General features: G+C 60.5%; 106 protein-coding genes and 1 tRNA gene (2 of these 107 only partly in view). 43 read left to right on the plus strand and 64 right to left on the minus strand.

Features of this window, described 5'->3' with window-relative positions; genetic code table 11:
• Both AC13RM_RS19430 and AC13RM_RS19435 read right to left on the minus strand, forming a co-directional pair.
• Positions 1–549, minus strand: the 5' portion of a protein-coding gene (locus tag AC13RM_RS19430) for a bifunctional riboflavin kinase/FAD synthetase (RefSeq protein WP_374820162.1). It extends 435 nt beyond the left edge of the window; 549 of the gene's 984 nt are visible here — the first part of the coding sequence; the start codon lies at positions 547–549; its stop codon lies off the left edge, out of view.
• Between the two features lie 15 nt (positions 550–564).
• Entirely contained in the window at positions 565–1,413 is an 849-nt protein-coding gene (locus AC13RM_RS19435; RefSeq protein ID WP_374820160.1) for a TIGR01459 family HAD-type hydrolase, read from the minus strand.
• Positions 1,414–1,838: 425 nt separating this feature from the next.
• Between AC13RM_RS19435 and groES the strand changes: the two genes are divergently transcribed.
• The 3 genes from groES to AC13RM_RS19450 all read left to right on the plus strand — a co-directional run bounded on the left by groES (position 1,839) and on the right by AC13RM_RS19450 (position 4,772).
• Positions 1,839–2,135 (plus strand): co-chaperone GroES, encoded by a 297-nt coding sequence (gene groES, locus AC13RM_RS19440; protein WP_113233149.1) that lies wholly within the window; start codon positions 1,839–1,841, stop codon positions 2,133–2,135.
• 74 nt (positions 2,136–2,209) lie between these two features.
• A complete protein-coding gene (groL, locus tag AC13RM_RS19445) occupies positions 2,210–3,841 on the plus strand; it encodes a chaperonin GroEL (RefSeq protein ID WP_488555432.1) in 1,632 nt (543 codons plus the stop codon).
• A gap of 472 nt (positions 3,842–4,313) precedes the next feature.
• Complete coding sequence (locus AC13RM_RS19450; RefSeq protein ID WP_285174426.1) at positions 4,314–4,772, plus strand: hypothetical protein; 459 nt, start codon at positions 4,314–4,316, stop codon at positions 4,770–4,772.
• A gap of 57 nt (positions 4,773–4,829) precedes the next feature.
• On the opposite strand, the gene AC13RM_RS19455 is transcribed toward AC13RM_RS19450, so the two are convergent.
• On the minus strand, positions 4,830–5,537 hold the full coding sequence (locus AC13RM_RS19455) for a glutathione binding-like protein (protein WP_285174427.1): 708 nt from the start codon (positions 5,535–5,537) through the stop codon (positions 4,830–4,832).
• A gap of 213 nt (positions 5,538–5,750) precedes the next feature.
• Between AC13RM_RS19455 and AC13RM_RS19460 the strand changes: the two genes are divergently transcribed.
• Complete coding sequence (locus AC13RM_RS19460) at positions 5,751–6,194, plus strand: DoxX family protein (protein ID WP_374820157.1); 444 nt, start codon at positions 5,751–5,753, stop codon at positions 6,192–6,194.
• 73 nt (positions 6,195–6,267) lie between these two features.
• Here the strand turns inward: AC13RM_RS19460 and hisG are convergent, their stop codons facing one another.
• From hisG to hisS, 3 genes are all read right to left on the minus strand, one after another.
• Positions 6,268–6,963 carry an ATP phosphoribosyltransferase gene (gene hisG, locus AC13RM_RS19465; protein WP_113232103.1) on the minus strand — a complete coding sequence of 232 codons (696 nt, stop codon included), beginning with the start codon at positions 6,961–6,963 and terminating at the stop codon, positions 6,268–6,270.
• A complete protein-coding gene (locus AC13RM_RS19470) occupies positions 6,963–8,081 on the minus strand; it encodes an ATP phosphoribosyltransferase regulatory subunit (RefSeq protein ID WP_374820155.1) in 1,119 nt (372 codons plus the stop codon). Before AC13RM_RS19470 ends, hisG begins: the two co-directional genes overlap by 1 nt.
• A gap of 195 nt (positions 8,082–8,276) precedes the next feature.
• Positions 8,277–9,893 (minus strand): histidine--tRNA ligase, encoded by a 1,617-nt coding sequence (hisS, locus tag AC13RM_RS19475; RefSeq protein WP_374820153.1) that lies wholly within the window; start codon positions 9,891–9,893, stop codon positions 8,277–8,279.
• A gap of 173 nt (positions 9,894–10,066) precedes the next feature.
• On the opposite strand from hisS, the gene relB reads away from it, so the two are divergent.
• The 4 genes from relB to copM all read left to right on the plus strand — a co-directional run bounded on the left by relB (position 10,067) and on the right by copM (position 11,434).
• Positions 10,067–10,294, plus strand: coding sequence for a type II toxin-antitoxin system RelB family antitoxin (gene relB, locus AC13RM_RS19480; RefSeq protein ID WP_069612387.1), 228 nt, complete (start codon positions 10,067–10,069; stop codon positions 10,292–10,294).
• Complete coding sequence (locus AC13RM_RS19485) at positions 10,278–10,547, plus strand: type II toxin-antitoxin system RelE family toxin (protein WP_083258161.1); 270 nt, start codon at positions 10,278–10,280, stop codon at positions 10,545–10,547. Before relB ends, AC13RM_RS19485 begins: the two co-directional genes overlap by 17 nt.
• 75 nt (positions 10,548–10,622) lie before the next feature.
• Positions 10,623–10,994, plus strand: coding sequence for a hypothetical protein (locus AC13RM_RS19490; RefSeq protein ID WP_488555433.1), 372 nt, complete (start codon positions 10,623–10,625; stop codon positions 10,992–10,994).
• 71 nt (positions 10,995–11,065) lie between these two features.
• The gene (gene copM / locus AC13RM_RS19495) at positions 11,066–11,434 is read left to right on the plus strand and encodes a CopM family metallochaperone (RefSeq protein WP_285174432.1); all 369 of its coding nucleotides are present in this window, start codon (positions 11,066–11,068) and stop codon (positions 11,432–11,434) included.
• A 39-nt stretch (positions 11,435–11,473) separates the two neighbouring features.
• Here the strand turns inward: copM and AC13RM_RS19500 are convergent, their stop codons facing one another.
• Positions 11,474–12,358: a LysR family transcriptional regulator gene (locus AC13RM_RS19500; RefSeq protein WP_374820149.1), complete on the minus strand. Its 885-nt coding sequence runs from the start codon at positions 12,356–12,358 to the stop codon at positions 11,474–11,476.
• Positions 12,359–12,442: 84 nt separating this feature from the next.
• On the opposite strand from AC13RM_RS19500, the gene AC13RM_RS19505 reads away from it, so the two are divergent.
• On the plus strand, positions 12,443–12,739 hold the full coding sequence (locus AC13RM_RS19505; protein WP_374820148.1) for a YciI family protein: 297 nt from the start codon (positions 12,443–12,445) through the stop codon (positions 12,737–12,739).
• Between the two features lie 20 nt (positions 12,740–12,759).
• Here AC13RM_RS19505 and AC13RM_RS19510 read toward each other — a convergent pair whose 3' ends face one another.
• Positions 12,760–13,659, minus strand: a complete 900-nt coding sequence (locus AC13RM_RS19510) for a LysR family transcriptional regulator (protein ID WP_285174435.1) — start codon at positions 13,657–13,659, stop codon at positions 12,760–12,762.
• 110 nt (positions 13,660–13,769) lie between these two features.
• On the opposite strand from AC13RM_RS19510, the gene AC13RM_RS19515 reads away from it, so the two are divergent.
• Positions 13,770–14,795 carry a zinc-dependent alcohol dehydrogenase family protein gene (locus AC13RM_RS19515; protein ID WP_374820147.1) on the plus strand — a complete coding sequence of 342 codons (1,026 nt, stop codon included), beginning with the start codon at positions 13,770–13,772 and terminating at the stop codon, positions 14,793–14,795.
• A 48-nt stretch (positions 14,796–14,843) separates the two neighbouring features.
• Here the strand turns inward: AC13RM_RS19515 and AC13RM_RS19520 are convergent, their stop codons facing one another.
• Positions 14,844–15,893: an aldo/keto reductase gene (locus AC13RM_RS19520; protein ID WP_374820146.1), complete on the minus strand. Its 1,050-nt coding sequence runs from the start codon at positions 15,891–15,893 to the stop codon at positions 14,844–14,846.
• A gap of 318 nt (positions 15,894–16,211) precedes the next feature.
• Here AC13RM_RS19520 and AC13RM_RS19525 point away from each other — a divergent pair, with 318 nt between their 5' ends.
• Positions 16,212–16,916, plus strand: a complete 705-nt coding sequence (locus tag AC13RM_RS19525) for an HAD family hydrolase (protein ID WP_113232114.1) — start codon at positions 16,212–16,214, stop codon at positions 16,914–16,916.
• A 3-nt stretch (positions 16,917–16,919) separates the two neighbouring features.
• Here the strand turns inward: AC13RM_RS19525 and AC13RM_RS19530 are convergent, their stop codons facing one another.
• Positions 16,920–17,465: a hypothetical protein gene (locus AC13RM_RS19530; protein WP_374820144.1), complete on the minus strand. Its 546-nt coding sequence runs from the start codon at positions 17,463–17,465 to the stop codon at positions 16,920–16,922.
• Positions 17,444–18,073, minus strand: a complete 630-nt coding sequence (locus AC13RM_RS19535) for a DNA-3-methyladenine glycosylase I (RefSeq protein ID WP_113232116.1) — start codon at positions 18,071–18,073, stop codon at positions 17,444–17,446. Before AC13RM_RS19535 ends, AC13RM_RS19530 begins: the two co-directional genes overlap by 22 nt.
• Before the next feature lie 302 nt (positions 18,074–18,375).
• Between AC13RM_RS19535 and AC13RM_RS19540 the strand changes: the two genes are divergently transcribed.
• The 4 genes from AC13RM_RS19540 (at position 18,376) to AC13RM_RS19555 (ending at position 21,485) form a co-directional block, all read left to right on the plus strand.
• A complete protein-coding gene (locus AC13RM_RS19540; RefSeq protein WP_374820142.1) occupies positions 18,376–19,158 on the plus strand; it encodes a L,D-transpeptidase in 783 nt (260 codons plus the stop codon).
• A gap of 219 nt (positions 19,159–19,377) precedes the next feature.
• Positions 19,378–20,076 (plus strand): L,D-transpeptidase, encoded by a 699-nt coding sequence (locus AC13RM_RS19545; RefSeq protein ID WP_374820140.1) that lies wholly within the window; start codon positions 19,378–19,380, stop codon positions 20,074–20,076.
• A 314-nt stretch (positions 20,077–20,390) separates the two neighbouring features.
• Positions 20,391–21,062, plus strand: a complete 672-nt coding sequence (locus AC13RM_RS19550; protein ID WP_113232119.1) for an outer membrane protein — start codon at positions 20,391–20,393, stop codon at positions 21,060–21,062.
• 75 nt (positions 21,063–21,137) lie between these two features.
• Positions 21,138–21,485, plus strand: a complete 348-nt coding sequence (locus AC13RM_RS19555) for a DUF6881 domain-containing protein (protein ID WP_374820138.1) — start codon at positions 21,138–21,140, stop codon at positions 21,483–21,485.
• A 26-nt stretch (positions 21,486–21,511) separates the two neighbouring features.
• On the opposite strand, the gene glcF is transcribed toward AC13RM_RS19555, so the two are convergent.
• The 3 genes from glcF to AC13RM_RS19570 all read right to left on the minus strand — a co-directional run bounded on the left by glcF (position 21,512) and on the right by AC13RM_RS19570 (position 25,692).
• Entirely contained in the window at positions 21,512–22,831 is a 1,320-nt protein-coding gene (glcF, locus tag AC13RM_RS19560) for a glycolate oxidase subunit GlcF (protein WP_374820136.1), read from the minus strand.
• Between the two features lie 225 nt (positions 22,832–23,056).
• Positions 23,057–24,256, minus strand: coding sequence for an FAD-binding protein (locus AC13RM_RS19565; RefSeq protein WP_440479001.1), 1,200 nt, complete (start codon positions 24,254–24,256; stop codon positions 23,057–23,059).
• A complete protein-coding gene (locus tag AC13RM_RS19570; RefSeq protein WP_374820132.1) occupies positions 24,253–25,692 on the minus strand; it encodes an FAD-binding oxidoreductase in 1,440 nt (479 codons plus the stop codon). The genes AC13RM_RS19565 and AC13RM_RS19570 overlap by 4 nt, the downstream gene beginning before the upstream one ends.
• A gap of 118 nt (positions 25,693–25,810) precedes the next feature.
• Between AC13RM_RS19570 and AC13RM_RS19575 the strand changes: the two genes are divergently transcribed.
• Both AC13RM_RS19575 and AC13RM_RS19580 read left to right on the plus strand, forming a co-directional pair.
• Entirely contained in the window at positions 25,811–26,707 is an 897-nt protein-coding gene (locus AC13RM_RS19575; protein WP_374820130.1) for a LysR family transcriptional regulator, read from the plus strand.
• Positions 26,708–26,738: 31 nt separating this feature from the next.
• A complete protein-coding gene (locus AC13RM_RS19580) occupies positions 26,739–27,302 on the plus strand; it encodes an O-acetyl-ADP-ribose deacetylase (RefSeq protein WP_374820128.1) in 564 nt (187 codons plus the stop codon).
• Between the two features lie 3 nt (positions 27,303–27,305).
• On the opposite strand, the gene AC13RM_RS19585 is transcribed toward AC13RM_RS19580, so the two are convergent.
• Entirely contained in the window at positions 27,306–28,469 is a 1,164-nt protein-coding gene (locus tag AC13RM_RS19585; RefSeq protein ID WP_488555434.1) for an adenosylhomocysteinase, read from the minus strand.
• Positions 28,470–28,596: 127 nt separating this feature from the next.
• A complete protein-coding gene (locus tag AC13RM_RS19590; protein WP_113232125.1) occupies positions 28,597–29,505 on the minus strand; it encodes a LysR substrate-binding domain-containing protein in 909 nt (302 codons plus the stop codon).
• Between the two features lie 302 nt (positions 29,506–29,807).
• Between AC13RM_RS19590 and AC13RM_RS19595 the strand changes: the two genes are divergently transcribed.
• The 3 genes from AC13RM_RS19595 to AC13RM_RS19605 all read left to right on the plus strand — a co-directional run bounded on the left by AC13RM_RS19595 (position 29,808) and on the right by AC13RM_RS19605 (position 32,706).
• Entirely contained in the window at positions 29,808–30,266 is a 459-nt protein-coding gene (locus tag AC13RM_RS19595) for an NUDIX hydrolase (protein ID WP_374820124.1), read from the plus strand.
• 96 nt (positions 30,267–30,362) lie between these two features.
• Complete coding sequence (locus AC13RM_RS19600) at positions 30,363–31,898, plus strand: inorganic phosphate transporter (RefSeq protein ID WP_113232127.1); 1,536 nt, start codon at positions 30,363–30,365, stop codon at positions 31,896–31,898.
• 70 nt (positions 31,899–31,968) lie between these two features.
• Positions 31,969–32,706, plus strand: a complete 738-nt coding sequence (locus tag AC13RM_RS19605) for a 16S rRNA (uracil(1498)-N(3))-methyltransferase (protein WP_113232128.1) — start codon at positions 31,969–31,971, stop codon at positions 32,704–32,706.
• Between the two features lie 4 nt (positions 32,707–32,710).
• Here AC13RM_RS19605 and AC13RM_RS19610 read toward each other — a convergent pair whose 3' ends face one another.
• Complete coding sequence (locus AC13RM_RS19610; RefSeq protein WP_113232129.1) at positions 32,711–33,325, minus strand: LysE family translocator; 615 nt, start codon at positions 33,323–33,325, stop codon at positions 32,711–32,713.
• 243 nt (positions 33,326–33,568) lie between these two features.
• Here AC13RM_RS19610 and AC13RM_RS19615 point away from each other — a divergent pair, with 243 nt between their 5' ends.
• The 3 genes from AC13RM_RS19615 to AC13RM_RS19625 all read left to right on the plus strand — a co-directional run bounded on the left by AC13RM_RS19615 (position 33,569) and on the right by AC13RM_RS19625 (position 36,952).
• The gene (locus AC13RM_RS19615; protein WP_113232130.1) at positions 33,569–34,942 is read left to right on the plus strand and encodes a glutamate--cysteine ligase; all 1,374 of its coding nucleotides are present in this window, start codon (positions 33,569–33,571) and stop codon (positions 34,940–34,942) included.
• Between the two features lie 135 nt (positions 34,943–35,077).
• A complete protein-coding gene (locus tag AC13RM_RS19620) occupies positions 35,078–35,947 on the plus strand; it encodes a DUF937 domain-containing protein (RefSeq protein ID WP_113232131.1) in 870 nt (289 codons plus the stop codon).
• Between the two features lie 126 nt (positions 35,948–36,073).
• Complete coding sequence (locus AC13RM_RS19625) at positions 36,074–36,952, plus strand: aldo/keto reductase family oxidoreductase (protein WP_113232132.1); 879 nt, start codon at positions 36,074–36,076, stop codon at positions 36,950–36,952.
• Between the two features lie 9 nt (positions 36,953–36,961).
• Here the strand turns inward: AC13RM_RS19625 and AC13RM_RS19630 are convergent, their stop codons facing one another.
• The 3 genes from AC13RM_RS19630 to AC13RM_RS19640 all read right to left on the minus strand — a co-directional run bounded on the left by AC13RM_RS19630 (position 36,962) and on the right by AC13RM_RS19640 (position 39,782).
• Positions 36,962–38,560: an ABC-F family ATP-binding cassette domain-containing protein gene (locus tag AC13RM_RS19630; RefSeq protein ID WP_488555435.1), complete on the minus strand. Its 1,599-nt coding sequence runs from the start codon at positions 38,558–38,560 to the stop codon at positions 36,962–36,964.
• Between the two features lie 149 nt (positions 38,561–38,709).
• Complete coding sequence (locus AC13RM_RS19635) at positions 38,710–39,291, minus strand: dienelactone hydrolase family protein (protein WP_488555436.1); 582 nt, start codon at positions 39,289–39,291, stop codon at positions 38,710–38,712.
• A 191-nt stretch (positions 39,292–39,482) separates the two neighbouring features.
• Positions 39,483–39,782 (minus strand): DUF1127 domain-containing protein, encoded by a 300-nt coding sequence (locus tag AC13RM_RS19640; RefSeq protein ID WP_374820106.1) that lies wholly within the window; start codon positions 39,780–39,782, stop codon positions 39,483–39,485.
• Between the two features lie 201 nt (positions 39,783–39,983).
• Between AC13RM_RS19640 and AC13RM_RS19645 the strand changes: the two genes are divergently transcribed.
• Positions 39,984–40,937 carry a LysR substrate-binding domain-containing protein gene (locus AC13RM_RS19645; protein WP_069612360.1) on the plus strand — a complete coding sequence of 318 codons (954 nt, stop codon included), beginning with the start codon at positions 39,984–39,986 and terminating at the stop codon, positions 40,935–40,937.
• A 36-nt stretch (positions 40,938–40,973) separates the two neighbouring features.
• Here the strand turns inward: AC13RM_RS19645 and AC13RM_RS19650 are convergent, their stop codons facing one another.
• The 5 genes from AC13RM_RS19650 to guaB all read right to left on the minus strand — a co-directional run bounded on the left by AC13RM_RS19650 (position 40,974) and on the right by guaB (position 45,482).
• Positions 40,974–41,606: a TetR/AcrR family transcriptional regulator gene (locus tag AC13RM_RS19650; protein ID WP_285174458.1), complete on the minus strand. Its 633-nt coding sequence runs from the start codon at positions 41,604–41,606 to the stop codon at positions 40,974–40,976.
• 197 nt (positions 41,607–41,803) lie between these two features.
• On the minus strand, positions 41,804–42,685 hold the full coding sequence (locus AC13RM_RS19655) for a dienelactone hydrolase family protein (RefSeq protein ID WP_374820104.1): 882 nt from the start codon (positions 42,683–42,685) through the stop codon (positions 41,804–41,806).
• Between the two features lie 145 nt (positions 42,686–42,830).
• Positions 42,831–43,253, minus strand: a complete 423-nt coding sequence (locus AC13RM_RS19660; RefSeq protein ID WP_374820102.1) for an MAPEG family protein — start codon at positions 43,251–43,253, stop codon at positions 42,831–42,833.
• Positions 43,254–43,403: 150 nt separating this feature from the next.
• The gene (locus AC13RM_RS19665; protein WP_374820100.1) at positions 43,404–43,994 is read right to left on the minus strand and encodes a hypothetical protein; all 591 of its coding nucleotides are present in this window, start codon (positions 43,992–43,994) and stop codon (positions 43,404–43,406) included.
• A 3-nt stretch (positions 43,995–43,997) separates the two neighbouring features.
• Positions 43,998–45,482 carry an IMP dehydrogenase gene (gene guaB, locus AC13RM_RS19670; RefSeq protein ID WP_374820098.1) on the minus strand — a complete coding sequence of 495 codons (1,485 nt, stop codon included), beginning with the start codon at positions 45,480–45,482 and terminating at the stop codon, positions 43,998–44,000.
• A 234-nt stretch (positions 45,483–45,716) separates the two neighbouring features.
• Here guaB and plsY point away from each other — a divergent pair, with 234 nt between their 5' ends.
• The gene (gene plsY / locus AC13RM_RS19675) at positions 45,717–46,397 is read left to right on the plus strand and encodes a glycerol-3-phosphate 1-O-acyltransferase PlsY (RefSeq protein WP_374820276.1); all 681 of its coding nucleotides are present in this window, start codon (positions 45,717–45,719) and stop codon (positions 46,395–46,397) included.
• Positions 46,398–46,446: 49 nt separating this feature from the next.
• Here plsY and AC13RM_RS19680 read toward each other — a convergent pair whose 3' ends face one another.
• Positions 46,447–47,319 carry an MBL fold metallo-hydrolase gene (locus tag AC13RM_RS19680; protein WP_374820096.1) on the minus strand — a complete coding sequence of 291 codons (873 nt, stop codon included), beginning with the start codon at positions 47,317–47,319 and terminating at the stop codon, positions 46,447–46,449.
• Positions 47,320–47,665: 346 nt separating this feature from the next.
• On the opposite strand from AC13RM_RS19680, the gene AC13RM_RS19685 reads away from it, so the two are divergent.
• Positions 47,666–49,096 (plus strand): MFS transporter, encoded by a 1,431-nt coding sequence (locus tag AC13RM_RS19685; RefSeq protein ID WP_374820094.1) that lies wholly within the window; start codon positions 47,666–47,668, stop codon positions 49,094–49,096.
• Positions 49,097–49,176: 80 nt separating this feature from the next.
• On the opposite strand, the gene AC13RM_RS19690 is transcribed toward AC13RM_RS19685, so the two are convergent.
• The 5 genes from AC13RM_RS19690 to AC13RM_RS19710 form a co-directional block, all read right to left on the minus strand.
• The gene (locus AC13RM_RS19690; protein WP_374820092.1) at positions 49,177–49,914 is read right to left on the minus strand and encodes an RlmE family RNA methyltransferase; all 738 of its coding nucleotides are present in this window, start codon (positions 49,912–49,914) and stop codon (positions 49,177–49,179) included.
• Entirely contained in the window at positions 49,911–51,491 is a 1,581-nt protein-coding gene (locus AC13RM_RS19695) for a Ppx/GppA phosphatase family protein (protein WP_374820090.1), read from the minus strand. Before AC13RM_RS19695 ends, AC13RM_RS19690 begins: the two co-directional genes overlap by 4 nt.
• 146 nt (positions 51,492–51,637) lie before the next feature.
• Complete coding sequence (locus tag AC13RM_RS19700) at positions 51,638–52,441, minus strand: anti-sigma factor family protein (RefSeq protein WP_488555437.1); 804 nt, start codon at positions 52,439–52,441, stop codon at positions 51,638–51,640.
• Positions 52,434–53,078 carry an RNA polymerase sigma factor gene (locus tag AC13RM_RS19705; protein ID WP_285174578.1) on the minus strand — a complete coding sequence of 215 codons (645 nt, stop codon included), beginning with the start codon at positions 53,076–53,078 and terminating at the stop codon, positions 52,434–52,436. Before AC13RM_RS19705 ends, AC13RM_RS19700 begins: the two co-directional genes overlap by 8 nt.
• Before the next feature lie 62 nt (positions 53,079–53,140).
• Positions 53,141–53,683, minus strand: coding sequence for a tetratricopeptide repeat protein (locus AC13RM_RS19710; protein WP_113232145.1), 543 nt, complete (start codon positions 53,681–53,683; stop codon positions 53,141–53,143).
• 197 nt (positions 53,684–53,880) lie between these two features.
• Between AC13RM_RS19710 and AC13RM_RS19715 the strand changes: the two genes are divergently transcribed.
• The 3 genes from AC13RM_RS19715 to AC13RM_RS19725 all read left to right on the plus strand — a co-directional run bounded on the left by AC13RM_RS19715 (position 53,881) and on the right by AC13RM_RS19725 (position 56,796).
• On the plus strand, positions 53,881–54,933 hold the full coding sequence (locus AC13RM_RS19715) for a type III polyketide synthase (RefSeq protein ID WP_113232146.1): 1,053 nt from the start codon (positions 53,881–53,883) through the stop codon (positions 54,931–54,933).
• On the plus strand, positions 54,933–55,430 hold the full coding sequence (locus AC13RM_RS19720) for an isoprenylcysteine carboxylmethyltransferase family protein (RefSeq protein WP_113232147.1): 498 nt from the start codon (positions 54,933–54,935) through the stop codon (positions 55,428–55,430). Before AC13RM_RS19715 ends, AC13RM_RS19720 begins: the two co-directional genes overlap by 1 nt.
• Before the next feature lie 118 nt (positions 55,431–55,548).
• A complete protein-coding gene (locus tag AC13RM_RS19725; RefSeq protein WP_488555438.1) occupies positions 55,549–56,796 on the plus strand; it encodes an NAD(P)/FAD-dependent oxidoreductase in 1,248 nt (415 codons plus the stop codon).
• Between the two features lie 9 nt (positions 56,797–56,805).
• On the opposite strand, the gene AC13RM_RS19730 is transcribed toward AC13RM_RS19725, so the two are convergent.
• The 9 genes from AC13RM_RS19730 to AC13RM_RS19770 form a co-directional block, all read right to left on the minus strand.
• A complete protein-coding gene (locus AC13RM_RS19730) occupies positions 56,806–57,333 on the minus strand; it encodes a gluconokinase (RefSeq protein WP_113232149.1) in 528 nt (175 codons plus the stop codon).
• A 261-nt stretch (positions 57,334–57,594) separates the two neighbouring features.
• Positions 57,595–58,548, minus strand: a complete 954-nt coding sequence (locus tag AC13RM_RS19735) for a peptide ABC transporter ATP-binding protein (RefSeq protein ID WP_113232150.1) — start codon at positions 58,546–58,548, stop codon at positions 57,595–57,597.
• A complete protein-coding gene (locus AC13RM_RS19740; RefSeq protein WP_113232151.1) occupies positions 58,545–59,561 on the minus strand; it encodes an ABC transporter ATP-binding protein in 1,017 nt (338 codons plus the stop codon). The genes AC13RM_RS19735 and AC13RM_RS19740 overlap by 4 nt, the downstream gene beginning before the upstream one ends.
• Positions 59,561–60,469: an ABC transporter permease subunit gene (locus AC13RM_RS19745; protein ID WP_113232152.1), complete on the minus strand. Its 909-nt coding sequence runs from the start codon at positions 60,467–60,469 to the stop codon at positions 59,561–59,563. The genes AC13RM_RS19740 and AC13RM_RS19745 overlap by 1 nt, the downstream gene beginning before the upstream one ends.
• A gap of 9 nt (positions 60,470–60,478) precedes the next feature.
• A complete protein-coding gene (locus tag AC13RM_RS19750; protein WP_113232153.1) occupies positions 60,479–61,483 on the minus strand; it encodes an ABC transporter permease subunit in 1,005 nt (334 codons plus the stop codon).
• Between the two features lie 89 nt (positions 61,484–61,572).
• Positions 61,573–63,168, minus strand: coding sequence for an ABC transporter substrate-binding protein (locus tag AC13RM_RS19755; protein WP_113232154.1), 1,596 nt, complete (start codon positions 63,166–63,168; stop codon positions 61,573–61,575).
• Between the two features lie 341 nt (positions 63,169–63,509).
• A complete protein-coding gene (gene rirA, locus AC13RM_RS19760; RefSeq protein ID WP_113232155.1) occupies positions 63,510–63,998 on the minus strand; it encodes an iron-responsive transcriptional regulator RirA in 489 nt (162 codons plus the stop codon).
• Between the two features lie 154 nt (positions 63,999–64,152).
• Positions 64,153–64,500, minus strand: a complete 348-nt coding sequence (locus tag AC13RM_RS19765) for a VOC family protein (RefSeq protein ID WP_106996675.1) — start codon at positions 64,498–64,500, stop codon at positions 64,153–64,155.
• 145 nt (positions 64,501–64,645) lie between these two features.
• Positions 64,646–66,142 (minus strand): CoA-acylating methylmalonate-semialdehyde dehydrogenase, encoded by a 1,497-nt coding sequence (locus tag AC13RM_RS19770; protein ID WP_488555439.1) that lies wholly within the window; start codon positions 66,140–66,142, stop codon positions 64,646–64,648.
• Positions 66,143–66,333: 191 nt separating this feature from the next.
• On the opposite strand from AC13RM_RS19770, the gene AC13RM_RS19775 reads away from it, so the two are divergent.
• Positions 66,334–67,215, plus strand: coding sequence for a LysR family transcriptional regulator (locus tag AC13RM_RS19775; protein ID WP_113232158.1), 882 nt, complete (start codon positions 66,334–66,336; stop codon positions 67,213–67,215).
• A 40-nt stretch (positions 67,216–67,255) separates the two neighbouring features.
• On the opposite strand, the gene AC13RM_RS19780 is transcribed toward AC13RM_RS19775, so the two are convergent.
• The gene (locus AC13RM_RS19780) at positions 67,256–67,462 is read right to left on the minus strand and encodes a hypothetical protein (RefSeq protein WP_113232191.1); all 207 of its coding nucleotides are present in this window, start codon (positions 67,460–67,462) and stop codon (positions 67,256–67,258) included.
• Positions 67,463–67,625: 163 nt separating this feature from the next.
• Between AC13RM_RS19780 and AC13RM_RS19785 the strand changes: the two genes are divergently transcribed.
• Entirely contained in the window at positions 67,626–67,772 is a 147-nt protein-coding gene (locus AC13RM_RS19785; RefSeq protein WP_167078186.1) for a hypothetical protein, read from the plus strand.
• A gap of 51 nt (positions 67,773–67,823) precedes the next feature.
• Here AC13RM_RS19785 and AC13RM_RS19790 read toward each other — a convergent pair.
• Both AC13RM_RS19790 and AC13RM_RS19795 read right to left on the minus strand, forming a co-directional pair.
• A tRNA-His gene (locus tag AC13RM_RS19790) sits at positions 67,824–67,900 on the minus strand.
• Positions 67,901–68,105: 205 nt separating this feature from the next.
• Positions 68,106–68,552, minus strand: a complete 447-nt coding sequence (locus AC13RM_RS19795) for a phasin (RefSeq protein ID WP_047627987.1) — start codon at positions 68,550–68,552, stop codon at positions 68,106–68,108.
• 222 nt (positions 68,553–68,774) lie between these two features.
• On the opposite strand from AC13RM_RS19795, the gene AC13RM_RS19800 reads away from it, so the two are divergent.
• A complete protein-coding gene (locus AC13RM_RS19800; RefSeq protein ID WP_440478990.1) occupies positions 68,775–72,455 on the plus strand; it encodes an ATP-binding protein in 3,681 nt (1,226 codons plus the stop codon).
• Positions 72,456–72,472: 17 nt separating this feature from the next.
• Here the strand turns inward: AC13RM_RS19800 and AC13RM_RS19805 are convergent, their stop codons facing one another.
• Together AC13RM_RS19805 and AC13RM_RS19810 are read right to left on the minus strand one after the other, a co-directional pair.
• The gene (locus AC13RM_RS19805; protein WP_440478989.1) at positions 72,473–72,874 is read right to left on the minus strand and encodes a GFA family protein; all 402 of its coding nucleotides are present in this window, start codon (positions 72,872–72,874) and stop codon (positions 72,473–72,475) included.
• 167 nt (positions 72,875–73,041) lie between these two features.
• Positions 73,042–73,932 carry a LysR family transcriptional regulator gene (locus tag AC13RM_RS19810; protein WP_440478988.1) on the minus strand — a complete coding sequence of 297 codons (891 nt, stop codon included), beginning with the start codon at positions 73,930–73,932 and terminating at the stop codon, positions 73,042–73,044.
• 175 nt (positions 73,933–74,107) lie between these two features.
• Here AC13RM_RS19810 and AC13RM_RS19815 point away from each other — a divergent pair, with 175 nt between their 5' ends.
• Positions 74,108–75,004 carry a DMT family transporter gene (locus tag AC13RM_RS19815; RefSeq protein WP_285174478.1) on the plus strand — a complete coding sequence of 299 codons (897 nt, stop codon included), beginning with the start codon at positions 74,108–74,110 and terminating at the stop codon, positions 75,002–75,004.
• 20 nt (positions 75,005–75,024) lie between these two features.
• On the opposite strand, the gene chrA is transcribed toward AC13RM_RS19815, so the two are convergent.
• The 4 genes from chrA to AC13RM_RS19835 form a co-directional block, all read right to left on the minus strand.
• Positions 75,025–76,428 carry a chromate efflux transporter gene (gene chrA, locus AC13RM_RS19820; protein ID WP_285174480.1) on the minus strand — a complete coding sequence of 468 codons (1,404 nt, stop codon included), beginning with the start codon at positions 76,426–76,428 and terminating at the stop codon, positions 75,025–75,027.
• Positions 76,429–76,434: 6 nt separating this feature from the next.
• Positions 76,435–77,247, minus strand: a complete 813-nt coding sequence (locus AC13RM_RS19825) for a chromate resistance protein ChrB domain-containing protein (protein WP_285174482.1) — start codon at positions 77,245–77,247, stop codon at positions 76,435–76,437.
• 251 nt (positions 77,248–77,498) lie between these two features.
• Complete coding sequence (locus AC13RM_RS19830) at positions 77,499–79,418, minus strand: DEAD/DEAH box helicase (protein ID WP_285174581.1); 1,920 nt, start codon at positions 79,416–79,418, stop codon at positions 77,499–77,501.
• 356 nt (positions 79,419–79,774) lie between these two features.
• Positions 79,775–81,727 carry an acetoacetate--CoA ligase gene (locus AC13RM_RS19835; RefSeq protein ID WP_285174484.1) on the minus strand — a complete coding sequence of 651 codons (1,953 nt, stop codon included), beginning with the start codon at positions 81,725–81,727 and terminating at the stop codon, positions 79,775–79,777.
• Positions 81,728–81,893: 166 nt separating this feature from the next.
• On the opposite strand from AC13RM_RS19835, the gene AC13RM_RS19840 reads away from it, so the two are divergent.
• Positions 81,894–83,789 carry an AsmA family protein gene (locus tag AC13RM_RS19840; protein WP_285174487.1) on the plus strand — a complete coding sequence of 632 codons (1,896 nt, stop codon included), beginning with the start codon at positions 81,894–81,896 and terminating at the stop codon, positions 83,787–83,789.
• Between the two features lie 33 nt (positions 83,790–83,822).
• On the opposite strand, the gene AC13RM_RS19845 is transcribed toward AC13RM_RS19840, so the two are convergent.
• From AC13RM_RS19845 to AC13RM_RS19860, 4 genes are all read right to left on the minus strand, one after another.
• Positions 83,823–84,638 carry an ABC transporter permease subunit gene (locus tag AC13RM_RS19845; protein ID WP_113232166.1) on the minus strand — a complete coding sequence of 272 codons (816 nt, stop codon included), beginning with the start codon at positions 84,636–84,638 and terminating at the stop codon, positions 83,823–83,825.
• 3 nt (positions 84,639–84,641) lie between these two features.
• Entirely contained in the window at positions 84,642–85,553 is a 912-nt protein-coding gene (locus tag AC13RM_RS19850) for an ABC transporter permease subunit (RefSeq protein WP_285174493.1), read from the minus strand.
• A gap of 2 nt (positions 85,554–85,555) precedes the next feature.
• Positions 85,556–86,698, minus strand: coding sequence for an ABC transporter ATP-binding protein (locus tag AC13RM_RS19855; RefSeq protein WP_113232168.1), 1,143 nt, complete (start codon positions 86,696–86,698; stop codon positions 85,556–85,558).
• A 129-nt stretch (positions 86,699–86,827) separates the two neighbouring features.
• On the minus strand, positions 86,828–87,925 hold the full coding sequence (locus tag AC13RM_RS19860) for a polyamine ABC transporter substrate-binding protein (RefSeq protein ID WP_113232169.1): 1,098 nt from the start codon (positions 87,923–87,925) through the stop codon (positions 86,828–86,830).
• A gap of 330 nt (positions 87,926–88,255) precedes the next feature.
• On the opposite strand from AC13RM_RS19860, the gene AC13RM_RS19865 reads away from it, so the two are divergent.
• Positions 88,256–89,254: an aldo/keto reductase gene (locus tag AC13RM_RS19865; protein WP_374820049.1), complete on the plus strand. Its 999-nt coding sequence runs from the start codon at positions 88,256–88,258 to the stop codon at positions 89,252–89,254.
• Between the two features lie 37 nt (positions 89,255–89,291).
• Here the strand turns inward: AC13RM_RS19865 and AC13RM_RS19870 are convergent, their stop codons facing one another.
• Positions 89,292–90,164 carry a LysR family transcriptional regulator gene (locus AC13RM_RS19870; RefSeq protein ID WP_488555440.1) on the minus strand — a complete coding sequence of 291 codons (873 nt, stop codon included), beginning with the start codon at positions 90,162–90,164 and terminating at the stop codon, positions 89,292–89,294.
• An 88-nt stretch (positions 90,165–90,252) separates the two neighbouring features.
• On the opposite strand from AC13RM_RS19870, the gene AC13RM_RS19875 reads away from it, so the two are divergent.
• Entirely contained in the window at positions 90,253–90,516 is a 264-nt protein-coding gene (locus AC13RM_RS19875) for a hypothetical protein (RefSeq protein ID WP_488555441.1), read from the plus strand.
• Here the strand turns inward: AC13RM_RS19875 and AC13RM_RS19880 are convergent.
• The 3 genes from AC13RM_RS19880 to AC13RM_RS19890 form a co-directional block, all read right to left on the minus strand.
• A complete protein-coding gene (locus AC13RM_RS19880) occupies positions 90,492–93,029 on the minus strand; it encodes a methyl-accepting chemotaxis protein (RefSeq protein WP_440478978.1) in 2,538 nt (845 codons plus the stop codon). The genes AC13RM_RS19875 and AC13RM_RS19880 overlap by 25 nt on opposite strands.
• Before the next feature lie 323 nt (positions 93,030–93,352).
• Entirely contained in the window at positions 93,353–93,496 is a 144-nt protein-coding gene (locus AC13RM_RS19885; RefSeq protein ID WP_167078180.1) for a hypothetical protein, read from the minus strand.
• Between the two features lie 155 nt (positions 93,497–93,651).
• On the minus strand, positions 93,652–94,833 hold the full coding sequence (locus AC13RM_RS19890) for a BaiN/RdsA family NAD(P)/FAD-dependent oxidoreductase (protein ID WP_488555442.1): 1,182 nt from the start codon (positions 94,831–94,833) through the stop codon (positions 93,652–93,654).
• 136 nt (positions 94,834–94,969) lie between these two features.
• Between AC13RM_RS19890 and AC13RM_RS19895 the strand changes: the two genes are divergently transcribed.
• The 5 genes from AC13RM_RS19895 to edd all read left to right on the plus strand — a co-directional run bounded on the left by AC13RM_RS19895 (position 94,970) and on the right by edd (position 102,029).
• A complete protein-coding gene (locus AC13RM_RS19895; protein ID WP_285174505.1) occupies positions 94,970–96,406 on the plus strand; it encodes a glutamine synthetase family protein in 1,437 nt (478 codons plus the stop codon).
• 11 nt (positions 96,407–96,417) lie between these two features.
• Positions 96,418–97,716 carry an NAD(P)/FAD-dependent oxidoreductase gene (locus tag AC13RM_RS19900; protein WP_488555443.1) on the plus strand — a complete coding sequence of 433 codons (1,299 nt, stop codon included), beginning with the start codon at positions 96,418–96,420 and terminating at the stop codon, positions 97,714–97,716.
• A gap of 132 nt (positions 97,717–97,848) precedes the next feature.
• The gene (gene zwf / locus AC13RM_RS19905; protein WP_015338847.1) at positions 97,849–99,324 is read left to right on the plus strand and encodes a glucose-6-phosphate dehydrogenase; all 1,476 of its coding nucleotides are present in this window, start codon (positions 97,849–97,851) and stop codon (positions 99,322–99,324) included.
• A gap of 15 nt (positions 99,325–99,339) precedes the next feature.
• On the plus strand, positions 99,340–100,038 hold the full coding sequence (pgl, locus tag AC13RM_RS19910) for a 6-phosphogluconolactonase (protein WP_285174511.1): 699 nt from the start codon (positions 99,340–99,342) through the stop codon (positions 100,036–100,038).
• 167 nt (positions 100,039–100,205) lie between these two features.
• The gene (gene edd, locus AC13RM_RS19915) at positions 100,206–102,029 is read left to right on the plus strand and encodes a phosphogluconate dehydratase (protein WP_440478973.1); all 1,824 of its coding nucleotides are present in this window, start codon (positions 100,206–100,208) and stop codon (positions 102,027–102,029) included.
• A 41-nt stretch (positions 102,030–102,070) separates the two neighbouring features.
• On the opposite strand, the gene AC13RM_RS19920 is transcribed toward edd, so the two are convergent.
• Entirely contained in the window at positions 102,071–102,991 is a 921-nt protein-coding gene (locus AC13RM_RS19920; RefSeq protein WP_488555444.1) for a DUF3313 domain-containing protein, read from the minus strand.
• Positions 102,992–103,197: 206 nt separating this feature from the next.
• On the opposite strand from AC13RM_RS19920, the gene AC13RM_RS19925 reads away from it, so the two are divergent.
• Positions 103,198–103,794 carry a TetR/AcrR family transcriptional regulator gene (locus AC13RM_RS19925; protein ID WP_440478972.1) on the plus strand — a complete coding sequence of 199 codons (597 nt, stop codon included), beginning with the start codon at positions 103,198–103,200 and terminating at the stop codon, positions 103,792–103,794.
• A 48-nt stretch (positions 103,795–103,842) separates the two neighbouring features.
• Here AC13RM_RS19925 and AC13RM_RS19930 read toward each other — a convergent pair whose 3' ends face one another.
• The 6 genes from AC13RM_RS19930 to AC13RM_RS19955 all read right to left on the minus strand — a co-directional run bounded on the left by AC13RM_RS19930 (position 103,843) and on the right by AC13RM_RS19955 (position 110,844).
• Positions 103,843–104,196, minus strand: coding sequence for a hypothetical protein (locus tag AC13RM_RS19930; RefSeq protein ID WP_112335318.1), 354 nt, complete (start codon positions 104,194–104,196; stop codon positions 103,843–103,845).
• A 190-nt stretch (positions 104,197–104,386) separates the two neighbouring features.
• The gene (locus AC13RM_RS19935; RefSeq protein WP_113232180.1) at positions 104,387–105,475 is read right to left on the minus strand and encodes an ABC transporter ATP-binding protein; all 1,089 of its coding nucleotides are present in this window, start codon (positions 105,473–105,475) and stop codon (positions 104,387–104,389) included.
• Between the two features lie 21 nt (positions 105,476–105,496).
• The gene (gene bglA / locus AC13RM_RS19940) at positions 105,497–107,149 is read right to left on the minus strand and encodes a beta-galactosidase BglA (protein ID WP_488555445.1); all 1,653 of its coding nucleotides are present in this window, start codon (positions 107,147–107,149) and stop codon (positions 105,497–105,499) included.
• Positions 107,150–107,185: 36 nt separating this feature from the next.
• Positions 107,186–108,340 carry a carbohydrate ABC transporter permease gene (locus tag AC13RM_RS19945; protein WP_374820024.1) on the minus strand — a complete coding sequence of 385 codons (1,155 nt, stop codon included), beginning with the start codon at positions 108,338–108,340 and terminating at the stop codon, positions 107,186–107,188.
• Between the two features lies 1 nt (position 108,341).
• Positions 108,342–109,358, minus strand: a complete 1,017-nt coding sequence (locus AC13RM_RS19950) for a carbohydrate ABC transporter permease (RefSeq protein ID WP_285174522.1) — start codon at positions 109,356–109,358, stop codon at positions 108,342–108,344.
• Between the two features lie 124 nt (positions 109,359–109,482).
• Positions 109,483–110,844 (minus strand): ABC transporter substrate-binding protein, encoded by a 1,362-nt coding sequence (locus AC13RM_RS19955; RefSeq protein ID WP_285174524.1) that lies wholly within the window; start codon positions 110,842–110,844, stop codon positions 109,483–109,485.
• 312 nt (positions 110,845–111,156) lie between these two features.
• On the opposite strand from AC13RM_RS19955, the gene AC13RM_RS19960 reads away from it, so the two are divergent.
• Positions 111,157–111,639, plus strand: the beginning of a protein-coding gene (locus AC13RM_RS19960) for a substrate-binding domain-containing protein (protein WP_374820021.1). The gene runs 549 nt beyond the window's last position; the window shows 483 of its 1,032 coding nt (coding positions 1–483); the start codon lies at positions 111,157–111,159; the stop codon falls past the right edge of the window.

Genomic DNA, 111,639 nt, shown 5'->3' on the forward strand with positions numbered 1-111,639 from the left:
TTGAGCGACGTCGCCTTCCGCGAGCAGTGCACGAATGCGGCTCGACGAGATGACCTCCGTGTTTTCGTCGCGGAAGGCATCGATCAGGGTCACGCCGAAGCCGTTATGGCTGCCGGCATTCATGAGAAAGGCGGGGCCTCCCTGGCGATCATGGCCGAAATGAAAATCGAAGCCAGTGACGACTTCCGATGCGTGCAGCCAGTCGATCAGGATCGAATGCACGAATTCATCCGCAGAACGCTGCGAGAAAGTACGATCGAAAGGATATTCGATGACGGCGTTGAAGCCGAGCGCCTCCAGCAACCGCGCTCGCAAAGGCGCAGGCGTCAGGCGGAAGACGGGATGATCCGGCCTGAAGACGGTGCGCGGATGCGGCTCGAAAGTCAGCACCAATGCGGGAATGCCGCGCTCCCTGGCGATCTCCAGCGCACGCGTCAGCACCGATTGATGGCCGCGATGCACGCCGTCGAAATTGCCGATGGCGACCACACCGCCCTTCAAGGCATCGGGAAGCGGCTCGCGGGTTTCGTTGCGATGGAAAACGGTCATCGACTGCCACTCTCCTCAGATAAGGCGCGGCATCCACCACTTCGGCGAGGCCTGCTCACGCGCTAAGAAGGCGCCGAGAGCGGCCTCATCCGTATGCCCCTCGACGACATATTCGCGGGCGTGGATGCCATGGCTGATATAAAGAAGATCGAGGCCGTAATCGAGTGCGCCGCGTACGTCGGTCGGCATGCCGTCGCCGATCGCCACCACGCGTGACAGCGGAAACTCGCTTTTCACCTCGCGGGCCGCCGCGATCGCGGCATCGTAGATCGGCTGATGCGGCTTGCCGGCGATGCGCGTCTGGCCGCCGAGCCGCTCATAATAGGCGGCCATGGCGCCGGCGCAGGGGATCATGCGATGGCCGCGCTCGACGACGAGATCCGGATTGGCGCAGATCAGCGGCACGTTGCGGGCCGACCAGGCCGTCAGCATCTCGGTGTAATCGTCAGGCGTTTCAGTCTCGTCATCGAAGAAGCCGGTGCAGACGATGCTTTCCGCCTCGCTAGCCTCGACGCGCTGCACGTCCAGACCTTCCAGAATGCCGATATCGCGCTCGGGGCCGAGCAGGAACACCTTCTTCGGCCCCTCGGCAATCAGCTTGCGCGTCACGTCGCCCGACGTGATGATGCGATCATAGACGCTGTCAGGAACACCGATCGCACGCAGCTGCTCGACGACCTTCGGAGCGACGCGCGGAGAATTCGTGATGAGGACGACCGCAAGGCCTTCGCTGCGGGCAGCTTCGAGCGCGATGGAGGCCTCCTTGTAGGCCGTGACGCCGTTATGGAGCACGCCCCAGACATCGCAGAGCGCAACATCATAAAGTCCGCCGATGTCGCGAAAGCTCTCGATCCGTTTGCCCATGCCGTCCTCGCATCAAATAAATCACGGGCTGACATCGCAAACCGGCTGGCAAATTACAAGAGCGGCATGCAAGGTTTTTGCGTCGCACAAGGCCTGAGCAGCGAGCGTGGGCAAGGTCGGCGAGCGGCAAGATTGCGCAGCGGAAGCAACGGGATGACGGTCTGGAAAAGGCGTGATCCAACCCTGTCTTCACGAGGGCAAAATGAGAGCACCTTTGCAACCACATGCTACGCGGCGCCGCCATGGGCGTTAATCATCCTCAAAACAAGCCGAGGCGCGCCGCAAAAAATTCACAGGGCTGTCCTTGACTCGTCCGGAAGCCACCCCTAAATCACCGTCGCTAGCACTCTCAGAGGATGAGTGCTAACAAAATCCATACGGATCCCCGGTGATCCGTGAATGTCATTTGATCGAGGGATTAGACAATGGCAAGCACCAATTTCCGCCCCCTTCATGACCGCGTCGTCGTTCGTCGCGTCGAGTCGGAAGAAAAGACCAAGGGTGGCATCATCATTCCCGATACCGCCAAGGAAAAGCCGCAGGAAGGCGAAATCGTCGCCGTCGGTTCCGGCGCTCGCGATGAATCCGGCAAGGTCGTAGCACTCGACGTCAAGGTTGGCGATCGCGTTCTGTTCGGCAAGTGGTCGGGCACCGAAGTCAAGCTCAACGGCGAAGACCTTCTGATCATGAAGGAAGCCGACGTCATGGGCATCATCGGCTAATTCAGCCGGTTCCCTTTTCCGATACAGCTGACGGGCCTTAAAGCCCCGAAAACGCGAATTCAGGAGTTTCAAACATGGCAGCTAAAGAAGTAAAATTCGGCCGCGGCGCCCGCGAAAAGATGCTTCGTGGCGTCGACATCCTCGCTGACGCAGTGAAAGTCACGCTCGGCCCGAAGGGTCGTAACGTCGTTATCGACAAGTCCTTCGGCGCTCCGCGCATCACCAAGGACGGTGTTTCGGTCGCCAAGGAAATCGAACTCGAAGACAAGTTCGAAAACATGGGCGCCCAGATGGTCCGCGAAGTCGCTTCGAAGACCAACGACGTCGCCGGTGACGGCACCACCACTGCAACCGTTCTCGCCCAGGCGATCGTTCGCGAAGGCGCCAAGGCTGTTGCGGCCGGCATGAACCCGATGGACCTGAAGCGCGGTATCGACCTCGCCGTTGCAGAAGTCGTCAAGGATCTCCAGGCCAAGGCCAAGAAGATCAACACCTCGGAAGAAGTTGCCCAGGTCGGCACGATCTCCGCAAACGGCGAAAAGCAGATCGGTCTCGATATTGCTGAAGCCATGCAGAAGGTCGGCAACGAAGGCGTCATCACGGTTGAAGAAGCCAAGACCGCCGAAACCGAACTCGAAGTCGTCGAAGGCATGCAGTTCGACCGCGGCTACCTCAGCCCCTACTTCGTAACCAACCCGGAAAAGATGATCGCCGACCTCGAAGACGCGTTCATCCTGCTCCACGAGAAGAAGCTCTCGAACCTGCAGGCCATGCTTCCGGTTCTCGAAGCCGTCGTTCAGACCGGCAAGCCGCTCCTCATCATCGCTGAAGACGTCGAAGGCGAAGCTCTCGCGACCCTCGTCGTCAACAAGCTGCGCGGTGGCCTCAAGATCGCTGCCGTCAAGGCTCCGGGCTTCGGTGACCGCCGCAAGGCCATGCTGGAAGACATCGCCATCCTGACGGGCGGCACTGTCATCTCCGAAGACCTCGGCATCAAGCTCGAGTCCGTCACCCTCGACATGCTCGGCCGTTCCAAGAAGGTTTCGATCTCCAAGGAAAACACCACGATCGTCGACGGCGCTGGCGCCAAGTCCGACATCGAAGGCCGTGTTGCCCAGATCAAGGCTCAGATCGAAGAAACCACCTCCGACTACGACCGCGAGAAGCTGCAGGAACGTCTTGCCAAGCTCGCTGGCGGCGTTGCCGTGATCCGCGTTGGCGGCTCGACGGAAGTCGAAGTGAAGGAAAAGAAGGACCGCATCGACGACGCTCTCAACGCGACGCGCGCTGCCGTTCAGGAAGGTATCGTACCGGGCGGCGGTATCGCTCTCCTGCGCTCCTCCACGAAGATCACTGCCAAGGGTGAAAATCAGGATCAGGAAGCCGGCGTCAACATCGTTCGCCGCGCCCTGCAGTCGCTGGTTCGCCAGATCGCTGAAAACGCTGGTGATGAAGCTTCGATCGTTGTCGGCAAGGTTCTCGACAAGAACGAAGACAACTATGGCTACAACGCCCAGACGTCTGAATATGGCGACATGATCGCCATGGGCATCGTCGACCCGGTCAAGGTTGTCCGCACGGCTCTGCAGAACGCAGCTTCGGTTGCTTCGCTGCTGATCACCACCGAAGCCATGATCGCCGAACTGCCGAAGAAGGATGCCCCTGCTGGCATGCCGGGCGGTATGGGTGGAATGGACATGATGTGATAAGGCCTCAGCCTTAGTACATTTGTTCAATCCGACATTCGGAATTGACGAAGGGCGGCCCTCGGGTCGCCCTTTTCGTTTTTAGCCCTTATGACTTCGGTCCCAAGCCGCCAAGTCTTGCGGTAGCGCAAATTTACGCAAATTGCCCCATTGCCGTTTTCAAAAAAGCTCTTATAAATCGCAGCGCAGCGATTTTAGAGGGTTAGCTGCAATGAACGCAAATTTTACTTACATTCGGCACGATTAATCGGCACCCACGCATGTTTATGATCTTAAGGATCGAGAGGCGTCTGGATTTTTTACTTGAAATGACTTCATAGCTTGGATCACCAAGCCGGAACAAGCATGACAGAAAATGGAAGCAGCAGAACCGAATGCCCTGCCTTTCATCGGATGCGGCATACGGGAAGACATTCCATCCGGAAGACGCCTGGGAATTTGGATACAGCGCGAGGGGGGACCTGGCGCTCAAATGGGGATCATCTTGTTCAAGATTGCCAAGGCCAATTTTTCCGCACCGTTTGCGCCGGGCTCGCTGGAGTTCGAGGGCCATGACCCCGATCTTTTGGCTCAGTTCTGTATTTCCGAGGGATGGACGGGCGATCTTTCAAGCGGCATCATCAAACTTGGGCAGTGGGGCACAATGCTGCATGGGCTGAGTTCCTCGGAATGCGGCCTGCTGAGCCTCATGTATTGTTATGACCTGCAGGATCGGGCCCGTATCCTCGATCTTTTCGAGCAGGCGGCTACGGCCAATTCGTGCTTCTGCTATTCGACGACGATGCTCGGCGCAGGCGGTCATCGTCAGCCGGTCTTTTGCGTTGGCGAATCCGTTGCTGCCGACAAGCAGCATGCCGGCAGCATGGTCGGCGTTTTCCTGTTTCCACGCTTCAAGCTGGAACCGGGCAGCCAGCTCGCCACCCGGCAGTAAACAGCTGTCGATGCTGGTCGGGTGAGTTCACCCAACCAGCTATCGGGCCTAACGTGATCAATCCCGCTTCGGAATGCTGAGACCGCGCTGGCTTGCCGGACGCGCAAGCGCGCGGTCCAGCCAGGCCATGACCGAGGGGAAACTTTCGAACTCCAGAACCTCGCGGCCACCATAGAAGACGTCGACGCCGCGAACCCAGGGGAACGTGGTGATGTCGGCGATGGTGTATTCATCGCCCATGATCCATTCGCGCCCCTGCAGGCGGTTCTCCAGAACGCTGAGCAGGCGCTTGGCCTCATCGCGATAACGCTCGACCGGATAGGGGTTATTGGCGACCTTTTCGGCCGCAAATTTGAAAAAATGGCCAAACTGGCCGAACATGGGACCGACACCTGCCATCTGGAAGAAGACCCATTCAAGGGTCTCGTAGCGCCCGGCTGCGTCGCTCGGAATGAGTTTTCCAGTCTTTTCCGCCAGATAGACCAGGATCGCACCGGATTCGAAAAGACCGATCGGCTTGCCGTCGGGGCCATTGGGATCGATGATTGCAGGAATGCGGCCGTTCGGGTTCAGCGAAACGAATTCCGGGGATTTCTGATCGTTGGTGCCGAAGGAGATCAGATGCGGCTCATAGGCCAGACCGAGTTCCTCCAGAGCGATCGAGACTTTGACACCGTTCGGCGTCGGCAGCGAATAGAGCTGGATAATATCCGGATTGCTGGCAGGCCAGCGCTTCGTGATCGGAAAGGACGACAAATCGGCCATGGGCTGCTCCTGAAAACCATGATTTGACAACTGATTTGGCGCCACAATAGCCGATACGGCTCGTATGGGAAGAGCGATCTAAGCGGATCATTGTTCAATGATTGTGAACTAATTGTACGCAGTTGTTTATCTTTTCAACTCCTCGAAAATCACGAATATCTGTCTTCAGAAATTGTCGCCACCCGATCCCAAGTGAATTTACCGGAGACTGTCATGTCCAACACCAACAACATCATCATTCTTGTGGCGCGCATCCTGCTCGCCTTCATGTTCATCTTCGCCGGTTTCGGCAAGCTGACGGATCCGGCCGGCACCGCGGGCATGATTGCCGGCGCTGGTATGCCAGCCGCAACGCTGCTCACCTATCTTGCCGGCGCCTTCGAATTCGTCACCGGCGTCTGCGTCCTCATCGGCTTCCAGATCCGCATCGTCGGCTGGCTGCTCGCCGCCTTCTGCGTCTTCACCGGCGTCGTCTTCCACCTGCCGACCGTCAATGTTCCGGACTTCCCGGCAGCCGCCAATGGTTGGATCAACGGCCTGAACTTCGTGAACTTCCTAAAGAACATCACGCTGGCCGGCGCCTACATCATGCTCGCCACCAACGGCGCAGGCGTCTACTCGGTCGACGCTCGCCGCGGTGCCTACGCAGCCGCCTAAGCGCTGCCTATCTCCCAAGACAAAAGGCCCGCCGGAATTCCGGCGGGCCTTTTTACGTCAAATGTTTGAGAAATCAGAGTGCACTGCGCACGGCTGATATGATGCGCTCAACCATCGGATCGCCTTCATGACTCGGCTTGCGCGCGCGCACCAGACAAGCCTCCGAGCGCAGGATGATGCCATCAGACAGGATCTTCAGATGGTTCGCTCTCAGAGTCGAGCCGGTGGAGGTGATGTCGACGATGATATCGGCCGAGCCGGCAGCAGGTGCCCCCTCCGTCGCACCCAGGCTCTCGACGATGCGATAGAGCTGTATGCCGTGCTGGCTGGAGAAGAACTGCTGCGTCAGCCGCCAATATTTCGTCGCGACCGTCAGCCTGTGACCATGACGGGCACGAAAATCGGCTGCGACATCACCGAGATCGGCCATGCTATCGACGTCGAGCCAGATTTCCGGCACAGCGACGACGACATCGGCATGACCGAAACCGAGCCTAGCGCAGAATTCGACCCGGCGATCGGCCTCCGCCATGCCCTCACGTACGAGGTCTTCACCGGTAATGCCGAAATCGACGCTGCCATTGCCGATCTCTCGCGAGATTTCCGAGGCTGACAGGAAGGCGATCTCGACTCCGTCCCAACCTTCGACACGGCCGCGATAGGAACGATCGTTACCGACGGCGACGATCGGCATTCCGGCACGCTCGAAGATCGCGGCGCAATCGTCCTTCATCCGGCCCTTGGAAGGAAGCGCTATCGTGATGGTCATCAGGCTGCCCTCGCGGTTTCGATACGGTCGAGCCAAAGCGCGAAGCCGACAGCCGGGATATGGTTCTTGGCACCGAGCAGGGTCATCAGCCGGTCGAAGCGGCCGCCGCCGGCGAGCACCGCGCTCGACCCTTCCGCCGTCACCTCGAAGACGAGGCCGGTATAGTAATCGAGCGGGCGACCAAAGGCAGCACGATAGTCGATCTTAGAGGCGTCGACACCGGCGTAGGCCAATGCCGCGACGCGGGCATCGAAGCTTTCCAAGGCCCTGCCCAGCTTCAGACCTGCCGCGTCGGCGAAGCCCGCCAGTGCGGCGGAGGCATCCGAAAGCGGCACGCTCAGGGACAAAAACTCCTCCAGCACGCGGAAGGCCGCATCGTCGAGCCGCGTTTCCGATAAGACCAGCTTCTCGCGAAGGCGGCGGGCGATCTCCTGCGGCGAGCGGCTGGCGTTGGTCGAATAGCCGGTCGCGTGCATGGTGGCGTCGATATGCCTGACCAGCCCCTGCTCGTCGCCACGGCTCAGGAAATCGAGCACATGGGCATCGAGCCCTGTGACCGGCTGCGGGCTTGCAAGATGCGCCAGCAAGGTTTCGAGCTGCATCATGTTGCCGAAAGCGTGGATCAGCCGCTTCTGCCAACCGGATGGCAAGCCGAGCGCCTGTACGACAGCCTCGAACACGGCCTGATCGCCAAGTGTCACGGAGAACGGCTTGCCGGGCACCACGCGATCCAGGATACCGATGGCATCGCTGATGGCGCGGGCATCGGCGTTCGCCGTATTGCCATCACCCAAATCCTCGATGCCGGCCTGGTAAAATTCATGGCCGCCTTCGCGGCGCTGGCGGAAGATCTCGCCGAGATAGGAATAGCGCTTCGGCGTGCCGGTGGCGGTCTCGATATGGCGCAGGCAGACGGGAATGGTGAATTCCGGGCGCAGGCAAAGGCTGGCGCCGGTTTCGCTTTCAGTCATGAAGATGCGCCGGCGAAGATCCTCGCCGGCCATGTCGAGAAAGGGTTCGGCCGGCTGGATGATGGGCGTATCCACCCTATCCGTTCCGCGAACGGAGAATTCGTCCAGCAGATCGCTGGCAAAATTCGGGAGGTTAATCAGGGGCATGGGGCTATTCTCCCCTTCTCCCCGACGGGGAGAAGGTGCCCGACAGGGCGGATGAGGGGGCCGAGGAACGAAGGGACGAGGATTCTGAGCGCCAACGTACGAATAGCTCGCGTGAGCCCAGAGCCCCCCTCATCCGGCCCTTCGGGCCACCTTCTCCCCGAGGGGAGAAGGAGAAAACGAGACTGCTCGACACACTCAGACATTGCCGAGCGCCCTCTTCCGGTCTTCCGCCTGTGCCGCCAAGATAGTTTTGACCTTCTCGATCAACTCCGCTTCCGACACAGTTTCCTGCGCAACACGAGCTTCGCGCCAGCTGGCATTGTCCTCGATCTCGCCGGAAAGGCGCTTGCCCTCGATCAGATCCTTGATCTGCACGACGCCCTGGGCACGCTCGTCGCCGCCCTGGATGATGGCGATCGGGCAGCCGCGGCGGTCGGCGTATTTCAGCTGGTTGCCGAACTTCTTCCAATTGCCCTGGAACATTTCGGCGCGGATGCCGGCGGCACGCAGTTGCTGCGTGAAGCGCTGGTAGCGTCCCATGGCATCGACATCCCCATCCATGACGGTGACGAGTACGGGCTCGATCACTTCTTCCGTACCGAGCTTGCCGAGGTTCTTCAGCGCGGTCATCAGACGCGAGACTCCGATGGAAAAGCCGGTAGCAGGCACCGGCTGGCCCATGAAGCGCGAGACGAGCCCGTCATAACGGCCGCCGCCGCCGACCGAACCGAAGACGACCTTCTCGCCCTTCTCGTTGGTGACGTCGAACAGCAGCTCGGCTTCGTAGACCGGGCCGGTATAATATTCGAGGCCGCGCACGACGGACGGATCGATAATAATACGGCCGTCATCATAACCAGCGGCCTTGAATATCCCCGCCATCATCTGAAATTCGGATACGCCCTCAGCAAACTTTACATTTTGCCCGTAAGTGCTTTCAGCCATCGCCGTAAGCATGTCTTTGCTAATTGGCGCAGATGTCGCTGGAGCGTCCTCCGCTACATATGAGAAAACGGGGTTCAGTACGTCCAGCTGAGGATTTTCATCATAAGGCCGATATCGAAGCGTAATGAAATAACGCAATAGTCCGATTTGCTGGAGGGTTAGATCAACGCCTTTTGTGAAGTCGCCACTTTCATCTTTTCTACCTGCACCCAAGAGTTGCTCAACGCCATCCAGGCCGAATTTGTCGAGCTTATCCAAAGCACGCAAAACGTTGAGGCGCCGGTTTACATTGGCATCGCCATCCAGTCCGATGTGATCCAGGACGCCGTCGAGAACCTTGCGATTGTTGACGCGGATCACATAGTCGCCGCGCTTGATGCCCAAGGCCTCCAGCGTGTCGGCCATCATCATGCACATCTCGGCATCCGCCTGCACGCCCGGCGCACCGACGGTATCGGCATCGAACTGCATGAACTGCCGGAAGCGGCCCGGACCCGGCTTCTCGTTGCGGAAGACGTAGCCGGCGCGATAGGTGCGGTAGGGAAGCTGGATCTCGTTGAAATTCTCAGCGACATGACGGGCGAGCGGCGCCGTCAGATCGTAGCGCAGCGACATCCACTGCTCGTCGTCATCCTGAAGCGAGAACACGCCCTCATTCGGCCGGTCGCTATCGGGCAGGAACTTGCCGAGCGCATCGGTATATTCGAACAGCGGCGTTTCGACAGGATCGAAACCATAATGCTCATATACCCTACGGATCTTGGAGGTCATCTCGTTGACGGCGCGAATGTCGCTGGCCGAACGATCGACAAAGCCGCGCGGCAGGCGGGCCTTGAGCTTCTGCGGTTTCTTTTGTTTGTCGCTCATCTCTAGGGTAATCCGGTATGGGAACAGTCGCGGTTAACTAGCGGATTGGGCCGAATGCGGCAAGGATTGTTATATGTTGGCGGCCGACAAAACCGAGAAAAGCCGGATGACAGACGGACAAGAAAGATGTATGTTTGGAATACACGCATCCCAATTCCTATCAAGGCATCTTGATGAGCAAACAAACCGCCATCCGTCTGCCAGATGAAACCTATGAGCGCCTGCAGGCTCTGGCCACGCGAACGGGCCGGACCGCAACCTTCTACATTCGTCAAGCCGTTGAGGCGCACTTGGACGAAATGGAAGACGTATACTTAGCAGAACGCGCCATGGAGCGGATTAAGAACGGTGAAGACGAGGTCGTAAGCTCCGAGGAATTCTGGCGTGGCATGGACGATTGAGTATGCGCGATCTGCTCGCAAATTTGTCGAAAAACTCAATCCAGAGACACGCAAGAGAATAAGGAGCTTTCTCGAGGAACGTCTCGCCACTTTGCATGATCCCCGTCAGGTTGGCGATGCTCTGCAGGGTGCGCGGTTGGGGAATTACTGGCGTTATCGAGTCGGCGATTACCGAATTATCTGCGACCTGCAGGATAGCCGCTTGGTTGTGCTTGTTATCGAAATCGGAAACCGTCGCGACGTCTATCGTTAGGCGTAATTTTGGATTTGGAACAATACCGGAAAATGGCGGGTTGGCGCCGGACTCGCTTCATCCTATGTTGATTGCATGCGTTTCTTTGCGATCCTGACAATGCTGATTGCCTGGTTGCTCTATGGTGCCATGCCGGCGCTGGCGAATTGTCCTGTCTGCGATTCCGCCATGTCCATGCCAGCGACGATGAGCATACATGATGGCGTAACCGATATGCCTGACATGGCCGGTCATGCCAACATGGCCGAGCGCCAGCAAAAGAAGCCGCAAAACCCTTGCGCCGGTGGCATGGCGCATGTGGCGTCCTGTGCCGCCTGCATTGCCTTGATGCCGACCCTTGCGGTCGAAGGTGGCAAACACGCCTTCTCCTATCCGGCGCCGGAGCCCGGACAGCGTCTTGCTGGTTCCCTGCCGCAGCCGACAGCACCTCCTCCCCGTTTCATCTGACGATCTCCTGCATTCAATCGACGAGCGTTGCCGCTCAAATCTGATACCGTCCTGAAACGGAGAGAATACCTATGACTACTTCAAGATCGCTGATCCTCGCCAGCGTATTTGCTTTTGCCCTCACCCTTCCCACCTTTGCCGACGACATGAAGGGCATGGACATGAGCAAGCCGATGGGCGACCAGAGCGCCTCCAGCAAGGCGTTCAACGATGCCATGGGCAAGATGCACAAGGACATGATGATCCACTACAGCGGCGACGCCGATGCGGATTTCGTCCGCGGCATGATCCCGCATCATCAGGGCGCGATCGACATGGCGAAGATCGAGCTGAAATACGGAAAAGATCCCGAGCTGCGCAAACTGGCGGAGGCCGTTGTTACCGCGCAGGAAGCCGAGATCAAGGAAATGAAAGCCTGGCTGCAGAAGCACGGCAAGTAATTCACCCCATAATGAGGGGCGGTATCCATGCCGCCTCTCTCACCGTTCCGGATGCGGACGGCGGAAGATCCCATCCAACCAACTGGAAACGGCGCGTATGCGCACGAGCGGACGAAGCTCGGCATGCTTCAGCAGCCACATCTCTCGCACCGGCAGATTGCTGTCACCGCTATCGATGCGGCAAAGACCTCCCACATTCTCGGCCAGGATTTTCGGCAGCAGCGCGCGACCTAATCCTGCAGCCGCGGCCTGCAGCAGAGCCTCGGCATCGTTGACTACAAGCTGGCTGGAACGACCTGACTTTTCCGCCTGTACGGCAATCCAGCGGGCATGCGGCAGATGCGCCATTGCCTCTTCATAGATGATCCATGGCAAATCTTCCGCGTGCCTCTCCTGCCCGGCAGCGACATAGACGGCATAGTCCAGCGTCGCGATCCGCCTGGCGACGACTTTGCCGTTTGTCATATCGGCAGGTCTTGCGAGGCGCAGTGCCATGTCCGCCTCGCGTCGGGTCAGATTGAGATTTCTGGAATCGCCGATGAGTTCCAATTGCAGGCCGGAATGTTGCGCCAGCAGACTGGGCAGCGAGGGGATCAGCAGCCGGTTGATGAAGGATGGCGCCGCCGTGAGGCGTACCTTGCCGAGTGTCATGGGATCGGCCGCATCCAACGCGCTCGACAGCGCCATGACTTCGGCCTCGATCGTCTCGGCCTTCGCCACCGCGATCTCGCCCGCTGGCGTCGGCAATAGGGCACCACCTCCATCGCGCGTAAACAGCGTCGTGCCGAGGCGTTTCTCCAAAATGCGCAGGCGGCGACCGACCGTCGTCGCATCCGTCCGGAGCACCCTGCCGGCAGCGGCAAGGGATCCACCCCGCGCGAGCGCCAGAACATGGCGCAAATCGTTCCAATCGACATCGTGCAATTTTGCAGCTCCTGACGGCAAACTTACCGCGTGTGTCGGCATTATTGCAGTCATAGACTGGAAATATCCAGCAAGGAGATGACGATGACCCTGTTCGCAGTTCTGTTCGAGGACGATCAACAAAACGCCGCCGCGATCCGCAAGGAATATCTGCCGCGCCACTTCGCCTTCCTGGAGGCGAATGCCGCTTCCATCAGGACGGCTGGACCACTCAGCCGGGAGGGCGACGCTTTTGCCGGCGGCCTCTGGCTTGTCGAAGCGGAGACCGCCGATACCGTCGATCGTCTGGTGAAGGACGATCCATTCTGGGCGGCAGGCCTGCGCAAATCCGTGCAGGTCTTCAGATGGAACCAGGTATTTGCGGAGGGCGCGCTCCTTTAACCGGAGGCATCATCACATGCTCAGTCCATGACGTCAGGCAGGCGCGCGGCGAGCAGGTCGATGACCATGCGCATCTTCAGCGAAAGCTGCGGCACCTGCGGCCAGACGGCATAGATGTTGACGGGCCGGCTGGAGACATTGAGCACCGGCATGAGCTTGCCCGCGTGCACATAGCCCCGCACCAGCCAGCAGGGCAGCCACGCAATGCCCATTCCGGCGGCGGCCGCATCCGCGATGACCTCCAGGTCATCAAGACGCAACCGCGTCTGCGGAAAATAGTCGACGGCTGCACCGTCGCCCTGCAGGAAGGTCCACCTTTTGGCTTCCCCCGATCTCGCATAGATCACGAGATCGTGGCTATCGAGATCGGCAATGGTCTGGGGCGTACCTCTGGCAGCGAGATAATCCGGCGAGGCGCATAGCGTCATGCGATGAAGGGCGATCTTGCGGGCGGCAAGGCCGGCTTCGTCCCGCAACACGCCGTTGCGAATGGCGAGATCGAAGCCCTCGTCGAAGAGATCGACCACGCGATCGCTGAAGGAAAGGTCGAGTTCAAGCTTGGGGTGGATACGCGCCAATTCCAGCAGCAGCGGAGCAGCGCAGCGGCGGCCGAAAAGGACAGGCATCGAGATGCGCAGACGTCCGGTAACCTCGCGCTTACCCGATTCCAGCATGGCTTCGCCGGACTGTATCTCGTCCAGCGCCCGGCGGCAGCGCTCGTAAAAAGCTTGCCCCTCGTCGGTGAGGCTCTGCATGCGGGTGGTGCGGTGAAACAGGCGCACATTCAGGCGCCGCTCCAATTTGGCGATGGTCTTGCCGATCGCCGAGCGGGAGAGATTCATGCGCGTCGCCGCGGCCGAAAAGCCGCCGGCTTCGACCGCCTGCACGAATTCGGGAATGCCGTTGAGCATGTCATTCATGACGATTGCTTCCTTTGGGGAACCAGTTAGCGGAAATAATATCGCCACTGGCGACCAGAAAGCAACGATATGCTCTATCCATTGCTTTCAATTCCTCTCAGGAGATCATGATGACGAAGACCATAAAGCGTTGGACTCTCGATAAGATTGCCGTCGGCGCGCCTTTGAATCTGACGGAAACCGCAATTCCCTCGCCCGCGCGCGGCGAGGTTCTTGTGCGGGTCAAGGCCGTTTCTCTGAATTATCGCGACAAGCTCGTGCGCGAGACCGGCATGGGGCTGCCGATCCAATTTCCCTTCGTGCCGGCCTCAGATATGGCAGGTGTGATCGAAGCGGTCGGAGACGATGTGACCAGATTTGCCCCCGGTGATCGGGTGATTTCGACCTTTCATCCCGGTTGGATCGACGGCAAGCCGCTCGGCGATGCCCGCACACCTCCTTACAAGACGCTTGGCGGGTTCTATCCCGGCGTGCTCTCGGAATATATCGCTATGTCGGAGGACTGGTTCGTATCGGCACCGAAGAGCCTCGATTATGCCGAGGCGAGCACCTTGCCTTGTGCCGGTCTCACGGCATGGTTTGCGCTGGTGGAACGCGGCAAGGTCAAACCGGGTGACAGCGTGCTGGTGCAGGGAACGGGCGGCGTGGCACTGTTCGGGCTGCAGATCGCCGCGGCCCAGGGCGCCGAGGTCTTCGTGACCTCATCGGGACGGGAAAAGCTCGAGCGGGCCAAGGCTTTGGGCGCTCATCACGGCATCGACCGCAGCAAAAGCGATTGGGTGGAGGAAGTCTATCGTCTCACCAACGATCGGGGCATCGACCATATCATCGAAATTGCCGGCGGACCGAACTTCGGCCAGTCCCTGAAGGCGGTGGCGCCTCATGGCCGGATTTCCATTATCGGTGTCCTCGAAGGCTTCGACATCTCCGGTCCGGTGGCACCGCTGCTGCTAAAGTCCCCCACCGTGCAGGGCATCGGCGTCGGCCACCGCCGCTCGCTCGAAGATTTCGTGCACGCGGTCGACAGCATTGGCCTGAAGCCCGTCATCGATCATCGCTATGCACTCGGCGAGGCAACTGCCGCCTTCGATCATCTCGATCGCGGCCCCTTCGGCAAGATCGTCATCGAGCTCTGACGTAAAGCCGGGCCGCCGCGAAAGGCTGCGGCCCGGCTTTGCATGATATCAAACCTTCGGCTCGAAGGGCTGCGGTACGCGCTGGGCGCCCTGGCGGGTCAGCATCCAGCCGGGATATTCGGGCGCTAGCGCGCTGACTTCATCGAGCTTGGCCATATCCTCGGTATCGAGCTTCAGCTTGACGGCGGCCAAATTCTGATCGAGCTGGTCGAGACGCTTGGCGCCGATGATGATGCTGGTGACGAAGGGCTTCGCAAGGATCCAGGCGAGCGCCACAGTAGCCACACTGGAGCCGTGCTTCTCCGCCACTTCGCGCATGGCGGCGACGCAGGCCCAGGCGCGGTCCTTGTCGACGGGCGGGAAATCGAAGCTCGCACGCCGTCCCTCGCCATTGCCGGGAGCGCCCGGACCATACTTGCCCGAGAGCAGGCCGCCGGCCAGCGGCGACCAGACCATCAAACCAAGTTTCTCTTCCGACATTAGCGGCACGATCTCCCGCTCGAGATCCCGGCCGGCGATGGAATAATAGGCCTGCACCGTCTCGAAGCGAGCAAAGCCGCGGCGTTCCGAAATGCCGAGCGCCTTGGCGATACGCCAAGCCTGCCAGTTGGAGACGCCGACATAGCGGACCAGGCCGCGCGAAACGAGATCGTCCAGCGCCCGCAGCGTCTCGTCGATCGGGGTTACCGTATCCGTGGCGTGGATCTGATAGAGGTCGATGTGATCGGTCTGCAGGCGATCAAGGCTCGCCTGCACGGAGTCCATGATATGGCCGCGCGAGGCGCCGCGATCGTTCGGCTTGTCGCCCATGACGCCATAGACCTTGGTGGCGATGACAACATCCTTGCGGGGAACGCCGAGATTCTTCAGGGCCTGACCGAGCAGCTTTTCGGAATTGCCGAAGGAATAGACGTCGGCGGTGTCGATGAAATTGACGCCGGCCGCGAGCGAGCCTTCGACGATCTTATCCGCCAACGCCTGGTCGACATCGGCGATCGAGCCCCAGGGAGTGTTGGGGTTGGATTCGCCGAAGGTCATCGTGCCCAGGCAAAGTTCGGAGACGAACAGGCCGGTATTGCCGAGTTGGTTGTAACGCATAGGAGAAATTCCCTTGTGGTCAGCCGGAAGACTCTTCCCGCCGGTGAACGCTATCTTTTCGCTGAATTGGCCTCGGCACGACAGCCGCAGTCGGGGCTGCCCTGGGGAGATCATAAGACGGTCGTCGAGGCCGGGCTCTGGCTCCGCGGCAATCGAGACAACAAGCACATAATGCACCGGAAATCGATTTCAACACGAGACCTCGGACCGATCACGATGCGGTGACCGACGCATGCTCTTGCGTCCGACTGGCTCTTGCGTCCGGCTGGGCGCGGATTAGACTCCAGCCTTCATATCATGCGCAGAACGGACATACCGATGACGCAACGCCCTTTGACCACGATCGGCTTCGACGCCGACGACACGCTCTGGCAGAACGAGCAGTTCTACCGGCTGACGGAGCTGCAATTTACCGAACTTCTCGCCGATCACGCCGCAAGCGATGTCATTGCCGCGCGGCTACTGGAGGCTGAAAAGCGCAACCTCCGCCATTACGGTTTCGGCATCAAAGGTTTCACCCTCTCGATGATCGAAACGGCTATAGAGATCACGGAGGGCGAAGTGCCAGCGACCGTCATCGCGCAGATCCTCGATATTGGCCGCGATCTTCTCGCCCATCCCGTCGAAACGCTGCCGCACGTGCGCGAGACGTTGGAAGCGCTGTCGGGAAAGTATCTGCTGGTGCTGATCACCAAGGGCGATCTTTTCGATCAGGAGCGCAAGCTCGCCCAATCCGGGCTCGGCGACCTTTTCGATGCGGTCGAGATCGTCTCGGACAAGAACGCGTCGACCTATCGCCGCATCTTCTCCAAGGTGGGCGACGGGCCGGAACGGGCGATGATGATCGGCAATTCGCTAAAATCGGACATCGTGCCGGCACTTGCCGCCGGCAGCTACGGCGTCTTCGTGCCACACGAGCTTACATGGTCGTTCGAGCATGTCGAGGAGCCGACCGAAGCGCCGCGTTTTCGCAAGATCGGTCATCTCGGCGAGCTGCATGGCGTAATCGAAACGTTGCAGTAACCCTTACTGTCCCTGCTTCGAACGCGGCGGAAACAGCATCGGTCCCTGATCCTTCTGCTGATCAGCCGGCGCCTGCTGCGCGGCCGGCGGATTGGGATCGATGAGGATCTCGTATGGCGCACCGAGACCGCGCCGGCGCGTGACGCGCGAATAATAGGGCTTGATCAGCCAGGTCGTATCCTCATTGACGGTGACGTCGGCGGTGTTGCCGTCTTCATCCGTGCCGAAGAAGGATTCATCCTCGCTCGACGAGAGATCGAAGATCGCCATATAGGCATATTTGCTCTTCGAGCTAAAGGTGATCCGTACATGCTGGCCCTTCTTCAGCGGCAGTGTGTAGACCTTACCCTTGCCGAACTTCGTCCAGCCCGTCAGCCTCTCGAGAACGGCCGGCAGAGCGATCTTCTCAAGCTTTTCCCCACGGTCGAGCTGCGGCAACTGTTGTTGCTGGGTATCACTTTGCGCATGGGCGGCTGCGGCGCTGAACAGCGCAAAGATCGTCAGCGAAAGACCGAGAAGCGCAGCTCTCATGGCCGCACCAATGCGCATCGCATCGCCTCCACCTCTTTCCGGCAATAGCAGCCCTCGATGTGATCGTTGACGAGGCCCATGGCCTGCATGAATGCATAAACTGTGGTCGGGCCGACAAAGGTCCAGCCGCGCTTCTTCAGATCCTTCGAAATCCGCACCGAAGCCGCCGTCGTCGGATTGGCGCGAAGATGGGCAAGATCGAAGATCTCCGGGCGCTCGGCAACGCTCGGCTCATGGCTCCAGAAATAGCGGGCGAGCGAACCGAATTCGTCGCGCAGCTCGATGGCGCGATTGGCATTGTTGATAGTGGAGACGATTTTGCCGCGATGGCGGATGATGCCGGCATCGGCGAGGCAGCGCTCGATATCGGCTTCGCCAAACTTGGCGACTTTCTCGAAATCGAAGCCCGCAAAAGCGGCACGGAAATTCTCGCGCTTGCGCAGGATCGTCAGCCAGGACAGGCCCGACTGGAAGCCTTCGAGGCAGATCTTCTCGAACAGCCTGATGTCATTGACAACAGGCCGACCCCATTCCTCGTCGTGATAGCGCTGATATTCCGGCAGATTGCCGTGCCAGAAGCAGCGGTCCTTGCCATCTTCGCCGGTGATGATGCCCGTTTCGGCCATTTTCGCGATTCGTCCCCTATTTCAGCACGCGCTACCGGGAGCCGGTATGCCACTATCGGATAAATTGAGATCAATCAAATGCTTAAATTCATAGGCTGACTTCGACGACCGCGCATTCCGATTCATGATTTACCACTTGCAAACCATCTTTCCAAACCAAGCGGTAACCCTGACAAAGCTTTATCGGCTTCGCGGCATTTTGATGAATAGATGTTTACCATTCGCTCGCGTGCAAGTGGCACCATTGTTTCGACCGGGCGCTTTCGCGCCCATCCTCGGCCCATGTGTAGAGAGTTTGTCCGATGATGAAACATGCCGTCCTGTTTGCCGCGGGCGCTCTGAGCCTCCTTGCTTCCAACGCCTTTGCCGACGATCGTTATCAGTCGCGCCCGCCCGTCATCGTCAGTCCCGATCTGACGGCCCCCTGGGTGATGCAGCTTGGCGGCGGCAACGTGCAGCCGGTCGTCTATCCCCGCCCGATGGCGCGCCGCGCCGCCGATCCCAGAATGGAGCAGCAGGCCAATCCGCAGGTGCGCCAAGTCGTGCAGCCGCGCGGGCTGTTTGCGCGCCCGGCCGTGCAGCAGGTCGCCATGGCCCACCCTCAATATCCGGCAGTCCGAGGCCAGATCGATCCGCAGTTCCTGCCGCAGATCGTCGACTACCAGACCAAGGAAAAGCCCGGCAGCATCATCATCGACACCAATAACCGCTTTCTCTATCTGGTGATGGATGGCGGCAAGGCACGGCGCTATGGCGTCGGCGTCGGCAAGCCCGGCTTCGAATGGGCGGGCGCCCATACCGTGACCCGCAAGCAGGAATGGCCGGACTGGACGCCGCCCGCCGAGATGATCTCGCGCGAAGCCGCCAAGGGCCACTATCTGCCGGCGCACATGGAAGGCGGCGAAGGCAATCCGCTCGGCGCCCGCGCCATGTATCTGGGCTCCACCCTCTATCGCATCCATGGCACCAACGCCCCCTGGACGATCGGCAGTGCCGTCTCGTCCGGCTGCATCCGCCTTCGCAACGAAGATGTCATCGACCTCTACAACCGCGTGAAGGTCGGCACCCGCGTCACCGTCATGTAATTTCTAATGACCGCTGGACCTGTGCGGCGATACTATCCCATCGAGGGAGCAGTATTCGGCGCACCGGACGGCCCGCTACTATAGTTCAGACTATAGTCTGATCCGCGATAGAAGAGAGGCTGGTTCTTCCAAACCATTCTCCTTATCGGGTATTTTGATCTTGATCCCTTCGTTGGTTCCGGTAATTTCCTACCGGATTCAACGAGGGGAATGCCAATTATGAAAGCAGCATTGTCGATCGTGACGGCAGGTGTCGTCGCGGCGTGTCTTCTTACAGCATCGAACGCAGCGGCCTTTACCGCCTCAGCACCCTATGCGACGCCAGCCACGCGCGGCGATGTGATCCGCGTCGCGATGGAGCCGCAGGGCCAGGTGAAGCCGCAGTTCCAGCGGCGCATGGTGCGGCTGGCGACGAACGAGGAGCCGGGCACCGTTATCGTCGACACCAACAACAAGTATCTCTACCTCGTCGAAGGCAATAACCGCGCAAGACGCTATGGCATCGGCGTCGGTCGCGATGGTTTCGGCTGGTCCGGCGTCGTCAAGGTCGGCCGCAAGGCGGAATGGCCCGGCTGGACGCCGCCGCCGGAAATGATCGTGCGCGAAGGCAAGAAGGGCCACAAGCTGCCGGCCTATCAGGAAGGCGGCGAGGACAATCCGCTCGGCGCGCGCGCCATGTATCTCTATCGCAACGGCAACGACACCGCCTTCCGCATCCACGGCACCAACCAGCCATGGAGCATCGGCCTCAACATGTCCTCCGGCTGCATCCGCATGATGAACAAGGACGTGATCGATCTCTACGACCGCGTTCCTGTGGGCACCAAGGTCATCGTCGTTGGCCCCGGCAATAAGCAGGGCGAGGTCAGCTATCAAGATCGCGGCGTCGATGTGCTGAGGACCCTGTTCGGCGGCTGAAAAAGCCGCCTCTCTGTCTTACCCGAATCAGGCAGCGGTATAACGGGCGCTCCGAACGATGGCATGACCATTTATGCGAGATCGGAGCGCTCGCATCACTTGCAACAGCTTATTGCCTGCAGGCTGGAGTAAGGACGCTGTTGCGCCAGTGTTACAACTCGGCACTTATCGTGCCGCATCGCCGAAAAGCGGCCCACTGCCTTCAGTTTGCCGTCAGTTTTCCCGCCTAAGCCGTGCTTGCCTATCCATGACTGCAATAGAAGTGTCATGGAAGCGCGTTTAGATAGCGGCACTTTGGCATCCGGGGATTTCATATGCATCGTGCATTTCGCATCAAGCAGCCGGCATTCGCCGCGCTTGCGACTTCCGCATTCATATTTGCCGCAAGCTCTGCCTCGGCAGAGATGCAATTTTCAGCTTACGGCGGCATACAGGGCGCGACAGGCAGCAATGTGACCACGTCGGACGGCGCTGATTTCGACCCTAACTGGTCCGGCAAATCCTTCAAGATGCCGCCCTATTTCGGCTTCCGCGGCATCTGGTGGCTTGACGAGTTCGACAAGCCGAACTGGGGCGTGTCGCTCGATTATACCCATGCGAAGGTCTATGGCGATCTCGGCAATACGCCCGGCTGGTCGCATTTCGAGTTCACAGACGGCCTGAACATGCTGACGCTGAACGCGCTCTACCGCTTCCAGGACCCTAGCCGCAACTGGACGCCCTATGTCGGCCTCGGCGCCGGTATCAACGTGCCGCACGTCGAAGTCACCCGCGCTTCCGGTACGACCTTCGACTACCAGTTCGGCGGTGCTTCGCTGCAGGCGCAGGCGGGCGTCAGCTATCAATTCGCCAAGCACTGGTCGACCTTTGTCGAATACAAGGGCAACTACAACTTCGTGAACAACGTCTCGATCGATAGCGGCGACACGCTGAAGACCAGGGTTTTCACCCACGCTCTCGACTTCGGCGTCTCGTTCAACTTCTGACGTCATTCACGCTGAAGTCGCAATCGACCCCTCAAACCGGTTCAGACTTGGGGGATCTTGTGCTATGTTTCAGCCATGAGCTTTTTCTACTACCGATGTGACTGGATCCATCCGGAAAGCGAGGAGCCAGTCATGGTTTATTACGAGGTCGATATTGCCGGCGATGTTCCGCGGCTCATCGATGTGTTTGCCGATGGCCGCCGACATTGCATGTCTGTTGCCGATATCTCCCTGCGCGGCCGCGATATCCAGCACCTGACCAGCCTGGTGGAAGGCTCTTTTTACGACGGTATCGCAGGACTGGTCGACGGGATCTTCTTCGAAGAGGGCCAGGAGCGCATCAGCATGACGCGCATTGCGGCCGACAAATTCGAGGTTGAATGGCAGGCACACCGCCTGCCCGCGCCGGACAGGCTGCATTAGGACTGCCGAGCCTTTTTCAGATCGCTCTAGGCCGCCGCCGGCTGCAGGCCCTTCAGTTTCTCCGGCATATCACCGCCGTAGGCCCAGTCCAGCAGCTCTACCGTATGCAGGATGGGAATGCCCGTTCCCGTCGCGATATGCGTGATGCAGCCGATATTGCCCGTGGCGATGATATCTGCCCTCGTTGCCTCGATATTCCGGACCTTGCGTGCCTTCAGCTCGGCCGAAATCTCCGGCTGCATGATGTTGTAGGTGCCGGCCGAGCCGCAACAGAGATGTCCCTCCGCCGGATCGCGCACCGTGAAACCGGCCGCCTTCAAAAGCAGCTTCGGCGCCATGGTGATCTTCTGCCCATGCTGCATGGAACAGGCGGAATGATAGGCGACGGTGATGCCGCGCGGCATATGCGAGGGAAGATCGAGACTTGCGAGATATTCGGTGACGTCCTTGGCAAGCGCTGACACCATTGCCGCCTTGTCGGCATAGGCCGGATCGAGGCGCAGCATATGGCCGTAATCCTTGATCGTCGTGCCGCAGCCCGACGCCGTGATGATGATGGCGTCCAGCCCTCCGGCCTCGATCTCGCGCATCCAGACATCGACATTGGCACGGGCCGCGGCAAGAGCCTGCTCCTCCCGGCCCATGTGATGAACCAGCGAGCCGCAGCAGACCTCCCCTTCCGGCACCACGACCTCGACGCCGAGGCGGGTCAAAAGGCGGATGGCGGCTGCGTTGATTTCGGGATCGAGCACCGGCTGGGCGCAGCCCGTCAGGATCGCCACCCGGCCGCGTCGCTCGACCTGCGCTACATGCAGCCCCGGCTTTGCAAGGGGCGACGGCGCGGGAATGCTGCGGGGCGCGAGATCGAGCATGGCGGCGAAAGCCTTCAATGCCGGATTACGCTTCAACAGCCCCTTGAACGGCCGCCCAAAGTTCGCAAGCCGCAGGGCCAGCCGGAAACGGCCAGGATAGGGCAACACGGCGGCGAGCATATTGCGGGTCAGCCGATCCATCAGCGGGCGTTTGTATGTGTTTTCGACATGGACACGCGCATGGTCGATCAGGTGCATATAATCGACGCCGGAGGGACAGGTCGTCGTGCAGGCAAGGCAGGAGAGACAACGATCGATATGCGTCACCACTTCTGCATCGGCGGGGCGGCCGTTTTCCAGCATATCCTTGATGAGATAAATGCGGCCGCGCGGGCTGTCGAGCTCATTGCCGAGCGTCACATAGGTCGGGCAGGTGGCGGTGCAGAAACCGCAATGCACGCATTTGCGCAGGATTGCCTCGGATTCGGCCACATGCGGATCGGCGAGCTGTTCGGGCGTGAAATTGGTTTGCATCAGGCTTTCCCTACTTTCTTACCGGTCGCAAGACGGTTGTTCCCATCCTCGAACAGTGCCCCCTCATCCGCCCTATCGGGCACCTTCTCCCCACGGGGAGAAGGGGAAACCAGCGCCACGACCCTCTACTTGCCACGAAGAAACGATTCAGGATTGAAGCTTCCCCTCTCCCCCACGGGGAGAGGGCTAGGGTGAGGGGGTGGCGCACCAAAGAATCGATCTCCATCACCCCATCTTCCCCGGATTGAAAATCCCCGCCGGATCGAATTTTTCCTTCACGCGCGCCGAAAGCAGCGCCACTGCTTCAGGTTGCGGCTGGAAGGCCGATGTCATTGCGCGGTGAGCCGGGGTGGCTCGCATCAAGGTCGCATGCCCGCCGCCGAGCGCATGAATATAGCGCCTCAGCATGTTGCCTTCGGGTTCTGCTTCCATGCGCATCCAGACAAGACCACCCTGCCAATCGTAATAGGCATCTACGCCTTCTTCCAGGCGAAGAGCCGCAACGAGCTGATGGCCCATGCTGGGGGCGACGGACACCCGCCAGATCGGGCGCATCGTCCCATCCGCATAGGGCTTTACATTGCGGATTTCGCGCCAGAGCCTGCGGCTGTCCTCCTCCTCGAGACGCTTCACCGATCCGAGCCGGCCCATGGCAGCCCCGAGCTTTTCACCCCGGACTGCGACGGAGCGGGGAAGACCTTCGATGCGCAACACCGTCGCCTCGCCTTGCGGCAGCTTGCCGTTGAGAAAGGACCAGGCGACCGTTAGCGGTAGATGGGCGGCGCCCGATACTTCGAGCGGCAGGGCCATGGCGGCGGCCATCGCATTGGCAGCTTCGGCATCGTTGAGACCGGAGAGGACAATCGTCTCCTCGGTCTTCGGCTTCGGCGGCACACGGAACGTTACTTCGGTCAGAAGGCCGAGCGTACCGTGTGAGCCGGCCATCAGCTTGACCAGATCGAGACCGGTGACATTCTTCATCACCCTCCCCCCGGCCTTGACGATCTCGCCCTTGCCATTGACGAAACGGACGCCGAGCAGGCTATCGCGCGCCGCACCACTGACGAAACGGCGCGGGCCGGAGACATTGGCTGCGAAAATGCCGCCGATCGTCGGCTCACCTTCGGTTGCCATCAGCGGCCTATGATCCATCGGCTCGAAGGCCATCATCTGACCAGCCTCGGCAAGAGCCGCCTCGATCTCCGCAGCCGGCGTGCCGGTGCGGGCCGTCATCACCATCTCACCCGGATTGTAGGCGACGATGCCGGTCAGGCCACGTGACGAGAGCACCGCTTCCGACGCGACCGCATTGCCGAAGCCGGATCGCGTGTTGCCGCCGACGATCGCCAGAGCTGCGCCGCGTGCCGTATGATCGCCAATGATGGAGGCGGCTTCCTCCTCGGTTCTCGGATGAAACTCGGTCATGCGGCGTTGCGTCCGTCGAGCGGGAAGACTTTGGAAGGATTGAGGATCCAGCCGGGATCGAAGGCCGCGCGCACCGACATCATCTGGGCGAGATCGACATCGGCATATTGGTGGCGCATCAGGTCGCGTTTTTCGATGCCGACGCCATGCTCGCCGGTGAGACAACCGCCGGCATCGACGCAGAGGCGCAGGATATCGTTGCCGGCTGCTTCCGCCTTGGCTGCCTCGTCAGGGTCATTGGCATTGAAGAGGATCAGTGGATGCATGTTGCCATCGCCGGCATGGAAGACATTGGCGACACGCAGACCGTAACCGTCGACGATCTCGCCTGTCTTCTTCAGCACATAAGAGAGCTGACTAAGCGGCACAGTGCCGTCCATGCAGATGTAATCGGCAATGCGGCCCGTCGCGCCGAAGGCCGACTTCCGGCCTTTCCAGATCAAGGCCGCTTCCGTCGCCGACTGGCATTCGCGCACCGTCTTGACCTTGTGAGTGCGGGCGATGGCAACGATGCTAGCGAGCATATCGTCCATTTCCGCCTCGGAGCCTTCGACTTCGATGATCAGCAGAGCCTCGACATCAAGGGGGTAACCGGCCTTGGCGAAGGCTTCGCAGATCTCGATTGCCGGCTTGTCCATGAATTCGATCGCGACAGGCACGATGCCGGCAGCGATGACATCGGCGACGCAGGCGCCCGCCTCCTCGGAACTGTCGAAACCGAAGAGCACCGGCCGGGCGCCTTCCGGCTTGGCGATGAGCCGCACCGTTGCCTCGGTGACGATGCCGAGCTGGCCTTCCGAGCCGCAGACGAGGCCAAGCAGATCGTAGCCCGCCGCATCGAGTGGCTTGCCGCCAAGATCGATGACGGTGCCGTCGGTCAGCACCAGCTTGACGCCGAGGAGATTGTTGGTCGTGACGCCGTATTTCAGACAATGGGCGCCGCCGGAATTCATGCCGATATTGCCGCCGATGGTGCAGGCAAGCTGCGAACTCGGGTCGGGCGCATAGAAGAAGCCATCGGCCGAGACGCTTTCCGAAACATGGAGGTTCGTCACCCCCGCCTGCACGGTCGCGGTGCGATTGGCATAATCGATATCGAGGATGCGGTTCATCTTGGAGAGGCCGAGAACGACGGCATCCTCCTGCGGTATCGCGCCGCCGGAAAGCGACGTGCCGGCGCCGCGCGGCACGACGGGAATGCCGTAGCGATGGCAATATTTCATGACGGCCGCGACTTCCGCCGTCGAGCGCGGCAGGGCGACGGCAAGCGGCAGACGGCGATAGGACACGAAGGCGTCGGTTTCGAAGGGCACGAGCTCACGCGCCTCGTGGATCAAACATTCGGGAGCCAGGAGATCGGCGAGATCGGCAACGATCGCGCTGCGGCGCGCCAGAACATCCGCACGCGGCTCCAGAAATGAAATGGCCTCGGCCATGCCGTCCTCCTCCTGCATCCCGTCGGATACAGCCCCTTTTAGCGCATTACAGGCTTAGCGCTTTCCCAAGTTTGGAGCAAATGATAAGCACTTATTCCAAAACAGGAAATAATTCTGCATGACCAATTTAGGGGATCTCGAAATCTTCGCCAGCGTCGTTGCGACCGGCAGCATGTCGCTGACGGGCCGTGCTCTCGGTTTTTCGCCGGCCGTCATTTCCAAGCGCATCAAACGCCTGGAAGACAGGCTCGGCACACGGCTCCTGCAGCGCACGACGCGGCAGATTTCGCTGACGGAAGCGGGCCAGGGCTTCTACGACCGCGTGCTCGCCATTCTCGCCAGGCTGGAAGAGGCGGAAGCCTATATTGCCGGACGCTCCTCGCAGATGCACGGCACGCTGAAAATCTCGGCCCCGACATCCTTCGGCCGGCTGCATATCGCGCCGCATCTGAAATCCTTCATGCAGGCCCATCCCGAACTGGCACTCAACCTCGTGCTCAGCGACGAATTCGTGGATATCGTCGGCGGCGGCTTCGATCTTGCCATCCGCATTGCCGAACTGACGGATTCCAGTCTCGTCGCGCGCAGGCTGGCCCCCGTACGCCGCGTGCTCTGTGCCTCCCCTGCCTATATCGATGCTCATGGCATGCCCGAGGATATCGACGATCTGCGCCGGCATATCTGCCTGCCCGCGCACAATCTCGATCCGTGGCGGTTGGAGGGGCCGAAAGGCAGCCTGATCTTTCGGCCGGAAGGCAGGCTCATTACCAATTCCAGCGAAGTCGTGCGCGAAGCCGTCATTGCCGGCCTCGGCATTGCGCTGCGCTCGACCTGGGATATCGGGGGGGAATTGCGGGACGGCCGCCTCGTTCAGGTGCTGCCGGCCTATGAAGGATCGCACAATGTGACACTGTCGGCCGTTTACCCCAGCCGGCAGTTCCTGCCGGCGAAAGTGCGCGTCTTCATCGATTTTCTCGCGGAACTTTACGGCCCTGTTCCCTATTGGGAGCGATAGAGCCACCTGGAGGCTTGAGGAGACCGTCATCATGTCCGCACTTGAGACCATCCGTTCCGATCTCGCTCCGAATTCGAAGACCCGCTTCACCGTGACGCTTGGCGATATCACGACGCTCAAGGTCGATGCGATCGTCAATGCGGCCAATAGCAGCCTGCTCGGCGGCGGTGGCGTGGACGGGGCAATCCATCGCGCCGCCGGGCCGGATCTCCTGGCGGAATGCCGGACGCTGAATGGTTGCAAGACCGGGCAGGCAAAGATAACGGGCGGATATCGCCTGCCGGCAAAACATGTAATCCATACGGTTGGCCCCGTCTGGAATGGCGGAAACCATGGCGAAGAAGAGCTGCTTGCCGACTGCTATCGCAACAGCCTCAACCTTGCCCGGCAACACGATCTGAAGACCATCGCCTTTCCTGCCATTTCCACCGGCGTCTATCGCTTTCCCGCCGAGCAGGCGGCGAGGATCGCGATCCGCACTACCCTTGCCGAAAGCAAGGATGGCGCCTTCGATGAAATCATCTTCTGCTGCTTCGGCGACGAGATGGCCGCACTCTACGTCCGATTGCTGCCGCAGGCGCTGTCCGGAGCCTGATGCCTATCGCGCCAGATCGAGATAGGCGGAGGCGACCAGCGCATCGATGTCCGTGGGAACGGGGATGACGCAGGCCTCCTTGCCGAGGCTGCCCTTGGCGACCCTCTCCAGGCATCGCGCCTGCAGGGCAAAGCCGAGATCCATGGATTCGACAGTATTCCCCAGCGGGCGCGGACCGGCCAGATTAGCCATGTGACCGCCGCCGAGAATGTGGAAGGCACGGCCATCTCGAATGCGGACGGTCTCGATCTGCTCAGCTTCGTAGCGATCGACGCCGACGACATCGGGACTGTCGCGGAAGCCTTCGACATCGATCTCATGCGGAAAGTGGCCGCCATTCATCAGGATCGCGCCATCCTTGATCGAGGGCAGATCGGCAACCGTGATGATGTTCGGATAGCCCGTCACAGTGATCAACACATCGGCAGAGCGGATCGCTAATTCACGCAGCGGCGTTGTGAAGCCATCGAGATGAGCTTCGAGTGTGATCACCGGATCGATATCGACGACGCTAACGGCGGCGAATGCGTTGCGGAAGCACGCCGCCGTGCCCTTGCCACAAGCGCCGTAGCCGAAGACGGTCACATGTTTGCCATTGGTGGAACGGTTGGTGAAGCGCAGATAGCTCTCGAACAGACTTTGCCCGACGGCATGCCGGTTTTCGGCGAACTGCTTGATCGGGCTGTCGTTGATGACGAGGATCGGCATGTTGAGCTTGTCGCGCATCGGCATCAGCCGAGTGCGGCCGGATGTGGTTTCCTCCGTGCCGCCGAGCAGGTTGGCATAGGGCCTGTCGGCCGCGCGAGCGAAGAGATCGCCGCCATTGTCGAGCAGCAGGTCCGGCTTTTCCGCCAGGATCGCATCGAGGCTTGCACCATGCTCCTCTGCGTCGCGGGTCTGCGTCGCAAAGACCTTGATGCCCTGAGCGCGCAGATAGTCCACCGTTTCCGGCTGGGTGCTGTTGAGATTGCCGGTGCAGACGAGATCGGCGCCGCCAGCACGCAGCGTCATCAGCAGCGCAACCGTCTTCGGCTCGAGGTGAATGCCGGTGCCGATGGTGAGGCCGGCAAAGGGTTTTGTGTTACGAAATTCCGCTGCCGTAGCGGCCAGCAGACGGCAACTGCGCGCCACCCAGTCGACACGCGAAAGAGAAGAAGACTGATCCATGACACGCTCCTGCCGGCTGGTTCGATGCCGCGATCTGGCATGATCGCAAAGGAGGTGTCGATGGACATTGCAATGCGCTGCATGGCAGAGAATCTGCCATGTCGATGCGCTTCGTTTTGATGTTTTGCTAAGCCGGTTCGGCCCCTGCCTCGCTTAGCCAATCCGCCATTCGTACCAACGCCGGGTCCTTCACATCGCTGCTGCGAATGCTGAGGCTGTAGCCTGCCGGCCTACGGATGAAGCCGAAGGGAGCAACCAGAGTACCACGATCGATATCCTCACCGACGGCGGCGCGTGGCGCGATGGCAACCCCGAGGCCCGAGCGGGCGGCGCCGATCGCGAGCAGCAGGTCTTCGAATTCGCGATTGCCGGCAAAACGGATGGGGGCGCGACCGCTTTCGGCAAACCAATCCTCCCACAGGCTCGGGGCGGAACGGCTGGCAAGGCCGATGGCTCCGGCAAGTGCCGAAACCCTATTGGCAAGCCCGAGACGATCGGCGATATCTGGCGTTGTGACGGGACCGAACTCATCCTCCATGAAACGAATGGCCGTGATATCGCGCATCGGCCGGTATTCGCCCCCCATGATGACCGCTTCCAGGTCGGGGCGCTTGGCAAGCGGCTCAACGATTGCCATCGGCACGATATCGATATCGATATCCTGAAGGACCGTCTGAAGCGCGGCGAGGCGCGGCATCAGCCACCAGACGGCAAAGGCCGAGGGAACGCCGAGCCGGATCGACCGCCGTTCGCCGCCGGAAAGTTCGGCGGAGGCCCGCGTCAGGATGCCAAAGGCGACGCCAACGGAATCGGCGAATGCCCGGCCCTTCGCTGTCAGCACCAGCCGGCCATTCTCCCGGTCGAACAGGGGTACGCCAAAATGTGCCTCCAGCAGGTTCAGCTGCTGCCTGATAGCCCCGCGCACGACGCCAAGCTCATCAGCCGCCTTCAAAATGCTACCGCAGCGCGCCACCGCATCGAAGGCACGCAGCGCGTTCAAAGGCGGCAGGCGTCGAGGCGGGGTGCGTCCGGACATAATAAATTTTTTCTCTCTTTCCAAAACGATAGCAGCCACATCCAAGCAATTGCGCCATCTGCGGCACGAAAATGCTGTTGAATGTCGCTTTCAGCACAATCGCCGGCGAATATCAGAAGACAAATCCTCGCATTTTTATCTATGCAGCACTCAATAATTTTGTGGGGAAATACCATATAGCCTTATATGGCGCGCAAATTTTTTCCACACCATGATAATATAGATTCCAGCCTTCACTCCAACTCTCAAAGGTGAACCGACAATTGGCCTTTCTCAGCCGCATAGCAAATGATGTGCAACTCATGTTTCGGCGTCCGCCGCGACAGCAATATGCTGCGCTTTGTTATCGGGTGAAAAAGAAAACCGGTCATTTTGAGATGTTGTTGCTGACCAGCCGCGACACCGGTCGCTGGGTCATCCCCAAGGGATGGCCGATGCCGGGCAAGCTCTCCCACGAGGTCGCTGCCCGCGAAGCCTATGAAGAGGCAGGCGTGCGTGGCGTGGTGGAAACCGAGCCGCTCGGCTCGTTCGGCTACGACAAGGTGTTGAAGGACGGCATTCAGGTGCCATGCAGGGTGCAGGTCTACGCCCTCGAGGTCAGTGAACTTGTCAAGAACTTCAAGGAAAAGGGTGAGCGCTCCATGGAGTGGGTCTCCTTCGAGGAAGCCGCCGAACGTGTTCGCGAACCGGAGCTGCACGACCTCATTCTTGCCTTCGCGCAGCGGATGACGGCAGCTCCCCCTGCAATCCAGGCGAAATAAGCCACATTCGTCACAAAAAACTGTGCCAGTGTGCATGGCGGATATTGCGCGCCTCATCGGTCAGCGCAATACGAGAGTTTTGACCCAGAGAATTGCATGCCCGACCGACCGGCCACACCTGTAAAAAGGACGCTCGACAAGGACCTCGACAAATTCACCTATGTCGAGGACGCGACCCATCACGTCACGAGGCGTCTGGTGGCGCCGGGCATCGGCCTGATCTTTCTCGGCCTCGCCATGGTCTTTGCCGGTATCTACGTGCTCGACCAGCCGGGGGCGACCCTTATCTTTGCTGCGGTGGCGCTTGCAGGCTACATGGCCATGAATATCGGCGCCAAGGACGTTGCGAACAATGTCGGCGCCGCCGTCGGTGCGCGTGCGATCACCATGACGCAAGCCCTCGTCATGGCGGCTATTTTCGAGATTCTCGGGGCGACGATCGCCGGTGGCCCGGTCATCAACACGATCTCGACCCATATCGTCGATACCAACCGCATCATCAGTGTCGGCAAGCTTGCCTGGCTGATGATGGCAGCCCTTCTCGCAGCAGCGCTCTGGATCAATTTCGCCACCTGGCGGAAGGCGCCCGTTTCGACCACGCATACGATCGTCGGCGCCGTTGTCGGCGCAGGTGCAGCCGCAGTCGGCCCGGAACTGGTGAACTGGAACACGCTGGCAGCCATTTCCGCAGGCTGGGTTGTAACACCCTTTCTCGGCGGCACCATCGCCGCCGGCATCCTCTACTTCATTGAGACCTGCATCATCTATCGCGATGACAAGATTGCCGCCGCCAGATACTGGATTCCCATCCTGATCGGACTGATGGCCGGTGCCTTTTCGGGCTATCTCGTGGTCCAGCTCGAACCTAAAGGCACGATACCCAATATCGTCAATCTGGCGATCGGCCTCGGGGTCGGCATCATCGCCTGGTTAGGCGCGCGGCCGCTGGTCAAGGCGCAGTCGGTCGGGCTTGAAAACAAGAACAGCTCGCTGCGCAAGCTTTTCCGCCTGCCGCTGATCTGTTCGGCAGCCCTGATGTCCTTCGCGCATGGCGCCAACGACGTTGCCAACGCCATCGGGCCGCTGGCCGCGATCGTCCGCGATATCGGACTTGGCGGTTCGCTGAACGTCCTCGCTGAAACGACGACCCAAAAGGCTCCCTTCTGGGTGGTCATGATCGGCGGCTGCGGCATTTCCGTCGGCGTTCTGCTCTACGGGCCACGGCTCATTCGTCTTCTCGGCGAGCAGATCACCAAACTCAATCCGATGCGGGCCTATTGCGTCGCCGTGTCCGCGGCCCTCACCGTCATCGTGGCCGCCTGGTTCGGTTTCCCGGTGAGTTCGACCCACATTACCGTTGGCGCAGTCTTCGGCGTCGGCTTCTTTCGCGAGTGGTCAACCGTCCGTTCCAGGCGGCGATTTGACTATATGCGCAAGAAGGCCGAGGCGGCGGGCATACCCTGGAGCGAGCCGGAAGCCACCGATGAGCGCAATCCCGATGAGGTTCATCGCCGCCGGCTCGTGCGCCGCTCGCATTTCATGACCATCATCGCCGCATGGGCGATCACCGTGCCGGTCGCAGCCCTGCTTGCCGCCATCGTTTATTGGGTTATGGTCGCGCTCTTCATTTAGAGCGGTTCGGTTCCCACCGGGTCATCGAACCGCTCTATCTCATTATTCTAAGCAATTCCGGGGATCATCCATGCGCGCCAATTTCCGCATGCAGCGGCTGTTTGTGACATCAAACATCAAGGCAGGTGCACCCATCGAGGCGGACCATGACCAGTTCAACTATCTCGCCAACGTGCTGCGCATGGAGGATGGCGCCGAACTCCTGATCTTCAACGGCCGCGACGGCGAGTGGAAAGCCGGCGTTTCCTTCCCGACACGTAAGCGCATTCTGCTGACGCCGCTGGAGGAAACGCGGCCGCAGCCTGCCCCGTCCGATTTGCATTATCTCTTCGCGCCGCTGAAGGTTGGGCGCCTCGACTACCTCGTTCAAAAGGCGGTGGAGATGGGTGCCGGCCTGCTGCAGCCGGTCATGACACAGCATGTGCAAGGGAAGATCACCAATCTCGACAAGGTCAGGGCCAACGTCATCGAGGCTGCCGAGCAATGCGGCATTCTCGGCATTCCCGACGTCGCCGAGCCGGTGAAGCTTACCGATCTGCTGGCAAGCTGGCCGCGAGAGCGCCGCATCATCTACTGCGACGAGGGCGATGCCGGCCAGAATCCGCTGCCGTTGCTGACCAAAGTGAAGGAGAAACATCTGGCGCTGCTGGTCGGCCCCGAAGGCGGCTTTTCGGAAGAGGAGCGTGCCCTCCTGCGCAGCCTCGATTTCGTCACCGCCATTCCGCTCGGGCCGCGCATCCTGCGCGCCGATACGGCCGCCGTTGCCGCCATGGCGGTAATCCAAGCCGCAATCGGCGACTGGAACTGACCCTTTACTCCAAGACGGCGACGACGGTCGCAACGACCAGCAGGATTGCGAGCGAGATGTTGACGATCCGCGAGATATTCGGATCTTGAAGAAAACGGGACAGCGAAGCGCCGACGAGAAGCCACACCATATGGATGGCGACGATCATGACCGTCAGCAGCGCAATCTTGGCGGTAGCGTCGAGCAGCCTCTGATCCTGAAACAGGCTGACGCCGGCAAAGACGGCGGCGATCGCCAGGTAGGCCTTGGGATTGGCGACGGCAAGCAGGAACCCGCCGGAAAAGGCAGGCGCCACGACCTGATCGTCGCGGCGGGACAGCGGCGGCGCCGTGGCGATCTTGAAGGCGAGATAGAGGATATAGACGGCGGAAACCACCGTCAGCAGCAATGCGCCGTGCGGCACGGACAGCAGGATCGCAACGACGCCGGCGGCGACGGCTAGCAAAACCGACACGGTGCCTGCGATGAGACCGGAGACGTAAGCGAGCGACCGCCTGAAACCATAAGCGGCGCCCATTGCTGTCGCGCTGATCGTGGACGGGCCTGGGCTGCCCATGATGACCACCGAAGCAAGCAGCAGTGTCAGTATGGAATAGTAAAGGGCATTGGGACCGTTCATCGATATGCTCCGCTTGATGTCAATGGAAGCAAAACTAGCGGCGTGAATAGAGAGGCGTCTTGAACGCTTGTGCAAATATGCTTGTGCCTGCCACTGGCGTGATGCACTTGCGAGACATAAAATCCTATTTTTTTGAACGACCCTTGAAAGAAATTCACTTGCGCCGTACGTCAATCCGCGTCAATCACCCTCCTATTGACCTGCGGCTGGCGCGGGTTCTTCTCCGAGATCTAAGGTAATACCATGGCGCGCGACACCACCGACCAGACCCCGCTCTCCTCGGTCTCGGAAATGACAGCCTATCTGGCTGCCGGCAACAAGCCGAAGGAGAAATTCCGCATCGGCACCGAGCACGAGAAATTCGTGTTCTTCCGCGCCGACAACAGCCCAGTCCCCTATTTTGGTGAGGCCAGCATTTCCGCGCTCTTGAAGGGGCTGCAGGCAAAGTGCGGCTGGGATCCGATCATGGACGGCGACAACATCATCGGGCTAGGCGAACCCACAGGCATGGGCGCGATCTCGATCGAGCCGGGCGGTCAGTTCGAGCTTTCCGGCGCGCCGCTCGAAACTATCCACCAGACCTGCAAGGAATCCAACAATCATCTGGCGGCGGTGCGCGAGATCGCCGAACCGATGGGCATCCGTTTCCTCGGTGTCGGCGGCAGCCCGAAGTGGACCCTTGCCGAAACGCCGCGCATGCCGAAATCGCGCTACGATATCATGACCCGCTACATGCCGAAGGTCGGCACCATGGGTCTCGACATGATGTACCGCACGTGCACGATCCAGGTGAACCTCGACTTCTCGTCGGAAGCCGACATGCGCCGCAAGATGCGCGTTTCGATGAAGCTGCAGTCGCTGGCAACGGCGCTTTTCGCCTCCTCTCCCTTCACCGAGGGCAAGCCGAACGGGCTTTCCTCCTGGCGTGGCGAAATCTGGAAAGATACCGACAACCGCCGCGGGGGCCTGCTCGACTTCACCTTCCGCGACGATTTCGGCTTCGAAGACTATGTGAAGTGGGCGCTCGACGTTCCCATGTATTTCGTCGTTCGCGACGGCCGTTATCACGACTGTACCCATGTCACTTTCCGTCAGTTCATGGATGGAGCGCTGAAGGGCGAAATCACCGATTGGCAACCGACGATGGGCGATTGGACGAACCATCTCTCCACCCTCTTCCCGGATGTTCGCCTCAAGCGCTTCCTCGAAATGCGCGGCGCAGATGGTGGCCCGTGGCGCCGCATCTGTGCGTTGCCGGCCTTCTGGGTTGGCCTGCTCTATGACGATGAGGCGCTGACGGCCGCCGACGAGCTGACCAAGGACTGGAACTTCCAGGAGGTCAACGCACTGCGCGATGTCGTTCCGGCACAGGGCCTGAAGGCTTCCATCAAGGGCCACGGTCTGCTTGATATTGCACGCGAAGTGATCGGCATTTCCCGCCTTGGCCTGAAGAACCGCAATCGCTTGAATGGCGACGGCCAGGACGAAACCGTCTTCCTTTCGCCGCTCGACGAGGTGCTTGCCAAGAAGGGCACGCTCGCTGACGATCTGCTGATGCTCTACAATGGCCGCTGGAACCAGTCGGTCGAGCCGATCTTCGAGGAATATCAGTACTGATAGGCGATTGGCTGCTGTCATTAGCCGGTCAAGCCGGAACAGAAACCGGTAGGCGCACCCTTTTTTCCCGCTATACTGCTGCAAGCAAGCGCCGCGTGATTCCGAAGCGGCCTCATAGCGGGGAAAGGGACTTCGATGCTGCCACTCTTCGACATGATGATGCAGGCACAGAATGGCGCCGCCACGGAGGCCATGGCCAAGCAGTTCAATCTGGCGCAGGAGCAGGCGACGAAAGCGATGGCCGCGCTGATGCCGGCCTTTTCCTCCGGCTTTAAGCGCAGCGCCACCGATCCCTATAATTTCATGGGCGTGATGCAGGACATCAGCTCCGGCAACTACGCCAAATATTTCGAAGACATGACCAGGGCCTTTACGCCCGAGGGCGTTGCCGACGGCAATGCGGTGCTCGGACGACTGTTCGGTTCGAAGGACGTGTCGCGTGCGATTGCCGCACAGGCCGCGCAGATGACCGGCATCGGTCAGGAAATCTACAAGCGCATGTTGCCCGCCATGGCCGATACGCTGATGGGCGGCCTGTTCAAGGAAACCAGCGGCCAGATCCCACAAATGGCCAATCCCTTCCTCAACACCGATATGGGCGAGATGATGCAGGGCTGGCTGCAGAGCATCGGCTTTGCGCCCAAACAACAGCCCACGCCGCAGGCAAGCATCTTCGACAATCCCTTCACCCAGGCGATGGAGCTGATGTTCGGTGCCGATGCGGTCAAGCGCGAGAAGCCGGCGCCGACCAATCCTTTCCTCGACAATCCCTTTGCCAAAGCGTTCCAGGACATGATGAAGAACTTCCCGATGCCGGCAGAGCCGCCGAAGGAAGAGCCGAAGACCAAGCCTGCCGCCGGCATCGACATGGCGGCCTATACCGAGATGTTCAACGCCATGTTCGACAGCGGCCTCGAAGTGCAGAAGAATTACCAAAAGAACATGGAAGCGATCTTCGACAGCTACATGCAGAGTGGGGACAAGCCGGCGCCGAAACAGAAGTGACGCTCGAGTAGTCTTATTCCGTTCCATCCACTGTTCGTAATTCCGTACAGGCCGTGCGGATTGCGCCCGATTATCACACACTGCGACTGCGCCTATTTCTTCTTTCATTGTGAAAAGGAGATAGCCATGTCCAGCATCGATCAATCCGGAAGCTTCGCCCTCGGGGACCACAAGGTCAAACGGCTCGGCTACGGCGCCATGCAGCTTGCAGGCCCCGGCGTGTTCGGCCCGCCGAAGGACCATGACACCGCGCTTGCAGTCCTGCGCGAAGCCATCGCCTCCGGCGTCGACCACATCGACACCAGCGACTTCTACGGTCCGCATGTAACCAACCAGCTGATCCGGGAAGCACTCCATCCCTATCGCGACGATCTTGTCATCGTAACCAAAATCGGCGCGCGGCGCGGCGCGGATGCTTCCTGGCTGCCGGCCTTTTCGCGCGAGGAGCTGACGCAGGCGGTTCATGACAATCTGCGCAACCTGGGACTCGACGTGCTCGATGTCGTCAACCTCCGTATCATGATCAATCCGCATCACCCGACCGAGGGTTCGATCGAGGCGCCACTGACCGCCCTTGCGGAGCTCAAGCGGCTGGGTCTGGTACGTCATATCGGGCTTAGCAACGTCACGCGAAACCAGATCGCCGAAGGGCGCGGGATTACCGAGATCGTCTGCGTGCAGAACCTCTACAATCTGGCGCAGCGCGCGGATGACGCACTAATCGACGATCTTAATAGCGACGGCATCGCCTATGTGCCTTTTTTTCCGCTCGGCGGCTTCACGCCGCTGCAATCCTCGGCGCTTTCCGATGTCGCTGCCCGGCTGAATGCGACGCCCATGCAGGTGGCGCTTGCCTGGCTGCTGCAGCGCGCGCCAAATATCCTGCTCATCCCGGGCACGTCGTCGCTTGCGCATCTCAAGCAGAATATTGCGGCCGCTGAACTCAAGCTGCCGGAGGATGCGATCGCCGAACTCGATCGCATCGCCAGCGCCAGCCGCACCTGACGCTACCCGTCACCGATCCGAGGCGGCTCGGGCAGGCAATTCGAGCCGTCTGTCTATGCCGATATTGTCGAGAAACACCTCGTCGTGGCTGACGACCAGAAGCGCGCCGTCATAGGCGCGAAGGCCCGCTTCGACCGCGGCAATGGAATCGATATCCAGATGGTTAGTGGGCTCGTCGAGGATCAGCAGCGATGGCGGCACCGTGCCGCCGAGCACGCAGGCAAGCCCGGCGCGCAGAAGCTGTCCGCCGCTCAGACTGGAGACGATCTGCAGCGCGGCATCAGCCCGGAACATGAAGCGCGCCAGGGCAGCTCGGCAGGCATTTTCGTCCGCATCCGGGTTGATCCTGCGGAAATTGTCGCGGATCGACAGCGATGGATCGAGAAGGCTGACCCTTTGGTCCAACAGGGCGGAATGGACGACCCGCACCGTGCCGCTCCAGGGTTTTAGCGCGCCGGAGACCAGCGCCAGCAGTGTCGTTTTGCCCGAGCCGTTCGGCCCGGTGACGGCAACACGCTCCGGCCCCGTCATGATGAAATTGAAGTCGCGCAGGATTGGCCGTTCTGGCTCATAGCCGGCGGTGACGCCTTCCATCTTGAGGACGATCCTGTTTGCCGGCAGCCCCGATGTCGGCAGCTTAACGGTCAGGGGCTGCAGGATCTCGATCTTTTCGCGGGCGGCGGCGGCATCCTGTAAAGCTTGGGCGTGGCGGCGTTCGGCAAGCCGCGTATTCTCCGCGCTTGTCATCTCGGCCCGCTCCTTCAAGCCGCCGAGCATGATGCGCGGAATACCGCCCTTGGCCGCCATCTTACGGCCTGCCTTGTCTCGCCTCGCCTGCCGTTCGACGGCTGCCTGGGCGCTTCTCTCCACTTCGGCGACACGCTTCTCCGCCTCGGCGAAATCACGCTCAGCTGCGGAAAGCTCCAGCGCCTTGCGTTCGCGATATTGGCTCCAGTTGCCGCCATAGCGCGAGGCGCCGAGCGATGTCAGTTCGACGATCGCATCCATGGTATCGAGCAGTTCACGGTCATGGCTGATGACGATGGCGCCTGCCCTCCAGCCCGCAAGCAGATCGATGACAGCAGCGCGGCCGTCGCGATCCAGATTGTTTGTGGGTTCGTCGAGGATCAAGAAATCAGGATCGTCGACGATAAGGGCCGCAAGCCCGCAACGGGTGCGCTGTCCTCCCGACAGGGTCACGAGAGGCGTTTCCGGCGTGACGTCGAGCCCGACACGATCAAGGGCTGCGGCGATGCGCGACTCGAGCGTCCAGTCGGCCAGGGCGAGTTCATCGTTGGTCGCCTCGCCGGCTTCCGCCCGCTTCAGGACGGCAAGGGCTTCGCTTGCGCCAAAAAGATCGGCAACGGTCTCGTCCGCTTCCACCTGCACGCTCTGGCGCAGGATCCCCAATCGGCCGTTGAACGAGATGCTGCCGGATTGCGGCTGCAGTTCGCCGGAGATGAGCTTGATCAGCGTCGTCTTGCCGACGCCGTTGCGTCCGACAAGGCCGGTGCGTTCTGCACCGAAGCTCAGATCGAGATTTGAAAGAAGCGGCCGGCCGTCAGGCGTGGACCACGAAAGATTGGATAGAACGATGGATATGGGCATGAGCAAGAATGTCCTCGATGGCAAGGCTGAACGGCATTGCGGTCGAGGTGGAATCCATTGCTGCACACATCCTGTTGGTATCAACGATGCTCATAAACTAGGCGAGCGGCATCTTCAGTTCAAGTCCTGCGAGTGAAGATGCAGGCATTTCACGCGTTGGCATCGATGGCGTCAAGGAAGTCGATGACACGTTTCCAGGTGAGATCGGCGGCCTTGGCGTCATAATCGGGCAAGCTGGCATCGGTATAGAGATGGCCGCCACGGCCCGGATACCGGAAAATCTCTGCCGCGACGCCGGACTTGGTGACGGCCTGCTGCCAGGCGGCAACGTCTTCCTCTGGTTCGAACGGATCGGGATCGGCCAGATGAAGCTGCAAGGGCAGCCCCTTGCGGGCATTGTCGGCGATGGAGGCAATGCCATGCAGGAACAGGATGCCGGCGGTCTTTTCCCGCTTGGACCAGAGGCTGGCGGCGACGGCGGCGCCCATAGAGAAGCCGGCCAATACGGTCGAGGCCGGCAGCCCGGCCAGCGCCCATTCGGCGCGCTCGCAGATCGTTTCCCAGCCAATCTCGTCCTTGAATTCGAAACCTTCTTCAATGGATCGCGCAATCAGCCGGTCATAGAGATCCGGCGCGAAAGCCTTGTGCCCGGCCGCCTGCGCCCGTTCAACAGCCTCATGCTCAAGCGAGCGCAGACCATAGACGGAATGGAAGAAGATCACCGTTGCCATCGTTGCTTCCCTACTATTCGGATCAGATCGTTAGATAAGACAGTTGCCGCCGGAAGCAACTTGCCCGCGCGTGATCTATGACGGAAGCCGGTGTTCAGAAAGAAAAAACCCGGTGTTGGCCCTTGGGCCGAACACCGGGAAAGAGGCAGGGCTTATTGGCTATCACCCTGCGGGGAAACTATTGCCCGCCATCAGCCTCTAAAGCTGCCGAAGGCGGATAGGCGCGCGCAGCGGCGAGCGGAATTGGTGAGATGGCCCGACGGATCCCCGAAGAAAGTCGAGGTGGTCAGCGCGGCGTTCAAATCCTGCCTGGTGAGGCCGATGTCGCTCAACTGAGCGTCGTTCAGTTCATTCAGATATTCGATTTCCTTACGATTTCGGATTGCGCGCCAGATCGATGCGACATTGCTCAAAGCAAGTACAACGCGTGCCATCAGTGACAGCGATGGCGTTGGCAAACCGAGTCCGAGTGTCCGATCTATCGTGCGCATTTCCATATTCCTTTCCTTGGGGCACGCGCATCAGCCAGGCCCCTTCCCGATCATCCGGAAAAGGGCATAGGCCGGGAGGAGTTCGACAAGAGTTCTGTTCGATTGGTATGCTGAATTGCATTCAGAAGATGCCAAAGCCCTATTGATCAGTCCAACGAATGTTTCTAATGATAACTATCAAACTCCTTTATAGGTGAGCTCATGTCCGCGCCGCTTGATATCGATCAGTTGCAGACCTTCATCGCAATCGTGGATTCCGGCAGCTTCACCAAGGCGGCCGACCGGGTGTTCAAGACGCAATCAGCCGTTTCCATGCAGATGCGCCGGCTGGAAGAGCGCGTCGGCAAGCAACTCTTTATCAAGGATGGCCGCGGCAACCGCCTGACGGCGGAAGGCGACAAGCTGCTGAACTATGCCCGCCGCATTATTCGCCTGAACAACGAGGCCATCGCCGCTTTCGATGACAACCGTCTCGAAGGCACGCTGCGCATCGGCACGCCGGACGATTATGCCGACCGCTACATGCCCGAAATCATCGGCCGTTTTGCCAAGACGCATCCGAATGTCGAGCTCTACATCGTCTGCGAACCCTCGGTCGATCTTGCCGAGCGCATGCATCGCGGCGAGCTCGATATCGCGCTCGTCACCCACAATCCGCGCGAACGCATGTCGGACGTGGTTCGGACGGAGCCGCTCTGCTGGGTCGGCTCGGCCAACCATCCGCTGCGCGACGATGCGCCCATTCCGCTCGCCGTCGGCCGTCGCGACTGTCAGTGGCGCCAGCTCGCCTGCTCGGCACTCGATGCCGGCGGCCGCGACTATCAGATCCTGTTCACCAGCTGGTCCTGCACCGTCGTTGCCGCGGCCGTGCTTGCCGGCATGGCGGTTTCGGTCATGCCGGAATCGGCGCTCAGGACCGGCATGAAAGTGCTGACCCAGGCCGATGGCTTTCCGCCGCTGCCGCCGGTGCAGATCGGGATCATGAAGCGGGCCGGCCTGTCCGTATCGCTGATGAACGCCATCACCGCGCATATCTCGGCCTGCCTGGACAACATCACGCCGGCTGCGGTGGATGACGATCTTGATGGCGAGGTGAAGACCTATACGCGCTTCTATCCCCGACTACGCGCCGGGCACATTCTGCCGGGCTGGTGAAATCGAAGCGCACCAGCCGGTTAGCTTCGTCGATGGTTACTGCTCCGGCTCCGCCAGCAGGGTGGCGCGGATCACCTGCTTCCATTCATGCAGCATGCGATGCGCCATTTCCTCCTCGCTCATGATGGCAAAGCGGACGGATGCGCCGATCAAATGGCTGAACAGCTGCGTGCGCGCCTCGAGGTCGATGCGGCTTTCAGCCGGAAGGAAAGGCCGAATGCTTTCCAGGAAAATTTCGGCGACACGCTTGCTGTGCTGTATGTTGAGCCGGAGGATATCCCTGTCGATATCGGTACCGAGCCAGACGCCGATATAGGCGGGATCGCTGCGAAACTCGCGATAATACCAATCGATCATAGTGCAGACGAGCTCGATGGCGTGATCGAGTGATGTCACGAAGGCAAAAGCCTCTCCGACCTTTTGCCGGATGCGGCTGGAATGCCGTTCGAGCAAGGCGCGGACAATCGCCGCCTTGTCCGGAAAATACTGATAGACAGAGCCGATCGGGATTGCCGCAACCGTAGCCAGCTCTGTCATCTTCATTGCGCTCACCCCCTTCTCGGCGATCAGCGCGGCCGCAACCGACAGGATGGCATCAACACGCTGGATGCTTCGCTCCTGCTGTGGCCTCTTTCGAAACGTAATGCGGTCGGGATTATCCGGATTCATGCTCTTCCCGTTTCATTCTAGCACTGAACGACGCTCAAGCGCGCAGACGCTATGACATCCGACGCGTTCAATGCACGTAAACGGGAAAAGTCCAATTTTAATCATAACTTAGGAGCAGGCGCGAACTCCGGAACGAGGGCCAAAACATGGTTTCGGCCCTCGTAATCGGTAAGCCCGCATCCTGAACCTGTGCCGTTCTAGGACACGTATTTCTTCAAAAATTCCACCGTCCTTCCCCAAGCGAGGTCGGCCGCCTTCTTGTCGTAACGGGCAGCCGAGGTATCGTTGTTGAAAGCGTGATTGACGCCGTCATAGACGAAGATCTCGAAGGTCTTGCCGCCGGCCTGCAGCTCCTTGCGGTAGGCATCGATGCCGGCATTGATGCGATCGTCGAGGCCGGCGTAATGCAGCAACAGGGCCGCCTTGATCTTCGGAACCTCGCCTGCTGACGGCTGCGCGCCGTAGTAGGCAACGCCAGCCTTCAGCTCCGGTGAGATAGTCGCGAAACGGTTGACGAGGCCGCCACCCCAGCAGAAGCCGACGGCACCGACCTTGCCGTTGGCGCCATCCGTTTTGGCGAGATAGGTCAGGCTCGCCTCGGCATTGGCGGCCGTTAATGCCGGATCGAGATTGGTGAACATGTCGCGGGCCTTGTCCTCGTCCTCGGGCGTGCCGCCGAGCGGAGACAGGAAATCGGGCGCCAGCACCACAAAACCCTCCAGCGCCACCCGACGGGCGACATCGCGGATATGCGGGTTGAGGCCGCGGTTCTCGTGGATGACGATGACACCGCCGAGCTTACCGGCCGCATCTTTCGGGCGGGCGAGATACCCCTTCATCTCGCCCTTGCTACCGGCAAAAGTCACATCCTTGGTTTCCAGCCTGTTGTCATCCGCGGCAATGACCTCGGCGCTTGCCTTGTTGGCGGCAAGCAGCGGCGCGATGGCAGCGGCGGCACCGGCCGAACCTGCGAGCTTGGTCAGCTTTTCCATGAAGCCCCGACGATCGAGCGTCAGATGCGTGTATTCGTCATAGGCGTTGATCATCGCCTGCGTCACGACCGGCTTTTCCGTGCTCATAATCCTCTTCTCCCTGTTTCCCCGGCAGCAGGCAACAAACGACCGGCCACCCGCTGACAAGATAGGTCAACCGATGTCGGCGTAACGGTAAAGGAAAAACACAAACGCGTTACCGCAGGTTGCGGCTTGCGGAATGCAGGCAGCCTCAGGAGAAGGCGAGCCAGATGCCAAGCCAGCCCCACATGCAGACCAGGGCTGCAAAGCCGAGAGTGAAGAGCGGGCTGCGATAGCGCAGATCGTTGCTGGTCACATGCACGAAGGCATGCGCGTAGCGCGTGGCGACGAAAATCCAGGCGAGGATTACGGCCGGCAGATTATCCGCCTGAGCGGTGTAGAGGACGATACAGCCGACATAGAAAAGCAAGGGAAGCTCGAACTGATTGGCGAGGCTGTTTCGCACCACCAGGCTTTCCGCCGGTTCGTCGGCTGCATGGTTTTCGCGGAATTGTGCGGGCTGAATGCGGCCGGCCTTCACCAACACGCGGCGGCGCCATCCGAGGAGCGCATAGAGGATGAAGACCAGCACCGCATGCGCCATCATGGGCCAGAACATTTCATAGCCAGTCACGCCGCCAACTCCTTTGGAACTTCCGAAAGCCGAACCACTGTATAGCTTTGTCCTTAAATCGATTCCGATTTAAGGACAAAGCTATACAGTAGATCTAAAATGCTACAGCGACTTTTGCGCGTCACGTATGACGCGCGGCGCCGTAGTCAATCAGGACGGCCGCGTGCCGTCCGGCGAGAGGTAGCGAAAAATCGCAAAACGGGCCAGTAGAATAACCGTCACAACCAGCGTCAGGAATTTCAGCCGCACGATGATCGGCAGCAGGCCCGCCAGCAGCGATATCGTGGCATCGGATGGCATTGCGGGCGGATAGAGCATCAGGCCGGCGATATTCTCGGCATAATCGACAAGCGTGTAGAAGATCGGCAGGCAGAAGATGACTGCGGTCGCGCCCGGTGGAATCGGCCGGCCGAAGAAAAAGCCGCCGGGGCCGACCAGCCGCATTAGGCAAAACAGCAACCCGCCCAGCACCAGCGGGAAGATCAGCTCAGGCCCGAGATACATCGAATGCAGGATGGTCGCCGGATCGGGGTGATCCTTGAGGTAACGGATCATGGCGATCACGTCGTCGCGCTCATAGCCGCCGATACGCGCATCGAGCATCTGCTGGCCGGCTGCGGCATTGCTGAACGCCCGGACGAAGCCGGCCTGAATCCAGGCAAAAAGTGCTAGGGAAAGAGCCGCAAGGATCGCCGCCAGACCCTGTAAGGACCTGGCGTTGCCCGAAGCGCGATCTGCCATCGATCAGCCGCCTGCGCCAGGATAGTTCGGGCTTTCGCGGGTGATGGTGACGTCGTGGGCATGGCTTTCGCGCAAGCCAGCGCCGGAGATGCGCACGAAGGTCGCGCGCTCCTGGAACTGCTTGAGATCGGCGCCGCCGACATAGCCCATGGCTGCCTTGAGACCGCCTGCGAGCTGATGCAGCACGCCGGAGACAGGACCCTTATAGGGAACCTGGCCTTCGATGCCTTCCGGAACGAGCTTCAGCGTGTCACGGACCTCGGCCTGGAAGTAGCGGTCCGCCGAGCCGCGCGCCATGGCGCCGACGGAGCCCATGCCGCGATAGGCCTTGAAGGACCGGCCTTGGTAAAGAAAGACTTCGCCGGGGCTTTCGTCCGTGCCGGCAAGCAGCGAGCCGATCATGACAGCCGATGCTCCGGCGGCGATCGCCTTGGCAAGATCGCCAGAGAATTTGATGCCGCCATCGGCGATGACGGGAATATTCTGTTCCCGCGCCGCTTCGACAGCCGACATGATAGCGGCAAGCTGCGGCACGCCAACGCCGGCAACGATGCGGGTGGTGCAAATCGAACCGGGGCCGATACCGACCTTGACTGCATCGGCGCCGGCATCGATCAGCGCGCGCGTGCCGTCGTAGGTAGCGACATTGCCAGCCATGATGCGGACGGAGTTTGAAAGCTTCTTGACGCGGGTGACGGCATCGAGAACGCGCTGAGAATGACCGTGGGCGGTGTCTACGACCAGAAGGTCGACGCCAGCCTCGATCAGGCGTTCGGCACGCTCGAAACCATCGTCGCCGACATTGATGGCCGCGGCGGCGCGCAGGCGGCCCTGCGCATCCTTGGAAGCGTTCGGGTTAAGCTGCGACTTCTCGATGTCCTTAACAGTGATCAGGCCGACCAGACGGCTATCGCCGTCGACGACGAGCAGCTTTTCGATACGATGCGTGTGGAGCAGGCGCTTGGCTTCCTGCTGCTGTACGCCATCCTTGACCGTCACGAGATTTTCGCGGGTCATCAGCTCGTAGATCTTCTGCTGGGGATCGGAAGCGAAACGCACGTCGCGGTTGGTGAGGATGCCGACGAGGCGATGCGATTTCTCGACGACCGGAATGCCGGAAATGCCGTGCGCCTTCATCAAGGCGAGCGCTTCGGCAAGCGTAGCGTCCGGACCGATAGTGACCGGATTGACCACCATGCCGCTTTCGAACTTCTTGACCTGACGGACTTCTTCAGCCTGTTGCACCGGCGTCAGGTTGCGGTGGATAACGCCGATACCGCCGGCCTGGGCCATGGCAATCGCCAAACGGCTTTCGGTCACCGTATCCATCGCCGCTGAAATAATCGGCAGGTTGAGATCGATATCCTGAGCGATCCGGGTGGCGACATTCGTCTGGCCGGGCATGACCTCGGAGTGTCCCGGCTGCAGGAGCACGTCATCGAATGTCAGAGCATCCAACCCGGTTGGCGTTTCAATAATGCGTGCCATGGCCAATTCCTTCGTCTGTGAAAAACAGGAAAGCCCGGAACGAATCGTCTACCGGGCGATCTTGCAAGTGTTGCTTGGAAGTTGGCGAGGGCTGGTAACACGTCTATGACAGGAAGGGAATAGCAAAAAGCGATGGGCAGCTATGCTAAGCCTTGGTTTCAGTGAGGGATCCAACCTCTACGCTGTGATAATCTCATGCAAATGACTATTGAGGATTCAGACAAGGTGGCACTTATGACGTTCTGGATAGCGAACATCATTGGGTTGGCGATCGCTTATCTGCTCGGCTCCATTCCCACGGGCTATCTGGCGGGAAAACTGCTCAAGGGCATCGATCTTCGCGAGCATGGCTCCAAGTCCACCGGTGCAACTAATGTATTACGCATCCTCGGAAAATGGCCCGCTTTGGTGGTGCTCCTGGTCGATGTACTGAAAGGCGCAGGGGCGATCCTCTTTGCCCGTTGGCTCTATCCTTGGCTCGACACACTCACACCGGTCGCTTCGCCGACGGCGCTTGATCCGAACAATCAACAGGTCTGGGTGCCTTGGGCGATTTGCTTGGCCGGGCTCGCCGCATTGCTGGGGCATAGCCGTCCGATCTGGTTGAATTTTCGAGGCGGCAAGTCCGTCGCAACTGGATTGGGCCTATTGCTGGCGATAGCCTGGCCGGTCGGCTTGGGCGCCGTTACGGTGTTTGGGATTTTGCTGGCCGTGTTCCGGATTGTTTCCCTGGGATCGATCCTGGCCGCATTGACCGCGATTGCCCTTATCTGCGGCCTGGAGCAGCCGTTGTCCTATCGATTGTTGGTCATTGTGGGCGGTGTTTACGTCATAATACGCCATCGCACCAACATTCAGCGGCTGCTGGCGGGGACAGAGCCTCGCCTTGGGCAGAGTGCAGCGGCCCAGAATTGAAGCCGGCATCGCACATTTGGCATGTGCGATGCCGACGCCCCCAATTGGCTCACAGATCGAACTGGTAGCTCTTCGGAACATAGCGAAAACCTTCCGGCTGCTTTTCGACGAAACCGACGGCGGGGAAAGGCATGTGGAAGCCGAGGAAGGGGATGCGGTCGGCGGCGATCATGTCGAAGATGCGGCGGCGGGTTTTGGCCGCCTGCGGCTTGTCCAGATCGAAACGCACGTCCCAGTCCGGACGGCCGAGCGACAGGACATAATGGTTGGCGGTGTCGCCGGTCATGACGAGCTGCTTGCCGTCGGATTCCAGGTGGAAAACGAGATGGCCGGGTGTGTGACCTGGTGCCAGCATCGCGGTCATGCCGCGGACGATCTGATCGCCATCCCTAAGGAAGGTCATCTTCTCGGCGAAGGGCACGACGTTGGCGAGGACTGCCTTGTGGCCGCCCTCGGCCGGCGTTCCCTCGCGCGCCTTGTCCGTCCAGAACCCGTATTCGATTTCGCCTGCGACATAGCGAGCATTCGGAAAAGCAGGACCGCCCTCCTCCGTCAATCCGTTAATATGATCGCCGTGCAGATGCGTAAGCGCAACAACGGTGACCTGCTCCGGCGTGTAGCCGACGGCCTTCAGCCCCTCGCGAAAGCGGCCAAGGCCACGCGCGCGACCGGCTGCACCAAAGCCGGTATCGACGACAATCACGTCGGAGCCCGTGTCAATGATGGCGGGCGCATAGCTGTTCACGAGTTTTTCCGTCGGCAGGAAATTCTGTTCCAGTAATTTGCGAACGGTGTCGGGCGCCTGGTTCGAGCCGAAGGTCTCCCAGGGATTGTCCATGATGCTGGCACCGTCCTTGACGACGGTGACGGTGCAGGATCCCAATTTGAACCGATGCGTATCCGGGGGCAGGACGGCTGTCATGAACTCACTCCTTATGTTGATGCGCAGCGTAAGCCGCGCCTATCGTCGTCGCCGGCGACAGCGGACCGGAAGTTGCGCGTCTACAACCGAAAATTTGGTCATGACAAGACAATCCAATTCCGCTAATACACCGACGACGTTTTATGCGCTTAGCATTTCCATGCTCTTAGCATATGTCAAATCCTGCTTTCCATGCCCTGCGATGGCGGACATCACGAAGACGTGATCCCCTGTCGTCCATGGAGCGAAATCCGGGATTGGCAGCGACCTCGCATAGGACTACAGAGCGGCTGATTGTGCCAACAGCGATAGCCTTACCGAGACAGACCTATCGAGGCGGATGCCCATGAATCGCATCGTTCCATTGATCCTCGCCGTAGCCCTTTTCATGGAACAGATGGATTCCACTGTCATCGCGACAGCGTTGCCGGCCATCGCCAACGACCTCCATGTCGGTCCGATCACGCTGAAGCTGGCCCTGACCTCCTACATGGTGTCGCTCGCCGTCTTCATCCCGATCAGCGGCTGGATGGCGGATCGCTTCGGCGCGAAGAACATCTTCCGCGTCGCCATCTGCGTCTTCGTCATCGGTTCCATCATGTGCGCCTTTTCGGGCGGCCTGCTGGAATTCGTCTTCGCCCGCTTCCTGCAGGGCGTCGGCGGCTCGATGATGACGCCCGTCGGGCGCCTCGTGCTGGTGCGCACCACGCAGAAGAGCGACCTTGTTTCAGCCATGGCGCTGCTTTCCATCCCGGCGCTCGTCGGCCCGCTTGCCGGCCCGCCGCTCGGCGGCTTCATCACCACCTATGCTTCCTGGCACTGGATCTTCCTGATCAACGTGCCCGTCGGCATCCTCGGCGTGATCCTGGCGTCGATCTTCCTACCTGATGTTGAGGCGACCAAGCCACCGAAACTCGATGTCATCGGTTTCCTTTTGACCTCCTTTGCCGCCTCCGGGGTCGTCTTCGGCATGTCCGTCATCAGCCTGCCGGCGCTGCCGCCCTATATCGGCATCTCGGCTGTTGTCATCGGCTTTGTCTGCGGCTTCCTCTATGTCGGTCATGCGCGCCGACACCCGGCGCCGATCCTCGATCTCACCCTGCTGAAGAACGCCACCTTCCGCGCCTCGGTGACGGGCGGCACGCTGTTCCGCATCTGCATCGGCGCCATGCCGTTCCTGACACCGCTGATGCTGCAGCTCGGCTTCGGCCTTAATCCGTTCCAGTCCGGCCTCATCACCTTTGCCGGCGCGATCGGCGCGATCTCTACCAAGTTCATCGCGCGGCGCGTCTTCACTGCCGTCGGCTTCAAGACGGCACTGCTTTCGGCTGCTGCCGTCACGACAGTCACGACGATCTGCACCGGCCTTTTCCAGCCGTGGACGCCGCATCTCATCATCGTCGGCATCCTGCTGATCGGCGGCTTCTCGCGCTCGTTCTTCTTCACCGGCGTCAATGCACTCGCCTTTGCCGATATCACCGACAAGCAGGCGAGCCAGGCGACGTCGATGAGCTCGGTCATGCAGCAAATCAGCCTGGCGCTCGGCGTGGCCATTGCCGCCATGATCCTCGAAGCCTCGACTTTCTTCAGCGGCACGCAGCTGCAGGTTCGCGATTTCCACATCGCATTCTTCTGCATCTCGATCCTGACGGTCGTTGCCACCATCCCCTTCATCCGCATGGATCGCAGCGCCGGCGCCATGGTTTCCGGCCATAAGGCTGGCCTCAAGCGTGTCGCGGCGGTACAGCCGCAGGTGGAGCAGACGGTCGCAAAGTGACGGTCCAGCCCTCATTGCGCTTCAGCCAAACGGCAGCGCAATGAGGGTTTCGTCAGTTTAGCGATCGAGGGGCGCCGGATTTAGCGTTCGGCGGCGGCTTCCGCCTCTTCCGTCTCGCCTTCCGGCTTCCGACCCTTGAAGCCTTTCGCCAGCAGGAACATTTCCACCGACTCGGCCCTGGACGCGCCGGGCTTTACATGGATGACCTGACGGAAATTCTGCTTCAGGAAGGTCAAGAGGTCGCGCTCGGTGCCGCCCTGGAAGGTCTTGGCCAGGAAATGCCCGCCTTCGGCCAGCACCTCGACGGCGAAATGTGCCGCGACCTCGCAGAGATGCATCGTGCGCAGATGGTCGGTCCGGTGATGGCCCGTCGTAGGCGCGGCCATATCCGACAGCACCAGATCGGGCGTACCTCCGACCGCATCGATCAGCCGCTGCGGCGCATCCGGCTCCAGAAAGTCGAGCTGCAGGATGCTGACGCCTGGAATCGGCGCCATTTCCAGGAAGTCGATAGCGGCGACGCGGATATCCTCCTCGGTCGAATCGGTTACCTTGGCAGCGATCTGCGACCAGCTGCCCGGAGCGGCGCCCAGATCGATGATGCGGCGAGCACCCTTGAGGATCTGATGCTTTTCGTCGATCTCCAGCAGCTTGAAGGCGGCGCGGGCGCGGTAACCTTCAAGCTGGGCGCGCTGCACATAGGGATCGTTGATATGGCGCTGCAGCCATTGGCGCGACGAAGCCTTCAGCTTCTTTTTCTTGACGCGCTGGCCGAGCTTGCGGCCCGTGCGGTTGCCGGCGATGGTTGGCTTGGTCACGTCTGCGGCCCCTTCATATCCCTCGGTCGATGACCCCGGCGCGAGCGACCCCGCCGCCAAACGCCATCGTCTGCCATCATGTCGGTCAGCAATCCCTCGCGCAGGCCGCGATCGGCAACGCGCATGCGCGGGCTCGGCCAGCGACGGCGGATCGCCTCCAAAATGGCGCAGCCGGCCAGCACCAGATCGGCACGATCCGGTCCGATGCAGGGATTGGCGGCGCGGCCGGCAAAATCCCAGGACAAGAGCTTCGCCTGCATCGCGCTCACTTCGTCATCCGAAAGCCAGACGCCGTCGACCCGGCGCCGGTCGTAGCGCGGCAGATCGAGATGGACGCCGGCAAGCGTCGTCACCGTGCCCGAAGTTCCGATCAGATGGAAGTCGCCGTTGTCGCGCGCGGCGCCATGCACCGGCGGGCAATCGAAACGCTCGAGCATGCGCTGGACTTCGGTGACCATCGTCTCGAACAGTTCAGGCGTTACATCGCGACCGCCATGCCGCTCGGAGAGCGTGACGACACCGACGGGCAGCGATGTCCAATGGGTGATGTGATTGGCCAGCCGGCTGGAGCGATTCTCGCCGATCCGAATGACGGCAATCTCGGAGGAGCCGCCGCCAATATCGAACAGCACGACCGAGCGCGCCTCCGGCCCGACGAGCGAGGAGCAGCCCGACACGGCAAGCCGCGCCTCGGTTTCACGGTCGATGATTTCGAGCTGCAGACCGGTTTCTTCGGTTACGCGAGACAGAAACGCTTCGCCATTGTCAGCGGCACGGCAGGCTTCGGTCGCGATCAGCCGCATGCGCCGGATTTCGCGCGTCTTCAGCTTGGCCGCGCAGATGCGCAATGCCTCCACTGCGCGATCCATGGCATCGCTCGACAGACGTCCGCTGGCTCCAAGTCCTTCGCCGAGGCGCACGATGCGCGAAAAGGCATCAACCACCCGGAACTGGCCCGGACGTGTCGGCTGTGCAATCAGCAGACGGCAATTGTTGGTGCCGAGGTCGAGGGCCGCATAGAGGTCGAGTGGCCGGGAATCGGCGTCGGCATAGTGGTGATGTTGGCCCTGCCCTTCACGGCGCGGCGGCGATTGCCTGATCTGGCGATGCTCGTCATGGGCCACTGACGCATGCGCGTTCGAAGGTGCATTGGCAGGCGCGACGATCTGCGCCACTTTCTCATGCACCAGAGGCCGGCCCTGCAGGCCACGCTTGCTGCGATGCTTGCGCCGGTTCTTGCCGCTTTTATGCGAAGACGGCTGGCCATGATCCGGCGAGGCACGATGCTCAGCCGGTGCCGAAAGCTGCTGTATCTGGGAAGCAGACTGCGCGCCACCTTGGGCTGCGCGTGCACGGCGCCGGCGCTTGCGCTTTTTGGCCGGTAAGCCAGCCTCATCCTCTGCTGGGCGTTGCGCCACCTGGCTGGACTTGCCTGCCTGGGCGGCCTCCGCAGAATGAGCGTTCGGACGGCCGTGACCGCGCTTACGCTTCGCGCGCCGGGAGGATTTACCCTTCCTGCGCTCTGCTGCCGACGCCCCGTCTGCCTGCGGCGCTAGGCCGCTGTCGGGGTCACTCACGTATCTTTTCCACCGCGCCGCGCAAGGCCCCTGAGGGTATGCTGCTGGCACTCGTTCGATTTTCGTTGGGCAAAGAATACCAGCAGGATGGGTTTTCGCCAAATTCTTTTTGAATCACGCCATTTTAGTCGCGCGCCAAACAGCCATCAGGCGATCAGATGCGCCCTTACATCAGCCGCAAGTTGCTCCATCCGGTCGATCGGCGCATGCCCGATCAGCATGAAGGCGTGGGTGGCGCTCGACCAATAGACGACATTCATGCCCTTGCGATTTTCCATGTCCGGCGCCGCCGCACCCTTGGCGGATCGGACGATGCAGAGCGCCATGGGACCACTTTCCGGATCGAGATAGGCGATCTGAGCCAGCGGCTTGCTGTCATAATTCAGGATCTGAGCACGCTTGAACTCGATGCCCGGCATGGCGACGGCTTCGGGCGCCAGCGACAGATTCAATTTGGCACCGACTTCATTCAATTGCGCAACCTGCTGCGCGCGATCGCCGGCCGGAGCACTCAGCGTATCCACCGTGTAAAGCGAGAGATATTCGGCCACCACTGCACGCCATTCGGCATCCTCGTCCGGCTGCGAACGCTTACGGCCGATACCAATCACTGCACGGTCGACAGCAATGGCGGCGACGAAACTCGCGGCCATTGCGGCCAGGAAACCGCGGCGGCCGATGCCAGCGGCGCGGACCTTGTCCTCCTTGGACGAGGGAATGGCGGCAAGCATGGCATCCAGCTTCGCAGCCGGTGCCTCATCAAGCATCGGCTGGAATGCCTCTGCGAAGGGCAAGGTGCTGCGCGACAGAAAATCGAATCGTTCCGCCACCTGCTCGTCGTCGGCGATCAATCGTTCGATCCGCTCGCGCTCGGCAGCATTCAGCTCGCCATCGATGAAGGCGGTGAGCTGCTCGTCCGAGGGCATCTGTCCTTTATGCGATTCACTCATTTCCATTCCCCAGTCGCTCACCTCCGGATGATTTTCCGTCCGCCGCTATCCCCATGCCTTCGGCGAGTTTCGCCCGCGCCGCCGCCAACCGGCTCATGACGGTGCCGATCGGCACATCAAGAACGTCGGCCACCTCGCGATAAGAAAGCCCTTCGACATAGGCCAGGAACACCGCGGTGCGCTGCGCTTCCGGCAGGGCCTGAACGCGCTGCAACACCTGCCCGGCCAGAACATGCGTTTCGGTTTCGCGAGCACCATCAAATACGAGTGTCTCATCGGCATCGACAAAGCCCTGCCCCATACGCACTCGGCGCGATCGGACCTCGTTCAGCCAGATCGAATGCAGGATGGCAAAGAGCCAGCGGTCGAGCCTCGTGCCGGCGGTAAACTGCGCCGCCCGTTCCAGAGCCCTGACACAGGTCGCCTGTACAAGATCGTCGGCCACGTCGCGCTGACGCGACAGCACGACACCATAGCGCCACAGCCGCGTCAGATGTTGGGACAGGCCTGCCCTGATATCCTCTTCGCTCGCTATGGCATCCTCCGCCGCTTTCGCATGTCCGGGAGCCGCCGATCTTTTTGGCGGCTCCGTTGCCGTCAGACTATAAGCAGAAATTGCGCCACGAGCGACCGGCATCACTCCCATATCCCTCGCAAAGCTCCCTGCTTCTCGTCTTTATCCCCGGCGCTGACCTGCGATCACAAGCTGGACGGATTCATGATCGCGGCGTGGAGATCGCGATATTCCTCACAGCTCGTGTTGCCGCAGAGCGTCTTGATCGTGTTCAGCTGGTCCTTGGCGAGGTCCATCTGGCCCTTGATGACGTAGGCTTCGCCGAGATATTCACGAACCAGCGTGTACTTCGGATCCATGGCGACGGACTTCTGGTAATAGGAAATGCCTTCGTCCGTGCGGCCGAGCTTGCGGGTAACATAGCCGCGATAGTTCAGCGCTTCCGCCGTGTTCGGGTTCTTCATCGTGTCGAGAACGGCCAGGGCTTCCTCGTAGCGATGATCCTTCTTGGCGAGCGAATAGGCGTAGTCGGCGCGGTTTTCGTCGGTGACGTTGGCGCTCTGCTGCTTGACGCACTTCTTCGCCTTCTGATCGTAGATCTCGCCCTTCTTGCAGGTCGGCGTCGTACTGGAATCGTCGCCTGCGGCGAAGGTGGGAACGGCGAAAGCGCCGAGGGTCAGGCTTGCACCGAGGGCGATGGAAGCCAGGCGAAATGCTTTGGTCGTCATGGAAGGTCTCCTTGGCAAAATGAACGTTGCGAGGGGAGAACACACCGTCTGCATATTTTATTCGAACGACCCCGGAATTTTTTCGACATATCCTATGTCGAGACGCCGTCACTCTTTCGTGACTGCTCCGGCATCGAATAGACCACCTCTATCACGTGTTTCAGCCGACATGCCCCTCAAGGGCGCAGGAGAAACTCGTGACCGATACCGTCAAACTTCTAAGCCTTGCCGTCGCAACGCCCGACAATATCATTCTCCAGACCGACGCTGCCGAGACGGCTGGCCGTCTGTTCTCGGACCGCTTTCAGGACTTCAAATATCTCGCCCGCGTGTTCGAAAGCACCGGCATCCGCAAGCGCCATGTGGCGCGGCCGCTTTGCTGGTTCGAAGAGCCGCATGGCTGGCGGGATCGCATGGCTGCCTATACAGAGGTGGCCTCGGAGCTTTTCCGCCGGACGGCGGCTGCAGCGCTGCAACGCGCCGGTCTTGAGGCCCGGCATGTGGACTGCGTTGTTACCGTCTCATCCACCGGACTTGCGACGCCGAGCCTCGACGCGCGGCTCGCCGGCTTGATGGGCTTCCGCAGCGATATCGAGCGCGTGCCGGTCTTCGGGCTCGGCTGTGCAGCCGGCGTATCCGGTCTTGCGGTCGCGACGAAGATGGCACGAAGCCATCCGGGCGCTGTTGTCCTTTTTATCTCGATCGAACTCTGCTCCCTTGCCTTTCGGCTCGACGAACTGACACGGCCCAACATCATTGCCACCGCGCTGTTTGGCGATGGAGCAGCAGCCTGCGTGCTGCGGGCCGGCGAAGGCGGAATTGCAGAGATCGAATCGACGGGCGAACATCTTTTCCCCGACAGCCTCAGCATCATGGGCTGGAAAATCGACGATACCGGCTTCGGCATCATCCTCGAACAATCGCTGCCAGTCTTTGCCGAAACGCATCTCAAGAGCGCCGTTGCCGGCATCCTGGAGCGATCCCGGCTATTACTCTCGGATATCGACCGCTTCATCTGTCATCCCGGCGGCGCCAAGGTACTGGCGGCTCTCGAAAGCGCGCTCGGCCTTGAAGAAGGCTCGCTCGATATCGAACGCGAGGTGATCCGCGACTACGGCAACATGTCCTCGCCCACCGTAATGTTCGTGCTCGAGCGCGCGATCACGGCTGGCTTGCCGGAACGTTCCGCCCTGCTTGCCATGGGGCCGGGATTTTCGGCAAGCTGCATCACCTTGAAGAGGGTCGCCTGATGCTGTGGCCTTCGATCACGCTTCTGGCCTTCGTGACGCTGCAGCGACTGGCGGAGCTCATCTATGCAAGGCATAACACCGCAGCACTCCTTGCCCGCGGAGCCCATGAACATGCAGCGGAGCACTATCCCTTCATGGTGGCGATGCATGCGGCCTGGCTGATCGGATTATGGTTCTTAGCCATCGGCCGGCCGGTCGATCCCTTCTGGTTCGTGCTGTTCATGGTGCTGCAGGCGACGCGCCTCTGGGTGCTGGCGACGCTTGGGGAACGCTGGACGACGCGCATCATCATATTGCCCGGCGCCGCTCTGGTGACCAAAGGTCCCTATCGTTTCCTCAGCCATCCCAACTATGCCGTCGTCGTCGGCGAGATCGCCGTGCTGCCGCTTGCTTTCGGGCTGCCGCTTTATGCCGCAATCTTTTCTGTGCTCAACGGCATCATTCTCGCAATCCGAATCCGCGCCGAAAACGCCGGCCTGCGACAGACTGCAAACTGATCCGCATTTTTCAATTGCGCCGCTCAAATTTGGCAGGCATTTTCGATGCTTAGAGCACGGTCAGGCCATGCGGAACGACCGGGCGGCAATGCAATAGGCATGCGGATAGCAGGATAAGATGACAAAGGACGCAATCGTTCTCGGCGCAGGCATCGTCGGCGTTTCGACGGCAATCCATCTGCAGCGACGGGGGCGGCAAGTCGTCCTCGTCGACCGCCAGCCACCAGGCCAGGGAACATCCTTCGGCAATGCCGGCCTGATCCAGCGCGAAGGTGTCGTGCCCTACGGCTTTCCGCAACAGTTCGGTCTGCTGCTGCGCTATGCCTTCAACAACCGCATCGACGCGCATTATCATCTGCGCGCCCTGCCGGCGCAGATCGCCTTCCTCGCCCGCTATTGGTGGAACTCCAACACCAAGCGTCACGAGATGATTTCGCGCGCCTATGCGCCGCTGATCGAACATTCCGTCAGCGAGCACAACGATCTCATCGAAGCCTCGCATGCCGAAGAGCTCATTCGCAAGAACGGATGGGTGGAACTGTTCCGTTCGAACGAGAAGCGCGACGCCGAGTTTGCCGAGGCCGAGCGCCTCAACCGCGAATTCGGGATCGGCTACGACGCACTGAGCAGTGCGGAGATCACAACCATGGAGCCGCATCTCAGAGGCAATTTTTCCGGCGCGCTTCGCTGGCGCGACCCCTGGTCGGTGCTCGACCCGCACGGGCTGACGGCGACCTATCGCCGCTATTTCGAAAGCATTGGCGGCCGTGTGACGACCGGGGATGCCGTCTCGCTCGGCATGGCCGGCTCGGCCTGGAGAATGGTGACGGCGGAAGGGTCGATCGAGGCGAAGGATGTCGTCGTCGCACTCGGCCCCTGGGCCGATGTCGTGACGAAACGCTTCGGCTATGCCTTTCCGCTCGGGGTCAAGCGCGGCTATCACATGCATTACGCCGCCGAGGGCAATGCCATCCTCAACAACTGGACGCTGGATGCCGAGCGCGGCTACCTGCTGGCACCGATGAGCCGCGGTATCCGGCTGACGACTGGCGCCGAATTCGCCCTGCGCGATGCTCCCAAGACACCGGTCCAGCTCGACCGTGCCGAAGCCGTCGCGCGCACCACCTTCCCGCTCGGCGAGCGGCTCGACCCGGAACCCTGGATGGGCGCGCGGCCTTGCACGCCAGACATGATGCCGATCATCGGCAAGGCGCCACGGCACAACGGCCTATGGTTTGCTTTCGGCCATGCTCATCACGGGCTGACGCTCGGGCCCGTGACCGGCCGCGTGCTCGCCGAGCTCATTACCGGCGAAAAGCCCTTTATCGATATTTCGGCTTATGCTCCGGGCCGGTTTGCACCGTAAGCTTATGATTTAGAGAATTGCTTTCAAGCTTTTGACAGAGGCATCGACGATCTCTTCGATCGTGGCGTCAATGTCGACCGTGACGACGCCGGGCTCGCCGGTCGGCACTTCCAAAGTCTGCAATTGGCTTTCGAGCAGCGACGTCGGCATGAAATGCCCCTTGCGCTCGCCCATACGCTTCGTCAGCAGCTCTTTCGAGCCTTCGAGATAGATGAAATAGAGGTGGCCACCGGCAGACGCCCGCAGCCGTTCGCGATAGACGCGCTTCAGCGCCGAGCAGGTAACGGCAACGCCTTCGCCTTTCGCAAGACTCGCCGATATTTCCTGGCCGATCTTTTCCAGCCAGGGCCAGCGATCCTCGTCCGTCAGGGGGATGCCCTTGCTCATCTTCTCGACGTTGGCGGCCGGATGCAGGGCATCGCCTTCGATGAAATGGATGCCGAGCTGAGCAGCCACGCCCTCGCCGATTGAAGATTTGCCGCTGCCGCTGACACCCATGACGATGATGGCAAACGGGATTTTGGATGTTTCACTCATGTTGTCTTCTGCCTTGAATGACGGATGCCAATGATCGTCAGGCGGGTCTGCCGTCGACGCATCCGATTGCCTGGCCCCTCACCCTAGCCCTCTCCCCGTAAACGGGGCGAGGGAACGACGGAGCAAGCCAATCGGTCACCGGGCCTAGGACAAGCAGCGCTAGGCAAGATCAGCCCCCTCGCCCCGTTTACGGGGAGAGGGTTGGGGTGAGGGGCAAGCAACAAGAGGAGAAAGTCGAACCTGCCCGATTCGCAACTTGGATCAATCCAGCGGAAAGAAACAGGAAAATTTATGCGTTCCCTCGCCCGCCAGTTCCGGTTCGACCTGCCGGCACTTGTCCTGGGCGCGCCAGCAGCGCGGATTGAAGTGGCATCCCTTCGGCGGATTGAGCGGCGACGGCAGCTCGCCCTGCAGGCGGATGCGGTTCTTCTCGCGATCCGGATCGGCGATCGGCGTCGCCGACAGAAGGGCAGCAGTATAGGGATGGCGCGGCCGGCTGAAGACCTCTTCGGCCGTGCCGGTTTCCACCGGACGTCCGAGATACATGACCATCACATCGTCTGCGATATGACGCACGACGGAGAGGCCATGCGAGATGAAGAGATAGGCAAGCCCCATCTCTTTCTGCAGGTCCATCAAAAGGTTCAGGACTTGCGCCTGAATCGACAGATCGAGTGCGGACACCGGCTCATCGAGCACTAGCACCTTCGGCCGCAGCATCAGGGCACGCGCGATGGCGATGCGCTGGCGCTGGCCGCCCGAGAACATATGCGGATAACGATCATAGTGCTCGGGGCGCAGACCGACGCGTGCCATCATCTCCTCCACCTTGCGGCGGCGGGTGGCGGCATCATCATCCGTGTTGATCTTCAGCGGCTCTTCCAGGATGGAGCCGACCTTCTGGCGCGGGTTCAGCGAGCCATAGGGGTTCTGAAACACGATCTGCACGGCGCTGCGCAGGCTGCGGTCGCCGAGCCTGGCGGGCTTGCCGTCGATCAGCAGCTCGCCAGCCGTCGGGTTTTCGATCATCGTCACGAGGCGAGCGAGCGTCGACTTACCGCAGCCGGATTCGCCGACGACAGCGAGCGTGCGGCCCGACTGCAGGCTGAAGCTGACGCCGTTCAGCGCCTTGACGGTCGCTTCCGGTTTGAAGGTGCCGCGCTTGACGGTGTAGAAGCGGGCGAGATCGCGCCCTTCGAGAACAGCGCCGGTCATGCGGCACCTCCTGCTTTTTGCGTGGTGGCAATGCCGGGGTGGCCGAGCGGCTTGCCATGTTGCAGCGGATAATTGCATAGGGCTACGCCCAGTTCGGGCCCCTGACGCTTGACGCCCTTGTCGCATTCCAGCGTTGCAAAGGAGCAGCGCGGCGCAAAGAGACAGCCAGTCGGCCGATCGTGCTGACCGGGAACGACGCCGGCGATCGATGGCAGGCGCTCGCCGACCTCGGCGCGCTCCGGCAGAGCCGAAAGAAGGGCTGCCGTATAGGGATGATGCGGATCGCGGAACAGTTCCTTGACCGGCTGCTCCTCGACCTTCTGGCCGGCATATTGCACCTGCACGCGCTCCGCCGTTTCGGCGACGACGCCCATGTCGTGGGTAATGAGCACGAGCGCCATGCCCTGCTCCCGCTGCAAGCGCACGAGCAGGTCGAGGATCTGCGCCTGGATCGTCACGTCGAGGGCGGTCGTGGGCTCGTCTGCGATCAGCAGCTTCGGATTGCAGGCGAGAGCCATGGCGATCATGACGCGCTGGCTCATACCACCGGACATCTGATGCGGGAAGTTCGACAGGCGATCCGCAGGGGCTGGAATGCCGACGAGATTCAACAGCTCGATCGAGCGTTCACGGCGCGCCTTGCGGTCGAGACCCATATGGATGCGGAGCGTCTCGCCGAGCTGGAAGCCGACCGTGAAGCACGGGTTGAGGCTCGACATCGGCTCCTGGAAGATCATGGCCATGTCCTTGCCGATGATCTTGCGGCGCTGACGCGAGGAGATACCGCGCAGGTCCTTGCCATCGAACATCATGCGGTCGGCGGTGATCTTCGCCGTCCAGGGCAGAAGGCCCATCATGGCAAGCATAGATACGGATTTGCCGGAACCGGATTCGCCGACGATCGACAGGATCTCTCCCTTGTCGCATGTCAGCGAGACGCCATCGACCGCCCGGAACAAGCCGGACGAGGTCTGGAATTCGACGGAGAGGTTTTCAATATCGAGGAGTGCCATTACGACCTCTTCAGCTTCGGGTCGAAGGCATCGCGCAGGCCGTCGCCCATCAGGTTGATGGCGAGCACCGTGATCAGGATGCAGAGACCGGGGAAAGTAACGAGCCAGGGGTTGCTCTGGAAGAATTCGCGCGAGTCGGCGAGCATCGTGCCCCATTCCGGCGTCGGCGGCTGGGCGCCTTGGCCAAGAAAGCCAAGCGCGGCGGCTTCGAGAATAGCGGCCGAGAAGGCGAGTGTCGCCTGCACGATCAGCGGACCCAGACAGTTCGGAAGTATGGTCTTGAACATCAGCCGCAGATGGCCCGCGCCGGCAACCCGCGAGGCGATGACATATTCCTTGTCCCGCTCGGCCATGACGGAGGCGCGCGTCAGACGGACGAAATGCGGCTGGTTGACGATCGAGATTGCGATCATCGCATTGATCAGACCCGGGCCGAGGATTGCCACGAGCACCAGGGCGAGCAGCAGCGACGGAACCGCAAGAATGATGTCCATGACACGCATGATGATCGTGTCGATACGACCACGGGCATAGCCGGCGACAAGTCCGATCAAAATGCCGACTATCGCCGAAAGCGAGGCGACGACGAGGCCGATGAACAGCGAGAAGCGCGTGCCGTAAATGAGGCGCGACAGGAGATCGCGACCGTTGGCATCGGTGCCGAGCAGGAAACTGCTGTTGCTGCCCTCCGCCCAGGCGGGCGGCAGGCGCTGCATATCGCTGCCGTAGGCAATATCGGGATTATGCGGCGCCACGACGCCGGCAAAGATTGCCAGAAACAGGACGAAGAGGAAGATCGCAAGGCCGATGACGGCGCCCTTGTTGCGAGAGAAATAATACCAGAACTCCGCAAGAGCGGAAGGACGGTCGGATTTGACACTAACCGTTTTGACGCTAACCGTGCTCATGGGCCGCTCCTAGTGACGAATGCGTGGATTGACGAAGCCGTAGAGCAGGTCGACGACGAGATTGACGAGCATGACGATGCCGGCGATCAGCAACAGGCCGCCCTGCACCACCGGATAATCGCGCTTGAAGACCGCATCGATCATCCATTTGCCGATACCCGGCCAGGAGAAGATGCTTTCCGTCAGAATGGCGCCGCCGAGCAGCACGCCGACCTGCAGGCCGATCGTGGTGACGACGGGGATCATCGCATTGCGCAGTGCATGCACGGAAACGACGCGCAGCGGCGAGAGGCCCTTGGAGCGGGCCGTACGCACATAATCCTCGCCGAGCACTTCGAGCATCGCCGAGCGCGTCTGACGGGCGATAACGGCGAGCGGGATCGTGCCAAGCACGATGGTCGGCAGGATCAGCGAATTGAAAGCGGACCAGAAGGCGCCCTTCTGGCCGGACAGCAGGCTGTCGATCAGCATGAAGCCGGTGATCGGCTTGAAGAAATAGATGAGTCCGATACGGCCCGAAACCGGCGTCCAGTGCAGATAGCCGTTGAAGACGATGATAAGCAGCAAGCCCCACCAGAAGATCGGCATGGAATAGCCGACGAGGGCGACGCCCATGACGCTCTGGTCAAACCATGTGCCGCGCTTCACGGCGGCAAAAACGCCAGCCGGTATGCCAAGACAGATCGCGAGGATCATGGCACAGATCGACAGCTCGAGCGTGGCCGGGAAGAAGGTCAAAAAGTCGGTCAGCACGTCACGCTTTGTAGTGATCGAGGTGCCGAGATCGCCATGAAGGGCATTCCAGATATATCGGCCGTACTGCACGACCATCGGCTGGTCGTAGCCGAGATCGTGGGTGATCTGCGCATGGCGTTCCGGCGACATGACGCGTTCGCCCGACAGCAGCATGACAGGATCGCCGGGAAGCAGGCGGATGAAAGAGAAGGCGACGATCGATACGCCGAGGAATGTCGGTATCAGCACCGCTAACCGGCTGAGAAGAAATCGCAACATGGCAGATGTCCAAATTTTTCCGGCGGTCAGACAGAGTGTCTGACCGCCGGGTCGCCCGGTCCTAGCCGGGCATTCTCACAGATTTTTCGTTATTCGGCGATATCGACACCGTCGAAGCGGTGAACGCCAACCGGATCCTGATGATAGCCGGAGACATTCTTCGTCATCGGGACGAACTCTTCCGAATGGTCGATGGTCATCCAGGGTGCTTCGCGCTTGAAGACGACCTGAGCCTGTTCGTAGAGCTTGGTGCGCTCCTTGACATCAGCCGTCTGCTTGGCCTTCTTCACCAGATCGTCGAATTCCTTGTTGCACCACTGTGCACGGTTGTTGCCGCCGACAGCGTCACAGCCGAGCAGCGTGTCAAGGAAGTTGTCCGGGTCGCCGTTGTCACCGGTCCAGCCGAGGATGGCTGCGCCGTCACGGTCCTTGGCGGAAGAGAGCTTCAGGTACTGGGCCCAGTCATAGGTGACGATCTCGACCTTGACGCCGATCTTGGCAAGGTCCGCCTGCATCAGCTCGGCAGCGCGGCGGGCGTTCAGCATGTACGGGCGCGACACGGGCATCGCCCAGATCTTCATGCTGAGATCCTTGACGCCGGCCTTTTCGAGCAGCTTCTTGGCTTCTTCCGGATTGAAGGCGTCGTCCTTGATGTCCTTGTTGTAGGACCACATGGTCGGCGGGATCGGGTTGGTCGCAACCTTACCGGAGCCCTGGAAGACGGCGTCGACAATGGCCTGCTTGTTGACAGCCATGTTGATCGCCTTGCGCACTTCGACCTTGTCGAACGGAGCGACCAGCGTGTTGTAGGCGAGGTAGGAGACGTTCAGGCCGGCCTGCTCAAGAACCTTGAGGTTCTTGTCGGCCTTGAGGTCCTTGATATCGGCCGCATTCGGGTAAGGCATGATGTTGCACTCGCCCGACTTCAGCTTCTGCGCGCGGACGGAGGCGTCGGGCGTGATCGCGAAGACGAGATCGTCGATCTTTTCCTTGCCCTTGAAGTAGGTTTCGTTCGCCTTGTAGCGGATGACGGCATCCGGCTGATAGGCGACGAAGGCGAATGGACCGGTGCCGAGCGGCTGCTGGTTCATCTGTTCCATCTTCTTGTCGGCCTGCAGCTTGTCTGCATATTCCTTCGAGAGGATCGAGGCGAAGTCCATGGCAAGGTCAGCGAGGAAGGGAGCTTCCGGACGGTTCAGGACGAACTTGACAGTGAGGTCGTCAACCTTGTCGATCGACTTGATGAGCTTCGGGAAACCCATGCCATCGGCATATTCATAAGAGCCGCCGGCGACATACTTTGCCCAGGGGCTGTCCGTGCCCAGCTGACGGCTGATCGAGAAGATAACGTCATCGGCGTTAAAATCACGCGTCGGCGTGAAATAGTCGTTCGTTTGGAACTTCACGCCCTTGCGGAGCTTGAAAGTGTATTCCTTGCCGTCCGGAGACACGGTCCAGCTTTCCGCGAGGCCCGGCTCGATTTCGGTGCTGCCATGCTTAAATTCGACAAGACGGCTATAGACCGTGCGCGACGCGGCGTCGAAAGTATTGCCTCCGGTGTAGAGACCCGGATCGAAACCTTCCGGCGAGCTTTCCGAGCAATAGACAAGCGTTTTTGACCAGGCGGACGTCGCCATGACCGAAGCCAAGGCTGTCACTGCCAGCAGGACAGAAATCTTTTTCATGATATCGTTTCCCAGATTTGTTATTCTTTTGAAGCCGTGGACACCACCAGAGGTTCCCATCCGGATCGCGCCGATGGAACTTTATTTTAAGTTTGAAAGCAACAAGCGCCGCCTAAAATTTTTCCAATTTCTAGAGTTTGGAAATTTTTGGATGAAAAAACCACTGGATTGATAATTTTCTGGCAAAAAACTGCATGCTTTTAGTGGATTCGGAACGAATTGCCGTTTTCCTCTTTCAATCCGCCAACCGCCTATTGCCCGGATAGGAGGCAATATAAACAAAAATCCGCAGCTACCGGCGGTAACTGCGGACCGAAACCGTTCGAATTTCAGACGACTGATCAGGCGGCCGGGGCTGCGATCACCGGCTTCTTCGCGATCGCCTTGTGATCCTTATCGGTGAGGCCAAGGAGGAAATTGATCTGGGGGCGGGCCTTGACGAGGTCGTCGATGGAATATTCTGTGAGAACGTCGAAGAAGGCGTTGAGCGCCTTGCGCAACGCCGAGTTGAGGCCGCAGCTATCGACCAACGGGCATTCCACCACGCCGTCCTCGAAGCATTCCGCCATGGCGAAACTGTCTTCGGTGACGCGGACGACGTCGAACAGGCTGATATCGGTCGCGGGTTTGCCAAGGCGTACGCCGCCATTACGGCCACGCACCGTTTCGACAAGCCCTGCCTTGGTCAACGGCTGCAGGATCTTGAAGAGGAACAGCTCGGACACGCTGTATGCCTTGGCTATTTCCGGAATTCGGCTCAGATGGCCTTCATTGGCGGCGCAATACATCAGCATGCGCACTGCGTAATTGGTCTGCTTGGTCAAGCGCATGCCGATCTCCTGGAATCGAGGCTGCTTAGGGGCTGATCCCGTATATAGTGGCTTTCTTAGTTTTGAACAATTCCAAAATATGAAATTCATATTCAGCTTATTTAGAAAGCCGGCCGTCCAGCCCGTGCCGATCTCCAACCGGCCATGTCCAAACTTATGGCACGGAAATCCAGACCGCCATTTCGCAGCCGCCCGGCTCGCGGAAATGAAACCGCCGGCCGCCGGGAAAATCGAAAGCCGGACGGGTGATGACGCCGCCGGCGAATTCGACGGCGCGCTGGGCAGCCTCCAGATCGGTGGTACGCACGACGGGCAGCGGCGTGCCGGCCGCCTCTCCCGCATCTCCGTCAATGCCGGCATCTATCCCGGCCGCCTCGATGACATGGTAGGTCGGTCCATAGCTGACAAAGCTCCAGTCGAAGGCTTCTTCGAAGAAGCGGCGGGTCTTCAGGCCGTCTTTCGACGGAAATTCGAGATAGTCGATCTGATAGGTCATGGCCATCGCGCGGCCCTCCCGTTGTTCTTGTTTTGTTCTAAATGAAAACAGCGGCAATGACAAGATGACTCCATCGAAAACAAACGCAATAAAAAAGCCGCCCTCCGAAAGGTTTCGGACGGCGGCTGAGACGAGCCAGTGATTGCGATGCTTACTTCATCGTCGGCATGACGAATTCCGCACCGTCCTTGATGCCGGACGGCCAGCGGGCGGTGATCGTCTTGGTGCGCGTCCAGAACTTGATCGAGTCCGTGCCATGCTGGTTAAGATCGCCGAAGCTCGAAGCCTTCCAACCGCCGAAGGAGTGGTAGGCGAGCGGAACCGGGATCGGAACGTTGACGCCGATCATGCCGATGTTGATGCGTGAAGCGAAATCGCGGGCCGCATCGCCGTCACGGGTGTAGATGGCGACGCCGTTGCCGTATTCGTGCTTCATCGGCAGGTCGAGCGCTTCCTCGTAGTTCTTGGCACGGACGACCGAGAGGACCGGTCCGAAGATTTCGGTCTTGTAGATGTCCATGTCGGGCTTGACATGGTCGAACAGCGTGCCGCCGACGAAATAACCGTCCTCATAACCCTGCAGCTTGAAGCCGCGGCCGTCGACGACCAGCTTGGCGCCTTCTTCCACACCGCGATCGATCAAGCCGTTGACGCGGTTATAGGCATCCTTGGTGACGAGCGGGCCCAAGTCGGCCTTCTCATCGGTGTAGGGGCCGATGCGCAGAGATTCGATCTTCGGAACCAACTTTTCGACGAGACGGTTGGCGGTCTCCTCGCCCACCGGGACGGCGACCGATACCGCCATGCAGCGCTCGCCGGCCGAGCCGTAGCCTGCACCCATCAGGGCGTTGACGGCCTGGTCCATATCGGCATCGGGCATGATGATCATGTGGTTCTTGGCGCCGCCAAAGCACTGAGCGCGCTTGCCGTTTATCGCGGCCGTGCCATAGACGTAGCGGGCGATCGGCGTGGAACCGACGAAGGAGACGGCAGCGATATCCGGATCGGTCAGGATGGCGTCGACGGCAGCCTTGTCACCGTTGATGACGTTGAGGATGCCAGCAGGCAGGCCGGCTTCGATCAGGAGTTCGGCCAGGCGGAGCGGCACGGACGGATCGCGCTCGGATGGTTTCAAGATAAAGGCGTTGCCGCAGGCGATGGCCGGCGCGAACATCCACATCGGGATCATGGCCGGGAAGTTGAACGGCGTGATGCCGGCGCCGACGCCGACAGGCTGGCGGATGGAGTACATGTCGATCGCCGGGCCGGCGCCTTCGGTGAACTCGCCCTTCTGCAGGTGCGGAATGCCGCAGACAAATTCGCAGACTTCGAGGCCGCGGATGATATCGCCCTTAGAATCCTCGACCGTCTTGCCGTGCTCTTTGGAAAGAAGCGTCGCCAGCTCATCCATGTTCTGGTTCAGGAGCTCGACGAACTTGAAGAAGACGCGGGCGCGGCGCTGCGGATTGGTGGCGGCCCATTTCGGCTGCGCAGCCTTGGCATTTTCGACGGCGGCGCGCAGTTCGTCGACGCTCGCGAGCGCGACGGTTGCCTGCACTTCGCCGGTTGCCGGATTATAGACGTTGCTCGTGCGTCCGCTCGTGCCGGCGACGTGCTTGCCGCCGATGAAATGACCGATCTCACGCATGGATGTGCCTCCTCGTTTTCTTGGATGCTGACAGGATGGCACTTCAATTTGCACAAATCAATGAGCTGCTATAAGCAACCGTTGTGCAAAAATTAAAGCCCGAAAGCATGTCGCGCAAAAGTGTATAGCGGTTTTTGCGATAACGACATGCGGAAGACCACAGGATTTAAAGTGCAAGAGAGGATATGCTGATGGATTGGGATGACGTCCGCATGTTTCTGGCCGTGGCGCGCACGGGCCAGATCCTGGCCGCTTCGAAACGGCTGGGCGTCAACCACGCCACCCTCTCCCGCCGCGTGACGACGCTGGAGGAACGGCTGAAGACGCGGTTACTCGTGCGCCGCACCAATGGCTGCGACCTGACGGCGGAGGGAGAGATCTTCCTGCACGCGGCAGAGCGCATGGAAACGGAGATGCTGCGCGCGCAAGCCAGCGTCGGTCATCTCGACAGCGCGATCACAGGCACGGTTCGCATCGGCGCGCCCGACGGCTTCGGGGTTTCCTTTCTCGCGCCACGGCTCGGGCGGCTGATCGCCCGCTATCCTGAGCTGCGCATTCAGCTCGTACCCGTTCCCCGCTCCTTTTCACTGTCGCAGCGCGAGGCCGATATCGCCATCACGCTCGAACGCCCGGAACAGGGCCGTTTGGTCTCCTCGAAGCTGACAGATTACACGCTTGGGCTTTATGCCTCGAAAGCCTATCTGGAGCAGGCGGGATTGCCCGACAGCGTCGAGGCGCTGAAGCTGCATCCGCGTGTCGGCTATGTCGAGGACCTGATCTTTACGGCTTCGCTCAATTTTTCCGGCGAGATCATGCGCAGCTGGGATGCCTCCTTCGAGATCTCCACCGCCATCGGCCAGACGGAAGCGGTTCGCTCCGGCGCCGGCATCGGCATCCTGCATGATTACATCGCCAGGCAGTTTCCGGAGCTGACGCGCATCCTGCCCGACATGTCCATTAGGCGCGCCTATTGGACGACCTATCATGAAAGTGCCCGCGACCTAGTGCGTGTGCGCACCGTTGCGGACTTCCTGCAAGAGCTGGTCAGCGAAGAGCGGCGGATCTTCCTGTAAAATGATGCCGATGGATGCGCCTGATGCTCACAGGCAGAGGTCACGGCATCAAGCTGCACCACCATGACGGCGCATGCGGCGGCTGAGCCTCCGCATGCTTCGGCGGCTCTTCATTCTCATCCGGATTGGGAACGGGAACTTCATCCGGCAGTCTGTCCGGATCCGGCTCCTCGACGGGCGGCTTCGGCATCCAGCCTGGCTCTGGCATCGGGGGCGTATCAGGGATCGGCTCGTTCGGTACAGACATGTCCGCTCCTTTCGTCTCGTTGCCGATAGGGACACAACGACGAGCGATGCGGACGGTTCCAAGATATTTCGGCATCCGGCCACTTCTCGCCGTTCGGCCCTCGCTGCTGGACAAAGGCCGGACGAAGCCTAGTATTTCAGACAGAGATCAGGGAGCCAGGACGATGAGCGACAAGAAGCAGCAGAAACTGGACGAGAAAAAGCACAAGGAACAGGACGATTATCTAGAGGAAGCGCTGGAAGAGACTTTTCCGGCAAGCGATCCGATATCGCCCGGCCATGTGTCGAAGAAGCCTGAAGACAAGAAATAACCCGCGGGGCCAAAGGGCCGGCAACTTGAAACGGGATGGACCGGGAGAGAATGGTACGGTTGGGGGGTCTCGAACCTCCGACCTCAGGTGCCACAAACCTGCGCTCTAACCAACTGAGCTACAACCGCACATGCTCGCGTCGCCGCGAACGGGGGTGACATACGAGGACTTTGAAATTATTTCAAGTCCTATCTCCCCGCAATATAAAAAAGCTTTGCAGATATCCAACGATGATGTGCGACCGGGTCCGCTCTTGCCGCAAATGAAAAGTCCCGCTCCAAGCTTTCACCTGGGAGCGGGACATTCGTGCCTTGGGAGGCGTATCGGACGTGATTAGGCCTTGAAGGAGGACATTGCCTTTTCAGCGGCGTCCTTGGCGGGCTTTGCCAGCTTTTCAGCAACCTTCTTGGTGGTGTCCTGAATGGACTTCGCCTGCTCGACGGTGACTTCAGCCTGCTTGCGGATGAAAGCGGTCTGAAGTTCGAAGAGTTCTGCAACGGACTTGACACGAAGCAGAGCTTCCATGTGAGCCAGCGAGCTTTCGGCATTGGTGCGCAGAACATCGATGGCCTTGAGGCCGATTTCGACCGAGCCAGCCTGTGCGGTCTGCACGGTTGCTTCAACCGTCTTGCCCGCTTCTTCGGTGGCAGCCTTCAGCTTGGCAAAGGCTTCCTTGGACTGGGCAGCGCCCTTTTCAGCGAAATCGCGGAAGGATTCGGAGAACTTGGACGGATCGAATGCAGCCGTTGAAAAAACGTCGTCTTTCTTTACAGTAGCCATGATTACGCTCCTAAAAGGGCCCTCCCTGAGGCGCCCGTCGTGAACTTGTGTAAGGGGTATATAATATAAATTATTGTGCAGCGCAACATAATTGTGCGCCGCACAAGGCGTTAACCTTTCCGGCCGAAAAATGGGCCGTTCGCTGGACCGAAAAGCGGGGCGCCGTTATTAATAAACTGTTAAATCACGAGAGGCGATCACGCCCGCAAAACAGGTTGGAAAATGCCCGCAATTCAATATCCGTTCATTGACATTGCCGTGCATCCGCGCGTTCGGGAGCGTTTCGCGCGCGGTGAAGCCATGGTCATGTTCTCGACCGGCATGGATCGCGTGCTCTGGGCCAATGGCGCCGGCGCCAACCTTTTCGGCTATGATGTCATTTACGATTTCGTCGAACAGGGACCGAAGCCAGGCGACGTCTCGTTCCGCCAGATCGAGGCGACGGCGCGCGGCCTTGGTGCTATCGGCGATCAGCGCACATTCCTGATCCGCATGGCCTCCGGCTTCCAGCGGGCTGTTGTCAATGCCGCCGTCGAGCTGATCCGCATTCAGGCCGGCGAAGAGGCGGTGCTGTTTTCCTCTCCGGTCTCTTCGAAGCCGCTTTCATCGGCCGAATGCGCCAAGCGCATGATCGACGGGTTCGACGATCCTGATACCCACATTGCCGTCATCGGCCGCGACGGCGAAATCGTTACCGCCTCTGCCGGCTTCAGGACGCTCGGCGTAACGCCGCAGACCGCGCGGATGCTGACGACCATGGCCGGCGCGCAGCCTGACCGGCTGATCAAGCGGCCGATCCCGACCGGACATGGCTATCTGCCCGCCGCCATCGGCAAGCTTTCCGAAATTCCGGCCCTGCACCTGCTCTTCGTCGTGGAAACCGTGCTTGGCCATCTTGACCCGACGGAAAGCCTTACCGAGGAAGCCCGTCCCGTTGCGGCCATAGAACCGCAGGCGCAAGAAACCCGCAACGAGCTCGAGGCAGCAGCACCGGATGAGGAGCCGAAGCCCGCTCCGACTGCACCCTTCGGCGACGTCATCGATGCGGTGGCTGATATCGAGGAGCTGGATGAGACGCCGGAATATCGCGAGGACGAGCAACAGGAGGCGCCCCCAGCCACCGGAAGCTCAAGCGAAGCCGGAACGGAAGCGGCTGCCGATGCGGATAGCACGCCCGGCGCAATTGCCGAGACCGAAGCTCACGTCGATGAGCATCGGCCGGAAATGGCGCCAAATGACGAAGACGCCACCGCCTTAGAGACAAAGATGGCAGCGGAAACGCCTCCGCCGGAAACTCACGCCAATCCAGAAATCCACACCGATATTGAAAACACTCCTGTGGAAGGTTTCAGCTTCAAGCGCAATGGGCGCGCCACCCGTTTCGTCTGGAAGATCGATGCCGCCGGCCATTTCAGCGAAGTTTCCCGTGAATTTGCCGATGCTGTGGGGCCGCATGCCGCCCAGATTGCCGGCACGGCCTTTGCCGATGTCGCCCGCCGCTTCAATCTCGATCCGGACGGCAAGATCGCGGAACTACTGGCGCGGCGCGACACATGGTCCGGCCGCACGATCTACTGGCCGGTGGAGGGTACGAGCCTAACAGTGCCGGTCGACCTCGCCGCCCTGCCGACCTATACCCGCAGCCGCGAATTCGACGGCTTCCGGGGCTTCGGCGTCGTTCGCCTGGCGGATGCCATCGAAGATCCGATGAAGCGCGGCATGGCTCTCGGCACCCAGGCAGCTGAAGACGCCGCGGCCATCGCCGAGTTGCCCCCCGAAGCGGAAGCTGCATCCGACGAGCAACCGCCAGCTACCGAAGCTCAACCATCTCCAGCGACGGAAGAGATTGAAAGGCCCGCTCAGGATAGCGCAGAAGCCGACCCGGCTTCCACTTACGAACCGCCCGCCCTACGGATTTCCGAGACGCCGAACCGTCGCGAGTCGGACAAAGTCGTTCGCCTGCACGAGCGCCGGACATTGACGCAGGCCGCCCTTTCGCTGAGCGAACAAGCAGCCTTCCGCGAAATTGCCCGGCAGCTCGAGCCCTTCGGCAAGCGCACGGAACCGCCGGTGGAGCAGCCTCACGACGGGCAGCATGAGCATGGGGAGGGTGCAGATACGCCTCCGCAGCCGAATGCGGCCGACGAAATTCTCTCCGAGACACCCGAAACGACGGATGGGCACGGCCCTACCGATGACCAGCAACCAATCGCGCCAAGTATAGAAGAGAAGGCGTCGTCGCCGGTCGTGAAATTCGTCGAGGCTACGGATGATAACGGCCCGAAAGCGGGTGATGAGACTGCTGCCGAAGCGGCGCCGGCATCGGCCGAGCCGGAGGAGGATTTCGATCCGCTGGATGTGCTGAGCAGCGCCATTCCGCCGCGCGTGAAAATGCGCACGGGCCTGTCGCCGGATATCGTCGACCAGCTGCCGCTCGCGATCCTCGTCCATGCCGGCGATCGCCTGATCCACGGCAATCCGGAATTCCTGCGGCTGACCGGCTATGACAGCCTTGACGAGCTCGAGCAGGTCGGCGGGTTGGATGCGCTGCTGCAGCGCAACGATCTGGAGGGCAAGACCGAGCAGCCCGGTACGATAATGGTCGTGCGCGGCGACGATGCGCTGGTGCCGGTGACGGCCCGGCTGCAGTCGATCCGGTGGGAAGACGGCACGGCCTTGATGCTGGCGTTGATGCCGGTGGAAAGAAGCGAGCCGCCGGCGCCGCCGCCGCAGCCAATTCCTGAAGAAGCCCGCCCCGAGCGCATCCTCGAAAAGGTCGCGAAGCTGCAGGTGGAGATCGAGGAACTGCGCTCGACGCTGGAGACGGCGACGGATGGCGTCATCATCATCGGCCAGGACGGCGAGATCCGCTCGATGAACCGCTCGGCAAGCGCCCTCTTCAATTATGACGACCAGGAAACGCGCGGCAAACCTTTCGTCATGCTGTTTGCGCATGAAAGCCAGAAAGCCGTGCTCGATTATCTCGGCGGCCTTTCGGGCCATGGCGTCGCCAGCGTGCTGAACGACGGCCGCGAAGTGATCGGCCGCGAGGCGTCCGGCGGCTTCGTGCCGCTGTTCATGACCATGGGTCGGTTGAACTCGTCGAACGGCTACTGTGCCGTCATTCGCGACATCACGCAATGGAAGCGCACCGAAGAAGAGCTGCGCAACGCCAAGCGCGCCGCCGAAACCGCCAATGCCCATAAAACGGACTTCTTAGCCCGCGTCAGCCATGAAATCCGCACGCCGCTCAACGCCATCATCGGTTTTTCCGACATGATGGCCGGCGAGCGCTTCGGGCCGATCGGCCATTCGCGCTATGTCGAATATGCCACCGATATCGGCCGCTCCGGCCGCCATGTGCTCGACATCGTCAACGACCTTCTCGATATCTCGAAGATCGAAGCCGGCGAGATGGACTTGGACTTCGCCTCGGTCGGCCTGAACGAAGCGATCACCGAAGCGGTGTCGCTGGTGCAGCCGCAGGCCAACAGCCAGCGTGTCATCATCCGCACCGCTCTGTCCCAAGCCGTGCCGAATGTCGTCGCCGATCTGCGCTCGATCAAGCAGATCGCGCTGAACATCCTTTCGAACGCCATCCGCTTCACGCCGTCGGGCGGCCAGATCGTCGTGTCGACTGCGTATGAGGGCAACGGCAGCGTCGTCCTGCGCATCCGCGATACCGGCGTCGGCATGACGCGCTCGGAACTGGAGCAGGCGATGAAGCCCTTCCGGCAGGTGTCCACCAATTCCCGCAAACGCGGCGACGGTACGGGCTTGGGATTGCCACTGACCAAGGCGATGGTCGATGCCAACCGGGCGACTTTCTCGATCAACTCAGCCCCGAACGAAGGCACGCTGGTCGAGATCACCTTCCCCTCGCCGCGGGTGCTGGCGAACTGAGAAGCTTCGGCTCGCCGTCAAAACCAGAGGTCGCGCACACATCGCTCATCGGAAGGAAGATCTTCAAACGTGTCGAGCCCATCGAAATGATCGATCGGCAGGTCGGCAACGAGATCCGGCGGTGCCAGCCGAACATTGACCGCCATGCGCCGGCGGCCATCCTTTTGCAGCCTCAGGCCGCGCCAGCTCACCGCGCAGGCGCAGGACGGGCAGAACAGTATTTCGAGAGAAGGGTGTTCCTTGCCGGCGCGGGTATAGGAAGCGGTCGAGCCGGTGACGGAGACCCGTTCCCCTTCGTAGTCATAGGCCCACAGCACACGATAGCGCCGGCAGAGGGTGCAGTTGCAGGCTGTGATCGAGCCCGGATCTCCTTCGAGCGTCCAGCCTGATTTACCGCAGTGACATGAACCGATCAGCATAGGTAAGCCGCTCCATCCCGCAATCTGGTCGCAGACGATATTCTGCCTCAGTCGCGCAAGGCCTGCAAACCTCCGCAACGGCTTTCGCTACCGAACAGCAATAGGTATTCGAAGGAGGCCGCCTGGATGGAGGCTTCGATTGTCCGATCGACAATGGCCTTGCCAGCTCAACTCGCCAGCGCCAACCCACCATACCGGCTGATTTCGCTTTCGATCTCGGCCACAAGCGTATCGAGCGCGGGATTTCTCACCTTGCGACCGCGGCGGACTGCGTAAGCCAAAGCCGGCGGCGTCGGCAGGCCTTGGGTGATGATCTCCATATCAGGCTGCAGGTGACGGCCGTTCAAAAGTGCGACACCCAAGCCCGAGGTTACGGCCGCGATGATCCCCGCCGCACTCGCGCATTCGAAGACGGTCTCCAGAACCACGCCGCCATCCTGCCCGATATCAAGCGCCCATCGGCGATAGAAGCATTCATCATCAAAAGAGAGGAATGGAACCGGGCCGCCAGATGACAGAGACAGACCCGGATGTTTGACCCAATGCAACTGCTCGCGAAAGAGAACGACATCGGTCGGGCGAACCTCATGGGCGAAAACCTGGATAATGGCGGCGTCGAGCTCCCCTCGCTCCAGCATTCCCCGAAGGATCAGACTCATGCGGACCTTGGTGCGCACGGAGACATTCGGGTGCAGGCGGCGGAAACGCCCCAGGATGCGCGCAAGATCGGTGCAGGTCGTGTCCTCGGTCAGGCCGAGGGCGACGCGGCCGGCAAGCGACGTCTTCGAGAGGCTCAGCAGCGCCTCGTCATGCAGGCCGAGAATGCGCCCGGCATAGTCGAGCAGATCCTCGCCGGCTGCGGTGAACATCGACGCTCCGGGTTTGCGACTCAGGAGATCGCAATCGAGGCTCGTCTCGAGCCGCTTGATCTTGTGGCTGACGGCGGATTGCGACAGGCCCAGGGCTTCCGCCGCGCGGGTGATGCCGCCGTGATGGCGGATCGCCCATAGCGCGCGCAGAGCATCGATTTCCAAACGTCGGCTTGTCAATTCGGTCATGGCAGACTCGGCTTAAATCATAGTCATGCGGAGAGAATGCATGCTGCGACCGAATCTGGCAAACGATCATGAGTATTGCGACTGAATTTTCATGCCTTGATCGATATTTGTCATGTGCTATCGACCTCACGCTCGCCTATGGCTGGGCTGTACAGGACATTCGATCGAGAACCCTATGACAGACCAAAGCCTATCGCAGCCCGCGCCAAACGAGCGCCGTTTCCTCTGGCCTTTGATGGCGGCTCTTCTGATCGTCAGCTGGAGTTCCGGCTTCATCGGCATTCGTTATGCCAGCCAGGAGGCCAGCGTCATACTGGTCTTGTTCTGGCGCACGCTTCTATCCGGCTTGATCCTGCTGCCTTTTGCGCTTTCGGTCGGGCCACGGATGCGGATGCGTGCGATAGGGCAGCAGATGCTGTTCGGCGTAATGTCGGTCTTCCTCTATCTCGGCGGCTTTGCGCTGGCGATCGAACAGCGTGTCCCGACCGGGCTAGTGGCGCTGATTTCGGATCTCTTACCACTCGCGATCGCGGCCCTGTCGCAACCTGTGCTGGGAGAGCGGCTAAGCCGGCGGCAATGGCTCGGAACAGCCATCGCGATTGCAGGCGTGCTGATCGTATCGGTCGACAGCCTCAGCTTCGGCACGGCTCCGCTCTGGGCCTATAGCGTAACGGTCGGCTCCATGCTCGTCTTTGCTTTCGCCTCGGTCCTGCACAAGCGGCAGCGCACCGGGCACATGCCCGTTCACCAAAGCCTGTGTATCCACACACTGACGGCTTCGGCATTGTTCGGCATCTGTGCCAGGATGCAGGGCGATCTTGCCCCGCCGATGACCCTCGGCTTCGTGATCGGCATCATATGGCTGGTGTTGATCGCAACCTTCGTCGCCTATTCTGTCTATTATGTCAGCCTGCGTCTTTTCCCGGTGGCACAGGTCAGTGCAGCCATCTATCTCAGCCCGCCGGTGACCATGATGTGGGCCTGGGCTCTATTTTCCGAACCGCTGACAACGGCAATGTTCGCGGGGCTGGCAGTGACGCTGGTGGGGGTGTGGTTGACGTCTCGCAGATGACGCGGCACATGCCTCTGCCGTCAGGAAACGAAGACAGTCCAGCCAACGCCCAAAGCTGCAGATGCCAATAAGGTCGATATCACCGACATTTTCAGGCGAAATATGGCGATGGCGGCAAGCAAGGTCAGCACCAGCGAGGGCAATGAAAGCGAGGTCAGGACGGGCACATCTATCGCCCAGGAGCCATAGGTGAAGCTTGCGGTCTCTCGGAACAGCACATGCAGCCCGAACCAAATCGCGAGATTGAGGATGACGCCCACTACAGCTGCCGTTATCGCAGACATGGCGCCGGTCAGGGCGACATTCCCGCGCATCTTCTCGATGAATGGCGCACCTGCGAAGATCCAAAGGAAGCTCGGCAGGAAGGTGACCCATGTTGTCAGTACGGCGGCAAAGGTTGCTGCCGCAAGAGGGCTGAGGGTGCCGGGATTGCGATAGCCCGCCAGGAAACCAACGAATTGCGTGACCATGATCAGCGGTCCAGGGGTCGTTTCCGCCATCCCCAGACCGTCCAGCATCTCGCCCGGCCGCAGCCAGCCTAATTGCTGCACGGCCTCCTGTGCGACATATGCCAGCACGGCATAAGCGCCCCCAAAGGTCACGATTGCCATCTCGCTGAAGAATATCGCGATTTTGGAGAAGACATTGTCGGGACCGAGCGTCATCACGAGGGCCGCAACCGGAATGAGCCATGCGGCCGCCAGCGCACCCGAGGTCTTCAGAGACCAGGCGAGGTTTGGTCGAGCGTGCAAAGGGATCTCCTCGCCAAGAACGGAGTCCTTGTCTTCCAGAATTGTCCCGGAGCCCGACTTATGCCCTCCCCCCATTTTGAAGGCCGCAACGCCTGCCCGGGAGGCTAGGTAGCCGATAAGTCCGGCTCCAACGATGATGACGGGGAACGGAACATGCAGGAAGAAGATCGCCACGAAGGCAGCGGCGGCCAAAGCAACCATAGCCCTGCTCTTGAGGGCTCGGCTCCCAATGCGAAAGACCGCCTGGACGACGACCGCCAACACGGCGCATTTGAGCCCGAAGAACATCCCTTCGATAAAGGTCAGGTTCCCGAACAGGACATAGACATAACTGAGCGCGAGAATTGCCAGAAAGCCCGGCAGCACGAATAGAAGGCCGGCGATCATCCCACCCAGGGTCCTATTCAGCAGCCAGCCGATATAGATGGCAAGCTGATGCGCTTCCGGACCCGGCAGCAACATGCAGTAGTTCAGGGCATGAAGGAACCTGTGCTCTCCCACCCATTTCTTCTCGTCGACGACGATGCGGTGCATGACGGCGATCTGTCCCGCCGGTCCGCCGAAGCTTAGCGCAGCAACGCGGGTCCAAACCTTGACGGCCTCATGGAGGGGAACGATGTCCCGATCAGCCGCGCTTGATCGCTCGGCTACATTTTTTACAAGGTCGGTCATAGTCTCTTACATCTTCCTCGGATTTGGCCAGTTGTGCGTCTCTTCCGTCGCATCACGACACCAGCGATAGAAGGCATCATAAAGCGCCATGCCGGCTTCCAACTGCTGCAGGTCGTCGTTGAACATTCGCGAAAGCCCAAGCGAGGCCGCAAGCAGCCCCGGCACTTCAGGTGCCAAGTCGGGCCGCGCGGTATCGGCGCCGCGAACGATGGTTGCAAGATGAAGGAGAGGTTCTGCGCCGAGACCGAATTCCTCGATCATGACATCGAAGGTGCACAGCTCGCCGCGATGGCTCCAGAAAACATCTTCGATATCGAATGGCGTCGCCATGAAGCGATCGGCGACGGCCGAAACTTCGGTTGCGGGAACGAACAGGAAGATCGCTGACGGATCGATGAAGCGCCGGATCAGCCATGGGCAAGCGATACGATCGATCTTCGGCCGTGCCCTTGTTACCCATACCGTCCGCCCCTTGGCATCGCGGGGAGGCAGCTTTTCCCCGGCGACCAGCATGTACTCCGCGCTGCGCCACGCTTCGAATCCGCCTTCGAGGACCTCTGCCTCCTTTCCGACCACACGCAGATGCGCAGCAACTCCGTGGGCGAGTTTCTGTCCTTTCTGACAGAGAATGATGGCAGGCCCCACCAGTTCGTTCGCCCAGTCGACTACCCTTCGATAGTCGCGGCGACTGGAGCCGGGAATAAGACGCGGATCGGCAGCGAAATCCTCGTCGTTACGGACATCGATAATCGCAGGCAAATTGGGCGTGCCGATAATGCGATTGAGCTTGTCGGGTGTAATTTCCAGAAATGACGGCATAGCGCGTCCTCCGTTGGCTCGGTTTCACGGACGCGATTCTTCAGCCGTAGCCTCGTGGGGTGATCGCAGCCCCATGATCGATTTTCTGCCTGACGCGCTTCAAATGTCAAGCCGGATAAACAGCTGCCGCACGAGACGAACATTTTCTCAACGTCCGCAGCCCACTCGCCGAGTGCCCGCGACTTCACTGTCGCCGCGACGTCCCCGGAAGACAATGGAACGCCGCGCCGACCTGAGCGCGGCGTTCGAGCTTACTCCCCGCGTGCCTTCGCAGCCTTGCGCGCGGCCCTTGAATTCGGATTGCCACCCTTTGCCGGGCCGTCGTTCTTAGCGAAGCTCGGCTTGCCGGGCTTTTTCGCCCAGGGCTTCTTGTCGGAGCGTTCGGAAACGCCGCCCTCGCCTGCATGCGCCCGCTCCGGCTTGCGGTCGGACTTCCATTTCGGCTTCAGGCCGTCATTCGAACGGGCGCCCTTCTCAGCGAAGGGCTTCTTCTTTGCGAAGCCGCCTTCCCGCTTGGCCTGGAAATCCGGCATGCCGGCAAGCGGCTTAACGCGGATGCCGCGCTCGAGCGTCTTGTCAGGGCCGATCGCCGCGAGGAAGCGCTCAAAACTCTCCGGCGAGAGCTCGACGAAGGTTTCCTCAGGCTGCATCTTGATGGCACCGATATCGCGCTTGGTCAGATTGCCGTTGCGGCAGAGCATGGGGATGAGCCAGCGCGGCTCGGCATTCTGCTTGCGTCCGACAGAGAGCGATACCCAGAGACCATCGGTGAAGTCGTTACGTCCAGCAGACGAGCCCTCGTCGCGAGGCGTGACCGGGAAATCGTCGCGGCGGGGCTTTCGGCGCTCGCCTTCGGCCGGCACGTCCTGCAATTCCTCGGGCGCTGAATGGCCGGCGCGGTATTGCCGCAGGAATGCGGCGGCGACCTGCTCGGCGCCGTGGCGCTCCAGCAGCTGCCGGACGATCGACTGCTCGTCTTCAGCAAGCGGTGCTTCAAAGACCGGATCGGCGAGAAGACGCTCGTCATCACGCTGGTTCACCTCGTCGACCGAGGGCGGCTTTGCCCAGGTGGCGCGGATGCGGGCAGCTTCCAGCAGGCGTTCGGTGCGGCGACGGGCGCTGAGCGGCACGATGAGGGCGCTGACGCCCTTGTTGCCGGCGCGGCCGGTGCGGCCGCTGCGATGCAGCAGTGTGTCCGGATTGGTCGGCAGATCGGCGTGAATGACCAGCTCCAGACCCGGCAGGTCGATGCCGCGTGCAGCAACGTCGGTGGCGATGCAGACACGGGCGCGGCCGTCGCGCATGGCCTGCAGCGCGTGCGTGCGCTCGTTCTGGCTGAGCTCCCCTGAGAGCGCAACGACCGAAAAGCCGCGATTGTTGAAGCGAGCCGTCAGATGATTGACGGCAGCGCGGGTCGAGCAGAAAACGATGGCATTGCGCGCCTCATAGTAGCGCAGCACGTTGATGATGGCATTTTCCCGGTCGCTCGGCACCACGGTCAGCGCGCGATAGTCGATGTCGACGTGCTGCTTGGCCTCAGAGGCGGTCGCGATGCGGACAGCATCGCGCTGATAGTTTTCGGCGAGCTTGGCGATCGAACGCGGCACGGTGGCAGAAAACATCAGGGTGCGGCGCTCGGACGGCGCTGCTTCCAGAATGAATTCCAGATCCTCGCGGAAACCGAGATCGAGCATCTCATCGGCCTCATCGAGCACGACGGCCTTCAGTTCGGAGATATCGAGCGAATTGCGGCGGATGTGATCGCAGAGCCGACCGGGCGTGCCGACGACGATGTGGGCTCCGCGTTCCAGTGTCCGCCGTTCCGTGCGCATGTCCATGCCGCCAACGCAGGAGGCAATCGTGGCGCCCGTGAGCCCATAGAGCCATTCCAGCTCGCGCTGCACCTGCAGCGCCAGTTCGCGGGTCGGTGCAATCGCCAGCGCCAGCGGCGCACCTGCGCGGCCGAAACGTTCCGCGCCGTCAAGCAGGCCGGGCGCCAGCGCCAGGCCGAAGGCAACCGTCTTGCCCGAGCCGGTCTGGGCCGAGACAAGCGCATCCTTGCCGGCCAGGCCCGGATCGAGCATGGCCTTTTGCACCGGCGTCAGCGTCTCGTAACCGCGCTTCGCCAAAGCCTGGGCAATCGCAGGAGCGATGCCTTCGAATTCAGTCATCATCTGTCTTTCGGAATTCTTCGCGCGCCATCAGGCGGCGATCATCGTGGCTCGCACGTCGCGAACCTCTTCTTCACGCGTGCACATACTTGCTCAAGGCGGCAATGTACAGAGCAGACGCGTTTTCGCGCGGGGCGAAACGAAAAAAAGGCAGCGAATCGCGCTGCCTTTGAAGTTTATGCTGTCGAAAGCAAGCTCGAGTCGGGGAGCTTCATGTCTCGGGAGCCGAGAGTGGCTCCAATCCGCTCCAGCTCATGCGAACGGTCTCAAGTTGGCCTTTACTTTTGACCAAGCTTTCTTAACGCGAGGTTAGCAAACGATGGTCATCGTTTGCCCCCTCAATTTTAAGGCTCACCTTAACTTTTGAGTTCTTCCAGCCCGGCGAAGAGATCGAGCGCTTCCGGATTGGCGAGCGCTTCCTTGTTCTTGACCGGACGGCCGTGCACCACCTCCCGCACCGCAAGCTCGACGATCTTGCCGGATTTCGTGCGGGGGATATCCGTAACCGCGATGATCTTGGCCGGCACATGGCGCGGCGAGGCGCCGGTGCGGATGCGGGTTTTCATCGCCTTGACCAGGTCTTCGGTCAGGGCGACGCCGGCGGCAAGGCGGACGAAAAGCACCACGCGAACGTCATCGTCCCAATCCTGACCGATGCAGAGCGCCTCCAGAACCTCGGGAATCTGCTCGACCTGATTGTATATCTCGGCCGTGCCGATGCGCACGCCGCCGGGGTTGAGCGTGGCATCGGAGCGGCCGTGAATGACGAGGCCGCCATGCTCTGTCCATTCGGCGAAATCACCGTGGCACCAGATATTGTCGAAGCGCTCGAAATAGGCGGCCCGATATTTGGCGCGCTCCGGATCGTTCCAGAACATGACCGGCATGGAGGGGAACGCCTTGGTGCAAACGAGCTCGCCCTTCTCACCGCGCACCGGCTTGCCTTCGTCGTTCCAGACATCGACGGCGAGGCCGAGGCCCGGCCCCTGGATCTCGCCGCGCCAGACCGCTTGCAGAGGGTTGCCGAGCACGAAGCAGGAGACGATATCGGTACCGCCGGAAATGGAGGCGAGCTGGATATCGTCCTTGATGCCCTCATAGACGAAGGTGAAGCCCTCGGGCGACAGCGGCGAGCCCGTGGAGGTCATCAGCCGCAGGCTCGAAAGATCGTGCGAGGTCTTCGGCGTCAGGCCGCTCTTGTGGACAGCATCGATATATTTGGCAGACGTGCCGAACAGCGCGAATTTCTCTTCCTGCGCATAGTCGAACAAAATGTTGCCGTCGGGGGCGAAGGGCGAACCATCGTAAAGGCAAAGCGTCGCGCCGGCGGCAAGGCCGGTCACCAGCCAGTTCCACATCATCCAGCCGCAGGTGGTGAAATAGAAGACCTTTTCGCCGGGCACCACACCGCAGTGGAGGCGATGTTCCTTGATGAGCTGCAGCAAAGCGCCTCCGGTAGAGTGCACGATGCACTTCGGGACACCCGTCGTGCCCGAAGAAAACAGGATGAACAGCGGATGGGAGAAGGAGACGGCCTCGAACTCGACCGCTTTCGCCTCGAAGGGGGCAACCAGATCGTTGAGGATTCGCGCGCCCGGCGTTGCCGCCACGACAGCTTCGGCATTGCCGGCATAGGGCACGATGATGGTGGGCGCTTTCAGGCGCTGGGCAATGGCGCTGACCTTTGCAGTGACATCCTGCAGCTTGCCGCCATACCAGTAGCCGCTGCAGGCGATGAAGAGCTTCGGCTCGATCTGGCCGAAGCGGTCCATGACGCCCTGCTCGCCGAAATCCGGCGAGCAGGAGGACCAGATCGCGCCGATCGACGCGGCCGCCAGCATGCAGGCGATGGTTTCCGGCATGTTCGGCATCATTGCAGCGATGCGGTCTCCCTTGCCGATGCCCTCGGCACGATAGGCCTGCTGCAGGCGAGATACCATCGCGGCCAGCCGGTCCCATGACCAGCGATCGCGCACCTTGTCCTCGCCCCAGAACACAAGCGCATCGCCCTCGCCGCTTCGCCAGAGCAGGTTTTCTGCAAAGTTCAGCTCGGCATCGGGAAAGAAGCGGGCATCCAGCATGACATCGCCATGGATCAGCGCCCGCTCACCGCGCTTGCCCTTCACACCGCAGAAATCCCAGACCGCCGACCAGAAGCTTTCACGGTCGGCAATTGACCAGGCGTGGAGGCTGGCAAAGTCAGACAGCGAGAGGTCGAAACGGCGGTTGCATTCCTGCATGAAAGTGAACATCGGGCTCTGGCGGCGAAACTCCTCCGACGGTGTCCAGAGCGGCTGCTGATCCTGCATATTTCTCTCCCGCTTTTTGCACTATATAAGCAATGCTGCAGCGCATTAATAAAATCACGGTGTTGTGGGTATTGCCAGTGCGTGAGGTTTGCATCCGACAAACATTTCCTATATCCGGCAAACTCAGGCAGATTATCCCTATCAGTTCAAGAGTCTCCACGGGATCATGAGAGCTTCGAAAAACAACAAGTGGCGGTTGACGATGCGTTCGGCCTCGCGCTGGCTGCCTGCCTTTGCTCGCACGACCGGCATCATTCTTCTCACGATCCTCATCGTGTTCGCTGTCTTCAGAGCGACCGCGCCTTTCCTGATTTCCAGCGGTCTGGTGCGCTCCGGCATCGAGAAGGCACTGTCGGACTGGACGGGGTATCGCGCCCAGATCGAAGGCGATCCGACACTGGAATTCTGGCCCTCGCCACGCGTGACGCTCAATCAGGTCACCATCCGCGAACCGTCGAGAAACGGCAAAGTCCTCGGCCATGTCGATAGCCTCTCCGCGGACTTCTCCCTGTGGTCGGCGATCCGTGGGCATGCGCATTTTCACGAATTCCATTTTCTGCGCCCGATCCTCTATATCCGCCGCGACGAGAACGGCCTGATCGACTGGACGAACGAAGGCCGCCTTTCCAAGGCCATCGAACAGGCCGAGACCTCCCCCGGCCAGGGCATGCGGATGAGCAAGGAACAGGATGCCGCCATCGGCATGCTGACCATCGAGGATGGAAGCGTCGAAATGGCCGACGAGCGCAGCGGCAGCATCTACAGGCTGAACGCCGTCAATGCCGACATCGCCTGGCCGCGGCTTTCCCAATCGCTGAGTGCTGTCATTCTTGCCCGCTTCAACGGCCAGGACATCAAGCTGAATTTCGACTCGACGCAGCCCCTGCTCTTCTTCGCCGGCAAGAACGTGAACACCACGACCAGCTTCGTTTCGCCGCTGATCAGCTGGACCTATACAGGCGTTACCAGCATATCGGATTTTTCGGCACTTTCGGGTAATCTGGATCTGAGCGTGCCGAACGTGCCCTCCTTCATCGCCTGGAGCGGGCAGCGCCTGCCGGCAGCCGACGCCCTCAAGAATATCTCGCTCAGTGCCAATATCGCAGCAATCGACAACGGCCTGCGTTTCAACAATCTGAGCTTCAAAGTCAACGATTCCGCTGCCTCCGGCATCATGGATCTGAACTATACGAAAGCGGGCAAGCCGAAGATTTCCGGTACGCTTGCCTTCGACCAGATGAACCTCAATCCGTTCCTGGCTGCCTTCTCCATGCGTCTGGCCGCCGAAACCGCCATCGATGCGCTGTTGAACGGCAATCCGCTGCAGCGGCTCGACCTCGATATGCGGCTCTCGTCGAACAAGGCGGCTCTTGGCCCCTTCCAGTTCGAGAATATCGGTGCCAGCCTGCTGGTGGCCGGCGGCAAGGCGAAATTCGACATAGGCGACAGCGGCTTTGAGAGCGGTTCGCTGACCGCACATCTGGAGGTCGCGCCAGGCGACTTCGATGGCGGCGGCAAATTGCAGATATCGATCCGCAACGCCGATTTCGGCGGCCTCTTTACGCGCCTGAAGCTGATAGGCCCGCTGCCAATGCCTTCGTCGGCGTCGCTGGATCTTTCGCTCAGCACCTCGAAGCCGATCTGGGTTGCCACGCTCAGCGACGTTGCCGGCACGCTGCACTTCACCTCGTCGGCAGGATCGTTTCGCCAATTCGATATTTCGACCTTCCGGACACTCGCCGCCGAGAAGGCCTTCTTCCGGATGAGCGATATCGCCAATTCTTCTTTCGACTTCGACAGCATCAACGTGGATGCAAGTTTTGCGAAGGGTTCCGCCGAGGTGCAGAACGCGGCCATTGCGGGCCGCAACGAAACGATCAGCTTCAACGGCGTCGTTCCGTTCCGCACCAACGGGCTGGCACTCTCCGGCGCGCTCGAGGCAACCTCGCCCTCCGACGCAGACGAACTGCCGATGCTGCCCTTCTTCATCGGCGGCAGCTGGCCGAATCCGGTGATTTCACCGGTCGCAACGCTTCTGCAAAAGCCGATACAGCAGCCATAGTTCTTCCGGGGCCGCCCGTTCGCCCGCAGCACTTCAAGCTGCTGCAGCCGCGTGCTCGTCCCTTTGTCGCTGAACCTCCCGGCGCTTCGTCGCGATGGAGGCGCAGATGACGCCTACGGCGACCACGCCGATCAGGATGGTGCAGATGGCGTTGATTTCCGGCGTCACGCCAAGCTTGACCTGACTGTAGATCAGCATCGGCAGCGTCTTGGCGCCCGCGCCCGAAGCAAAGGTCGCAATCACCAGATCGTCGAGCGACAATGTCAGAGCCAACACCCATCCTGAAAAGACGGCTGGCGCGATGATCGGCAGCGTCACCTCGAAGAAGGTGCGCACGGGCGGCGCGCCGAGATCCATCGCCGCTTCCTCGATCGAGCGATCGAAGGTTAAGAGGCGGGACTGCACGACGACGGCGACGAAGCACATGGTCAGCGTCGTATGCGCCATGACGATCGTCCAGAAGCCGCGGTCGACACCCGACGTCACGAAGAGCAGCAGCAGCGACAGACCGGTAATGACATCAGGCATGACCAGCGGCGCATAGATCATCCCTGAGAACAGGATGCGGCCGCGGAAACGCGTATAACGAACGAGCGTGATGGCCGCGAAGGTGCCAAGTACGGTGGCGATCGTCGCCGAGAGCAGCGCGATGCGCACCGTCAGCCAGGCGGCGCTCAGCATCGTGTCATTGCTGAAAAGGTGCACGTACCACTGCGTCGAGAAGCCGCCCCAAACGGTGACGAGGCGCGAGCTGTTGAAGGAATAGATGACCAGCAGCAGGATCGGCAGGTAGAGGAAGGCTAGACCGAGGGTGACCGAGACGATGTTGAAGCGGGACCAGCGGATCATAAGTTATCTCCCCTTCTCATCGGCCTTGGCCTGGAAATGCTGGAAGAAGACGATGGGCACCACCAGCACCAGCAGAAGGATGGTCGCCACCGCCGATGCCAGCGGCCAGTCGGTGTTGCTGTAGAACTCCGTCCAGAGCACCTTGCCGATCATCAGGGTTTGCGAGCCGCCGAGCAGGTCGGGGATGACGAATTCGCCGACGGCGGGGATGAAGACCAGCATGCAGCCGGCGACGATGCCGGGGATGGAGAGTGGAAAGGTGACGCGCCAAAAGGCGCCGATCGGCGTGCAGCCGAGATCCTGCGCTGCCTCTATCAGCGTGCCGTCCATCTTTTCCAGCGCGGAATAAAGCGGCAGCACCATAAAGGGCAGATAGGAATAGACCATGCCGATATAGACGGCGGTGTTGGTGTTCAGGATGACAAGCGGCTGGTGGATGACGCCGAGCCCCATCAGCAGCTGGTTCAGGAGGCCCGTCGTGCTCAGGATCGACATCCAGGAATAGACGCGGATCAGAAAGCTCGTCCAGAAGGGCAGGATGACCAGCATCAGCAAAGTCGGCCGGATCGTGCGCGGCGCCTGTGCCATGCCGTAGGCGATCGGATAGGCGATGATCAGCGTCAATAGCGTCGAGATACCGGCGATCTGCAGGCTCTCGATATAGGCGTTCATGTAGAGCGGGTCGCCGGCAAGCCATGTGTAATTGTCGAAGGACATGGTCTGCAGCTTTTCCCACCAGTCGCCGAAGCTGTCGCTCCAGGCGAAGGACGGGTCGTAGGGCGGCACCGACAAGGCCTTCGTCGACAGCGAAATGCGGAAGACGATGAGGAAGGGCGCAAGAAAGAAGATCAGCAACCAGGCATAGGGAACAATGATCACGAGGCGCTGATAGATTAGGGAGCCGAGCGCTTTCATGATCAATCCTTCAGCAAGACGCCGGCATTTTCGTCGAAGGAAACCCAGACGTTTTGGTCATAGGCGAAGGGCTCTTCCACGGCGCGAACCGCGTTCAGCGACGATGCCTTGACCACCTGCCCGCTCTTCAGCTTGACGTGGAAAACGGTCATGTCGCCGAGATAGGCAATGTCCCAGATCTCGCCTTCGGCGGCATTGAGGGATGCATTGGCCGGCGGGCGCGGCGAAACCCGAAGCTTTTCCGGGCGGACTGCGAGACTGGCACGGCTTCCTGCCGATGGCATATCGCCGGAAGCGGTACGCACCGTAAAGCCCGAATCGACCGCTATCTCGACGATGCCCGCTTGTGCCGAGGTGACATTGCCGTCGAGAATGTTCACATCGCCGATGAAGTCGGCAACGAAGCGGCAGTTGGGCGCCTCGTAGATCTCGGCCGGCGTTGCCACCTGCACCACCTTGCCGTGGCTCATGACCGCGATGCGGTCAGCCATGGTCATCGCCTCCTCCTGGTCGTGGGTGACGACGACGAAGGTGAGCCCCAGGCTCTGCTGCAGATCCATGAGTTCGAACTGCGTCTCTTCGCGCAGCTTCTTGTCGAGCGCGCCGAGGGGTTCGTCGAGCAGCAGCACCTTCGGGCGCTTCGCAAGCGAGCGAGCCAAGGCCACGCGCTGGCGCTGGCCGCCGGATAGCTGGTTGGGCTTGCGCTTGGCGAACTGTTCGAGCTTCACGAGCTTCAGCATCTGCGCGACGCGATCGTCGATCTCGGCTTTCGGCATGCCATCCTGGCGGAGGCCGAAGGCGATATTCTTCTCCACCGACATATGCGGAAACAGCGCATAGGACTGAAACATCATGTTGACTGGGCGGCGGTAGGGCGGCGTGCCGGCAAGGTCCTGATCATCGAGCACGATCTCACCTGTTGTCGGCTGCTCGAAGCCCGCGAGCATGCGCAGAAGCGTGGACTTGCCGCAGCCCGAAGCGCCGAGAAGAGCGAAGAATTCACGATTGTAGATATTCAGGGAGAGGTTGTCGACGGCAGTGAAATCACCGAATTTCTTCGTCACGTTCTTGAAGGAAATGTAAGGCTTGGCCGAAGGGTCGGTCCAAGGAGCAAAGGAACGCCGGATATTACCGAGTGACTTCATTATCTATCCCCAAACGGATGCTCTTGTGGGCGCGCATCGCGCCGGCTCTTCCCCATCCCGGCGCGTTCGTGATTCCTACCTTATCCTCATAAGGAAAGGCCCGGACGTTGCCGTCCGGGCCGCTTCGATTTATTGGCCTGTCGTGACCTTTGTCCACAAGCGCGTCGCCACGCGCTGGGTTTTCGCGTCCCATGGGGTCAGCGTGTACAGTTTCTCGCGGACGGCGTCAGTCGGATAGACGGCCGGATCTTCCAGTACGTCCTTGCTCACGAACTGCTGCGACGCCTTGTTGCCGTTGGCATAGGAAGTGAAGTTGCTCGCCTTGGCGATGACCTCAGGCTTCATGATGTAGTTGAGGAAGATATGCGCCTCCTCGACATGCGGCGCATCGGCGGGGATCGCCATGACGTCGAACCACATCTGTGCACCCTTGGTCGGGATCGAATAGGCGATATTGACGCCATTCTTGGCTTCGGCGGCGCGGTTGCGGGCCTGCAGCACGTCGCCGGAATAGCCGAAGGCGATGCAGATATCACCGTTGGCAAGCGCGTTGATATATTCCGAGGAATGGAACTTGCGCACGAAGGGGCGGATCGCGGTCAGCAGCTCTTCGGCCTTCTTGAAGTCCTCCTGCTTGGTCGAGTTCGGATCGAGACCGAGATAGCGCAAGGCTGCCGGAATAACGTCGGTCGGCGAATCCAGCACGTAGATGCCGCAATCCTTGAATTTGGCGGCGAGCTTTGGATCGAAGATCACGTTTATATCGGGAGCGTCGTCGGTGCCGAGGATCTGCTTCACCTTGTCGACGTTGTAGCCGACACCGCTCGTGCCCCACATATAGTCGATGGCGTATTGGTTGCCGGGATCATAGGTGGCGATGCGCTGCTGCACCGTATCCCACATGTTGGAGATGTTCGGCAGCTTGGACTTGTCGAGCTTCTGGAAGACACCTGCCTTGATCTGGCGCTGCAGGAAATAGGCCGTCGGCACGACGATGTCATAGCCGGTCTTGCCGGCCAACAGCTTGGTTTCCAGCGTCTCGTTCTGGTCGAAAGTGTCGTAGACGACCTTAATGCCGGTTTCCTTGGTGAAATCCTCCAGGATCGAATTGTCGATGTAATCCGACCAGTTATAGATATTGACGACCTTATCTTCTGCCTGAGCGACCGTTGCCAGCGAAACGGCCGCAAAAGCCGTTGCTGCAAGCCTTGCGAACATGGACTTCATAGTCTCTCCTGTTTTGTTCAAGGGCATCCAGGCGATACCCAACCCTCTGTTTTTCCCGTTAGACTAGAAAGGAAATCGGAAGGCGACAAGGGAAAAAGCAAGCAGGCATAAGCTTTAGCCGTTTTCCCCGAAAACGATCGGCCGCCCCGTAAAATTGCCCGCCAACAGACAATGCCCTTCGCACGCAATTGTGAATGCAGGGACTGCTTCGCGCGTGAATGCGGAAGCCGGCTTTGCTAACATCGCGGTGTTCTCGTCCGCGAACATTCTCAAGCCTGTTTCGCCATTCTGCCCAGCGGGCAAACTCAAACCCATCATCGGGGACCTATCATGCAGTATCAAAAATTCGGCAATACCGGTCTCAGCGTCTCGCGCCTTTGCCTGGGTACGATGACCTTCGGCCTGCAGATCGAGCAGGAAGACATTGCACATGCCATTCTCGACAAGGCCGCGGATGCCGGCGTCAATTTCATCGACACGGCAGACGTCTATCCGCTCGGAGGCGGTGAACAGCTTGCCGGCCGCACCGAAGAGATTGTCGGCCGCTGGCTGAAGGGCAAGCGCGACCGCTTCATCGTTGCGACGAAGGCTGTCGGAAAGGTCGGCCCGTCTCCCTGGGATCAGGGCGCGTCGCGCAAGCATCTTCTCGACGCCATCGACGCTTCGCTGCGGCGGCTCGGCACCGATTATGTCGATCTTTACCAGCTGCATTCGGACGATCGCGAAACACCGCTCGACGAGACGCTGGAGGCGCTCGACATCATCGTGCGCTCGGGCAAGGCCCGCTATGTCGGCGTGTCCAACTTCCTCGCCTACCGGCTGGCACTGGCGCTCGGCCGGGCCGATTTTTTGCGGACAGCCCGCTTCGTTTCGGTGCAGCCACGCTACAATCTGCTGTTCCGCCAGATCGAGCGCGAACTGCTTCCCTTGGCCGAAGAACAGCGCATCGCCGTCATCCCCTACAACCCGATCGCCGGCGGCCTTCTCACCGGCAAGCACAAGCATGATGTCGCACCGACCGAAGGCCGCTTCAGCGCGCAACTGCGCAGCGCCGGCAGCAATTATCTGCAGCGCTATTGGCATGAACGCGAATTTGCGACGATCGAGAAGCTCCGCGGCATCGCCGAAGAAGCCGGGCAATCGCTGACTAAGCTTGCTGTCGCCTGGGTCGCCGCCAATCCGGTCATCACCTCAGCCATCATCGGCGCCAGCCGTCCCGACCAGTTGACGGATACGCTGGCCGCCATCGATCTCCAGCTCGATCCGGAGCTGAAGGCGAAGCTTGACGAAGCCACGGTCGAATATCGCTGGGGTGACGCGGCCCGGTGAAGAAGCGCGAACCGGCGGCCAATTGCCGCCGGTTCTTTCACAGATAGGTTGGGCGCTTGCCGGCGAAGAGCTCGGCATGACTTTTCAGCAATTTGGTCATGCGGTCGACCACGGTGCGGATTTCCCGGCGATGGCGGTCGGCATTGTTCATGACGATCCACTGCCGATGGCGCAGCTCCGGGATTTCCTCGCCGACCCGCTCCAACCGCGGCTCCTGGTCGCCGACGAAGCAGGGCAGAACGGCAATGCCGGAGCCGGCAAGCACCAAATCGTGCAGCGAACGCGGGCGACTGACCGTAAAGGCGATTTCCTCGCGCTTGTTCTGGTGCGGCCAGCGCAGATAGGCCGAGATCGCCTCCTCCTCCGCGACTGCGATCCAGCGCTGCGGGCCGGAAAAGCGTATGTTGCGGGCCTGATAGGCGGCATAGGCGACATCGCCAGTCTTGATGGCGGCGAGATTGGTTTCCTCCGGCTCGAAGGCGCGGATACCGATATCGCTTTCGCGATGGGCGAGGCTGGCGCGACGTTCGCCGAGATGAAGGTCGATGCGGAACCCGTCACGCTCAGAGCAGATTGTCGGCATGTTCTGGCTGAGCAGCCAGCCGACCCAGGTGCCGGCAGCGATGCGGACGATGGATGCACCCTGGGCATCGCGCTGCCAGCTATCAACCTTGCGGGCGGCGGCTTCCATCTCCAGCAGTTGATCGAACAGCGCCTGGCCGTTGCCGGTCAGCGCATAACCCGCCTGGCTGCGCTCGAACAGCGGGCGGTCGATCTGCCCCTCCAGCTCCAGCATGCGCCGGCCGATCGTCGCCGGGCTCAAGCCGCTGGAAGCAACGGCGCCAGTCAAGCCGCCGCCACGAGCGACATCCAGAAAAAGCTGATAGGAATCCCAGGTGGTGTTTTTCATAATTGAAAAACATAAGGCAAATATGGCTATTTATAAAGAAAATTCCGATGTGTAATTGAAGGGATGCCTCACAGCAAGGAGACATCTCATGATGGAGAGCATCGCTCTGGCGAAAGCCATAGAAATACGGAGCCTGGCGCGCGAAGAACAATGGCGCCGCAACGAGGATCTGTTCTACCTCGACAATGCCGGGGATCCCTCACCCTTTTTTGAATGGCTTGGACGGAGGTTTGCCGCTGTACGCAGCCGCTACCAGGCAATGAAGAACGCGGACCGGCCGGAAATGGGCCGATCCGCCTGCGCCTGCGATAGCAACAGCAGCTGCGGTCAGGCGGCCTGCTCGCGCATGTAGTTCGCGCTGTAGCCGGTCTCGATCTTGAACTGCAGGATAAGGTGCAGCAGGGCATCGGCCTCGGTAGCGAGCTCGCGGCTCGCAGCCGTGGTCTCTTCTACCATGCCGGCATTCTGCTGGGTCATCTGATCCATGTGATTGACCGAGGAATTGACCTCCTGCAGAGCGCTTGCCTGATCGTGGCTGGCGCGGGCGATCATCTCCACATGGTGGCTGATCGTCACGATCTGGCTGCTGATCTGCGCGAGCACCGAACCAGCCTCCTGCACGTACTGCGAACCGGAATTGACCTCCTCGGTCGACTTGTTGATGAGCCCCTTGATCTCCTTGGCGGCCGCGGCCGAACGTTGTGCAAGCTCGCGCACCTCCATGGCGACGACGGCAAAACCCTTGCCGGCGTCGCCGGCGCGGGCGGCTTCGATACCGGCATTGAGCGCAAGAAGGTTGGTCTGGAAAGCAATCTCGTCGATAACGCCGATGATCTGCTCGATTCGGCGCGAGGCCTCCTCGATGCGCGACATGGCATCGATGGCGTTGCCGACGACGACAGAGCTGTCATCGGCGCTGCGCTTGGCTTCGCGCACGATCGCATCCGCGTCCTTGGCGCGCTCGGCAGACGAACGGACCGTCGTGGTGATCTGGTCGACGGCAGCGGCGGTCTGCTCCAGCGAAGAGGCCTGTTGCTCGGTGCGCTTGGAGAGATCCTCGGCGGAAGCCGCCATTTGAGCGCCGTTGCTCTGGATCATCTCGACATTGCTGCGAACCTGGCTCAGCGTCTGTTGCAAGCGGGACAGCGAACTGTTGAAGTCCTGGCGCAGCTGCTCGAGACGGCCGATGAAAGGCGTGTCGATCGTCGCCGAGATATCGCCCTGTGCAAGCCGCTCGAGACCGGCGGCAAGCTCGCTGACGGCATAGTCGATCTGACGGTCGAGCTCACGCTTTTCGGCGTCGTTGCGCTGGCGTTCATGCTCTGCGGCAGCACGCTCCTCGTCGCTTTGCTCCTCGATGCGGATCTTCGAAATGGCGTTTTCCTTGAAGATGCCAAGGGCTCTGGCCATATCGCCGATTTCGTCCCGGCGCTGCTCACCGGAGATCGAGGTCTCCAGCATGCCATCGGCGATGCGGCGCATGGCGGCGGTGATCTGGCCGATCGGACGCTGCAGAGTCAGGACCAGCGCGATGCCGCCGGCAACCGAGAGGATGATGCCAAGTGCGGTTGCCAGGATGGATATGGAATTTGCCTGGTTGCGCTCACTGCCGGCACTCTGTTTCTGCGTCTCGGCGAAAGCGGTCAGCTGGCCCCAGACCTGATCGAGCTGTTGGCGAGCGCTGGCATATTCGCCGATCCGCTGATTGATGGTATCGACCAGCTTGCCGCCGGCCTCATCCATGGATTTGATGGCTGGACGAATGGCCGAGTCGATATCGCTGGCGAAATCCATGCTCTTGGCGCTTTGGTTCAGCGTATCGATATCGCCGCCGAGCTTGGAGACTTCCTGGCGCAAGCGCACGAGATTGTCCTTGTTCGTATTGGCGTTGAAATCGGCCAGCACGAGCTGCAGCGAATAGATCGAGTCTTCAAGGCGGCGCGTGTCCTGCAGGACCGAATTGGTCTGTGCGACGCGGGCATCGAGCGAGACGAAGGTCGTGGTCGCCTGGCGCATCATCTGCGTCGCGGTCAACTGCGTGTAAGTCGAGGTCTGACGGAAGCGCGAAAGCAGCCGGCTGATATTGGTGATCGTATCGTCAGTCGGCACGTCCGTGCTTTCGGTGAAGGCAGCAAGATCCTTGATCGTGCCCACGAGCGACTGGACAACGCTCTTCTGGTTCTGCGGCAAGGCAAGGTCGATGGAGCGCTGTGCCTTGTTCAGGTCCGGTAGCCGGTCCTTCAGGAGCTTGACCTTGTCGGCCGGTGTCGCGGCCTTGTTGAAGTCTTCGGCAACGGAAGCCAGCATATCGCCGCCCTTCAGCAGGCGGTCAGCGGAGCGGAGCGTGGAGGTCGCGTCCGCCTGGTCCTGGCGCATCCGGTCTTCCAGCTGCTGGCTGTTGAAATTGACGTTGAAGCGGGCGCTGATCAAGGCGCGCTGGGCGTCATCGATCGTCTTGCGCAGCGAGAGTTCCTGCTCGTGCAGCGACCACAGCCTGCCGACGAGATTCGACATGCCGGCGGTCTTTGCTGTCGCGTCAGTCAGATTGCCGCGGCCGTCGGCATCTGCGCCGAGCTGGCCGAGCGTTGCATTCAGCACGCCCTGCTGCGACTTGATGTCTTCATAGAGCTTGTCGCGCTGCTGTGCATTGGTGATGCGCAGGAAGTCATCCATGGAACCGTAGAGGTTCTTGAACCCAGTCAGGGACTGCAGGACGCTGTTGGATATCTCCATGCGGCCCTGAAGCAGGCCCGACGCATAAAGCCCGGTGAGGCCCACGGCGGAAATGCTGATCACGAACGGCAGGACGAATATCAGAACTTTCGTCTTGATGTTGAAACGCGACAATATCTTGTCAATGAACATTTTAGCCCAGACCTCTCACACACCGCTCCCCCGTCGGCGCCGCCTCGGCGCTGACCGGATGTATAATCATCATTCTTGAAATATCAGCAGGCGGGGTTCCCGAGTATAAGTCGGGAAGCAATCATTGCTTCGGCTTCAGCTTGCAGTAGAGCGCCCCAAGAAATCGACTGGGATTGTCGGCGTGATTAATTAATTTTCAGATAAGGGAGTAGTGTGACCCGCATCATACAATCAAACGCTGAAAAGCGGAGGGCGAGGCCTATCTCCGTGCGCGAGCCAAGGCCGCCGCTCGGCAACGGTCAACAGCAATGTAGCGGCTGAAGTCAGAAGCCGCGTACGGTAAGGTAGGCGATGCAAACGGCGGTAACGCCGGTCGCCAACATCAACAGTCTTGCTGCCAGAAGCTTGGCATTGTCACGGGTCTGAGCGATTGCAATGGCGCGAGCGCGACGATGTGTTCTGTTCATGAGTATATTCCCATTTTCGCACTGACACGATAACCGGCAAATGGTGCTTTCGGCAACTGCCAATGTATTCACTAATTAATGTAGGAAAGGAAAACGCGAGAAACAGAGGCGGGTTCCATTTTCTCAAGGCGCCGAGAGGGCCTTGAAACGGCAGTTCAAGCCGCTTCGCCGGCTATATGCCCGGAAGCCCAAGCCCATTGGAAATTGTAGCCGCCGAGCCAGCCGGTCACATCGACGCATTCGCCGATGAAGAACAGGCCGGGAATGGTCTTTGCCTGCATCGTCCGCGAATCGAGGCAAGCGGTATCGATGCCGCCGAGCGTCACCTCAGCGGTGCGATAGCCTTCCGAACCCGAGGGTTTGACCGGCCAGGACTGAATAGAAGCCGCAAGCTGCTGCAGGCGTTTGTCCGATAGATCGGCCATATTGCCGGAGATGCCCTCGCTCTCGACAATATGCTGAGCCAGGCGTTTCGGCAGGATTTCCGCAAGCGCCGTCTGCGCCGATTGCCGGCCATTGACCTGCTTGGCTTTCTTCAACAGTGCGAGAATGTCGATATCTGGCTCGATCATGACGGTGATGTCCTCGCCTTCCCGCCAATAGGAGGAAATCTGCAGAATGGCGGGGCCGCTGAGGCCGCGATGGGTAAAGAGCAGGGCCTCGCGGAATGCCGTCTTGCCGTGTCGGATCTCGGCGGGGGCAGCAATGCCCGACAACGGCGCCAGACGCTGAAGCAATTGCGGATCGAGCGTCAGCGGCACAAGGCCTGGCCGCGTTTCGACGACAGGCAAGCCGAATTGCTCGGCAACGCGATAGGCAAAACCTGTCGCGCCCATCTTCGGGATCGACTTGCCGCCCGTGGCGACGACCAGCGAGGATGCTTCGAAGGCGCCTTCGGGCGTGCTGACGCGGTAGCCGCCCGCCTTCTGCTCGATGCCGCTGATTTCCGTTCGCAGTCGCAGTTGCGCACCGGCCGCGCGCATCTCATCGGTCAGCATGCGGATGATGTCCTTGGCGCTATTATCGCAGAAAAGCTGGCCGAGCGTCTTCTCGTGCCAGGCGATGCCGTGGCGCTCCACCATGGCCAGAAAATCGGCAGGCGTGAAACGCGCCAGCGCCGATTTGGCAAAATGCGGATTGACGGACAGGAAGTTCTTCGGGCCGGCGTTGATATTGGTGAAGTTGCAACGGCCGCCGCCGGAAATGCGGATCTTTTCGCCGGGTGCGGCGGCATGATCGAGCACGAGCACGGACCGACCGCGCTGGCCGGCGCGGATGGCGCACATCATGCCGGCAGCGCCTGCGCCAAGGACGATCACATCATATCTGCCGGTCACACTTCAGCCCTTTATTCTTCGCCGCGCTCTCTCGTCATGTTTCCATCATACGGCGAAAGTCCGAGCGGTTTCCCCCTCGCCAATTGGCAAACTGCAGTTATGATGCACTCACCGATCAACCCAAATACGGTGTTTTATGCCCGCGAGAAAGACCCCGCTGAAAGCTTCCATACCAGTCTCGAAAGCACCAATAGTACCTCCCGGACTGAGATCGGCACGCGGCGTGGCAAACTGGAAGGAAGCGGCGCAATGGCTGCGGGCACGCGGGATCGAGGACATAGAATGCATCACGCCGGACCTTGCCGGCGTGCCACGCGGCAAGATGATGCCGACCTCGAAATTCACCTCCAACACGTCGCTGGCGCTGCCCTCGGCGATCTATCGACACACGATCTCCGGCGAATATCCGGAAGAGACCGAAAGCTTCCGCTACGAGCCGCGCGACAACGACCTGAAGCTGGTCCCAGACCTGTCGACCCTGTCGGTCGTTCCCTGGGAAACCGACCCGACCGCGCAGGTCATCTGCGATATCGTCAATTCCGAGGGACAGGAAGTCTCCTATACGCCGCGCAACGTGCTGAAGCGTATCATGGGGCTCTATCGCGATCGCGGCTGGAAGCCGGTGGTGGCGCCGGAAATCGAGTTTTATCTCGTCGCCAAGAATGACGATCCGGATTATCCGCTGCACCCGCCGAAGGGCCGTTCCGGGCGTTCCATCCTGGGCGGTCAAGGCTATTCGATCGCCGGCATCAACGAGTTCGACGAGCTGATCGATGACATCTATCACTTCTCGGAAAAGCAAGGTCTCGAGATCGACACGCTGATCCACGAGGAAGGGCCGGCCCAGCTGGAAATCAACCTGCGCCACGGCGATCCGATCGAGCTTGCCGACCAGGTGTTCATGTTCAAGCGCACGATCCGAGAGGCGGCGCTGAAGCACGGCATCTACGCGACCTTCATGGCCAAACCGATGCAGAGCCAGCCGGGATCAGCGATGCACATCCATCAGTCGGTGGTCAACATCGAGACGGGCAAGAACGTCTTCACCAATTCGGATGGCAGCCCCTCGCCCGAATTCTTCCATTTCATCGGCGGCATGCAGCGCTTCGTGCCGAACTCGCTCGCCATGCTGGCGCCCTATGTGAATTCCTATCGCCGGCTGGCGCCGAACATGTCCTGCCCGGTCAACAATGCCTGGGGCTACGACAACCGCACCACGGCCTTCCGCGTGCCGGTCTCCGATCCGCAGGCGCGGCGCGTCGAAAACCGGCTACCGAGTTCGGACGCCAACCCCTATCTGGCGCTTGCCGCCTCGCTCGCCTCCGGCCTGCTCGGCATCATGAAGCAGGTGGTGCCGACGGCGCCGACCGAGGATTCTGCCAATGAAGGCTCCATCGATCTGCCGCGCGGGCTCCTCGAAGCCATCGCGTTGATGGAGGACGAGCCGGCCTTCGAAGAGGTGTTCGGCAAGGACTTCATCGGTATCTACGCCGGCGTGAAGCGCGGCGAATTCGAAACCTTCATGCAGGTGATCAGCCCGTGGGAGCGGGAATTCCTTCTGCTCAACGTGTGAAGGAGGCGCCCATGACGCTGCAGGAAACATGGCAAAGCCCGATCGCGCCCGGCCTTTCCTTCTACCAAGCGACCGTCGGCCCGCGTACGAGCTATCCGAAGCTCGACGGCTCGCGCCGCGCAGATGTCGCGATTATCGGTGGCGGCTATACCGGCCTTCAGGCCGCCTACAATCTTGCCAAAGGTGGCGCGGAGGTCGTTCTGATCGACGCGAACCGCTTCGGCGACGGCGCCTCCGGCCGCAACGGCGGGCAGCTCGGCACCGGCCAGCGCTGGTGGCCGGAAGAGATGGAAGAGAAGATCGGCTATGAACGCTCCAAAGCTCTTTTCGATCTGGCCGAGGACGCCAAGCGGCATCTTCTCGATTTCTCCGCCGAGCATGGCATCGACATCGATTTCCTACCCGGCCAGATGAATGTCACGCACAAGCGCAGCTACAAGCGCGACTATATGGACAATGCGGAGATCGCAGCGACCCGCTACGGCTATCCGCACATGACCTTTATGGATCAGGCTGAAACCCAGGAGCGGCTGGGGTCGCAATTCTATCTTTATGGCGTCCGGGATATGGGCACGGGCCATATCCACCCGCTGAAGCTGCTTATCGGCCTTGCCCGCGTCGCGGCCGAAGCCGGTGCCGCCCTCTTTGAGATGACCAAGGCAAAGGGCTTTCGCCAAGCGGAGGGCAAGACCATTATCGAGACGGATGGCGGCGAGATCACCGCCGACCGCGTGCTGATCGCCTGCAACGGCTATATCGGCAATCTGGAGCCGGTGACGGCAAGTCACGTCATGCCGATCCGCTCCTTCATCGGCGCAACGCAACCGCTGGACCGCTTCCCACAGGTTCTTCCCGGCAATGAAGCCGTCGCCGATTCGCGATTCGTCGTGCGCTATTTCCGCAAATCCAAGGATGGACGCCTGCTGTTCGGCGGGCGCGAGGCCTATACGGCGGACAATCCACGCGACATAACGCAGCACATCCGCCGGCAGATCACCGAAATCTATCCGGCCCTCGGCGATATCAACATCGATTATGCCTGGGGCGGTTCGGTCGGCATCACCATGCCGAGGCAGCCCTTCGTGCGCGAGGTCATGCCGGGTGTCACTTCCATCGGCGGCTATTCCGGCCATGGGGTGATGCTGTCAAATTATTGCGGTAAACTCTATGCGAAAACGGTTCTCGGGAATGCGGACGAACTTCATCTCTTCAGGGAGCTGAACATTCCGCCCTTCCCCGGCGGTGCGCGCATGCGGGCGCCTCTGCTGTTCCTGGCGCTCTCATGGTTTGCGTTGCGCGACAGGTTTTGAAAACCGGAAGATGATTTCTTCCGCCGGCAATCCGCTCTAAAAAGCCGCATCTGAATTTTGCGATGCACACTGGCCTTTTTAAATCGATTAGATTAAAAGGGGCCTCAACCAAGACCGATTGAGAGATAGCTCATGAGCAGCCAAATCATTCCTGTTGAACCATTTGATTATGTCGTTTTCGGCGGCAGCGGCGACCTTGCCGAACGCAAACTCCTGCCCGCTCTTTACCATCGTCAGGTCGAAGGTCAGTTTTCCGAACCGACACGCATCATCGGCGCTTCGCGCAGCGCGCTTTCCAATGAAGAATACCGCAAATTTGCCGATGCAGCCCTCAAGGAACACCTGAAAAAGGGTGAATATGACGACGCCGAAGTCAAGAAATTCCTGGCTCGCCTGTTCTACGTACCGGTTGATGCCCGCAGCGACGCCGGCTGGGACCAGCTGAAGAAGATTCTGGACGAAGGCAAGGAGCGCGTGCGCGCCTTCTATCTCGCCGTCGCTCCGGGCATCTTCGGCGACATCTCGCAGAAGATCCACGATCACAAGCTAATCACCAAGCAGACCCGCATCGTCGTCGAAAAGCCGATCGGCCGAGATCTGGCATCTGCCCTGCAGCTCAACGACACCATCGGCAAGGTCTTCAAGGAAGAGCAGATCTTCCGTATCGACCACTATCTCGGCAAGGAAACCGTGCAGAACCTGATGGCGCTGCGCTTTGCCAACGCGCTCTACGAGCCGCTGTGGAACGCCAACCATATCGACCACGTGCAGATCACCGTCGCTGAATCGGTCGGTCTCGAAGGCCGCGCCGGCTATTACGACACGGCCGGCGCGCTGCGCGACATGGTGCAGAACCACATCCTGCAGCTGCTTTGCTTGACCGCGATGGAAATTCCCTCCTCCATGGATTCGGAAGCCGTCCGCGACGAGAAGCTGAAGGTTCTGCGCGCACTGAAGCCGATCGACGCGTCCAATGTCGAACAGGCAACGGTTCGCGGCCAGTATCGCGCTGGCGCTTCGGCAGGCGGCCCGGTCAAGGGCTATCTCGACGAACTGGAAGGCGGCGTCTCCAACACCGAAACCTTCGTCGCCATCAAGGCCGAGATCGGCAACTGGCGCTGGGCTGGCGTTCCCTTCTACATCCGCACCGGCAAGCGTCTCGCCGGCCGCATGTCGGAAATCGTCATCACCTTCAAGCACATCCCGCACACCATCTTCGACCAGGCCGCCGGCCGCATCGTTGCCAACCAGCTGATCATCCGCCTGCAGCCGGATGAAGGCGTCAAGCAGTCGCTGATGATCAAGGATCCGGGTCCGGGCGGCATGCGCCTGCGCAATGTCTCGCTCGACATGAGCTTTGCGTCTGCCTTCAACGTCCGCAATCCGGACGCCTATGAGCGCCTGCTGATGGACGTCATCCGTTCCAATCAGACGCTGTTCATGCGCCGCGACGAAGTGGAAGCCGCATGGAAGTGGGTCGATCCGATCCTCAAGGGCTGGGAACACGCCGGCCAGCAGGTGCAGGGCTATACGGCCGGCACCTGGGGTCCGAGCCAGGCTATCGCGCTCATCGAGCGTGACGGCCGCACCTGGCACGACGATATCTAAACCGGGACGATAACGATGACAGCGAACATGCATGCTTTTGCCAATGGTGCCGAACTCGCCGGCAAGCTCGCGGACAAGGTGGCCGAGACCCTTTCGGCCGCGGTTACCGCCCGCGGCTCCGCAAGCATCGCGGTCTCCGGCGGCTCCACGCCGAAGGCCTTCTTCCAGGCGCTGTCATCGCGCTCGATCGACTGGGGCAAGGTGACGGTCACCCTCGTCGACGAACGGTTCGTGCCGGCGGACAATCCGCGCTCGAACCACCTGCTCGTTCAGGAAAACCTGCTGAAGGACAAGGCGGCTGCCGCCAACTTCCTTCCGCTCTATCAGGCTGCGGCTTCCGTCGAGGAGGCCGCCGCCATCGCCACGGAAAAGACTAAGGCCGTCGGCCATCCCTTCGATGTTGCCATCCTCGGCATGGGCAATGACGGCCACACTGCTTCCTTCTTTCCGGGCGGCAGCAATCTCGCAACCGCACTCGATCCGGACACTCCGCGCGGCATCATCACGATGGAAGCGGAAGGTGCCGGCGAGCCGCGGCTGACGTTCACTTTCTCCAGCCTTCAGGATGCCCGATTGCTGGTGCTCCATATCGAGGGAGAAGGAAAGAAAGAGGTTCTCGCCAAAGCCGAAGCAGCAGGCGAGGAAACCGAGATGCCGATCCGTGCCTTGCTGCGCCGGGCGGCTTCCCCGGTCGAGATTTATTGGGCTCCATGATACGGCCGACAGGCCTCGTCATCGAACCCTGAATGACACAGCAACCTATGCTGCGCCGTGTGCCCCTGCGGGCGCAGCGGCAAAGCATTGATTTTTGGACCCCGCGCCACGCCCCTACCGAGACAGATCTTCGGGCATTGCGCAGAACAGACGGAGGCAGATCGACCATGGCCGCTGACGCCCGCATATCAGCGATTACCGCACGTATCGTCGAGCGCTCGAAGCCGACGCGCGAGCGCTATCTGGACCGCCTGCGCAATGCCGCAGCGAAGGGCGCGCAACGTTCCGTGCTCGGCTGTGCCAACCTTGCGCATGGCTTCGCCATCTGTTCCCCCACCGAGAAGGACGCACTGGCGGGAGACCAGGTGCCCAATCTCGGGATCATCACCTCCTATAACGACATGCTCTCGGCGCATCAGCCTTTCGAGACCTATCCTACGATCATCCGCGAAGCGGCGGCCGAAGCGGGCGGCATCGCCCAGGTTGCCGGCGGTGTGCCGGCCATGTGCGACGGCGTTACGCAGGGACAGCCCGGCATGGAACTTTCGCTTTTCTCACGCGATCTGATTGCCATGTCGGCAGCCGTCGGCCTGTCGCACAATATGTTCGATGCCGCCGTCTTCCTCGGCGTCTGCGACAAGATCGTCCCCGGCCTCGTCATAGCCGCCCTCTCCTTCGGCCATCTGCCTGCTGTCTTCATTCCGGCCGGACCGATGACCTCGGGCCTGCCGAACGACGAGAAGTCGCGCGTGCGCCAGCTCTATGCCGAAGGCAAGGTCGGCCGCGCCGAACTTCTCGAAGCGGAATCGAAGTCCTATCACGGTCCCGGCACCTGCACCTTCTACGGTACGGCCAATTCGAACCAGATGCTGATGGAGATCATGGGCTTCCACATGCCGGGCGCCTCCTTCATCAATCCCGGCACGCCGCTGCGCGAAGCCTTGACACGCGAGGCGACCAAGCGCGCGCTTGCCATCACAGCCATGGGCAATGAGTTCACACCGGCCGGCGAGATGATCGACGAACGCTCGATCGTCAACGGCGTCGTCGGCCTGCATGCGACCGGCGGCTCGACGAACCATACGATGCACATCGTCGCCATGGCGCGCGCCGCCGGTATCGTGCTTACCTGGCAGGATATTTCCGAGCTTTCGGACATCATCCCGCTGCTTGCCCGCGTCTATCCGAACGGGCTTGCCGACGTGAATCATTTCCATGCTGCTGGCGGCATGGGCTTCCTCATCAAGGAACTTCTGAAGAAGGGGCTGCTGCACGACGATGTTCGCACCGTCTACGGCCAGGGCCTCGGCGGCTACTCCATCGACGTCAAGCTCGGCGCCGACGGCAATGTCGTGCGCGAACCCGCTCCGGAAAAAAGCCACGACCCGAAGGTGCTGGCAAGCATCGACACGCCCTTCCAGAGCAATGGCGGGCTGAAGATGCTGCGTGGCAATATCGGCAAGGCGGTCATCAAGATCTCCGCCGTCAAGCCGGAACGTCACATCATCGAAGCGCCGGCCGTGATCTTCCACGATCAACTGGAGATGCAGCAGGCCTTCAAGGACGGCAAGCTGAACCGCGATTTCGTCGCCGTCGTACGCTTCCAAGGGCCGAAAGCCAACGGCATGCCGGAACTGCACAAGCTGACGCCAGCGCTCGGCGTGCTGCAGGACCGTGGTTTCCGCGTGGCGCTCCTGACCGACGGCCGCATGTCCGGCGCCTCGGGCAAGGTGCCGGCCGCCATCCATGTGACGCCGGAGGCTATCGACGGCGGCCCGATCTCCCGCATCCGGGAAGGCGATATCATCCGCATCGATGCGATTGCCGGTACGCTGGAGGTGCTGGTCGATGCCGCCGATATGGCGGAGCGCGAGCCGGTGGTGGCGGATCTCTCGGCGAACGAATTCGGCATGGGGCGCGAACTCTTCGCTCCGTTCCGCCACGCCGCGGGACCGGCGGATCAGGGCGCAAGCGTGCTGTTCCGCCATTGAGATAGTCCGCCGGATTTCAGCAGGACGGCATCAGAGGCTGATCAGGGAACTTTCGATGCCATGGTTCCTGCTTCCGGCGGAGCCTTGTCCGTCCATGCCGGTGGAAGACCGAGGCGTGCTCCGACGAAACCCGTCACGCCCGGCGGCTTCCCGAATGCCTTGCAGGCCTCATACTTGGGCGTTCGACCGACGAGAGCCGCGAGTTTTGCCCTGGAAGGGAACGAGGGCGTCGCTCCGAAAGGCGTCTTGCCCTTGACCAGCATCTTGCTGAAATCGCCGCCGAATTTGGCGGCGAGGCTATAGGCATCCCCTTCCTTGGCGACCGTGCCCGAATCAAAAAATGCGTTCGCACCACGTCCCCAGATCATGACTGCCTTCTGCGCACCCTGGGGATTGAAAGCCTCCGCCTCGAGCGAGAGGCTGCCCATGCCGATCGGAATACGCGGAACGGGCACTGGTACACCCGGCAGCAATACGCTCTTGCCTACGGATGTGACTTTCGAGACGCCGACAGCCGTCGCATTTGTTGCCCTGACCTGTGTCACGACGGCGCGAACGGTCAGATCTGCCGGCTCCGATAGACCGACGACGATGAAGCGTTCGCTCAATCCGGAGCAAAGCGCTCTGTCGACGGCATTGGTGACGAGATCGCGCTGCTTGGACGTGAAGGCAGCGCTTTCGGCGCGCATGGAAAAGGCGGTAGGAATGATCTTCACGGTCTTGGCCGCAAGAACGTCGTCCCTGCTCACCCGAAGAAGCGAGTGCGCGACCAGCCCGTCCGATCGCGTCAGGCCATCATAGGACCGCAGGGATCCCGCCCGATCCAGCGGGGCGGCGGCGCAGCCCCCTAGCACGCTCAACAGCAGAGCCATCGAGCAAATGTCGCGCCTCCGACGGCTTTCGGCGGCATATGGATCATAGGTCTTACTTCCATCGTGATTTGGGATTGCATTGGCTGGCATCGATGTTTGTGCTCCTGCACCCGGTTATGAACATTCAGCATCAACATTAAATATCGCACTTGATGTAAAAATTAATGTTGGCTACTTTGCGGCAATCGGGAGGCGAAGCGAAAGAATTATTTTACCGCGAATTGAGAACTCTACGAGGGAGGCGTAAGGGCCCCCCATGATTTGAGTGGCGTTGCGACTCATGCCAAAATGGCCAGATGCAAGATGCAACCTCAAAGCCGGAAGGCCTGCGCGAATGCAAGCGCCGCCTGACCTTTCAACGCATAGCGGACGCCGGAATGAAATCCTTTCTCGCGAAAGGCTATCAGGAAACGACGATCGAGGAGATTGCGGCAGCGGCCGGTATTTCCCGGCGGACTTTCTTTTATTACTTCAAGAGCAAGGACGATATTCTTCTGGCACACCAGCGCCGATATATGGACGCACTGCGGACTGGCATCATGGAGAATGCCTCAGCCGGGCGTCCGCTCGAGGTCGTCCATCAAGCCACCCTGGGACTTGTGGCCCGCATCGAGGCGGAAGCGCCGCGGCTTCTGGAGACTGCCAAGCTTTTACGTCAAAGCGAGACCCTGCGCGCCCGGTCACGGGGTAACTCTTTGCAGCTTGAGCAAATCGCCTACCAAGCCCTGTGCGAATTGTTTCCGACCAGGGACCGCGACGGTCTGCAGCTGGTGTCGATGATCGGAGTGAGCCCGCTTCGCCTTTCGGTCAACAAATGGCTGCAGGAAAATGGCAGGCTGCCGCTGATCAAGTATCTTGAGGATGCGCTCGCAAAATGGCGAACGGAAATCTGATCCGTCAGCCGAACGGAGCGTGCTAAGCCGCTTCCTGTGGGTCGTTGATCAGGATCTAATATCGAGCACGCGGTTCTTGTGGGCCGGATGCGTGCTGTAGACGAAGATCTTGTTCATTTCCTTCTCCGTGAGGAGACGCAGGAAACGAACTTCCACCGTGTTGTTGGAGAAGACCTTCATCAGCACACAGCCGACCTTGGTGATGCGGGCGTCAGGAATATCCAGATAGAACTGCTTCGGCAGATTATACTGGGTGAGGATCGCAAGAACCGCGCTGCTCTGCGAGATACGGATAATATCGCAGCGGCGCGACGCAAGATTCATCACGCCCTTTTCAGTGTATTCGAGGCGGGCGGCATTCATGGTGTCTTCCATGCGAAACCGCACTTCGCGGTCATACATGAAGGATTCTTCCTTATTAAGGAAATGCTGACCCGAATTAGCTCTGCCGAACGCAGCCATCTTGGTAGACCCCTGAAGTATATTATGAAGGGGAGACTATCAGCCGGTCTTTAACAGAAGGTTTGAACGCGCCGGCCCAAGATGAATTTTGTTGTTCATTTTTACTTGAGCCGGGGCATCCGGTAAGCGCCTACTTGCGATAGGAGTGGCCGCTGGCGTCGAAAAGATGCAGCTTCTGACGGTCGGCGGCAAAACGCATCTTTTGGCCGCGATGGATATCGGCAATGCCGGGGATCTTGACGATGATCGGCTCGCCATCGACCAGGCCTTCGAGATAGAGCTGCGTCACTTCGCCGAGCGCCTCGACGATGGAGACCTCACCTTCGAAAAGATAGTCGTCACCGGTCGCGACACGCAGGTCTTCCGGACGCACACCGAAGCTCGCCGTCTTGCCCTTCTCGGACGCCTCCGTCGGTACGTCCAGCGTCACGGCCTTGCCGCCCGTTAGCGTCACGGTCGTCGTTGCGCCTGTTTCGGTCACGGTAGCGGGGATGATGTTCATGGCCGGCGAGCCGATGAACTTGGCGACGAACAGATTGGCCGGGCGCTCGTAGAGTTCAAGGGGAGCACCGACCTGCTCGACACGGCCGGCCGACAGCACGACAATACGGTCGGCCAGCGTCATGGCCTCCACCTGGTCGTGGGTGACGTAGATCATCGTCGTCTCGGGCATGGAATCGCTGAGTTTGGCAATCTCGATGCGGGTCGCGACGCGCAGGGCGGCGTCGAGGTTCGACAGCGGTTCGTCGAACAGGAAAACCTTGGGGTTGCGGCAGATGGCGCGGCCGATGGCGACGCGCTGGCGCTGACCGCCCGAGAGCGCCTTGGGCAGACGCTCCAGATATTGCGTGAGCTGCAGGCTCGCTGCCGCCGCCCGCACACGACGGTCAATCTCCTGCTTGCTTTCGCCGGCAATGCGCATGCCGAAGGCCATGTTGTCGTAGACGGTCATATGCGGATAGAGGGCATAGGACTGGAAGACCATGGCGATGCCGCGCCGCGACGGCGGCACCTCATTCACCTTCTGACCGGCGATCATCATATCCCCGGCCGTGATGCTCTCCAGCCCGGCAATCATCCTGAGCAAGGTGGACTTGCCGCAGCCGGAGGGACCGACGAAGACGATGAACTCGCCTTCATTGATCTCCAGATCGATGCCGTGCAGCACATGCACGCTGCCGTAGGATTTCTTGATATCCCTCAGAACAAGTCCCGTCATTGTGCTTCCTCCTCCCAAAGGTCAGGCGAGACGCGCGAAGTAAGCGCCCCAGGCCGGAATATCGATCTTGTTGCCGTAGTTGTTGCTGGTAAAGCCGTGTCCCGTCAACGCCTGCCAATTGCCATCGGGCAAAGTTGACAGCGTTTCGACAGGGCTCATGTTGAAGACGCAGAGAATGGTCTCGCCGGCATAAGTGCGGGTGTAGATCAGCACGTCGCCCTGTGGCTCCGAAAAGGCAATCTCGCCCTTGGCGAAGGCCGGATGCTGCTTGCGGAAGGCGAGGAAGCGGCGGTACTGCTCCAGCACTGAATTTTCATCGCCCTGCTGGACGCTGACGGCACGCAGAATGTGTTCGACCGGTACCGGCAGCCACGGCTTCACCGTCGAGAATCCGCCCTGCGCCACCTGGCTGTCCCAGACCATCGGCGTGCGGCAACCATCGCGGCCCTTGAACTCGGGCCAGAATTGGATGCCGTAGGGGTCCTGCAGATCCTGGTAGGCAAGATCCGCTTCCGTCAGTGCCAGTTCCTCGCCCTGATAAATGCATACGGAGCCGCGCAGGGTCAGCAGCAGCGCCGCATAGAGCTTGGCGAAAGCATCGCGGTCGGCAACCAGATTGCCCCAGCGGCTGACATGGCGCACGACGTCGTGGTTGGAGAAGGCCCAGCAGGCCCAGCCTTGTGGAGCTGCCGTGTCGAAGTCGTTCATCACCTCTTCGACGCGATCCGGCGACAGGGCGTCCGGCGCCAGGAATTCGAAAGCGTAGCACATGTGCATCTTGTCGCCGCCGGATGTGTATTCGCCGACGATCTCGAGGCCGCGCTGGCTGTCGCCCACTTCGCCGACGGCAGCAATCGCCGGATATTCGTCGAGCACGGCACGGAAGCGCTTGAGGAACTCCAGGTTCTCGGGACGATTCTTGTCGTAGAGATGTTCCTGAAAATTATAGGGATTGACGGCCGGTGCCGTGGACGCGTTGCGGCGCGAAGGCTCCAGTGCCGGGTTGTCGCGCAATTCCTTGTCGTGGAAGTAGAAGTTGATGGTGTCGAGACGGAAGCCATCGACGCCGCGGTCGAGCCAGAAACGGACGACGTCGAGCAAGCGGTCTTGCACCTCTGGATTATGCAGGTTCATATCCGGCTGCGAGGTCAGGAAGTTGTGCATGTAATATTGCATACGGGTCGGATCCCACGCCCAGGCAGAGCCGCCAAAGATCGACAGCCAGTTGTTGGGCGGTGTGCCGTCCGGCTTGGCATCAGCCCAGACATACCAATCAGCCTTCGGGTTATCCTTGCTCGAGCGGCTTTCGACGAACCAGGGATGGCGATCCGAGCTGTGCGACAGCACCAGATCGATCATCACCTTGATGCCGAGACGATGAGCTTCCGTCACCATCGCATCGAAATCGGCCAGCGAACCGAAGATCGGATCGACGTCCTCATAATTGGAGACGTCGTAGCCGAAATCGCGCATCGGCGAGGTGAAGAAGGGCGAAATCCAGATAGCGTCGACGCCGAGCGCTGCGACATGCGGCAGACGGACGGCGATACCCTTGAGATCGCCGATGCCGTCGCCATTGGAGTCCTGATAGGAGCGCGGATAGATCTGATAGATCACCGCGCCGCGCCACCAGTCCTTGTCAACATCTAAAGCCGATTGAAGGGCAATGCTCATGCTGTATGGGTCCTGTCTGGATAATATGATTTTGGATCAGCCCCCCTTCACCGACCCGGCGAGCAGACCGCGCACGAGGTAGCGCTGCAGACCAAAGAAGACGAGGAGTGGGATAAGGATGGTGACGAAGGCCGATGCCGTCAGGATTTCCCAGTTGCCGCCGCGCGAGCCGAGCAGCGCGTTGAGGGCGGCCGTGAGCACGAGGTGATCCTTGTCGGTGCCGAGGAAGACCATGGCGATCAGAAGGTCGTTCCACACCCAGAGGAACTGGAAGATCGCGAAGGAGGCCAATGCCGGGAATGACAGCGGCAGGATGATCTTGACGAAGATATCGAAATCGCTGGCGCCATCGACGCGGGCGGATTCGATGATTTCCTTCGGCAGGCCGGCAATGTAATTGCGCAGGAGATAGATGGCGAGCGGCAGGCCGAAGGCCGTATGCGCCAGCCAGATGCCAGGATAGGTCTTCGACGGTACGCCGAACATCTGGCCAATTTCGTTATAGATGCGCAGAAGCGGAATCAGCGACATCTGCAGCGGCACGACGATCAAGCCGACGACGAGCGCAATCAGGATCGCGCGGCCGGGAAACTCCATCCAGGCAAGCGCATAGGCGGCGAAGGCGGCGATCAGGATCGGAATGACCGTCGCCGGGATCGTCACCGTCAGCGAATTGATGAAGGACTGGCCGATACCCTCACCGCCCAGCACGTTGCGATAGTTGTCCAGCGTGAATTGCGGCGGCGTGGCGACCGTCAAATAGACGCGCTTGGCCCGGGCATCCGCCCCAAACGGGCCGTTCTTCTTGTAGCTGTAGCTACCATCAGAGTTGATCGTTAGCGTCTCACCATTTTCCAGCGCGGCGGGAGCGCCTGCCTTGTAGGCTGCCGGCTCCTGCACGCGCAGGCCGAAGGACTGGATCTTGCCGCCGCCTTCGACGGCGAGCGTGCCTGATATCACGAAATTTGCGCCATCAGGTTTTGCCTTATCCGCACCGTCAAGGCGGGCTGCCGTGGTGCGCGACGAGCCGGCAAAGGCCGTCCACCAGCCGGAAGCGACGATCTGATCCTTGTCGCGCAGCGCGGTGACGAAAATGCCGAGCGTCGGCAACAGCCAGAGCAGGACGATGAGCAATACCGCGGCGTGAACGAAAATGCGGGCGGGGCCGATGCGACCGAGATTTCCAATCATGTCAGCGCCCCTTCGTCTCAGCATTTGCGCGGCGAATGTTCCAGATCATGATCGGCGTGACCGCGACCATGATGACGAGCGCGATGACGGCGCTTCGGCCGCTGTCGCCGCCGCCACGGAACATCCAATTGAACATCAGGTTGGCAAGCACCATCGTGTTCCACTGGCCGTTGGTCATGGTCAGCACGATATCGAAGACCTTGAGGACGAGGATGGTGATCGTGGTCCAGACCGTGGCGATCGTGCCCCAGACCTGCGGCACCATGATTTTCCAGAAGATCTGCCAGCCATTGGCGCCGTCGATGACGGCAGCCTCAATGGTTTCCTCGGGAATGCCGCGTAGAGCCGCCGAGAGGATGACCATGGCAAAGCCGGTCTGGATCCAGATCAGCATGACCATCAGGAAGAAGTTGTTCCAGAACGGAATGGTGATCCAGACCTCCGGTGTGCCGCCGAACAGCTGGACAACGGCATTCAGAAGGCCGATCTGCGTATCCGTGCCGCCGCGATATTCATAGATAAACTTCCAGATGACGGAAGCGCCGACAAACGAGATCGCCATCGGCATGAAGATGACGGCCTTGGCGAGATTGCCCCACCAGATGCGGTCCGTCATGACGGCGATGACAAGGCCAAAAAAGGTGCAGGCGGCCGGCACCACGGCAAGCCAGAGGATGTTGTTGAAAATCGACTGGCGGAATTCAGTGTCGTTGAGTGCCCAGAGATAGTTGGCGCCGCCGACGAATTTGCTGCCGTCCGGGCCGTAGAAAGACAGGATGAAGGTCGCGACGACAGGATAGACGAGGTAGACGACGAGCAGGAACAAGGCCGGCCCCAGGAACAGCCAGGGGCGGATGAGACCACGGCGACGAAGGTTGACGGCCGCTCGATGAACGTCGTCCCCTTCCCTTGCCGGAAAGATCAAGTCCAAGAGCTTGTTGGAAAACCAGAAATAAGCGGCGCAAATGGCAACGCCGAATATCATGGCGCCAATCGCCGATACGATCTGCGAAAACATCCCTTCCCTCCCCGAATTATCTGCTTTTGTCCATCAGTCGGGCATCGGCCGCGCTGAAGGGCGCGTCGTCATATGCAGTATGGCGCCGCCGGCGAGTTGCCGGCGGCGATAGGGCTATGATGTCCTACTTGATGGCGTCCCAGGACTTCTGGATACCGTCGGCTACATCCTGAGCGGACTTGCCGCCGACGAAATCCACCATGCCCGTCCAGAACGAGCCTGCACCGATCTTGCCCGGCATCAGGTCGGAACCGTCGAAGCGGAACGTGGTGGCCGTGGTCAGGATTTCGCCTTCCTTGCGCAGCGTGTCATTGGCGTAGGCAGCCGTGTTGACGGACTTGTACGGCGTCAGGAAGCCGGACTGGGCCATCCAGACTTCCTGGGCGATCGGCGTCTGGAGGAACTGGATAAAGGCGCGGGCGGCCTTCGAATCCTTGGTGATGGCTGCTAGCGTGCCGGCGCCGAGAACCGGCTTACCGAGTTCAGGATGCGCGGCGCTGGGCGGGAAGTAGAAGAAGTCCGCATCCTGGCCGAGCTTGGTGCCTTCCGGGAAGAAGGATGGGATGAAGGATGCCTGCTTGTGCAGGTAGCACTTCGGCGGAACCGTGAAGAGGCCCTTCGGGCTGTCGCGGAAGTCGGTCGAGGCAACGGCCGCAACGCCGCCGGCAACATATTTCGGATTCTTTGAGAACTTGCCGAATTCCTCGATGGCGGCAACGACCTTCGGATCGTTGAACTTCAGCGAGTTATCGACCCAGTGGTCGTAATCCTGCGGCGTATTGAGGCGCAGCATCAGATCTTCGACCCAATCGGTTGCCGGCCAGCCGGTCGCACCGCCCGAACCGAGGCCGATGCACCAGGGGGTGCCGCCATCCTTGACGATCTGATCCGAAAGCTTGATCAGGTCCTCCATGGTCGTCGGAACCTTGTAGCCGGCTTCCTCGAAGTTTTCCGGAACGTACCAGACCAGCGACTTCAGATCGGCCTTGTAGGGGAAGGCATAGAAGGCGTCCTTTCCGTCCTTGCCCTTGTAGGTGCCGTAGCCGACCCAGCTGTCGCCGGCACCGTAATTGGTCTTGACCCAGCTTGCGAGATCATCACCGAGCGGCGTCAGATAGCCCTTGCTGGCAAGGTTGGCGAGCAGGCCCGGCTGCGGGAGAATGGCGACGTTCGGCGGCGAGCCAGCCTGCGTGTCGATGACGATCTGCTGCTCGTAGTTTTCCGAGGACGAATATTTGGCGTTCACGCCGGTCGCTTCGGTGAAATAGTTCAGGATGCTGGTGAAGAGAGCCTCGTCCTCGCCGCGCCAGGGGCCGAAAATGGTCAGCGTCTCGCCCTTCAGGTCGGCATGGGCCGCCTTGAAGTCGTCATAGCTCTTCCAGTTGAACTTGGAGTCCTGGCCCGGCTGGAACTTCAGATCGGCAGCCATCGCCGTACCGGCCACCAGAGCGGCGGCAGCGACGGTCATAAGAAACATTTTCTTCATGCGGTTGTCCTCCCAAATAACGAAACCCATGAGCCCAGACACTGTTTTGTGCTGTGCGCCCCATTTCCTCAAAGCGCTTTGGCTACGTCTGTCATCCATTGAGAGCGGGATAAAGTCAAGCGATTTTCAGATTCCAGCCAGTATACACAGCAATTCTCGCGCTGCAGCAGAGAAAGCATGTCGATTTTTTACTAATTATCTTGTCTCCCACGCTTCTGCTGCTACATAATTGAAAGCGCTTTGAAAGCCTGAGACTTTTCGGGAGGTTGTCTCGGCATCGTGGCGGCATGCAGTTGGAGGAGCCGAAACACCGTGAATCTGAAGCAGCTATCGCACATGCTGGGGCTGTCGCAGACGACAGTCAGCCGGGCGTTGAACGGATATCCGGAAGTCAATCACGAGACTCGCGAGCGCGTTCTCAAAGCGGTTCGGGAAACAGGCTATCGCCCCAATAAGGCAGCTCAAAGACTTGCAACTGGCAAGGCCGGCTCGATCGGGCTTGTCATGCCGACCTCGCCCGGCAATTCCTCGGATGTGCACTTCTCGGAGTTTCTGACCGGCCTCGGCGAGGAAGCCTTGCGGCACGACTTCCATTTCGTCCTGACGCCGGCGGATCCGAATGATGAGGTCGGCGCCCTCAGGCGATTGGCGGCCAGCGGCAATGTCGATGCCCTCTTCGTCAATTATATGCGCGGCCACGATCCGCGCCTGGAGATGCTGAAGTCGCTATCCATGCCTTTCCTCGTGCATGGACGCTCCATAGGCTCCGAGCCCGACTATCCTTTCCTCGACATC

This window comes from Martinezella sp. CNPSo 3732 (genome assembly GCF_057784515.1).

What these genes read in the sequence shown, in the direction of transcription:
- AC13RM_RS19895 (WP_285174505.1), top strand. Translation starts at nt 94,970, where the DNA reads ATGCCCGCGAGAAAGACCCCGCTGAAAGCTTCCATACCAGTCTCGAAA.
- AC13RM_RS19880 (WP_440478978.1), bottom strand. Translation starts at nt 93,029, where the DNA reads ATGTTCATTGACAAGATATTGTCGCGTTTCAACATCAAGACGAAAGTT.
- AC13RM_RS19455 (WP_285174427.1), bottom strand. Translation starts at nt 5,537, where the DNA reads ATGGCCGATTTGTCGTCCTTTCCGATCACGAAGCGCTGGCCTGCCAGC.
- hisS (WP_374820153.1), bottom strand. Translation starts at nt 9,893, where the DNA reads ATGAGCGACAAACAAAAGAAACCGCAGAAGCTCAAGGCCCGCCTGCCG.
- AC13RM_RS19930 (WP_112335318.1), bottom strand. Translation starts at nt 104,196, where the DNA reads ATGTATGACCGCGAAGTGCGGTTTCGCATGGAAGACACCATGAATGCC.
- AC13RM_RS19605 (WP_113232128.1), top strand. Translation starts at nt 31,969, where the DNA reads ATGCGCGCCAATTTCCGCATGCAGCGGCTGTTTGTGACATCAAACATC.
- AC13RM_RS19865 (WP_374820049.1), top strand. Translation starts at nt 88,256, where the DNA reads ATGCAGTATCAAAAATTCGGCAATACCGGTCTCAGCGTCTCGCGCCTT.
- AC13RM_RS19620 (WP_113232131.1), top strand. Translation starts at nt 35,078, where the DNA reads ATGCTGCCACTCTTCGACATGATGATGCAGGCACAGAATGGCGCCGCC.
- AC13RM_RS19545 (WP_374820140.1), top strand. Translation starts at nt 19,378, where the DNA reads ATGAAAGCAGCATTGTCGATCGTGACGGCAGGTGTCGTCGCGGCGTGT.
- AC13RM_RS19765 (WP_106996675.1), bottom strand. Translation starts at nt 64,500, where the DNA reads ATGGCCATGACCTATCAGATCGACTATCTCGAATTTCCGTCGAAAGAC.
- bglA (WP_488555445.1), bottom strand. Translation starts at nt 107,149, where the DNA reads ATGAGCATTGCCCTTCAATCGGCTTTAGATGTTGACAAGGACTGGTGG.
- AC13RM_RS19935 (WP_113232180.1), bottom strand. Translation starts at nt 105,475, where the DNA reads ATGACGGGACTTGTTCTGAGGGATATCAAGAAATCCTACGGCAGCGTG.
- AC13RM_RS19835 (WP_285174484.1), bottom strand. Translation starts at nt 81,727, where the DNA reads ATGCAGGATCAGCAGCCGCTCTGGACACCGTCGGAGGAGTTTCGCCGC.
- AC13RM_RS19850 (WP_285174493.1), bottom strand. Translation starts at nt 85,553, where the DNA reads ATGAAAGCGCTCGGCTCCCTAATCTATCAGCGCCTCGTGATCATTGTT.
- groL (WP_488555432.1), top strand. Translation starts at nt 2,210, where the DNA reads ATGGCAGCTAAAGAAGTAAAATTCGGCCGCGGCGCCCGCGAAAAGATG.
- AC13RM_RS19830 (WP_285174581.1), bottom strand. Translation starts at nt 79,418, where the DNA reads ATGACTGAATTCGAAGGCATCGCTCCTGCGATTGCCCAGGCTTTGGCG.
- AC13RM_RS19525 (WP_113232114.1), top strand. Translation starts at nt 16,212, where the DNA reads ATGACGCAACGCCCTTTGACCACGATCGGCTTCGACGCCGACGACACG.
- AC13RM_RS19855 (WP_113232168.1), bottom strand. Translation starts at nt 86,698, where the DNA reads ATGAAGTCACTCGGTAATATCCGGCGTTCCTTTGCTCCTTGGACCGAC.
- AC13RM_RS19875 (WP_488555441.1), top strand. Translation starts at nt 90,253, where the DNA reads ATGATGGAGAGCATCGCTCTGGCGAAAGCCATAGAAATACGGAGCCTG.
- AC13RM_RS19575 (WP_374820130.1), top strand. Translation starts at nt 25,811, where the DNA reads ATGACCAATTTAGGGGATCTCGAAATCTTCGCCAGCGTCGTTGCGACC.
- AC13RM_RS19550 (WP_113232119.1), top strand. Translation starts at nt 20,391, where the DNA reads ATGCATCGTGCATTTCGCATCAAGCAGCCGGCATTCGCCGCGCTTGCG.
- AC13RM_RS19600 (WP_113232127.1), top strand. Translation starts at nt 30,363, where the DNA reads ATGCCCGACCGACCGGCCACACCTGTAAAAAGGACGCTCGACAAGGAC.
- AC13RM_RS19900 (WP_488555443.1), top strand. Translation starts at nt 96,418, where the DNA reads ATGACGCTGCAGGAAACATGGCAAAGCCCGATCGCGCCCGGCCTTTCC.
- AC13RM_RS19945 (WP_374820024.1), bottom strand. Translation starts at nt 108,340, where the DNA reads ATGATTGGAAATCTCGGTCGCATCGGCCCCGCCCGCATTTTCGTTCAC.
- AC13RM_RS19815 (WP_285174478.1), top strand. Translation starts at nt 74,108, where the DNA reads ATGACAGACCAAAGCCTATCGCAGCCCGCGCCAAACGAGCGCCGTTTC.
- chrA (WP_285174480.1), bottom strand. Translation starts at nt 76,428, where the DNA reads ATGACCGACCTTGTAAAAAATGTAGCCGAGCGATCAAGCGCGGCTGAT.
- AC13RM_RS19470 (WP_374820155.1), bottom strand. Translation starts at nt 8,081, where the DNA reads ATGCCCCTGATTAACCTCCCGAATTTTGCCAGCGATCTGCTGGACGAA.
- AC13RM_RS19710 (WP_113232145.1), bottom strand. Translation starts at nt 53,683, where the DNA reads ATGACGACCAAAGCATTTCGCCTGGCTTCCATCGCCCTCGGTGCAAGC.
- relB (WP_069612387.1), top strand. Translation starts at nt 10,067, where the DNA reads ATGAGCAAACAAACCGCCATCCGTCTGCCAGATGAAACCTATGAGCGC.
- AC13RM_RS19745 (WP_113232152.1), bottom strand. Translation starts at nt 60,469, where the DNA reads ATGAGCACGGTTAGCGTCAAAACGGTTAGTGTCAAATCCGACCGTCCT.
- AC13RM_RS19955 (WP_285174524.1), bottom strand. Translation starts at nt 110,844, where the DNA reads ATGAAGAAAATGTTTCTTATGACCGTCGCTGCCGCCGCTCTGGTGGCC.
- AC13RM_RS19640 (WP_374820106.1), bottom strand. Translation starts at nt 39,782, where the DNA reads ATGCGCACGATAGATCGGACACTCGGACTCGGTTTGCCAACGCCATCG.
- AC13RM_RS19585 (WP_488555434.1), bottom strand. Translation starts at nt 28,469, where the DNA reads ATGGATCAGTCTTCTTCTCTTTCGCGTGTCGACTGGGTGGCGCGCAGT.
- AC13RM_RS19755 (WP_113232154.1), bottom strand. Translation starts at nt 63,168, where the DNA reads ATGAAAAAGATTTCTGTCCTGCTGGCAGTGACAGCCTTGGCTTCGGTC.
- AC13RM_RS19775 (WP_113232158.1), top strand. Translation starts at nt 66,334, where the DNA reads ATGGATTGGGATGACGTCCGCATGTTTCTGGCCGTGGCGCGCACGGGC.
- groES (WP_113233149.1), top strand. Translation starts at nt 1,839, where the DNA reads ATGGCAAGCACCAATTTCCGCCCCCTTCATGACCGCGTCGTCGTTCGT.
- AC13RM_RS19570 (WP_374820132.1), bottom strand. Translation starts at nt 25,692, where the DNA reads ATGGCCGAGGCCATTTCATTTCTGGAGCCGCGTGCGGATGTTCTGGCG.
- AC13RM_RS19615 (WP_113232130.1), top strand. Translation starts at nt 33,569, where the DNA reads ATGGCGCGCGACACCACCGACCAGACCCCGCTCTCCTCGGTCTCGGAA.
- AC13RM_RS19505 (WP_374820148.1), top strand. Translation starts at nt 12,443, where the DNA reads ATGACCCTGTTCGCAGTTCTGTTCGAGGACGATCAACAAAACGCCGCC.
- copM (WP_285174432.1), top strand. Translation starts at nt 11,066, where the DNA reads ATGACTACTTCAAGATCGCTGATCCTCGCCAGCGTATTTGCTTTTGCC.
- AC13RM_RS19630 (WP_488555435.1), bottom strand. Translation starts at nt 38,560, where the DNA reads ATGCCCATATCCATCGTTCTATCCAATCTTTCGTGGTCCACGCCTGAC.
- AC13RM_RS19530 (WP_374820144.1), bottom strand. Translation starts at nt 17,465, where the DNA reads ATGCGCATTGGTGCGGCCATGAGAGCTGCGCTTCTCGGTCTTTCGCTG.
- plsY (WP_374820276.1), top strand. Translation starts at nt 45,717, where the DNA reads ATGACGTTCTGGATAGCGAACATCATTGGGTTGGCGATCGCTTATCTG.
- AC13RM_RS19685 (WP_374820094.1), top strand. Translation starts at nt 47,666, where the DNA reads ATGAATCGCATCGTTCCATTGATCCTCGCCGTAGCCCTTTTCATGGAA.
- AC13RM_RS19555 (WP_374820138.1), top strand. Translation starts at nt 21,138, where the DNA reads ATGAGCTTTTTCTACTACCGATGTGACTGGATCCATCCGGAAAGCGAG.
- AC13RM_RS19780 (WP_113232191.1), bottom strand. Translation starts at nt 67,462, where the DNA reads ATGTCTGTACCGAACGAGCCGATCCCTGATACGCCCCCGATGCCAGAG.
- AC13RM_RS19885 (WP_167078180.1), bottom strand. Translation starts at nt 93,496, where the DNA reads ATGAACAGAACACATCGTCGCGCTCGCGCCATTGCAATCGCTCAGACC.
- AC13RM_RS19810 (WP_440478988.1), bottom strand. Translation starts at nt 73,932, where the DNA reads ATGACCGAATTGACAAGCCGACGTTTGGAAATCGATGCTCTGCGCGCG.
- AC13RM_RS19825 (WP_285174482.1), bottom strand. Translation starts at nt 77,247, where the DNA reads ATGCCGTCATTTCTGGAAATTACACCCGACAAGCTCAATCGCATTATC.
- AC13RM_RS19655 (WP_374820104.1), bottom strand. Translation starts at nt 42,685, where the DNA reads ATGAGCACGGAAAAGCCGGTCGTGACGCAGGCGATGATCAACGCCTAT.
- AC13RM_RS19785 (WP_167078186.1), top strand. Translation starts at nt 67,626, where the DNA reads ATGAGCGACAAGAAGCAGCAGAAACTGGACGAGAAAAAGCACAAGGAA.
- AC13RM_RS19730 (WP_113232149.1), bottom strand. Translation starts at nt 57,333, where the DNA reads ATGAGTGAAACATCCAAAATCCCGTTTGCCATCATCGTCATGGGTGTC.
- edd (WP_440478973.1), top strand. Translation starts at nt 100,206, where the DNA reads ATGGCCGCTGACGCCCGCATATCAGCGATTACCGCACGTATCGTCGAG.
- AC13RM_RS19925 (WP_440478972.1), top strand. Translation starts at nt 103,198, where the DNA reads ATGCAAGATGCAACCTCAAAGCCGGAAGGCCTGCGCGAATGCAAGCGC.
- AC13RM_RS19645 (WP_069612360.1), top strand. Translation starts at nt 39,984, where the DNA reads ATGTCCGCGCCGCTTGATATCGATCAGTTGCAGACCTTCATCGCAATC.
- AC13RM_RS19625 (WP_113232132.1), top strand. Translation starts at nt 36,074, where the DNA reads ATGTCCAGCATCGATCAATCCGGAAGCTTCGCCCTCGGGGACCACAAG.
- AC13RM_RS19510 (WP_285174435.1), bottom strand. Translation starts at nt 13,659, where the DNA reads ATGAATGACATGCTCAACGGCATTCCCGAATTCGTGCAGGCGGTCGAA.
- AC13RM_RS19840 (WP_285174487.1), top strand. Translation starts at nt 81,894, where the DNA reads ATGAGAGCTTCGAAAAACAACAAGTGGCGGTTGACGATGCGTTCGGCC.
- AC13RM_RS19750 (WP_113232153.1), bottom strand. Translation starts at nt 61,483, where the DNA reads ATGTTGCGATTTCTTCTCAGCCGGTTAGCGGTGCTGATACCGACATTC.
- AC13RM_RS19540 (WP_374820142.1), top strand. Translation starts at nt 18,376, where the DNA reads ATGATGAAACATGCCGTCCTGTTTGCCGCGGGCGCTCTGAGCCTCCTT.
- AC13RM_RS19920 (WP_488555444.1), bottom strand. Translation starts at nt 102,991, where the DNA reads ATGCCAGCCAATGCAATCCCAAATCACGATGGAAGTAAGACCTATGAT.
- AC13RM_RS19735 (WP_113232150.1), bottom strand. Translation starts at nt 58,548, where the DNA reads ATGACCGGCGCTGTTCTCGAAGGGCGCGATCTCGCCCGCTTCTACACC.
- AC13RM_RS19650 (WP_285174458.1), bottom strand. Translation starts at nt 41,606, where the DNA reads ATGAATCCGGATAATCCCGACCGCATTACGTTTCGAAAGAGGCCACAG.
- guaB (WP_374820098.1), bottom strand. Translation starts at nt 45,482, where the DNA reads ATGGCACGCATTATTGAAACGCCAACCGGGTTGGATGCTCTGACATTC.
- AC13RM_RS19610 (WP_113232129.1), bottom strand. Translation starts at nt 33,325, where the DNA reads ATGAACGGTCCCAATGCCCTTTACTATTCCATACTGACACTGCTGCTT.
- rirA (WP_113232155.1), bottom strand. Translation starts at nt 63,998, where the DNA reads ATGCGCTTGACCAAGCAGACCAATTACGCAGTGCGCATGCTGATGTAT.
- AC13RM_RS19870 (WP_488555440.1), bottom strand. Translation starts at nt 90,164, where the DNA reads ATGAAAAACACCACCTGGGATTCCTATCAGCTTTTTCTGGATGTCGCT.
- AC13RM_RS19460 (WP_374820157.1), top strand. Translation starts at nt 5,751, where the DNA reads ATGTCCAACACCAACAACATCATCATTCTTGTGGCGCGCATCCTGCTC.
- AC13RM_RS19515 (WP_374820147.1), top strand. Translation starts at nt 13,770, where the DNA reads ATGACGAAGACCATAAAGCGTTGGACTCTCGATAAGATTGCCGTCGGC.
- zwf (WP_015338847.1), top strand. Translation starts at nt 97,849, where the DNA reads ATGAGCAGCCAAATCATTCCTGTTGAACCATTTGATTATGTCGTTTTC.
- AC13RM_RS19725 (WP_488555438.1), top strand. Translation starts at nt 55,549, where the DNA reads ATGACAAAGGACGCAATCGTTCTCGGCGCAGGCATCGTCGGCGTTTCG.
- AC13RM_RS19535 (WP_113232116.1), bottom strand. Translation starts at nt 18,073, where the DNA reads ATGGCCGAAACGGGCATCATCACCGGCGAAGATGGCAAGGACCGCTGC.
- AC13RM_RS19595 (WP_374820124.1), top strand. Translation starts at nt 29,808, where the DNA reads ATGTTTCGGCGTCCGCCGCGACAGCAATATGCTGCGCTTTGTTATCGG.
- AC13RM_RS19565 (WP_440479001.1), bottom strand. Translation starts at nt 24,256, where the DNA reads ATGACCGAGTTTCATCCGAGAACCGAGGAGGAAGCCGCCTCCATCATT.
- AC13RM_RS19680 (WP_374820096.1), bottom strand. Translation starts at nt 47,319, where the DNA reads ATGACAGCCGTCCTGCCCCCGGATACGCATCGGTTCAAATTGGGATCC.
- AC13RM_RS19845 (WP_113232166.1), bottom strand. Translation starts at nt 84,638, where the DNA reads ATGATCCGCTGGTCCCGCTTCAACATCGTCTCGGTCACCCTCGGTCTA.
- AC13RM_RS19520 (WP_374820146.1), bottom strand. Translation starts at nt 15,893, where the DNA reads ATGCGTTACAACCAACTCGGCAATACCGGCCTGTTCGTCTCCGAACTT.
- AC13RM_RS19700 (WP_488555437.1), bottom strand. Translation starts at nt 52,441, where the DNA reads ATGAGTGAATCGCATAAAGGACAGATGCCCTCGGACGAGCAGCTCACC.
- AC13RM_RS19720 (WP_113232147.1), top strand. Translation starts at nt 54,933, where the DNA reads ATGCTGTGGCCTTCGATCACGCTTCTGGCCTTCGTGACGCTGCAGCGA.
- AC13RM_RS19635 (WP_488555436.1), bottom strand. Translation starts at nt 39,291, where the DNA reads ATGGCAACGGTGATCTTCTTCCATTCCGTCTATGGTCTGCGCTCGCTT.
- AC13RM_RS19770 (WP_488555439.1), bottom strand. Translation starts at nt 66,142, where the DNA reads ATGCGTGAGATCGGTCATTTCATCGGCGGCAAGCACGTCGCCGGCACG.
- AC13RM_RS19795 (WP_047627987.1), bottom strand. Translation starts at nt 68,552, where the DNA reads ATGGCTACTGTAAAGAAAGACGACGTTTTTTCAACGGCTGCATTCGAT.
- AC13RM_RS19665 (WP_374820100.1), bottom strand. Translation starts at nt 43,994, where the DNA reads ATGGCAGATCGCGCTTCGGGCAACGCCAGGTCCTTACAGGGTCTGGCG.
- AC13RM_RS19580 (WP_374820128.1), top strand. Translation starts at nt 26,739, where the DNA reads ATGTCCGCACTTGAGACCATCCGTTCCGATCTCGCTCCGAATTCGAAG.
- AC13RM_RS19740 (WP_113232151.1), bottom strand. Translation starts at nt 59,561, where the DNA reads ATGGCACTCCTCGATATTGAAAACCTCTCCGTCGAATTCCAGACCTCG.
- AC13RM_RS19860 (WP_113232169.1), bottom strand. Translation starts at nt 87,925, where the DNA reads ATGAAGTCCATGTTCGCAAGGCTTGCAGCAACGGCTTTTGCGGCCGTT.
- pgl (WP_285174511.1), top strand. Translation starts at nt 99,340, where the DNA reads ATGACAGCGAACATGCATGCTTTTGCCAATGGTGCCGAACTCGCCGGC.
- AC13RM_RS19705 (WP_285174578.1), bottom strand. Translation starts at nt 53,078, where the DNA reads ATGCCGGTCGCTCGTGGCGCAATTTCTGCTTATAGTCTGACGGCAACG.
- AC13RM_RS19800 (WP_440478990.1), top strand. Translation starts at nt 68,775, where the DNA reads ATGCCCGCAATTCAATATCCGTTCATTGACATTGCCGTGCATCCGCGC.
- AC13RM_RS19490 (WP_488555433.1), top strand. Translation starts at nt 10,623, where the DNA reads ATGCGTTTCTTTGCGATCCTGACAATGCTGATTGCCTGGTTGCTCTAT.
- AC13RM_RS19450 (WP_285174426.1), top strand. Translation starts at nt 4,314, where the DNA reads ATGGGGATCATCTTGTTCAAGATTGCCAAGGCCAATTTTTCCGCACCG.
- AC13RM_RS19950 (WP_285174522.1), bottom strand. Translation starts at nt 109,358, where the DNA reads ATGTTTTCGCAGATCGTATCGGCGATTGGCGCCATGATATTCGGCGTT.
- AC13RM_RS19435 (WP_374820160.1), bottom strand. Translation starts at nt 1,413, where the DNA reads ATGGGCAAACGGATCGAGAGCTTTCGCGACATCGGCGGACTTTATGAT.
- hisG (WP_113232103.1), bottom strand. Translation starts at nt 6,963, where the DNA reads ATGACCATCACGATAGCGCTTCCTTCCAAGGGCCGGATGAAGGACGAT.
- AC13RM_RS19590 (WP_113232125.1), bottom strand. Translation starts at nt 29,505, where the DNA reads ATGTCCGGACGCACCCCGCCTCGACGCCTGCCGCCTTTGAACGCGCTG.
- AC13RM_RS19805 (WP_440478989.1), bottom strand. Translation starts at nt 72,874, where the DNA reads ATGCTGATCGGTTCATGTCACTGCGGTAAATCAGGCTGGACGCTCGAA.
- glcF (WP_374820136.1), bottom strand. Translation starts at nt 22,831, where the DNA reads ATGCAAACCAATTTCACGCCCGAACAGCTCGCCGATCCGCATGTGGCC.